This is a genomic window from Pseudomonas sp. WS 5411 (assembly GCF_012985595.1).
Lineage (GTDB): Bacteria > Pseudomonadota > Gammaproteobacteria > Pseudomonadales > Pseudomonadaceae > Aquipseudomonas > Aquipseudomonas shahriarae.
The window spans coordinates 172237-287579 of sequence record NZ_JAARMC010000002.1 but is presented as its reverse complement, the minus strand read 5'-3'; the positions used below and the strand labels follow the sequence as shown (position 1 = coordinate 287579).

The 115343-nt window shown below is 61.9% G+C and carries 92 protein-coding genes and 1 riboswitch (2 of these 93 only partly in view); of the genes, 53 read left to right on the top strand and 39 right to left on the bottom strand.

The window, feature by feature from the left end:
* The 8 genes from HBR93_RS05115 to HBR93_RS05080 all read right to left on the bottom strand — a co-directional run.
* On the bottom strand, positions 1 to 445 hold the 5' end (the start) of the coding sequence (locus tag HBR93_RS05115) for a glycosyl transferase (protein ID WP_057958095.1). Its footprint begins 494 nt before the window's first position; 445 of the gene's 939 nt are visible here — the first part of the coding sequence; the start codon lies at positions 443 to 445; its stop codon lies off the left edge, out of view.
* Complete coding sequence (locus HBR93_RS05110) at positions 442 to 1176, bottom strand: glycosyltransferase family 2 protein (RefSeq protein WP_169959910.1); 735 nt, start codon at positions 1174 to 1176, stop codon at positions 442 to 444. The genes HBR93_RS05115 and HBR93_RS05110 overlap by 4 nt, the downstream gene beginning before the upstream one ends.
* Positions 1177 to 1298: 122 nt before the next feature.
* Entirely contained in the window at positions 1299 to 2969 is a 1671-nt protein-coding gene (locus tag HBR93_RS05105; RefSeq protein WP_169959909.1) for an acyl-CoA synthetase family protein, read from the bottom strand.
* A complete protein-coding gene (locus HBR93_RS05100) occupies positions 2966 to 3511 on the bottom strand; it encodes a hypothetical protein (protein WP_057437272.1) in 546 nt (181 codons plus the stop codon). The genes HBR93_RS05105 and HBR93_RS05100 overlap by 4 nt, the downstream gene beginning before the upstream one ends.
* Complete coding sequence (locus HBR93_RS05095) at positions 3508 to 3762, bottom strand: acyl carrier protein (RefSeq protein ID WP_032862153.1); 255 nt, start codon at positions 3760 to 3762, stop codon at positions 3508 to 3510. The genes HBR93_RS05100 and HBR93_RS05095 overlap by 4 nt, the downstream gene beginning before the upstream one ends.
* 9 nt (positions 3763 to 3771) lie before the next feature.
* Positions 3772 to 4041 (bottom strand): phosphopantetheine-binding protein, encoded by a 270-nt coding sequence (locus HBR93_RS05090; protein ID WP_032862152.1) that lies wholly within the window; start codon positions 4039 to 4041, stop codon positions 3772 to 3774.
* On the bottom strand, positions 4019 to 4831 hold the full coding sequence (locus HBR93_RS05085) for a lysophospholipid acyltransferase family protein (RefSeq protein WP_057437274.1): 813 nt from the start codon (positions 4829 to 4831) through the stop codon (positions 4019 to 4021). Before HBR93_RS05085 ends, HBR93_RS05090 begins: the two co-directional genes overlap by 23 nt.
* The gene (locus tag HBR93_RS05080; protein ID WP_057444629.1) at positions 4807 to 5526 is read right to left on the bottom strand and encodes a beta-ketoacyl synthase chain length factor; all 720 of its coding nucleotides are present in this window, start codon (positions 5524 to 5526) and stop codon (positions 4807 to 4809) included. Before HBR93_RS05080 ends, HBR93_RS05085 begins: the two co-directional genes overlap by 25 nt.
* A 349-nt stretch (positions 5527 to 5875) precedes the next feature.
* On the opposite strand from HBR93_RS05080, the gene HBR93_RS05075 reads away from it, so the two are divergent.
* Complete coding sequence (locus HBR93_RS05075) at positions 5876 to 6646, top strand: ParA family protein (protein ID WP_057958100.1); 771 nt, start codon at positions 5876 to 5878, stop codon at positions 6644 to 6646.
* A gap of 81 nt (positions 6647 to 6727) precedes the next feature.
* Here the strand turns inward: HBR93_RS05075 and trxC are convergent, their stop codons facing one another.
* The 5 genes from trxC to HBR93_RS05050 all read right to left on the bottom strand — a co-directional run bounded on the left by trxC (position 6728) and on the right by HBR93_RS05050 (position 15891).
* Positions 6728 to 7162 (bottom strand): thioredoxin TrxC, encoded by a 435-nt coding sequence (gene trxC / locus HBR93_RS05070; RefSeq protein ID WP_057437277.1) that lies wholly within the window; start codon positions 7160 to 7162, stop codon positions 6728 to 6730.
* Positions 7163 to 7438: 276 nt separating this feature from the next.
* Positions 7439 to 8902 carry a protein adenylyltransferase SelO gene (locus tag HBR93_RS05065; protein WP_169959908.1) on the bottom strand — a complete coding sequence of 488 codons (1464 nt, stop codon included), beginning with the start codon at positions 8900 to 8902 and terminating at the stop codon, positions 7439 to 7441.
* A 48-nt stretch (positions 8903 to 8950) separates the two neighbouring features.
* Complete coding sequence (gene mscK, locus HBR93_RS05060; protein ID WP_057437285.1) at positions 8951 to 12289, bottom strand: mechanosensitive channel MscK; 3339 nt, start codon at positions 12287 to 12289, stop codon at positions 8951 to 8953.
* 70 nt (positions 12290 to 12359) lie between these two features.
* On the bottom strand, positions 12360 to 14102 hold the full coding sequence (locus HBR93_RS05055; RefSeq protein ID WP_115127220.1) for a potassium/proton antiporter: 1743 nt from the start codon (positions 14100 to 14102) through the stop codon (positions 12360 to 12362).
* A 163-nt stretch (positions 14103 to 14265) separates the two neighbouring features.
* Positions 14266 to 15891 (bottom strand): methyl-accepting chemotaxis protein, encoded by a 1626-nt coding sequence (locus HBR93_RS05050; RefSeq protein ID WP_057437287.1) that lies wholly within the window; start codon positions 15889 to 15891, stop codon positions 14266 to 14268.
* 275 nt (positions 15892 to 16166) lie between these two features.
* Here HBR93_RS05050 and HBR93_RS05045 point away from each other — a divergent pair, with 275 nt between their 5' ends.
* On the top strand, positions 16167 to 16397 hold the full coding sequence (locus HBR93_RS05045) for a hypothetical protein (protein WP_029299225.1): 231 nt from the start codon (positions 16167 to 16169) through the stop codon (positions 16395 to 16397).
* Positions 16394 to 16687: a cell division protein ZapA gene (locus HBR93_RS05040; protein WP_057437293.1), complete on the top strand. Its 294-nt coding sequence runs from the start codon at positions 16394 to 16396 to the stop codon at positions 16685 to 16687. Before HBR93_RS05045 ends, HBR93_RS05040 begins: the two co-directional genes overlap by 4 nt.
* Here HBR93_RS05040 and HBR93_RS05035 read toward each other — a convergent pair whose 3' ends face one another.
* Entirely contained in the window at positions 16688 to 18490 is a 1803-nt protein-coding gene (locus tag HBR93_RS05035; protein ID WP_169959907.1) for an acyl-CoA dehydrogenase, read from the bottom strand.
* A 221-nt stretch (positions 18491 to 18711) separates the two neighbouring features.
* Complete coding sequence (gene putA, locus HBR93_RS05030; protein ID WP_169959906.1) at positions 18712 to 22665, bottom strand: trifunctional transcriptional regulator/proline dehydrogenase/L-glutamate gamma-semialdehyde dehydrogenase; 3954 nt, start codon at positions 22663 to 22665, stop codon at positions 18712 to 18714.
* Between the two features lie 458 nt (positions 22666 to 23123).
* Here putA and putP point away from each other — a divergent pair, with 458 nt between their 5' ends.
* The 3 genes from putP to HBR93_RS05015 all read left to right on the top strand — a co-directional run bounded on the left by putP (position 23124) and on the right by HBR93_RS05015 (position 27543).
* Positions 23124 to 24608 (top strand): sodium/proline symporter PutP, encoded by a 1485-nt coding sequence (putP, locus tag HBR93_RS05025; protein WP_115127223.1) that lies wholly within the window; start codon positions 23124 to 23126, stop codon positions 24606 to 24608.
* Between the two features lie 188 nt (positions 24609 to 24796).
* Positions 24797 to 26833, top strand: a complete 2037-nt coding sequence (gene tssI / locus HBR93_RS05020; RefSeq protein ID WP_169959905.1) for a type VI secretion system tip protein TssI/VgrG — start codon at positions 24797 to 24799, stop codon at positions 26831 to 26833.
* Positions 26830 to 27543: a DUF4123 domain-containing protein gene (locus HBR93_RS05015; RefSeq protein ID WP_169959904.1), complete on the top strand. Its 714-nt coding sequence runs from the start codon at positions 26830 to 26832 to the stop codon at positions 27541 to 27543. The genes tssI and HBR93_RS05015 overlap by 4 nt, the downstream gene beginning before the upstream one ends.
* A gap of 1 nt (position 27544) precedes the next feature.
* Here HBR93_RS05015 and HBR93_RS05010 read toward each other — a convergent pair whose 3' ends face one another.
* Positions 27545 to 28813 carry an aminotransferase class V-fold PLP-dependent enzyme gene (locus tag HBR93_RS05010; RefSeq protein WP_057437305.1) on the bottom strand — a complete coding sequence of 423 codons (1269 nt, stop codon included), beginning with the start codon at positions 28811 to 28813 and terminating at the stop codon, positions 27545 to 27547.
* Between the two features lie 252 nt (positions 28814 to 29065).
* On the opposite strand from HBR93_RS05010, the gene rlmJ reads away from it, so the two are divergent.
* Positions 29066 to 29902, top strand: coding sequence for a 23S rRNA (adenine(2030)-N(6))-methyltransferase RlmJ (rlmJ, locus tag HBR93_RS05005; protein ID WP_057958111.1), 837 nt, complete (start codon positions 29066 to 29068; stop codon positions 29900 to 29902).
* A 96-nt stretch (positions 29903 to 29998) separates the two neighbouring features.
* On the opposite strand, the gene msrA is transcribed toward rlmJ, so the two are convergent.
* The 4 genes from msrA to aceE form a co-directional block, all read right to left on the bottom strand.
* Positions 29999 to 30646 carry a peptide-methionine (S)-S-oxide reductase MsrA gene (gene msrA / locus HBR93_RS05000; RefSeq protein WP_057444633.1) on the bottom strand — a complete coding sequence of 216 codons (648 nt, stop codon included), beginning with the start codon at positions 30644 to 30646 and terminating at the stop codon, positions 29999 to 30001.
* Positions 30647 to 30713: 67 nt separating this feature from the next.
* A complete protein-coding gene (locus HBR93_RS04995) occupies positions 30714 to 33404 on the bottom strand; it encodes a GGDEF and EAL domain-containing protein (RefSeq protein WP_169959903.1) in 2691 nt (896 codons plus the stop codon).
* A gap of 314 nt (positions 33405 to 33718) precedes the next feature.
* On the bottom strand, positions 33719 to 35371 hold the full coding sequence (aceF, locus tag HBR93_RS04990; protein ID WP_169959902.1) for a dihydrolipoyllysine-residue acetyltransferase: 1653 nt from the start codon (positions 35369 to 35371) through the stop codon (positions 33719 to 33721).
* An 11-nt stretch (positions 35372 to 35382) separates the two neighbouring features.
* On the bottom strand, positions 35383 to 38028 hold the full coding sequence (aceE, locus tag HBR93_RS04985; RefSeq protein WP_057958114.1) for a pyruvate dehydrogenase (acetyl-transferring), homodimeric type: 2646 nt from the start codon (positions 38026 to 38028) through the stop codon (positions 35383 to 35385).
* A gap of 383 nt (positions 38029 to 38411) precedes the next feature.
* On the opposite strand from aceE, the gene glnE reads away from it, so the two are divergent.
* From glnE to HBR93_RS04940, 9 genes are all read left to right on the top strand, one after another.
* Positions 38412 to 41351: a bifunctional [glutamate--ammonia ligase]-adenylyl-L-tyrosine phosphorylase/[glutamate--ammonia-ligase] adenylyltransferase gene (glnE, locus tag HBR93_RS04980; RefSeq protein WP_057958115.1), complete on the top strand. Its 2940-nt coding sequence runs from the start codon at positions 38412 to 38414 to the stop codon at positions 41349 to 41351.
* Positions 41352 to 41549: 198 nt separating this feature from the next.
* On the top strand, positions 41550 to 42584 hold the full coding sequence (waaF, locus tag HBR93_RS04975; protein WP_115127229.1) for a lipopolysaccharide heptosyltransferase II: 1035 nt from the start codon (positions 41550 to 41552) through the stop codon (positions 42582 to 42584).
* Between the two features lies 1 nt (position 42585).
* The gene (gene waaC / locus HBR93_RS04970) at positions 42586 to 43647 is read left to right on the top strand and encodes a lipopolysaccharide heptosyltransferase I (protein ID WP_169959901.1); all 1062 of its coding nucleotides are present in this window, start codon (positions 42586 to 42588) and stop codon (positions 43645 to 43647) included.
* Positions 43647 to 44768: a glycosyltransferase family 4 protein gene (locus tag HBR93_RS04965; protein WP_115127231.1), complete on the top strand. Its 1122-nt coding sequence runs from the start codon at positions 43647 to 43649 to the stop codon at positions 44766 to 44768. Before waaC ends, HBR93_RS04965 begins: the two co-directional genes overlap by 1 nt.
* A complete protein-coding gene (gene rfaP / locus HBR93_RS04960) occupies positions 44768 to 45574 on the top strand; it encodes a lipopolysaccharide core heptose(I) kinase RfaP (protein ID WP_057958118.1) in 807 nt (268 codons plus the stop codon). Before HBR93_RS04965 ends, rfaP begins: the two co-directional genes overlap by 1 nt.
* On the top strand, positions 45574 to 46308 hold the full coding sequence (locus HBR93_RS04955) for a lipopolysaccharide kinase InaA family protein (RefSeq protein WP_057958119.1): 735 nt from the start codon (positions 45574 to 45576) through the stop codon (positions 46306 to 46308). Before rfaP ends, HBR93_RS04955 begins: the two co-directional genes overlap by 1 nt.
* Positions 46305 to 47057: a lipopolysaccharide kinase InaA family protein gene (locus HBR93_RS04950; protein WP_169959900.1), complete on the top strand. Its 753-nt coding sequence runs from the start codon at positions 46305 to 46307 to the stop codon at positions 47055 to 47057. The genes HBR93_RS04955 and HBR93_RS04950 overlap by 4 nt, the downstream gene beginning before the upstream one ends.
* On the top strand, positions 47057 to 48508 hold the full coding sequence (locus HBR93_RS04945) for a lipopolysaccharide kinase InaA family protein (RefSeq protein WP_120731362.1): 1452 nt from the start codon (positions 47057 to 47059) through the stop codon (positions 48506 to 48508). The genes HBR93_RS04950 and HBR93_RS04945 overlap by 1 nt, the downstream gene beginning before the upstream one ends.
* A 209-nt stretch (positions 48509 to 48717) precedes the next feature.
* Positions 48718 to 49029: a hypothetical protein gene (locus HBR93_RS04940; protein ID WP_157717210.1), complete on the top strand. Its 312-nt coding sequence runs from the start codon at positions 48718 to 48720 to the stop codon at positions 49027 to 49029.
* A gap of 151 nt (positions 49030 to 49180) precedes the next feature.
* Here HBR93_RS04940 and HBR93_RS04935 read toward each other — a convergent pair whose 3' ends face one another.
* Positions 49181 to 51292, bottom strand: coding sequence for a TonB-dependent receptor (locus tag HBR93_RS04935; RefSeq protein WP_169959899.1), 2112 nt, complete (start codon positions 51290 to 51292; stop codon positions 49181 to 49183).
* A 163-nt stretch (positions 51293 to 51455) separates the two neighbouring features.
* Between HBR93_RS04935 and HBR93_RS04930 the strand changes: the two genes are divergently transcribed.
* The 4 genes from HBR93_RS04930 to HBR93_RS04915 all read left to right on the top strand — a co-directional run bounded on the left by HBR93_RS04930 (position 51456) and on the right by HBR93_RS04915 (position 56235).
* Entirely contained in the window at positions 51456 to 51797 is a 342-nt protein-coding gene (locus HBR93_RS04930; RefSeq protein WP_169959898.1) for a YceK/YidQ family lipoprotein, read from the top strand.
* Positions 51798 to 51948: 151 nt separating this feature from the next.
* Entirely contained in the window at positions 51949 to 53703 is a 1755-nt protein-coding gene (locus tag HBR93_RS04925) for a carbamoyltransferase (RefSeq protein ID WP_057437314.1), read from the top strand.
* A complete protein-coding gene (locus HBR93_RS04920) occupies positions 53696 to 54601 on the top strand; it encodes a glycosyltransferase family A protein (protein ID WP_169959897.1) in 906 nt (301 codons plus the stop codon). Before HBR93_RS04925 ends, HBR93_RS04920 begins: the two co-directional genes overlap by 8 nt.
* 245 nt (positions 54602 to 54846) lie before the next feature.
* Complete coding sequence (locus HBR93_RS04915) at positions 54847 to 56235, top strand: hypothetical protein (RefSeq protein ID WP_262377250.1); 1389 nt, start codon at positions 54847 to 54849, stop codon at positions 56233 to 56235.
* Positions 56236 to 56237: 2 nt separating this feature from the next.
* Here HBR93_RS04915 and HBR93_RS04910 read toward each other — a convergent pair whose 3' ends face one another.
* Complete coding sequence (locus tag HBR93_RS04910) at positions 56238 to 56894, bottom strand: phosphotransferase (RefSeq protein WP_169959895.1); 657 nt, start codon at positions 56892 to 56894, stop codon at positions 56238 to 56240.
* Positions 56895 to 57018: 124 nt separating this feature from the next.
* Here HBR93_RS04910 and msbA point away from each other — a divergent pair, with 124 nt between their 5' ends.
* From msbA to HBR93_RS04895, 3 genes are all read left to right on the top strand, one after another.
* Positions 57019 to 58839, top strand: coding sequence for a lipid A export permease/ATP-binding protein MsbA (gene msbA, locus HBR93_RS04905; RefSeq protein WP_169959894.1), 1821 nt, complete (start codon positions 57019 to 57021; stop codon positions 58837 to 58839).
* 105 nt (positions 58840 to 58944) lie between these two features.
* Positions 58945 to 60381: a bifunctional D-glycero-beta-D-manno-heptose-7-phosphate kinase/D-glycero-beta-D-manno-heptose 1-phosphate adenylyltransferase HldE gene (gene hldE / locus HBR93_RS04900; RefSeq protein ID WP_115129349.1), complete on the top strand. Its 1437-nt coding sequence runs from the start codon at positions 58945 to 58947 to the stop codon at positions 60379 to 60381.
* Between the two features lie 10 nt (positions 60382 to 60391).
* Positions 60392 to 61321 (top strand): NAD-dependent epimerase/dehydratase family protein, encoded by a 930-nt coding sequence (locus HBR93_RS04895; protein WP_057437323.1) that lies wholly within the window; start codon positions 60392 to 60394, stop codon positions 61319 to 61321.
* 27 nt (positions 61322 to 61348) lie between these two features.
* Here the strand turns inward: HBR93_RS04895 and HBR93_RS04890 are convergent, their stop codons facing one another.
* The 4 genes from HBR93_RS04890 to HBR93_RS04875 form a co-directional block, all read right to left on the bottom strand.
* Entirely contained in the window at positions 61349 to 62314 is a 966-nt protein-coding gene (locus HBR93_RS04890; RefSeq protein ID WP_057437325.1) for a hypothetical protein, read from the bottom strand.
* A gap of 41 nt (positions 62315 to 62355) precedes the next feature.
* Positions 62356 to 63168, bottom strand: a complete 813-nt coding sequence (locus HBR93_RS04885; RefSeq protein WP_115127239.1) for an aldo/keto reductase — start codon at positions 63166 to 63168, stop codon at positions 62356 to 62358.
* The gene (locus tag HBR93_RS04880) at positions 63165 to 64340 is read right to left on the bottom strand and encodes an FAD-dependent oxidoreductase (RefSeq protein WP_169959893.1); all 1176 of its coding nucleotides are present in this window, start codon (positions 64338 to 64340) and stop codon (positions 63165 to 63167) included. Before HBR93_RS04880 ends, HBR93_RS04885 begins: the two co-directional genes overlap by 4 nt.
* A gap of 85 nt (positions 64341 to 64425) precedes the next feature.
* The gene (locus HBR93_RS04875; RefSeq protein ID WP_057437331.1) at positions 64426 to 64761 is read right to left on the bottom strand and encodes a multidrug efflux SMR transporter; all 336 of its coding nucleotides are present in this window, start codon (positions 64759 to 64761) and stop codon (positions 64426 to 64428) included.
* Between the two features lie 103 nt (positions 64762 to 64864).
* Between HBR93_RS04875 and HBR93_RS04870 the strand changes: the two genes are divergently transcribed.
* Together HBR93_RS04870 and waaA are read left to right on the top strand one after the other, a co-directional pair.
* On the top strand, positions 64865 to 65755 hold the full coding sequence (locus HBR93_RS04870; RefSeq protein WP_057958130.1) for a LysR family transcriptional regulator: 891 nt from the start codon (positions 64865 to 64867) through the stop codon (positions 65753 to 65755).
* A 23-nt stretch (positions 65756 to 65778) separates the two neighbouring features.
* On the top strand, positions 65779 to 67056 hold the full coding sequence (waaA, locus tag HBR93_RS04865) for a lipid IV(A) 3-deoxy-D-manno-octulosonic acid transferase (RefSeq protein ID WP_115127241.1): 1278 nt from the start codon (positions 65779 to 65781) through the stop codon (positions 67054 to 67056).
* 985 nt (positions 67057 to 68041) lie between these two features.
* On the opposite strand, the gene HBR93_RS04860 is transcribed toward waaA, so the two are convergent.
* Complete coding sequence (locus HBR93_RS04860; protein ID WP_169959892.1) at positions 68042 to 69478, bottom strand: TolC family outer membrane protein; 1437 nt, start codon at positions 69476 to 69478, stop codon at positions 68042 to 68044.
* Positions 69479 to 69674: 196 nt separating this feature from the next.
* Positions 69675 to 69780, top strand: a riboswitch (TPP riboswitch).
* A 150-nt stretch (positions 69781 to 69930) separates the two neighbouring features.
* Between HBR93_RS04860 and thiC the strand changes: the two genes are divergently transcribed.
* The gene (gene thiC / locus HBR93_RS04855) at positions 69931 to 71820 is read left to right on the top strand and encodes a phosphomethylpyrimidine synthase ThiC (RefSeq protein ID WP_057437335.1); all 1890 of its coding nucleotides are present in this window, start codon (positions 69931 to 69933) and stop codon (positions 71818 to 71820) included.
* A 135-nt stretch (positions 71821 to 71955) separates the two neighbouring features.
* Positions 71956 to 73245, top strand: coding sequence for a putative hydroxymethylpyrimidine transporter CytX (cytX, locus tag HBR93_RS04850; protein ID WP_115127243.1), 1290 nt, complete (start codon positions 71956 to 71958; stop codon positions 73243 to 73245).
* On the opposite strand, the gene HBR93_RS04845 is transcribed toward cytX, so the two are convergent.
* Positions 73214 to 73960 (bottom strand): RsiV family protein, encoded by a 747-nt coding sequence (locus tag HBR93_RS04845; protein ID WP_057437337.1) that lies wholly within the window; start codon positions 73958 to 73960, stop codon positions 73214 to 73216. The genes cytX and HBR93_RS04845 overlap by 32 nt on opposite strands.
* A gap of 202 nt (positions 73961 to 74162) precedes the next feature.
* Here HBR93_RS04845 and HBR93_RS04840 point away from each other — a divergent pair, with 202 nt between their 5' ends.
* The 3 genes from HBR93_RS04840 to cpdA all read left to right on the top strand — a co-directional run bounded on the left by HBR93_RS04840 (position 74163) and on the right by cpdA (position 76134).
* Positions 74163 to 74780 (top strand): NUDIX domain-containing protein, encoded by a 618-nt coding sequence (locus HBR93_RS04840; protein WP_169959891.1) that lies wholly within the window; start codon positions 74163 to 74165, stop codon positions 74778 to 74780.
* The gene (locus HBR93_RS04835) at positions 74771 to 75220 is read left to right on the top strand and encodes a DUF1249 domain-containing protein (protein WP_057437343.1); all 450 of its coding nucleotides are present in this window, start codon (positions 74771 to 74773) and stop codon (positions 75218 to 75220) included. The genes HBR93_RS04840 and HBR93_RS04835 overlap by 10 nt, the downstream gene beginning before the upstream one ends.
* Positions 75221 to 75318: 98 nt before the next feature.
* Positions 75319 to 76134, top strand: coding sequence for a 3',5'-cyclic-AMP phosphodiesterase (gene cpdA, locus HBR93_RS04830; RefSeq protein ID WP_115127244.1), 816 nt, complete (start codon positions 75319 to 75321; stop codon positions 76132 to 76134).
* 1 nt (position 76135) lies between these two features.
* On the opposite strand, the gene HBR93_RS04825 is transcribed toward cpdA, so the two are convergent.
* The 3 genes from HBR93_RS04825 to HBR93_RS04815 form a co-directional block, all read right to left on the bottom strand.
* Entirely contained in the window at positions 76136 to 77119 is a 984-nt protein-coding gene (locus HBR93_RS04825) for a M14 family metallopeptidase (protein WP_169959890.1), read from the bottom strand.
* Between the two features lie 71 nt (positions 77120 to 77190).
* Positions 77191 to 78507: an MFS transporter gene (locus tag HBR93_RS04820; RefSeq protein WP_169959889.1), complete on the bottom strand. Its 1317-nt coding sequence runs from the start codon at positions 78505 to 78507 to the stop codon at positions 77191 to 77193.
* A gap of 259 nt (positions 78508 to 78766) precedes the next feature.
* On the bottom strand, positions 78767 to 79657 hold the full coding sequence (locus HBR93_RS04815; RefSeq protein ID WP_169959888.1) for a LysR family transcriptional regulator: 891 nt from the start codon (positions 79655 to 79657) through the stop codon (positions 78767 to 78769).
* 133 nt (positions 79658 to 79790) lie between these two features.
* On the opposite strand from HBR93_RS04815, the gene HBR93_RS04810 reads away from it, so the two are divergent.
* The 6 genes from HBR93_RS04810 (at position 79791) to HBR93_RS04785 (ending at position 87020) form a co-directional block, all read left to right on the top strand.
* Complete coding sequence (locus tag HBR93_RS04810; RefSeq protein ID WP_115127248.1) at positions 79791 to 80399, top strand: YqiA/YcfP family alpha/beta fold hydrolase; 609 nt, start codon at positions 79791 to 79793, stop codon at positions 80397 to 80399.
* A 44-nt stretch (positions 80400 to 80443) separates the two neighbouring features.
* Complete coding sequence (parE, locus tag HBR93_RS04805) at positions 80444 to 82348, top strand: DNA topoisomerase IV subunit B (RefSeq protein WP_057437361.1); 1905 nt, start codon at positions 80444 to 80446, stop codon at positions 82346 to 82348.
* Entirely contained in the window at positions 82348 to 83343 is a 996-nt protein-coding gene (locus HBR93_RS04800; protein WP_169959887.1) for an esterase-like activity of phytase family protein, read from the top strand. The genes parE and HBR93_RS04800 overlap by 1 nt, the downstream gene beginning before the upstream one ends.
* Entirely contained in the window at positions 83340 to 83861 is a 522-nt protein-coding gene (locus HBR93_RS04795) for a TIGR02281 family clan AA aspartic protease (RefSeq protein WP_057437365.1), read from the top strand. Before HBR93_RS04800 ends, HBR93_RS04795 begins: the two co-directional genes overlap by 4 nt.
* Before the next feature lie 10 nt (positions 83862 to 83871).
* Positions 83872 to 86136: a DNA topoisomerase IV subunit A gene (gene parC / locus HBR93_RS04790; protein WP_057437367.1), complete on the top strand. Its 2265-nt coding sequence runs from the start codon at positions 83872 to 83874 to the stop codon at positions 86134 to 86136.
* Between the two features lie 176 nt (positions 86137 to 86312).
* Positions 86313 to 87020 carry an ABC-type transport auxiliary lipoprotein family protein gene (locus HBR93_RS04785; RefSeq protein WP_057444497.1) on the top strand — a complete coding sequence of 236 codons (708 nt, stop codon included), beginning with the start codon at positions 86313 to 86315 and terminating at the stop codon, positions 87018 to 87020.
* 164 nt (positions 87021 to 87184) lie between these two features.
* Here HBR93_RS04785 and HBR93_RS04780 read toward each other — a convergent pair whose 3' ends face one another.
* The gene (locus HBR93_RS04780) at positions 87185 to 88714 is read right to left on the bottom strand and encodes an AhpA/YtjB family protein (RefSeq protein WP_057437372.1); all 1530 of its coding nucleotides are present in this window, start codon (positions 88712 to 88714) and stop codon (positions 87185 to 87187) included.
* Positions 88715 to 88847: 133 nt separating this feature from the next.
* Between HBR93_RS04780 and serB the strand changes: the two genes are divergently transcribed.
* Entirely contained in the window at positions 88848 to 90059 is a 1212-nt protein-coding gene (gene serB / locus HBR93_RS04775) for a phosphoserine phosphatase SerB (protein ID WP_115127251.1), read from the top strand.
* Positions 90060 to 90192: 133 nt separating this feature from the next.
* On the opposite strand, the gene asd is transcribed toward serB, so the two are convergent.
* The 3 genes from asd to HBR93_RS04760 are packed head-to-tail and all read right to left on the bottom strand — an operon-like array spanning position 90193 to position 93478.
* On the bottom strand, positions 90193 to 91053 hold the full coding sequence (gene asd / locus HBR93_RS04770) for an archaetidylserine decarboxylase (protein ID WP_057437374.1): 861 nt from the start codon (positions 91051 to 91053) through the stop codon (positions 90193 to 90195).
* A gap of 16 nt (positions 91054 to 91069) precedes the next feature.
* Positions 91070 to 91885, bottom strand: a complete 816-nt coding sequence (locus HBR93_RS04765; protein ID WP_169959886.1) for a rhodanese-like domain-containing protein — start codon at positions 91883 to 91885, stop codon at positions 91070 to 91072.
* 57 nt (positions 91886 to 91942) lie between these two features.
* The gene (locus HBR93_RS04760) at positions 91943 to 93478 is read right to left on the bottom strand and encodes an HDOD domain-containing protein (protein WP_169959885.1); all 1536 of its coding nucleotides are present in this window, start codon (positions 93476 to 93478) and stop codon (positions 91943 to 91945) included.
* Positions 93479 to 93644: 166 nt separating this feature from the next.
* Here HBR93_RS04760 and motA point away from each other — a divergent pair, with 166 nt between their 5' ends.
* Complete coding sequence (gene motA, locus HBR93_RS04755; protein WP_120731393.1) at positions 93645 to 94496, top strand: flagellar motor stator protein MotA; 852 nt, start codon at positions 93645 to 93647, stop codon at positions 94494 to 94496.
* Between the two features lie 3 nt (positions 94497 to 94499).
* Complete coding sequence (gene motB, locus HBR93_RS04750) at positions 94500 to 95522, top strand: flagellar motor protein MotB (RefSeq protein ID WP_057437385.1); 1023 nt, start codon at positions 94500 to 94502, stop codon at positions 95520 to 95522.
* A gap of 153 nt (positions 95523 to 95675) precedes the next feature.
* On the opposite strand, the gene HBR93_RS26865 is transcribed toward motB, so the two are convergent.
* Positions 95676 to 95897: a hypothetical protein gene (locus tag HBR93_RS26865; RefSeq protein ID WP_262377261.1), complete on the bottom strand. Its 222-nt coding sequence runs from the start codon at positions 95895 to 95897 to the stop codon at positions 95676 to 95678.
* A 358-nt stretch (positions 95898 to 96255) separates the two neighbouring features.
* Complete coding sequence (gene rsgA, locus HBR93_RS04740) at positions 96256 to 97287, bottom strand: small ribosomal subunit biogenesis GTPase RsgA (protein ID WP_057437388.1); 1032 nt, start codon at positions 97285 to 97287, stop codon at positions 96256 to 96258.
* 106 nt (positions 97288 to 97393) lie between these two features.
* Between rsgA and orn the strand changes: the two genes are divergently transcribed.
* Both orn and HBR93_RS04730 read left to right on the top strand, forming a co-directional pair.
* Positions 97394 to 97936: an oligoribonuclease gene (gene orn, locus HBR93_RS04735; protein ID WP_003188046.1), complete on the top strand. Its 543-nt coding sequence runs from the start codon at positions 97394 to 97396 to the stop codon at positions 97934 to 97936.
* A 282-nt stretch (positions 97937 to 98218) separates the two neighbouring features.
* The gene (locus tag HBR93_RS04730) at positions 98219 to 98833 is read left to right on the top strand and encodes a trimeric intracellular cation channel family protein (protein ID WP_169851492.1); all 615 of its coding nucleotides are present in this window, start codon (positions 98219 to 98221) and stop codon (positions 98831 to 98833) included.
* Here HBR93_RS04730 and queG read toward each other — a convergent pair.
* The gene (gene queG, locus HBR93_RS04725) at positions 98815 to 99894 is read right to left on the bottom strand and encodes a tRNA epoxyqueuosine(34) reductase QueG (protein WP_057958149.1); all 1080 of its coding nucleotides are present in this window, start codon (positions 99892 to 99894) and stop codon (positions 98815 to 98817) included. The genes HBR93_RS04730 and queG overlap by 19 nt on opposite strands.
* Positions 99895 to 99957: 63 nt before the next feature.
* On the opposite strand from queG, the gene HBR93_RS04720 reads away from it, so the two are divergent.
* The 12 genes from HBR93_RS04720 (at position 99958) to HBR93_RS04665 (ending at position 114309) form a co-directional block, all read left to right on the top strand.
* Entirely contained in the window at positions 99958 to 100818 is an 861-nt protein-coding gene (locus HBR93_RS04720; RefSeq protein WP_057437392.1) for an NAD(P)H-hydrate dehydratase, read from the top strand.
* Positions 100806 to 101273 carry a tRNA (adenosine(37)-N6)-threonylcarbamoyltransferase complex ATPase subunit type 1 TsaE gene (gene tsaE, locus HBR93_RS04715; protein WP_057437400.1) on the top strand — a complete coding sequence of 156 codons (468 nt, stop codon included), beginning with the start codon at positions 100806 to 100808 and terminating at the stop codon, positions 101271 to 101273. Before HBR93_RS04720 ends, tsaE begins: the two co-directional genes overlap by 13 nt.
* A gap of 17 nt (positions 101274 to 101290) precedes the next feature.
* A complete protein-coding gene (locus HBR93_RS04710; protein ID WP_115129351.1) occupies positions 101291 to 102712 on the top strand; it encodes an N-acetylmuramoyl-L-alanine amidase in 1422 nt (473 codons plus the stop codon).
* Positions 102713 to 102726: 14 nt separating this feature from the next.
* On the top strand, positions 102727 to 104625 hold the full coding sequence (mutL, locus tag HBR93_RS04705; RefSeq protein WP_162947781.1) for a DNA mismatch repair endonuclease MutL: 1899 nt from the start codon (positions 102727 to 102729) through the stop codon (positions 104623 to 104625).
* On the top strand, positions 104625 to 105596 hold the full coding sequence (gene miaA / locus HBR93_RS04700; protein ID WP_057958151.1) for a tRNA (adenosine(37)-N6)-dimethylallyltransferase MiaA: 972 nt from the start codon (positions 104625 to 104627) through the stop codon (positions 105594 to 105596). The genes mutL and miaA overlap by 1 nt, the downstream gene beginning before the upstream one ends.
* A gap of 95 nt (positions 105597 to 105691) precedes the next feature.
* On the top strand, positions 105692 to 105952 hold the full coding sequence (hfq, locus tag HBR93_RS04695; protein ID WP_010221594.1) for an RNA chaperone Hfq: 261 nt from the start codon (positions 105692 to 105694) through the stop codon (positions 105950 to 105952).
* Between the two features lie 12 nt (positions 105953 to 105964).
* Complete coding sequence (gene hflX / locus HBR93_RS04690) at positions 105965 to 107266, top strand: ribosome rescue GTPase HflX (RefSeq protein ID WP_029299582.1); 1302 nt, start codon at positions 105965 to 105967, stop codon at positions 107264 to 107266.
* 96 nt (positions 107267 to 107362) lie between these two features.
* The gene (gene hflK / locus HBR93_RS04685) at positions 107363 to 108541 is read left to right on the top strand and encodes an FtsH protease activity modulator HflK (RefSeq protein ID WP_115127254.1); all 1179 of its coding nucleotides are present in this window, start codon (positions 107363 to 107365) and stop codon (positions 108539 to 108541) included.
* Entirely contained in the window at positions 108541 to 109407 is an 867-nt protein-coding gene (hflC, locus tag HBR93_RS04680) for a protease modulator HflC (RefSeq protein ID WP_017849753.1), read from the top strand. The genes hflK and hflC overlap by 1 nt, the downstream gene beginning before the upstream one ends.
* Before the next feature lie 296 nt (positions 109408 to 109703).
* Positions 109704 to 110891 carry an ATP phosphoribosyltransferase regulatory subunit gene (locus HBR93_RS04675; RefSeq protein ID WP_057437406.1) on the top strand — a complete coding sequence of 396 codons (1188 nt, stop codon included), beginning with the start codon at positions 109704 to 109706 and terminating at the stop codon, positions 110889 to 110891.
* A gap of 54 nt (positions 110892 to 110945) precedes the next feature.
* Positions 110946 to 112235: an adenylosuccinate synthase gene (locus tag HBR93_RS04670; protein WP_057437412.1), complete on the top strand. Its 1290-nt coding sequence runs from the start codon at positions 110946 to 110948 to the stop codon at positions 112233 to 112235.
* A gap of 139 nt (positions 112236 to 112374) precedes the next feature.
* Positions 112375 to 114309 carry a methyl-accepting chemotaxis protein gene (locus tag HBR93_RS04665; protein WP_120731399.1) on the top strand — a complete coding sequence of 645 codons (1935 nt, stop codon included), beginning with the start codon at positions 112375 to 112377 and terminating at the stop codon, positions 114307 to 114309.
* 72 nt (positions 114310 to 114381) lie between these two features.
* On the opposite strand, the gene HBR93_RS04660 is transcribed toward HBR93_RS04665, so the two are convergent.
* On the bottom strand, positions 114382 to 115343 hold the 3' portion of the coding sequence (locus HBR93_RS04660; protein ID WP_169959884.1) for an iron ABC transporter permease. 604 nt of this gene lie beyond the right edge of the window; only the last 962 of its 1566 coding nucleotides appear in the window; its start codon lies beyond the right edge, outside the window — the gene reads right to left on this strand; its stop codon occupies positions 114382 to 114384.

The following is a 115343-nucleotide window of genomic DNA, read 5'->3' as shown; positions in this document are numbered from 1 at the left end:
TGACTTTCTCGCCCAGCTCCGCCAGGGCCCGGCACACTTCCAGGTTGCCCAGGTGTGCACCCACCAGCATCTGCCCGCGTTCGCCGCGCAGTTGCCCGCGCAACTGGGCCGGGTCGATGATCTCGATCTGTTCCAGGCGCAGCTTGCCGTTCCATACGTCGAGCTTGTCCAGCAAGGCGTCGGCGAAGGCCATGAATTGGCTGAAGACCTTTTTGTGGCTGGGGCGCAGCTCGTCGCGCCCGCTCCAGTCGGCCAGGCGCTGCTGGTATTGCCAGATGCTCTGGCGCGCAGCGCGGCCAAACACGAAAAAGTACAGGACGATGCCATACAGCAGTGGGCTCAGCACCCGGCGCCCGAGGACCTTGGCGGCGAACGCGGTGAGCTTCATCAGCCAGAAACTGCCGCGCTCCTGGCGGTCGGCCCAATGCCGGGTGTTTTCGCTCATGCCTGCCACCGTCGCCAGAGGATCAGCGGCGCGCGCAGCAACATGCCAAAGAACAGCCGGGTGTGCATCGACGAAATCAGCAGGTTGTCGTGGAACATCCGAAAGTGCGACAGGCCATCGGCGGGGTAATGCACCTTGGTCGGCAGCCAGCGCATCGGCTGGTTGCGCCATGACAGGCGCACGAGGATGTCGGAGTCGAAATCCATGCGCTTGCCGATCCGCGCCGAGTCCATCAGCGCCAGCACCGGTGCCAGCGGGTAGATGCGAAAGCCGCACATCGAATCGCGGATCTGCAGCGACAGGCTGTTGATCCACACCCAGACATGGGTCAGGTAGCGGGCGTAGAGGCGGCCCTTGGGCACGCTGTCGTCGTATTCGGGGTAGCCGCAGATCACCGCATCGGGGTGAGTGCGCGAGGCGTCGATAAACAGGGCGACTTCGCGCAGGTCGTGCTGGCCGTCGGCGTCCACTTGCAGGGCATGGGTAAAGCCCAGGCGTGCGGCTTCGCGAAAACCGACTTGCACCGCACCGCCCTTGCCCTGGTTGGTGGGCAGGGTGATCAGCGAGACGTTGTTCAGGCTGGCCAGTTGCGCCAGTACGGCGGCGCAGGCGGGGCTGCTGCCATCGTCCACCAGCAGGCAGGGCAGGCCATGCTCCAGCAGGCTGCGGACCACGGCGGGCACGGCGGCTTCATGGTTGTAGACCGGGATCAGGGCGCAGGGGTTATGCATGGTGGCGGACACCTGATGGACCGAGTTGCCTGCATCGCAGGCAAGCCAGCTCCCACATTGGGAATGTGTACCCATTGTGGGAGCGGGCTTGCCCGCGATTGAGCGCGCAGCGCTCACCCAACCTATGCATGAGAATTCTCCAGCAAAACCCGCCCGCTGGAACACGCCGCACTGTCATTGCGATAAGCGAAATACAACTTGCCCCGCTCGCGATCAAAACGCAGGTGCAACTCGACCACATCGCCCGGGCGCACCAGTTGCTGGAATTTGAGCACTTCCATGCCGGCAAAGGTCGGCGGGAGATCGAGCAGTTGCTGGCCCAGATTGAACGCCCATTCCACCTGCACCACCCCCGGTAGCACCGGGGTGTGGGGGAAGTGGCCGCTGAAGTAGGCCAGGTCCGGCGGAATGCTCAGTTGCAGGGTCCATTCGCCGTCGCTCTCGACCTGCCCCAGGACGTCCGGCGCCTTGGGGCGCGGCGCCAGCAGCAGGGCTTCGATGTGCGCCTGGGGCAGCTTGCCCTGGGGGTTGAGCGGTAACTGCCGCAACAGGCGCCAGCGGCGGGGCAGGGCCAGGGCTTCGCAATGCTGGCCCAGGTGTTGGCGCAGGGTTTGGGTGACGGTCCGTCGGCCTTGGTTGCGCAAGGCGTGCAGGCCGTCGCCACTGAGCACCACCAGGGCGCCGAGGGACGCGCGGTTTTCCTGGACCACGCCCAGGCGCGCTTCGGCGACCCAGGCGTGATCCGCCAGGGCTTGTTCGAGCATCGGCAGGGAGATGCGTTTTTCTTCCAGCTTGACGATTCGATCCAGGCGCCCGAGCAGTTCGAAGCGCCCGTCGGCGTGGATCTGGGCGGCATCGGCAGTCTGCTCGACATGCCCCGCTGGCAGGTACGGCGAGGCAATGCGCAAGGCGCCGTCGGCATCCTGGCTCAGTTGCACATCGGCAAACGGCTGCCACGGCGCGTGGCCCTGGCGCCAGGCAATGCCGCCGGTTTCCGAGCTGCCGAGGATCTCCGTCGGCCACTGCTGCAGGCGTTGATGCAGGCTGTCGGCCGCGTCGGCGGGCAGTGCGCCACCGGAGGAGAACACGCGCTTGACCGTGCTCAAGGCGGCCCAGTCAAGATTGTCGCCCATGCGCTTGAGCAGGGCCGGGCTGGCCACCCAGGCAAAGTGCGGGTGCTGGCGGCTGACGCGCTGCAAGTCTTCGGGGAACGGCAGTTGCTCACGCACAAACGTGCGCCCAGCGCACAGCGGCCACAGCACGCGGAACAGCAGGCCGTAGATATGCTGGGTGGCGACGCTGCCGATGATGCAGGCCTGGCCCAGGTCGGCGCCCCACAAGGCCTCCAGGGCCTGGACCTCATTGGCCAGTTGGCGCAGGGTTTTGTCGATGCGCTTGGGCTCGCCGCTGGAGCCGGAGGTGCACAGGCTCAACTGGCAGGTATCCAGGTCAAGGGCGGCGGCGGCAACTGCGGGCTGGTAGAGCGCGTCAAGGTCGCCCGCTTCGGTCAGCCAGGCGTCAACATCAGCGGCCCAGCGTTGGCGGGTCTGGGGTTGCAGGTCGGCGGGCAGCAACACGCTGACCCCGGCCTGCCAGGCGCCCAGCAAGGCGATCGCCAGCTCGCCGGCGTCGTTCAGGTGCACCGCCAGGCGCTGGATGCCACGGGCTTGCAGGCCGGACGCCAGGCTCAGGGCCCGCTCGCACAGTTGCGCGTGATTCATCGACGGTTCGGTAGTGACCAAACGCAGTTCCACAGGCTCAAGCAACAGATGCTCAAGATTGACCCAATTCATACGCGGCCTCGAACCCTTTGTCGTATCAGCCATTCCACGGCAAACAACAGCCCCATCAAGCCATAGGCGATCAGACCGTTGTACAACGTCCACCAGCTCAGCGGTGCCCACAGGGTGAGCGCGGCGGCGAGCAGGCCGTTACACAAGAAAAACACACTCCATGCCACGGTGACCTGGCGTGTGTACGCAATGGCCTTTTCGGGCAATTGCGGATCGCTCAGGCGCGCCAGGCGCTCGACCATCGGCGGGCCGTATTTCAGGCTCAGGCCGAACAGCGCCAGCATGAACACGCTGACCAGGCTCGGGTACCAGCGCAGCAGTTGCGGGTTGTCGAACCAGGCCAGCAGCAGGCAAAACACAATTGCAGCCACCGCCATCCAGCCACTGCCAGGGCGTCGCGGGCCGGTCAGCGCGCGCAGCAACCACAGGCTGGCGAGCAGCAGGCCGAATTGCCACGGAGCGAAATGCTCCGTGCCGTAATACACCGCAAAAGGGTACAGCAGCCCTACTAGCAACAGGCCAAGGCCGATCAGCCGGCTCATGCGGCCGGTTGGACCAGGCGGTAGACCGCCTCGACCACGTCATTGACCGTACGCACGGCCTTGAACTCTTCGGCGGCGATTTTCTTGCCGGTTTGGCGCTTGATATGGTCGATCAGGTCCACGGCATCGATGCTGTCGATTTCCAGGTCCTGGTACAGGTTGGCGTCGAGAGTGACCCGTGCCGGGTCCAGTTCAAACAGTTCCACCAGGGCGTCGCGCAGGGTGTTGAAGATATCGTCACGAGTTTGCATGGTTGGGTCTCAAGCTGCCTGTCTGGCCGTGACGAACGCCGCGAGGCTGGCCACGTTGATAAAGTGATTGCGGGTGTCCTTGGCGTCGGCGTCGATCTTGATGCCGTACTTTTTCTGGATCGCCAGGCCCAGTTCCAGGGCGTCTACCGAATCCAGGCCCAGGCCTTCGCCGAACAGGGTTTGCTCGCTGCCAATGTCGCAGGCGTCGATATCTTCCAGGCCCAGGGCCTCGATGATCAGGGTTTTGATTTCGTGCTCAAGGCTGTTTGGGTTGCTCATCTTCGGCGAGCTCCTTAATGAAATAGTGATGCAGGTAATCGTTGAGCTTGCGTGAGGCCTGAGGCGCTGGCCCTTGTGAGGCAAACACCTGTGGGTCTATATCGGCACCCACCTGCAAACTGAAGTGAAAGCGGCGGTGGGGGATGCGATACCAGGGCTCGGCCTTGGTCAGTGTGGTCGGGCTGACCTTGAGCACCACGGGGGTGATGATTGTCGCACCGCGCAGGGCGATGGCGGCGGCCCCGCGATGAAAGGCCGGGGCTTTGCCCGGTACGGTGCGGGTGCCTTCGGGAAAGATAATCAGGGTCTGGCCGCCCCTCAGGGCGCCTGCGGCGGCATCGAGCATGTCGATGCTGCCGTCATTGCTGATATAGCCGGCATCGCTCACCGGGCCACGGGTGAAAGGGTTATGCCACAGGCTTTGCTTGACCACGCAATTGGCATCGCGCACCAGGCCGATCAGCACGACGACGTCGATCAGCGACGGGTGGTTGGCGATGATCATCTGCCCGGGGCGCCCGAGTTTTTCGGCACCCTCGACGCTGTAGGTGAGAATGCCGGCGCGGTACATCATGTTGATAAAGAACCAGAACAGGCGGCCGATGGTCAGGCGCGCACGGCGCTGATGCTGCTGCGCATCCCCCGGCAGGCAACTGAGCAGGGGAAACACCAGCAGGCGCAGGCACAGGCCGCCCAGGCCGAACAGCACGAAGCTGGCCGCCGTGGCGAACAGGCGCCAGTAGTAGGCGTCCCGGGGCTTGTCGGTCAGGGTTTGCGTTGCCAGTTCCATACTCGGTTCTTCCAGGCATGTTGGCAGGCACCCTGCTCGGTAAGCAGGGTGCACAGCAGGTTCAGGGCATGGGGCCACTGGGTCTTGGCAGGTTGGACAGTCGCGGTGTGCAGCGCCAGTTGCCATTCGTCGCCTGGGGTCAGCAGCAGGCCCAGGGCGTAGGGGAACGGCACGTCGTCGATCCAGCGTGCGTAGGCTGGAGGTGGCTGCTCTTCGGTAATCACCAGCAATACCGCCGGCGCGCCTTCGTTGAGCAGGGCGGCGGCCTCGAGCATGCCGTGCTCCAGGCCGTCGCCCGCGGCTGCCAGGGCAGTCATTTCGCTGGTTTCATTGCGCAGGATCGACCACAGGCCAATTACCGCGTTGTGCACCGACAGGCTGAACTGGGTGGGCGACAGGGGCTGGTCATTGGCCAGGTCGCTGAGAATATCCAGGGTGCGCGGGGTTTCGCCGTGACGTGAAACAAACACCAGCGGCAGATCCTGCAAACCTTCGGCCAATGGCCAGCCGACGCTGAAGGCCATCCGCGCCAGGCGGCTCAGGCGCCGGCGCTGCATGGCCGGCAGGAACGACACATCGGGCGCGGCATCGCTTTGGGCGAGCAACACCTTGGCCTGGCACCAGTCGCGCCAGGCATCCTCGCTGTCGAGCCCAGGGGCCCAGGCACGCCATTGGGCGATGTTGAAGTTGATCACTGAGAAGATTTCCCGCCCCTGCGGGCTTCCTTGTGCTGCAAATTGCCCCGCCACGACGGGACATGGCGCGATGGCCGAGTGGCGCGCATTATCCCGGTGCTGTGGGGTTCTAGCAAACTTTGGTAAAGAATTGTTCACGAGATATTACAAAGTCGGCGAAAAAGGATCAGTGATTGTCCGCCAATGGCTACGGGTGTCTGGTGTCAGGTAACTCTGTATTGGTTGGCGTGTTACGAGATAGTTATGCGGGATCCATCCCCAGATGCTGTAGTACAAGCTTGATCAAGGTAGCGAGCGGGCGCTTTTGCCCTCTACACTCGGGCATTCATTGATACACGGAGGTTTTTCCATGCGGCGCGTGGTGTTCAATCAAAAAGGCGGCGTTGGCAAATCCAGCATCGCCTGCAACCTGGCAGCGGTCAGTGCCAGTGAAGGCTATCGAACCCTGTTGGTGGACCTCGATGCCCAGGCCAACTCGACCCAGTACCTGACGGGGCTGACGGGCGACGATATTCCCATGGGCATTGCCGACTTCTTCAAGCAGACCCTGTCTTCCGGGCCGTTTTCGAAGAAAAACCAGGTGGATATCTACGAAACCCCCTTCGACAACCTGCATGTCATCACCGCCACCGCAGAGCTGGCGGACCTGCAGCCCAAGCTCGAGGCCAAGCACAAGATCAACAAGTTGCGAAAGCTGTTGGATGAATTGTCCGAGGATTACGACCGGATTTACCTGGATACGCCGCCGGCCCTGAACTTCTATGCGGTTTCGGCGCTGATCGCCGCTGATCGTGTATTGATCCCTTTCGACTGCGACAGCTTCTCACGGCAGGCGCTGTATGGCCTGCTGGCGGAAATCGAAGAACTCAAGGAGGACCACAACGAAGGCCTCGAAGTGGAAGGCATCGTGGTCAACCAGTTCCAGGCCCGGGCAAGTCTGCCGCAGAAGATGCTGGACGAGTTGATTGCCGAAGGCCTGCCGGTGCTGCCGGTGTACCTGGCCAGCTCGGTGCGCATGCGCGAGTCCCATCAGGAAAGCAAACCGCTGATCCACCTGGACCCGCGCCACAAACTGACCCTGCAGTTTGTGGAACTGCATAACTTGCTGGAAAACGCCTGATCTGAAATGTGGGAGCTGGCTAGCCTGCGATCAGGGGGTGCCAGCTTGCAGAGGCATCAACTGACCCACTGTCATCTGGGGTTACACCCCTTGACTACGCAACCAGCTCATCAGTTGCGGTAACGGAAACGCCCCGCTCTGGCGCGCTACTTCCCGGCCGTTCTTGAACAGGATCAGGCTGGGAATCGAGCGAATCCCCAATTGTGCCGAAAGCTGCTGGTTGGCCTCGCTATCGAGCTTGGCCAGCCGGCACTTGCCGGCCAACTGCCCGGCGGCCTGTTCAAACACCGGCGCAAACGCCTTGCACGGCCCGCACCACGCGGCCCACACGTCCACCAGTAGCGGTAAATCGCCCTTGATCTGGCTGGAATAGTCACCCTGGTTCAATTCAAACGGTTTGCTCAGCAACACCGGCTGCTTGCAGCGCCCGCACTTCGGGGTATCGCCCAGGCGTTCGTGGGGGATGCGGTTGAGGCCGTTGCAGTGTGGGCAGGGGATTACAAGAGAATCGGACATGGTGGGGTTCCGTTGACGTTGCCAATGAACACTATTTGGAGCCAGGGCTAAGATTATCAAGGTTAGGCGGTAGCGACGCATGCGCTCACATTTTTGCTTGTGCACATGTTTGACGGTGTCTCCAGGCGGCCTACGCAGGTATGAGATACCGCCACTGGTCTGCTGAACGCTTATCGCATACTGCGATAACTTGATCCCGGGACTAACGCTCATAGCAAGATGCGATAACGGCAAGTGGAAGGAATGACCGGAAATGAGCGTATTGATTGAGCAGGGCTAGGACGAACAACTGATCTCCAAATGCTTGCCCCAGTCGGGCGGCCGCTGAGCGTACTGTTCCATTCCCGGCTGCTCTTCAAATGGCGTGCTCAACACCTCATGCAGTCTTCGCACTTCACTGTAGTCGCCTGACTCGGCGGCGGTGATGGCGTTTTGTGCCAGGTAGTTGCGCAGGATATACAGCGGGTTGACCGCGTGCATGCGCTCGCGGCGTTCTGCCTCGCTGCCAGTACCGTCGCGCTCAACCCGGGCCTTGTACGCGTCGGCCCAGGCATCGAAGCCCGCGCGGTCGACAAAGTCATCGCGCAGGCGCGCCACGGCCAGTGCGGCGGATTCGTCGCCCAGATGGCGGAAGAACAAGGTGTAGTCCACGCCACTGTTCTGCATCAATTGCAGCAGGCGCTCCACCAGTTTCTGGTCATCGTCCTCGGCGGTGGTCAGGCCCAGGCGGCGGCGCATCAGGTCCAGGTAGTGGGCCTGGTACAGCGGCAGGTACAGGCCCAGGGTCTCGCGCAGGGCTTCAACGCTGATGTATGGCGTCAGCGCCTGGGCCAGGGCGCTGAGGTTCCACTGGCCGATGGGCACCTGGTTGCTGAAAGAATAGCGGCCTTCGTGATCGGAGTGGTTGCAGATGAAGTGGGCGTCGAAGTCATCGAGGAAGGCAAACGGCCCGAAGTCGAAGGTAATCCCCAGGATCGACATATTGTCGGTGTTCATCACCCCATGGCAAAACCCGTAGGCCTGCCACTTGGCGATCAGCTCGGCATTGCGCTCGACGATCTCGCGGAACATTGCCAGGTAGGGCTCGGGTTGCTCCTGGCATTGGGCAAAGTGCAGCTTCAGCACGTGCTCGGCCAGTTGCTGGTGCAGCTCGGTTTTCTGGGTGTAGTAGAAGTATTCGAAGTGCCCAAAGCGGATATGGCTCGGCGCCAGGCGCAGCACCATGGCCGCGCGTTCCTGCTTCTCGCGCCATACCGGGGTGTCGGAGCCGATCACGCAAAGGGCGCGGCTGCTGGGGATGCCCAGGGCGTGCAAGGCTTCGGAGGCGAGAAACTCGCGGATCGACGAACGCAGCACCGCGCGGCCATCGCCCATGCGCGAGTAAGGCGTTTGCCCGGCGCCCTTGAGGTGCAAGTCCCAGTGCTCGCCCGCCGCGTTATACACCTCGCCCAGCAGCAAGCCGCGGCCGTCCCCCAGTTGCGGGTTGTAAGAGCCAAACTGATGCCCGGAATAGACCATCGACCGCGGTTCAGCCTCGGCCCACAGCTTGTGGCCGCCGAACAGTTCGGCGAACACCGGCGTGTCGGCCACGGCCGGGTCGAGGTCCAGCAGGGCCATGGCGGCGTTGCTCGCCACCACCAGCCGTGGCTCGTCGATGGGCTCGGGCAATACGTGGGTTGAGAAACCATCGCCCAGGCGGGCGAAGCGGTTGTCGAAGGTCAGGTCGTCGAGGGCTTTCACCGGCCATCTCCAGCAGAATGTCCGAGCATTCTGCTGGGGATAGCGCGGTTAGTCGAGTTTGGCCGGTGGTGTGGGTTGTGGCGAGCCGTCATTCGCCGGCTTGCTCAGGGGTTCGATTTCCACCAGCTTGTATTCCTGGCCGTGCAGGTTTTTCAGGTAAACCTCCATCTGGCGGAACGAAATGTTGATGCTCTGCTTCTTGAACTCACGGTTGATAAAGCGGTTGACCTCATCAATCACCGGGTTGCGGTCGCCCAGATCGCGCACATGCATGCGCAATTCGTGGTCTAGGGTGCTTTCGCCGAAGTTCAGGAAGTACACAAGGGGTTCCGGGTCTTTCAGTACCCGTGGGTTATCCCTGGCGGCCTTGAGCAACAATTCCTTCACCAGGTCCAGGTCGGAGCCGTAGTCCACGCCAAGCTTGAGGGTCACCCGGGTGACGGTGTCGGTCAGCGACCAGTTGATCAGTTGCCCGGTGATAAAGGTTTTGTTCGGGACAATGATGTCCTTGCGGTCGAAGTCGGTGATGGTAGTGGCGCGGATGCGGATCTTGCTCACCGTCCCCGACAGGTTGCCGATGGTAATGGTGTCGCCGATGCGCACCGGGCGCTCGAACAGGATCATGATGCCGGAGATAAAGTTGGCGAAGATCTCCTGCATGCCGAAACCCAGGCCCACCGACAGCGCGGCCACCAGCCATTGCAACTTGTCCCAGCTGACCCCGAGGGTCGACAGGGTCGACACAAAGCCCACACCGGCAATCACATACGACAGCAAGGTGGTGGTGGCATAGGCACTGCCCTGGGCCAGGTCGAGTTTGGACAGCACCAGCACTTCCAGCAGGCCCGGCAGGTTGCGCGCCAGGGCGAAGGTGATGCCGATGATGATCAGTGCGCCGAGCATGTCGCCGATGCTGATGGGCACCATGCTGATATTGGCTCCGGTGCCGCTGGTGTACTCGTAGAGGGTGATGTTGTCCAGGTAGGAGAACACCGAGATCAGGTCCGACCAGACCCAGTACAGCGCCGCGATAAAACCGCCGAGCAAGGCCAGGCGAATCAGGCGCATGGACTGCTCGTTGACCTGCTCGATATCCAGGGTCGGTTCCTCGATCACCACTTCGCCGTCGCCGGCTTCCTTGGCCGCCTGGCGCTTGGCCAGTGCCCGGGAGTAGGCCAGGCGCCGTGCGGCCACACCCAGGCCACGGACGAAGGTGGCTTCGATCACCAGCCAGAACATCAGCAGGTACAGGGTGTTGATCAGGCGGTCGCTGAGTTTGAGCGCGGTGTAGTAGTAGCCAAAACACACGGCAATAAACAGCGCGATGGGCAGCGCGGTAAACGCCACGCCGACCACCTTGCGAAACAGCGAGGCCTTTTCATGGGTCGGGCTATTGAGCAACAGGCGACTGAGCAGCCAGGCCATCAGCCCGTAGCAGGTCAGGACCACAGCGATCCCCAGCACATCGTTGGCCAGGGCCGCCGGCTGATGTTCGGCGATGGACACCACGGCCACCAGCGCCAATACCACCAGCCCCAGTTTGCGGATCCAGCCCTGGAGGAATTCGACCTGGGGTTTTTCCCAGCGGAAATGCAGTTCGGCCACACCGCCTGGCGCCAGGATGCGATAGGCGGTGTAGAACACCAACCACGCCTGGGCGATTTGTACCAGGGCCATGCCCAGGTTGGCGTTCTGCCCACGGGCATCGATTTGCAGGGCGTAGCCACACAGCGCCAGGCCGAGGGTCACCGGCAAGGCCAGCAGGATATTCACCAGAATGGCGATCGGGGTGTGCCACTGGCTGTCACGTTTGAAGTGACCGATATCCATATGGATTTTTTTCAGCCGCTCGTACAGGTTGTTACGTCGCCATAGCAGGGCGCCGATCAACAGCAGGAGGGGCAAGAACAGCAGCGGGCGCTGGGTCAGGCCGTCATACAGTTCGCTGAGGCTGGAGGCCCAGGGCAGGGTGTTGACCTGTTTTTCCAGGCGGGTGGGCACGGCTTCCAGCCATTCGACGTCCAGCGGTTTGTTGCTGGGGATCCAGAACATCTGTTCGTCGAGGGTCGCGCGCAGGCTGGCGGCGGTGCTGAGCAGCTGTTTCTGGTTCAGTTGCAGGGTGATGGATTCGTTGAGCAGTGCGCTCAGTTCCCGGCTCAGGCGCTCGAGCAGGTCGCTGCGGGTCACGGCCAGTTCCAGCAGGGTGCGGCGCAATTGCGGGGTGACCTGGTCTTCGGGCTGGTTGGCCAGCAAGTTATCGACGTAGGCACTCGGCGAGTTGATCAGTTCGCGCTGCTGGTTGACCTCGAACTGGTACAGGCGAATGTTGGCGATATCGTCCGCCAGGTCCCGGTCGACCTTCAGGCGCGGCAAGGCCTGTTTCTGTTGATAGAGAATTTTCGACAGCAGCAGGCTGCCCTTGAGCACGTTGATCTGCTCGTCCAGGGCCGAATCGCTCTGGGTCATGTTGTCCAGCAACTGCTTGGTTTTCAGGTTCTCTTGGGTCAGCTCGTTGAGCCGGTCGGTGCTTCTGAGCAGGTAGTCGGACAGTTTCAGGTTGGCCGCGCTTTCCGTGGTCAGCAGGCTGCTGCCGCCGGCCTTCTGCGCTTCGATGGACTGCTGAGTCACGGTTTCCTGGGACTGGGCCAGGCGTTTCTGGTTGATCAGGGTTTGCAGGTCCTGGATTTCCTGCTCCAGGCGCGCGGTTTTTTCCACTGCCAGGTCATGCTGGCTGTTGCCCAGGTCTTGCAGCTGGCTGTTGCCCGCCAGCTCCTGGCGGCGCAGCGGGATCAAGGCATTGAGCGCCGCCAGTTCGGCGTTCAGCAGGTTGCGCTGGTCGCCGTTGAGGGGTTTGCCATTGTCCTTGCCGGCCTTGAGGATGCCGTTGATCTGCTGGATGCGCGTCTGGCTGTTGCTGATTTCGGTCTGGGCGCGCTCGGGGCGGGTCTGGGCGGCGATGCTCAGGCTGTTGGCGTCGGCCAACTCCTTTTGCAGATCGCCCTGCTGGGTGCTGCGCTGCACCAGCAGTTGTTCGAGCTGCGGCACCGGCAGGCTGGCGTAGCGCTGGGCCACAGGCACCACTTTGGTGCTTTTGAGGCGGGCCAGTTCACGGGAGTTTTCCGTGGTCTGGCGGGGAGCGCCTTCGAGCTGACGCTTGAGGTCAGTCAGGCGTTGCTCGTAATCCTGCTTGTTACCCAGCAGGGTCAGGGTCTGCTGCAACACATTTTGCAGCGCCTTCATGTCGGCGTCGGGCAGTTTGCGGTCAGGCAGCTTGTCCAGGGTCTGTTGCACGCTCTCGATGCTTGGCGGGGCGGCGGCATATACGGGGCTGACGCAGAGGGTCAGACCCAGCAGGGCAGTGGCTAAAAAAGTGCGCAGGAATGTCATAGAGACCGATCGAACAAGATGAAGAATAGGGGGCGTGCTGATGGCCACTGGCACACCGTCGCCCCGCAGTTTAGAGGAAGAGTCCGGGCCCCGGGCGACTTCCTTCGGGGAATCTGACGCCGACTTTGCCGATCTTGTTCCCGTCCATCACGGCAACCGTCCAAATGGTGTTGTTCCACTCCACCTGGTCGCCGACAATCGGCGCGCCACCGACTTTCTGGGTAATAAAGCTGCTCAGTGGCATGTCCGGGTCGATGCCGTCGAGCTTGAGCCCGTACAGCGCCGAAACCGCGCCCAGCTGGGCGTCGCCTTCCAGCACGAAGTCGCCGAAGAAGCGCAGGTCCAGGCCCCGTTGTGGTGCCTGGCTGAACAGCTTGCCGAGGGCGGCGAGGTTGTGTTCATGGCCGATCACGCACAGCAGGTCATCGGCTTCCAGCACCGTACTACCCGACGGATGGAGCAGTTGCTGGCCACGAAACAACGCGGCGATCCGCGTGCCTTCGGGCATTTTCAGCTCGCGCAGGGCCGCGCCGATGCACCATTTCTCCGCACCCAGGCGGTAGACGAACAGCTCCCACTCGCTGGTGACGTGCACTTCCAGGGCTGCCCGGGAAATCGGCGCAGGCTCGGGCGGGACCGTCACTTTCAAGAGCTTGGCGACCCACGGCAGGCTGGTGCCTTGCACCAGCAACGACACCAGCACGATAAAGAACGCCAGGTTGAAATACAGCTGGGCGTGGGGCAGGCCGGCCATCAACGGGAACACCGCGAGAATGATCGGCACCGCGCCGCGCAGGCCGACCCAGGCGATAAACACTTTTTCGCGACCATGGAAGGCCTTGAACGGCAGCAGGCCGACGGCCACCGACAGCGGCCGCGCAAACAGGATCATCCACAGCGCCAGGCCCAGGGCCGGCAGGGCGATGGGCAGTAGGTCATGGGGCGTGACCAGCAGGCCCAGCACCAGGAACATGCCGATCTGCGCCAGCCAGGCCATGCCGTCGAGCATATGCAGGATGCCGTGGCGGCTGCGTACCGGGCGGTTGCCGATCACCAGGCCGCACAGGTACACGGCGAGGAAGCCGCTGCCGTGCAAGGCGTTGGTCAGGGCGAAGACAAACAGGCCGCCGGCGATCACCAGGATCGGGTACAGACCGTTGGCCAGGTTGATCCGGTTGACCAGTTGCAGCATCAACCAGCCGCCGCCCAGGCCGATAATGCCGCCGATGCCGAACTCGCGGATCAGGTGGGTCAACAGGCTCCAGTGCAAGCCGGTCTGGCCGCTGGCAAGCATGTCGATCAGGGTCACGGTGAGGAACACCGCCATCGGGTCGTTGCTGCCGGATTCGATTTCCAGGCTGGCACTGACCCGTTCGTTCAGGCCCTTGCCGCCCAGCAGCGAGAACACGGCGGCGGCATCGGTGGAGCCGACGATGGCGCCGATCAGCAGGCCCTGGATGATATTGAGGTCGAACAGCCAGGCCGCCGCCATACCGGTGAGGCCGGTGGTTATCAACACCCCCACGGTCGCCAGCGACAGGGCTGGCCACAGTGCCACGCGAAAACTCGCGACCCGGGTCCGCAAGCCGCCATCGAGCAGGATCACTGCCAATGCCAGGTTGCCCACCAGGTACGCGGTTGGGTAGTTATCGAAAATGATCCCGCCGCCATCGACGCCGGCCAGCATGCCCACGGCCAGGATGATCACCAGGATCGGGATCCCCAGGCGGGACGAAAGAGAACTCACCAGAATGCTCGCACTTACCAGCAACGCGCCGATCAAGAACAGGCTGTTGATGGTCGTCGCATTCAAAGGCAGTACTCCGAAAATAAGGCGGGCGCAGACTGACCATGCAGTCTGCGTGCCAGCGATTCTAACCTGTTGAATTGCTGCGCTGTCAAAAAGCTTTTCAGGTTTACACAGAACCAATGTGGGAGCGGGCAAGCCCGCTCACACATTTATGATGCAGCGTCTGTTAGAGACGGAATCTACCCACCATCCCATTCAAATCCACCGCCAGGCGCGACAACTCACTGCTCGCCGCACTGGTCTGGCTGGCGCCGGTGGCCGACTGCACCGACAAGTCGCGGATGTTCACCAGGTTGCGGTCCACTTCCCGCGCGACCTGCGCCTGCTCTTCTGCGGCGCTGGCGATCACCAGGTTGCGCTCGTTGATCTCGATAATTGCGCTATTGATGGTATCCAGGGACATCCCCGCGCCTTTGGCGATATTGAGCGTCGATTCGGCGCGTTCGGTGCTGTTGCGCATCGAATCCACTGCCTGTTCGGTGCCGGCCTGGATACTGCCGATCATCCGCTCGATTTCACTGGTCGATTGCTGGGTACGATGGGCCAGGGCCCGTACTTCATCGGCAACCACGGCAAACCCGCGCCCGGCTTCCCCGGCACGCGCGGCTTCGATGGCGGCGTTCAGGGCCAGCAGGTTGGTCTGGTCGGCCAGGCCGCGAATCACATCCAATACCTTGCCGATATCCCGCGACTCTTCGGCCAGGGCGCCGATCAGCGTGGCGGTGCCCTGCACATCGCCGCTCATGCGCTCAATCGCGCTGACGGTTTCCTGCACCAGGTCGCGGCCATCGCCGGCCGAGGCGGTGGCGTTTTTCGAGGCTTCGGAAGTGCTGACGGCATTGCGCGCCACTTCTTCGACGGCGCTGGTCATCTCGTTGACGGCGGTGGCCGCCTGCTCGATCTCGTTGTTCTGTTGGGTCAGGCCACGGGCGCTTTCATCGGTGACGGCGTTCAGTTCTTCGGCAGCCGAGGCCAGTTGGGTGGCCGAGCCGGAAATGCGCTGCAGGGTGTCGCGCAATTTCTCCTGCATTTTATTCATCGCGCGCAACAGGCGGCCGGCTTCGTCATCGCCATCGACCTTGATCGGCTGGGTCAGGTTGCCCTCGGCAATGTTCTCGGCCGCGTCCAGGGCCTGGGCGATGGGCAGGGTGATGCTGCGGGTCAGCAGCCAGGCAAATAGCATGGTCAGCGCCGTGGCCAGCACCAGCAGGGCGACCACCAGGCCGAAGGCCGAATCATATTGCTCGGCGGCTTTCTGGTTGCTGTCGTTGGCCATCGAATTGTTGATGTCCAGCAGGCGCGTCAGCACCGTGTTGACTGCCTCGGAGTTGCTCAGCAGTTCGGTGTTGAGCAAGGTGCGCAGCTCTTCGATCTGATTGTTGCGCGACAGGCTCTTCATCCGCTCTTCGATCTGCCGGTACTGGCCCAGCAGGCGCACATAATCGTCGTAGGCCGAGCGCTCCTCGCGGCTGTCGATCAGCTTTTCATACACGCTCTGGGCGGCACGGATCTGCTGGTTGCGCAGTTCAAAGGCTTCCAGGGTTTTCTGTTGAACCTCGGGCTCGCGGTTGGTCAGCAGTCGGTAGGACAACACACGCAGGCGCAGGGTCAGTTGGGTGAAGTCGTCGAGGGCGCGAATGCTCGGCACACTTCTGAGGGTGATGTCTTCGGTCGCGCCACGGATCTTGCCCATCTGATTCAGCGCAAAAACACCGAGAAACAACATCAGCGCACCAATGCACGCGAAGCCGAGAAACGCGCGCGGCGCGATATTCATATTACGAAGAGACATGCAGTGGTCCTGGGAGAGGCGCGATCCGTGCGGCTTTGAGGCGGGGTAAGCAAGACCTATCGGACGTACGACTAAAGTCTTGAGGGGGTGCGCGCTTTTGTCGCACCCTGCGCGGATTGGAATGGATTCAGGAACCAGATGGCGTAAATGCAGTCACTAAGGCTCCACAGCGTGGCCTGACCCGTGAAATCGGGGCTGCGCGCCAGGATAACCCTGGCTTCCACGGTGAATTTTCTTTATCGTCACCGCCCTTTGAAAAAGCCCGAGAATTCAAAATGTTAGAAACATCCCTCAGCCAACTGGAACAACTGGTCAGTGACCTGGTGCAGCAGAATCAAGCACTGCTGGGCACCAACGAATCCCTCAAGGCCGAGCTGGCCCGCGCCAAGGATGAGAACGACAGCTTGCAACTGAACCTGATGGAACAGGAAGAAAAGCAGGGCGCCACCGCAGCCCGTATCCAGGCGTTGGTTGAGCGTGTGAGCGCAGGTCCTGTCAGCGCATGAGTGAAGGGATAAAGGTCGTTTCGATTCTCGGTGAGGATTACTCGATCAAGGCCCCGGATGGGGAAGACAGCACCCTGCTCAAGGCCGTGACCCTGCTCAAGGCGTCCCTGGCAACCACCAAGCAGAAGTACCCGACCCTGATCGGCGACAAGCTGCTGGTGCTGGCGGCGCTGAATCTATGTGCCGAGCAGATCGACATGCAGCAGCGTCACCAGCAGGAACTCGACCGTTACCAAGAGCAAGTCAGCGCCACGGTCGATGTGATTGCCAAGGCCATCGGCCAGCCCTGATCAGAACCATTCATCCTGCATGGCCAGGCACGTATCGTCCCGCGCCTGCAGGATCGACAGTTCATGATGGCAGCCCGGTACTTCCCAGGTCAGGAAGTACCGGGCCGCTTGCAGCTTGCCTTTATAGAAGGCCACATCCGCCGCATTGCCCCTGGCCAGCCCTTCTTCGGCGCGGATCGCCTGTTCCAGCCAGCGCCAGCCAATCACCGTATGCCCAAACACTTTCAGGTACAGCGCCGAGTTCGCCAGGCTGCTGTTGACCTTGCCCTGGGCGAGATCCGTCAACAGCCCCAGGGTTACGCTTTGCAGGCGCGCCACCAACTGCTCCAGCGGTTCGCGCATGGCCGTGAGTGACGGGTATTGCTGGGCCCGTGCGCCGGTCTCGGCGATCAGGCGAATCAACTGCTTCAGGCCCGAACCGCCATTTTGCGCAAGCTTGCGTCCCAGCAGGTCCAGGGACTGGATGCCGTGGGTGCCTTCGTGGATCGGGTTCAGGCGGTTGTCGCGGTAGTACTGCTCCACCGGATATTCGCGGGTGTAGCCGTGGCCGCCGAGAATCTGGATCGCCAGCTCGTTGGCCTTCAGGCAGAACTCCGAGGGCCAGGATTTGACGATCGGGGTCAGCAGGTCCAGCAACTCATGGGCCTGCCTGCGCCCGGTTTCGCTGTCCAGGGTGGTCGTGTCATCGAACAGGCGCGCGGCATATAGGCCCAGGTCGAAGGCGCCTTCTACATAGGCTTTTTGCGTAAGCAACATGCGCTTGATATCAGCGTGCTGGATGATCGACACCGGTGCGGTGTTCGGGTCTTTGCTGTCGGGCAGGCGGCCTTGCGGGCGTTCCCGGGCGTATTCCAGGGAGTACAGGTAACCGGCGTAACCGAGCATCACTGCACCCATGCCGACCCCAATCCGCGCCTCGTTCATCATCTGGAACATACAGGCCAGACCCTGGTGCGGCTTGCCCACCAGATAGCCGACACACTCGCCATTATCGCCGAAGTTCAGCGCGGTGGAGGTGGTACCACGCCAGCCCATCTTGTGGAACAGCCCGGCCAGCAGCACATCATTGCGCGGGCCCAGGCTGCCGTCGTCGTTGACCAGGAACTTGGGCACGATAAACAGCGAAATGCCCTTCACCCCGGCGGGCGCGTCCGGCAGTTTGGCCAAGACCATGTGCACGATGTTTTCCGACAGCGGGTGATCGCCACCGGAGATAAAGATCTTGTTGCCCTTGAGGCGGTAGGTGCCATCCGCCGCCGGCTCGGCGCGGGTGCGGATATCCGACAGCGACGAGCCGGCATGGGGTTCGGTCAAGGCCATGGTGCCGAAGAAGCGGCCCTCGATCATCGGTTGCAGAAAGCGTTGCTTCTGCTCCTCGGTGCCAAAACTCTCGATCAGGTTGGCCGCGCCCATGGTCAGGAACGGGTACGAGGTGGAAGCCGCATTGGCTGACTGAAAGTGCGCAAAACAGGCCTGGGACAGCAGCGTCGGCAGTTGCATGCCACCGGCTTCAAAACTGCGCGCTGCATTGAGAAAGCCGGCTTCAAGGAAGGCATCCACGGCAGGTTTCACTTCCGGGATCAGGATCGCCTGGCCATCTTCGTAGCGAGGTTCGTTCTCGTCGCCCTTGCGGTTGTGGGGGGCGAAGTACTTTTCGGCGATGTGGCGGGCGGTGCCGATGGCGGCATCGAAGGTTTCGCGAGTGTGTTCGGCAAACCGCTCGCGCTGGGTCAGGCCCTCGGCATCGAGGACTTCATACAGCTCGAAAGCCAGATTGCGGGAACTGAGGAGCGTCTCGGACATGGCGGCTTACCTATTTGGGAATAGGCCGCAGTCTAAGTGCGCGAATAGAGGCGCGATAGCAAGATTGATCTGGGTGATGGAGCAGCAAAACAAAGGCAGGATGAATGTACAAGATCGTTCCCACGCTCTGCGTGGGAACGCCTCTTGCGACGCTCTGCGTCGCGGACGCGGAGTGTCCTGGGCAGCACTCCCACGCAGAGCGTGGGAGTGCTCGGTGGTGACTAGCCGATAGTCATCAGGCTCGCGTTACCACCCGCCGCAGCGGTGTTGACGCTCAACGCACGCTCGATCACCAGGCGCTCCAACGCAATGTTGGTTTCGCCCGAGGACAGGCCATTGACCCCGACAATCGCGCCGCTGCGCTGCGCCACTTGCTGGCAAACCCCACGCAGTTGGTCGGAATCGCCGTGGTGCAGGACGGCGTCGAAGATCACTTCGTCCTTGGTCCAATCGGCTACACGCTGGATCTTCGCCTGAACTTCCTTCGGCAGCCGTGGGAACAGCGCCTTGGTCAGGTCAGACTCCGGCCACACTGCCGAGCTACCCACAGCCAGTACGGCCGCCAGTTGCGCCAGCAGATCGCCTTCTACGTCCGCGAGGCACAGCACGTGCTCGCGGGGCAGGATGGCGTAGCTGTTGCGCTCGCCGGTCGGGCCGGCCAGCAGGCGGGTGATACCGCTTTGCGATTGCGCGGCGAACTGGCTGCACAGGGCGCTCAGTTCGCTGAACTTGTTGCCGTCGGCCCAGGTTTTCAGGGCGCTCAGCGGTTGGCTCATGGCGTCACGCAGGCGCACATCCGGTGCGGCCAGTGCATCGCCCCGTACGAAGGATTGCTCGATCGCATCGGTAGGACGGGTCGACAGCAGGCGGTACAGGTACAGCGGGCCACCGGCTTTCGGGCCGGTACCCGACAGGCCTTCGCCACCGAATGGCTGCACGCCGACGACGGCACCGACGATGTTACGGTTAACGTAGACGTTACCGGCATGGACGTTGTCGATCACCTTGGCGATGGTCTCGTCGATACGGGTGTGCACGCCCAGGGTCAGACCGTAGCCAGAAGCATTGATCTGACCGATCAACTGGTCGATCTCCTTACGCTTGTAGCGCACCACGTGCAGGACCGGGCCGAAGATCTCCCGTTGCAGTTCGTCGAAGCTTTCCAGTTCGATCAGGGTTGGCATCACGAAGGTGCCGCGCTTGATTTCTTCGCTGTCGGCAATTGCCACCTGGTACACGGTACGGCCTTTGTCGCGCATGGCCTGGATGTGCTTCTCGATGCCCGCCTTGGCTTCGGCGTCGATTACCGGGCCGATATCCACAGACAGGCGCTCCGGGTTGCCGAGACGGCATTCGGCCATGGCACCCTTGAGCATTTCGATGACGCGGTCTGCCGAATCTTCCTGCAGGCACAGTACACGCAGGGCCGAGCAACGCTGGCCGGCACTGTCGAAGGCCGAGGAGACGACGTCGATCACCACCTGTTCGGTCAGAGCCGAGGAGTCGACGATCATCGCGTTCTGGCCACCGGTTTCGGCGATCAGCGGGATTGGGCGGCCCTGGGCATCCAGGCGTCCGGCGACATTGCGTTGCAGCAGGCGCGCCACTTCGGTGGAGCCGGTGAACATCACGCCTTTGACGCGATCATCACCCACCAGGCGGGCACCAACGCTTTCGCCCTGGCCCGGCAGCAGTTGCAGCACGCCTTCCGGAATGCCAGCTTCGAGCAACAGGCGCACGGCTTGCGCGGCGACCAGCGGGGTCTGTTCGGCCGGCTTGGCCAATACCGGGTTACCGGCGGCCAGTGCGGCGGCGACTTGGCCGCTGAAGATCGCCAGCGGGAAGTTCCACGGGCTGATGCACACCACCGGGCCCAGTGGGCGGTGGGCGTCGTTGGTGAAATCGTTACGCGCCTGCACCGCGTAGTAACGCAGGAAGTCCACGGCTTCACGCACTTCGGCGATGGCGTTGGCGAAGGTCTTGCCGGCTTCACGGGCCAGCAGGCCCATCAGTGGCTGGATCTCGCCTTCCATCAAGTCGGCGGCACGTTCGAGGATCGCGGCGCGTTCGGCCGGCGGGGTAGCCTGCCAGATCGGTGCGGCATTCAGGGCGCACTGGATCGCGTTGTCGACGTCTTCGACCGTGGCTTCCTGGACGTGACCAACCACATCACGCAGGTCGGACGGGTTCAGCACCGGCACAGCGGCTTCATTGCTAGACGCGCAACCGAGCATCGGCGCGGCCTTCCAGTTGTTGTGCGCGGTGGCCAGCAAGGCGCAGGACAGCGACGCCAGGCGGTGTTCGTTGGCCAGGTCGATACCGGCCGAGTTGGCGCGCTCGCTGCCATACAGGTCGCGTGGCAGTGGAATACGCGGGTGCGGCAGGCCGAAGCCGCCTTCCAGCGTCGCCATCTGCTCGATGCTGGCCACTGGATCGGCCACCAGCTCCTGGATCGAGATGGATTGGTCGGCGATACGGTTGACGAACGAGGTGTTGGCGCCGTTTTCCAGCAGGCGACGCACCAGGTAGGCCAGCAGGGTTTCGTGTGTGCCGACCGGCGCGTACACGCGGCATGGACGGTTCAGCTTGCCTTCGGAAACCTTGCCTACGACTTGTTCGTACAGCGGTTCACCCATGCCGTGCAGGCACTGGAACTCGTACTGACCGGGGTAATAGTTCTGGCCGGCGATGTGATAGATGGCCGACAGGGTGTGGGCGTTGTGCGTGGCGAACTGCGGGTAGATGACTTCCGGTACCGACAGCAGCTTGCGTGCGCAGGCGATGTAGGAAACGTCGGTGTACACCTTGCGGGTGTAGACCGGGTAGCCTTCCAGGCCTTCGACCTGGGCGCGCTTGATTTCGCTGTCCCAGTACGCGCCTTTTACCAGGCGGATCATCAGGCGGTGACGGCTGCGGCGTGCCAGGTCGATCACGTAGTCGATCACGTACGGGCAGCGCTTCTGGTAAGCCTGGATCACGAAACCGATACCATTCCAGCCGGTCAGTTGCGGCTCGAAGCACAGGCGCTCGAGCAGGTCCAGGGACAGCTCCAGGCGGTCGGCTTCTTCGGCGTCGATGTTCAGGCCGATGTCGTATTGCTTGGCCAGCAGCGTCAGGGACAGCAAGCGTGGGTACAGCTCGTCCATCACTCGCTCGTACTGGGCGCGGCTGTAGCGCGGGTGCAGGGCCGACAGCTTGATGGAGATGCCCGGGCCTTCATAAATCCCACGGCCGTGAGAGGCTTTGCCGATGGAGTGAATGGCTTGTTCGTACGAGGCCAGGTACTTCTGTGCGTCGTGTTCGGTCAGTGCAGCTTCACCGAGCATGTCGTAGGAGTAGCGGAAGCCCTTGGCTTCGAACTTGCTCGCATTGGCCAGGGCCTCGGCGATGGTTTCGCCGGTGACGAACTGCTCGCCCATCAGGCGCATGGCCATGTCGACGCCCTTGCGGATCATCGGCTCGCCGCTCTTGCCGATAATGCGGCTCAGGGAGGAGGTCAGGCCGGCCTCATTGTGGGTGGCGACCAGTTTGCCGGTCAGCAGCAGGCCCCAGGTGGCGGCGTTGACGAACAACGATGGGCTGTTGCCCAGGTGCGGCTGCCAGTTGCCGGTGCTGATCTTGTCGCGGATCAGCGCGTCACGGGTGCCCTTGTCGGGGATCCGCAGCAGTGCTTCGGCCAGGCACATCAGGGCCACGCCTTCCTGGGACGACAGGGAAAATTCCTGCAGCAGGCCCTGGACGATACCGGCACGGCCGCCGGCGCTCTTCTGGTTACGCAGTTTTTCGGCAATCGAGGCGGCCAGCTTGTTGGTGGCTTCGGCCATCTGGGCCGGCAGGCGAGCCTGCTCGATCAGCATCGGCACCACTTCCGGCTCGGGGCGGCGGTAAGCGGCGGTGATCGAGGCGCGCAGCACCGATTGCGGCAGGATGCTTTCGGCAAATTCGAGGAAGCACTGGTGAGCGTGGTCGTTCTGCACCTCGCCCGCGTCGTCTGCGTCCTTGAGGCCCGAACCGTTGAGCTCGGTCAGGGTTGCACCACCCTCGAGTTTCTCCAGGTAATTGAAAATTGCCTGCTTGATCAGCCAGTGCGGCGTGCGATCAATGGAGGTCGCGGCGGCCTTGAGGCGTTCGCGGGTTGGGTCATCGAGTTTGACCCCAAGGGTGGTCGTAGCCATATTTTTATCCTCATGGGTGCCACTACTGTGTGGCATCAGCTGGCGGCAAGATTAGCTTTGCGCCGTACGAGGTGCAACCGGGTGCAACCCATTTTCTTCATGAAATTCACGCTGCTCGTCAGAAATCATTTTCACTCGACCAAATCGGCTGAATATTGGTGCATTTGCTTCTGGATTTGGCTGTTCTTGCTCCGAAAAGGAGCAAAAAACCGCCGTTTGCCGAAAAACGCGCCAGGGTGCAACTAATTCTCACGAAACTGGTTGCACCTTATTTGCTTTGTTGAATAGCATTCACGCCCAAGGTGCAACCAACCCTAGGGTTCGGTTCATCGGCTGATGGCTTTCCTGGGGAAACGTCAGTCATAAATGCGCGGCACGCAGCTTCGTCTACACACTACTCGGTTGTAGATGGCCTGACAGACCGCCGCTACATAAAAACAAAGCCAGGGCGTAACTCAATGAGCGTAAGTAATCCAACCTTGATCACATTTGTGATCTACATCGCGGCAATGGTGCTGATCGGTCTCATGGCCTATCGCTCCACCAATAACCTTTCCGATTACATCCTCGGTGGTCGCAGCCTCGGCAGCGTCGTCACCGCACTCTCGGCTGGCGCTTCGGATATGAGCGGCTGGTTGTTGATGGGCCTGCCAGGTGCCATCTACATGTCGGGCCTGTCGGAAAGCTGGATCGCCATCGGCCTGATCGTCGGTGCTTACCTGAACTGGCTGTTTGTGGCAGGTCGCCTGCGCGTGCAGACCGAACACAACGGCGACGCCCTGACCCTGCCGGACTACTTCTCCAGCCGTTTTGAAGACAAGAGCGGCCTGCTGCGGATTATCTCGGCGGTAGTGATCCTGGTGTTCTTCACCATCTACTGCGCTTCCGGCATCGTGGCCGGTGCCCGTCTGTTCGAAAGCACCTTCGGCATGTCCTACGAGACGGCGCTGTGGGCCGGTGCTGCGGCGACGATTGCCTACACCTTTATCGGTGGTTTCCTGGCAGTAAGCTGGACAGATACCGTACAAGCCACCCTGATGATCTTCGCGTTGATCCTGACGCCCATCATCGTGCTGCTGGCCACCGGCGGTGTCGATACCACCTTCCTGGCTATTGAAGCGAAGGATCCAACCAGCTTCGACATGCTGAAAAACACCACCTTCATCGGCATCATCTCGCTGATGGGCTGGGGCCTGGGCTACTTCGGCCAGCCGCACATCCTCGCGCGTTTCATGGCGGCGGATTCGGTCAAGTCGATTGCCAATGCACGTCGTATCTCCATGACCTGGATGATCCTGTGCCTGGCCGGCACCGTGGCCGTAGGCTTCTTCGGTATTGCCTACTTCTCGGCGCACCCGGAAGTCGCTGGTCCCGTGACCGAAAACCCAGAGCGTGTGTTCATCGAACTGGCCAAGCTGCTGTTCAACCCTTGGGTTGCTGGCGTGCTGCTGTCGGCCATCCTGGCTGCCGTGATGAGCACCCTGAGCTGCCAGTTGCTGGTGTGCTCCAGCGCCCTGACCGAAGACTTCTACAAGGCGTTCCTGCGCAAGGGCGCGTCCCAGCTTGAGCTGGTATGGGTCGGCCGGATCATGGTGCTGGTGGTTGCGTTGATCGCCATCGCGATGGCTGCCAACCCGGAAAACCGCGTACTGGGCCTGGTGAGCTACGCCTGGGCCGGCTTCGGCGCCGCGTTCGGTCCTGTGGTCCTGATCTCGGTCCTGTGGAAAGGCATGACCCGCAACGGCGCACTGGCCGGTATCCTGGTCGGCGCGATCACCGTGATCGTGTGGAAACACTTCGAGCTGCTGGGTCTGTACGAAATCATCCCAGGCTTCCTGTTCGCCAGCCTGGCGATCTACTTCGTGAGCAAGATGGGCGCCCCGACTGCCGGTATGGTTGAGCGCTTCACCGCTGCCGAGAAAGACTACAACCTCAACAAGTGAGGCGTTCATGCAGGCCTTGATGGCCTGCTGAACTGAAAGCGGCCCGCATCCCTGGATGTCGGGCCGTTTTTTTTGGGTGCGACGATGGAGCCTGCGTTGTAGGGATTAACTGAATTGCCTGCAGCGTACGCAGCTCGGCAAATGGCTGGTGCAGAATCCCAGGCCCTCCACTTGCAGAGAAACACCGGATGTTCGCTCCTGCCAATCAAAGTGCGTTTAGCCTGATCGTCGATGGCCAGCCCAGTGACCTCAAGGTCCTGGCGTTCAGGGGCGAGGAGGCTATCAGCCAGCCCTATCGTTTCGATCTTGAGTTGGTCAGCGAACAGCCGGACCTGGATCTGGGAAACCTCCTGCACCGCCAGGCCTTTCTCGCCTTTGATGCCCAGGGCCATGGCATCCACGGGCAAATCCAGCGGGTCGCGCAAGGTGACTCGGGCCAGCGCCTGACCCATTATCAATTGAGCCTGGTGCCGCAGTTGGCCTATCTGCAACACAGTGCCCGGCAACGCATTTTCCAGCACAAGACGGTGCCGCAGATTGTCAGCCTGGTGCTGGAGGGGCAGGGCATCCAGCGCGATGCCTTTGAGTGGCGACTGGGCGCGACCTATCCCGAGCGCGAGTACTGCGTGCAGTTCGATGAAACCGACCTGGCATTTATCCAGCGGCTGTGCGCCGAACTGGGGGTTCACTATCACTTTCAGCACCGGCCGGACGGGCATCTGTTGGTGTTCGGCGATGATCAGACGGTATTTGCCCAGGCAGACCAGCCGACGGGCTATGCGCCAGGTTCGGGCATGGTGGCGGCGGCGCCGGTGATCAAGCGTTTCACGGTGCGCCTGGAGGCGCGGACTACCGGGGTCAACCTGCGCGACTATGATTTTCACAAGCCGCGCCTGGTGCTGGAAAGCGCCGCCCTCGGCGAGCAGCTACCGCCGCTGGAGGCCCAGGGCTACCCTGGGCACTTCACCGACCGTACCCACGGCAAGCACCTGGCGCAGCGGGCGCTGGAGCGTCATCGCAGCGACCAGCGGCAAGCCCACGGCGAGGGCGACCAGACGGCGCTGGTCAGCGGACAGTTCCTCACACTGGCCGACCATCCGCGCCAGGCATGGAATGGCCTGTGGCTGGTGACGCGGGTGATCCACCAGGGCCGGCAACCGCAAGTGCTGGAGGAGTCCGTCGGCGCGATGGATGAGCAGGGGTACCGCAACGAGTTCTTCGCCACGCCCTGGGACGTGCCGTTTCGCCCGCCGCTGCCTGCGGCGAGGGCGCCGGTTGCAGGCTTTCAGAACGCCGTGGTCACCGGGCCGGTCGACAGCGAAATCCATTGCGATGAGTTTGGCCGGGTCAAGGTGCAACTGGCCTGGGATCGCCACGGCCAATACAGCGAACACTCCAGCTGCTGGCTGCGGGTTGTCAGCGCCTGGGCCCACGAGCACTACGGCAGCGTGGTGATCCCGCGGGTGGGCATGGAAGTGCTGGTGGGGTTCGTCAACGGCGATGTCGATATGCCGCTGGTGGTCGGCTGCCTGGCCAATGGCGCGACGCCAGTGCCCCTCGACCTGCCGGCGGACAAGACCCGCAGCATCTTCCGCAGCCTGAGCAGCCCAGGGGGTGGTGGCTATAACGAGCTGCGCATCGAAGACCGCAAGGGCGCCGAGCAGATCTACCTGCGTGCCCAGCGCGACTGGACCCAGCACGTGCTCCACGATCTGCGCCTGCAGGTGGATCACCAGCGGCATGTGCAGGTAAGTGGCGAGTCGCACCACGAGTTGCACGGCGAAGAGCAGCGGATTACCCACGGCAACCGGCTGACGGAACTCAAGCAGGACGATCACCTGGTGATCGCGGGGCAGCAGCAGGTGCAAGTGGCGCGCTATTCGTTGCAGGCGGGCGAGCAGATCAGCCTCGGCGCAGGCCAGCAAATGGTGGTCGATGGCGGCGCCAGCCTGACGCTGCAGGCCGGGGGGCAATGGATCACATTGTCGGCCGGGGGGATTTTCAGCAGCACACCGATCCAGTTGGGCGGTGCGCCGTCGGCTGCCACGGCGCCATCACCCCTGCGTCCGGGGGGACAGGAAACCCTGCTGGCGGCGTTGGCCGCACCGTTGAGTGCCGCACAGGTGTTCAGCTTCAAGCGCAGTGCGCCGTTCTGTGAGGAGTGTGAGCGCTGCAAAAATGGCGTCTGCGACACTCCGCAGCATCGAGTGGGGGGCTTGCGATGATGACCCCCCGTGAGTGGCTGGCCCAGGAGCCGCTGCAGGACGGCGAGCAGCTGTTTGTCATCCTGGCCAGTACCAGTGAGTGTCAGCCGGTGGCGGCCTGGCGCCAGGCAGATGGCGGGCCGTTGAGCCCGGTGTGGGCCGGCAGCGAGTACGCCGCCTGGGCTGAGGTGATGCCCTATGTGGCATTGGTCAGCGAGAGCAGTGGGTTTCTCGACTGGGTGGCCGAATGCGCGGCTACCGATTGGGGTTGGTTGGCCGTTTCCTCCAGCCCGCTGCCCACGGTGGTCGAACATCTCGCCAGCCTGACCAAGGTGCGTTTGCCCGAGGGGCAGGAAGTGTTTTTCCGCTTCTGGGATGGTGGTTACCTGCTGCCGATCCTGCAAGGGCTGGGGCCTGGGGCGGGGGAGGTGCTTGCGGTATTTCGACGCTACTGGATCAACGGCCAGCTCCAGGGAGTGCCGGCCACGGGAGTGGGGGCGGCGAGGAAAAGTCCCTGGTGGGAAGTGCCCCCCACGCTACTCAAGCAGCTTGGCGAACAGTCCAGCGTGACCCTGGTGGATAACCTGCTGCAATGGCTGGCCCAGGAGCATCCCGACGTGCACGACGCCTTCGCGCCAGCGACCTTGCAGCACAAGGTCGCGTACTTTGTGCGCCCACCTTACGCCGGGCAGCAGGCATTGATTGCCTACCTGGCCGGCGAGCGGGGTTGAGTCAGGCGTTCAGTGACTGCTGCAAGTCATCGAGCAGGTCCTCGATCGCCTCGATGCCCACCGACAGGCGGATCATCTCCGGACGTACGCCGGCCTTGGCCTGCTCCTGCTCGTTCATCTGCCGGTGGGTGGTGGACGCCGGGTGGCAGGCCAGGGACTTGGCGTCGCCGATATTCACCAGGCGCTTGAAGATCTGCAGCGCATCGTAGAAGCGCACCCCGGCGGCATAGCCGCCCTTCAGGCCGAAGGACAGGATCGCCGAGGGTTTGCCCTGCATGTACTTTTGCGCCAGGTGATGGTGCGGGTGATCCGGCAGGCCGGCGTAGCTGACCCATTCCACCTGCTCGTGGGCCTGCAGGAACTGTGCGACTTTCAACGCGTTCTCGGTGTGGCGCTCCATGCGCAAGGCCAGGGTTTCCAGGCCTTGCAGCAGCAGGAAGGCGTTCATCGGGGCCAGGGCGGCACCGGTGTTGCGCAGCGGCACGGTGCGGGCACGGGCAATAAAGGCTGCCGGGCCGAATTTCTCGCTGTACACCACGCCATGGTAGGCCGGCTCGGGTTGGTTGAGGCCGGGGAATTTCTGCGGGTAGTCGGTCCAGGGGAAGGTGCCGCTGTCGACAATCACCCCGCCCAGGGAGTTGCCGTGGCCGCCGACATACTTGGTCAGGGAATGCACGACGATATCCGCGCCAAACTGGATCGGCTTGCACAGGATCGGCGTGGCGACGGTGTTATCCACCATCAGCGGTACGCCGCGGGCATGGGCGACGTCGGCCAGGGCCTGCAGGTCGACGATATTGCCCGCCGGGTTGCCGATGCTTTCGCAGTACACCAGCTTGGTGTTGTCGTCGATCAGCTCGGCGATGGCCTCGGCCGAGTCATTGCGGGCGAAGCGCACATCAACGCCGAAGCTCGGCAGCAGGTGGGCGAACAGGGTGTAGGTGCCGCCGTACAGCTGTGGGGTGGAGACGATATTGTCGCCGGCACGGGTCAGGGCCTGGATGGCATAGTGAATGGCCGCGCTGCCTGCCGACACGGCCAGGGCCGCGATCCCGCCTTCCAGTGCGGCCATGCGCTGTTCCAGCACGTCGTTGGTGGGGTTCATGATCCGCGTGTAGATATTGCCGGGTACGTCGAGGTTGAACAGATCGGCGCCATGCTGGGCGTTATCGAACTCGAAGGCGACGTTCTGGTAGATCGGCACGGCGACCGCCTTGGTGGTCGGGTCCGATTTGAAGCCGTGGTGCAATGCGATTGTGGCGTCTTTCATGGTGGATACTGACCTCCCTGGATTGCATGGGGCAGCCCCGGATAAGGTAGGAGCTGGCTTGCCTGCGATGGCATCAGCGCAGAGTACGGGTAATACCGCGTCGCCTGCATCGCGGGCAAGCCCGCTCGCACATAACTCGCTAGAACGTTTTCGCTGCTGTTCCTACATTTGCGACATAAGCACCGCCCGGCATGCAGCCCTGCACCTTTGCCCGCGTAAAAGGTAAACTTCGCCCCCTGCGCAGGAGCAACCATGAATTATCGTCACGCCTTTCACGCCGGCAACCACGCCGATGTCTTCAAACACCTGACCTTGACCCGCCTCATCGCCCTGATGTCGCGCAAGGAACAGCCGTTTGCCTATCTCGACACCCACGCCGGAATTGGTCTGTATGACCTGCAAGGCGACCAGGCCAACCGCACCGGTGAATACCTGGAAGGCATTGCCCGCCTGTGGGGCGAGGCGGACCTGCCGGCGCTGACCGCTGACTACATGCGGGTGCTGCACGAGATGAACCCGGATGGCCAATTGCGCTATTACCCCGGTTCGCCAGAGCTGGCGCGGCGCCTGACCCGCCCCCAGGACCGCGTGCTGCTCAACGAAAAACACCCGGAAGACGGCGTGTTGCTCAAGGACAACATGAAGGGCGACCGCCGCGTGAAGGTCCATCTGGGCGAAGGCTGGCACGTGCCACGGGCCTTGCTGCCGGTGCCTGAAAAGCGCGCGCTGATGCTGATCGACCCGCCGTTCGAGCAACTCGACGAGATGCAGCGTTGCGCCGCCTCCCTCAAGGAAGCCGTGGGCCGCATGCGCCAGACGGTCGCCGCGATCTGGTACCCGGTCAAGGACCAGCGCATGTTGCGCCGCTTCTACCAGGACCTGGCCGGCACCGGCGCGCCAAAGCTGCTGCGCGTGGAGTTGCTGGTGCATCCGCTGGATACCCCCAACACCCTGACCGGTTCGGGCCTGGCGATTGCCAACCCGCCGTGGGGGCTGGAGGAGGAGTTGCGTGAGCTGCTGCCGTGGCTGTCGAAGAAACTGGGGCAGACTCAGGGTGGGTGGCAGATGGATTGGCTGATCGCCGAGTAACGGCATCGCTCTTTAGAGTGCTATCGCGGGCAAGCCCGCTCCCATATGGTTATGTGATCCCATGTGGGAGCGGGCTTGCCCGCGATGCTTTTGACGTCAGATCGGGCAGGTCACGCCAGTACCGCCGATCCCGCAATAACCCTGGGGATTCTTCGCCAGGTACTGCTGGTGATAGGCCTCGGCGAAGTACACCGTGGGCGCCTCGTCGATTTCCGTGGTGATCTCGCCCAGGCCGGCCTTGGTCAGTTCTTCCTGATAGGCCTGTGCACTGGCCTTCGCGGCCTCCAGTTGCTCAGGCGTGGTCGCGTAGATCACCGAGCGATACTGGCTGCCAATGTCATTGCCCTGGCGCATGCCCTGGGTTGGGTTGTGCAGTTCCCAGAACATCTTCAACAGGTCTTCGTACTTGAGTTTGGCCTGGTCATACACCACCAGCACCACTTCGCTATGGCCGGTCAGGCCCGAGCAGACTTCTTCGTAGGTCGGGTTTGGTGTGAAGCCGCCGGCGTAGCCGACCACGGTACTGACCACGCCGTCGCGCTGCCAGAATTTGCGTTCTGCGCCCCAGAAACAGCCGAGGCCAAAAATCGCAAACCCCACATCGTCCATAAACGGGCCCAGCAGCGGGTTGCCGTTGACGAAGTGCGTCTCGGGCAGATTCATCGGGGTTTCACGACCAGGCAAGGCTTGTTCGGCAGTAGGCAGCACGTTTTTATTCACCAGGATTTCCGAGCGCAAGACCATGATCAGTCCTCTCGTCAGGTTGAGTTAACAGTTCAGACCACCAGTGTGCCCGAGTGTTACAGCGCTGTCAGGCGATTGGCCCGCGCGGATAGCGTTTGAGCCTGTCCAGCAGCTCGGAGCCGGGGATTGGCCGGTCGAACAGGTAGCCCTGGCCGACGTCGCAGCGATGGCGGCGCAGGAACGCCAACTGCTCGGCAGTCTCGATGCCTTCGGCGACCACCTTGAGCTTGAGGTTGTGCGCCATGGCGATCACCGCCGAGGTGATTTCCATGTCGTCCTGGTTGTCCGGGATTTCATGGATAAAGCTGCGGTCGATCTTGATGATGTCGATGGGGAATTTCTTCAGGTAACTCAGGGACGAGTAGCCGGTGCCGAAATCATCCATGGCCAGGGTCAGGCCGAAACTCTTCAACTGATCCAGTTGCAGGCGCGTGTCCTCGGTGGCTTCCAGCAGCAGGCCCTCGGTCAGCTCCAGCTCCAGCAGGTTGGCCGGTAGCTGTTCTTCCTTGAGGATGCTGGCGATGGAGGCCACCAGGTCCGGGTCGGAAAACTGCTTGGGCGACAGGTTGATCGCCACCTGCAAGTTGCCCATGCCCGCGGCGCTCAACTGCTTGCTCATGCGGCAGGCCTGGCGCGCGATCCATTTGCCGATGGGGATGATCAGGCCGGTCTCTTCGGCGACGCTGATGAACTGGTCCGGACGGATCATGCCCTTTTCCGGGTGGTTCCAGCGCAACAGCGCCTCCATGCCGAGCAGGCGCCCGCTGCGCAGGCACAGCTTGGGCTGGTAGAACACGTCCAGCTCGTTCTGGGTCAGGGCGCGGCGCAGATTGTTTTCCACGAACAGTTTGTAACTGGCCTCGGCATTCAGGGTTTCGGTAAACACCTGCACCTGGTGCTTGCCGTTGGCCTTGGCCTTGTGCAGCGCCAGGCCGGCGTTGCGCATCAGTGTCTGTGGGTCGCGGCCATGCAGCGGGGCGCAGGCCAGGCCCACGGAGCCGGTGACGCTGATCAACTGGTTGTCGACGAACATCGGTTTGTCGAGGGTCATCAACAACTGGCAGGCCATTTGCTGGCCGACTTCAAGGTCGGCGTTGTCGAGCAGCACCGCAAATTCGTTACTGGCAAAACGCGCCAGGCTGCCGCCGGCATTGAGGCTGTTGCGCAGGCGCCGGGCCAGGCTGATCAGCAACTTGTCGCCGGTCTGGTGGCCGAGGCTGTCGTTGATCCGCTTGAAGTTGTCGATATCCACCAGCAACAGGCTGATGGGCGCGTCGCTGTCGCGGGCGAAGCGTTCGTCGAGGTTGCGGATAAACGCCGGGCGGTTGCCCAGGTTGGTCAGGTTGTCGGTGTAGGCCAGGCGCTCGATACGCTGTTGGGCCAGCTTGGCCTGGGTGATGTCTTCGTAGATGCCGATGTAGTGGGTCAGTTCGCGATTGTCGCCATACACCTTGGAAATCGACAACTGGCCCCAGTACGGTTCGAGGTTTTTGCGCCGGCTCTTGAACTCGCCCTGCCAGCTGTTGCTTTGGGCCAGGCTGGAGGGCGCGTCGAACAGCAGTTCGCTGAGGTTCTCCAGGGCCGGCAACTGGGCCAGGCGATGGCCGTGGACTTCTTCGGTGCTGTACTGGGTGATTGCGGTAAAGCTGGGGTTGACGTACTCCACCACGCCGTCGCAATTGACCAGCAGGAAGGCGTTGGCACTTTGCTCCACGGCGCGCTGGAACAGGTGCAGGGCGCTGGTGGCGGTGCGACGGTTGTGGTTGTTGATGACCTGGGCGAACTGGTCGGCCAATTCACCGGCAAAGGCAATTTCATCGGACAGCCAATCTCGGGTGCAAGTGCTTTGTTCCAGGCACAGCACGCCCACCACCTGGCCATCCACGCGGATACTGGCGTCGAGCATGGCGTGGACTTCCAGGGGGCGCAGGCTTTCGACCATGTCCCGGGTGCGGGGATCGCGCAGGGCATTGCCGGCGTCGATGGCGCGGCTGCTTTGCAGGGCTTCCAGGTAGTCCGGGAAGCCGCTGGCATCAATCGGCAAGGGCAGATGGTGCTGCTGGTCGGCGCGGTGAAAAGCAGAAATCGGCACCAGTTGCTGGCCTTCGAGGTTCCAGATACTGGCGCAGTCGATCTGGTAGATATCGCAGGCACTGCGGGTGATCAGTTCGGCGGCTTCTTGCAGGGAATTGTTGGTGCTGTAGCGCTGGCGGGCCAGCAGCAGGATCAGCTCCTGCTGGGCGCGCACCCGCTCCAGGTGCTGCAACTGTTCCTGTTGTGCGCGCTGGTTGAGCTCCAGGGCGATCTGCAGGCGGCTGTTCTGGTCCTCCAGGTCGGCGGTGGGCATCGGCGCCGGGTTGCTGAACAAGCCGTCTACCACCATCAGGTAGCCGCGTAGCAGGTGGCGATTGTGCTGCTTGTAGGCCTCGCCGACCTCCAGCAGGCTCAACTGGCCGTCGTTGGTGTGCAAGGTGTAGCGCACCAGGTAGTGGGGGCTGGCGGTCAGTTGCTGCTGGATCGCGTCATGCAACTGGTAGCGTGCCTGGGGCTCCATCAGGCTGGCGTAGGGCGAGCCGATCAGCGAGCACAGCTCTACGGCGGGCAAGCCGAATTGGCGTTCACAATTGGGGTCAAGGTACAGCAGCGCCCAGCTGGCCTCATTCAGCCGCTCGAAACGCAGCATACCGAGGCGCGAAGGCACCGGTAATTGCGTCACGACCTCGGCCGCCGTTCGGGCGACATCGGGTTGGCTTTTCATGGGGGAGCTCGCTTGGAAAAATGCGCATCGCGCCGGGCTATCGCCCTCTTTGTTGCTGTCTGCGGCAAGGTTGCATCATGCAGCACGGACTGACAAGAGAGGATGAAGGCTAAGTGCTATAAGTGGGTTATCGGCCGTGCAGTGGATTTCTACAGTCGCAATGATGGACGGTTATCCTGCGTGGCCCTTGTAGGCGCCTGGGCAATTGAGGCGGGCAAAAAAAGCCCCGCCAAATTGGCGGGGTTGAGGTACGAGCGTGGCGCTCGGAAATCGTTGCAGCCAGGCCTCCCCGGTGAAGGGGAGGCCGCTGCCGTTTACAGCAGGATGGTGCGGATGTCGTTCAGCAACTGGCTCAGGCGCTGGGTGAAGCGTGCAGCGGCCGCGCCATTGATCACGCGGTGATCGTAGGACAGCGACAGTGGCAGCATCAGCTTCGGCTGGAAGGCCTTGCCGTCCCACACAGGCTGGATAGTTGCCTTGGAAACACCGAGGATCGCCACTTCCGGCGCGTTGACGATTGGCGTGAAGCCAGTGCCGCCAATGTGCCCGAGGCTGGAGATGGTGAAGCAGGCACCTTGCATGTCGTCCGGAGTCAGCTTCTTGTCGCGGGCCTTGGCAGCCAGTGCAGCCGCTTCGGCAGCCAGTTGCAGCAGGCTCTTCTGGTCGACGTTCTTGATGACCGGTACCAGCAGGCCATCCGGGGTGTCGACGGCGAAGCCGATGTGCACGTATTTCTTGCGAATGATCGCCTTGCCGCTTGGTGCCAGCGAACTGTTGAAGTCCGGCAGCTCCTTGAGCAGGTGCGCGCAGGCCTTGAGCAGCAGTGGCAGCACGGTCAGCTTGACGCCAGCCTTCTCGGCCACGGCTTTCTGCGCAACGCGGAAAGCTTCCAGGTCGGTGATGTCGGCCTGGTCGAACTGAGTCACGTGCGGAATGTTCAGCCAGCTGGCGTGCAGACCGGCTGCGCCGATTTGCATCAGGCGCGTCATCGGCACTTCTTCGATTTCGCCGAAGCGGCTGAAGTCTACGGTGCGGATCGGCGGAATGCCCGAGCCACCGGTAGCAGTGCCGGCAGCCGGAGCTTCCTTGGCTTTTTGCATCATGGACTTGACGTAGACCTGCACGTCTTCCTTGAGCACGCGACCATGTGGGCCGGTAGGGCTGACAGCGCTCAGCTCGACGCCGAATTCACGGGCCAGTTGACGCACGGCAGGGCCGGCGTGAGCCTTGGCACCACTTGGCGCAGGGGCAGCCGCCGGGGCCGGTGCGGCCTCGGCTTTTGCCGCAGGAGCCGGGGCGGCAGCAGCCGGTGCAGCTTCAGCTTTGGCGGCCGGAGCAGCAGCGGCAGCGGCAGGCGCCGGAGCAGCAGCAGGCGCAGCGCCTTGTACTTTCAGCTTGAGGATGAAGTCACCAGTGCCGACTTCGTCTTCGAGCTTGACCGCGATGCTTTCCACTACGCCGGCAGCCGGCGATGGGATTTCCATGGAGGCCTTGTCGGACTCCAGGGTGATCAGCGACTGGTCGGCTTCGACGGTGTCGCCGACTTTGACCAGCAGCTCGATGATCTTGGCCTTGCCCGACGAGCCGATGTCCGGGACGTGAATGTCCTGGACAGTGGCTGCGGCCGGAGCTGCGGCCGGGGCAGCAGGAGCCTCGGCAGCAGCAGGTTTCTCGGCGGCTGGTGCCGGTGCAGCAGCGGCAGCAGGCGCCGCCGCCGGGGCCGCATCAGCGGCACCTTCGATTTCCAGCTCCAGCAGTTCGTCGCCTTCTTTCAGGCGGTCGCCCAGCTTCACTTTCAGGCTCTTGACCACGCCGGCCTTGGGAGCAGGGATTTCCATGCTCGCCTTGTCCGATTCCAGGGTCAGGATGCTCTGGTCGGCTTCGACGGTGTCGCCGACCTTTACAAACAGCTCGATTACTTCACCTTCACCGCTGCCGATGTCAGGTACGCGAATGAGTTCGCTCACAAAAAGTCTCCTCAGCAGTCCAGTGGGTTGCGTTTTTCCGGGTTGATCCCGAACTTGACGATGGCGTCAGCCACCACCTTGGGTTCGATCTCACCACGGTCAGCCAAGGCTTCCAGGGCTGCCAACACCACAAAGTGACGGTCGACTTCGAAGAAGTGACGCAGCTTCTTGCGGCTGTCACTGCGGCCGAAACCATCGGTGCCCAGGACTTTGAATTCCTTGGACGGGACCCACTGGCGAATTTGTTCAGCAAACAGTTTCATGTAGTCGGTAGAGGCGATAACCGGACCCTTACGGCCAGCCAGGCACTCTTCGACGTAGCTCAGCGCAGGCTTCTGGCCTGGGTGCAGGCGGTTGCTGCGCTCTACGGCCAGGCCGTCGCGACGCAGTTCGTTGAAGCTGGTAACGCTCCACACATCAGCGCCGACGTTGAACTCTTCACGCAGGATCTTCGCCGCTTCACGCACTTCGCGCAGGATGGTGCCGGAGCCCATCAGTTGCACGTGGTGTGCCGCTTCCTTGGTGTCTTCTTCGAGCAGGTACATGCCCTTGATGATGCCTTCTTCAACACCGGCCGGCATGGCTGGTTGCTGGTAGGACTCGTTCATCACGGTGATGTAGTAGAAAACGTCCTGCTGCTCTTCGGTCATCTTCTTCATGCCGTCCTGGATGATCACCGCCAGCTCGTAGCCGTAGGTTGGATCAAAGGTGCGGCAGTTCGGGATGGTGGCAGCCAGGATGTGGCTGTGACCGTCTTCGTGTTGCAGGCCTTCGCCGTTCAGCGTGGTGCGCCCGGCGGTACCGCCGATCAGGAAACCACGGGTACGGCTGTCGCCTGCTGCCCAAGCCAGGTCGCCAATGCGCTGGAAGCCGAACATCGAGTAGAAGATGTAGAACGGCAGCATCGGCTGGTTGTGGCTGGAGTACGAAGTACCGGCAGCGATGAAGGAGCTCATGGCGCCCGCTTCGTTGATGCCTTCTTCGAGGATCTGGCCCTTCTTGTCTTCCTTGTAGAACATCACCTGGTCTTTATCGACTGGCTCGTAGAGCTGGCCGACGGAGGAGTAGATGCCCAACTGGCGGAACATGCCTTCCATACCAAAGGTACGGGCTTCGTCCGGGATGATCGGGACGATGCGCGGGCCGATTTCCTTGTCCTTGACCAGTTGCGCGAGGATCCGCACGAAGGCCATGGTGGTGGAGATTTCACGGTCGCCCGAACCGTCAAGGATTGCCTTGAGGGTGCTGAGGTCCGGCGTCGGTACGCTGAAGCTCTGTGCCCGGCGCTGTGGCACGAAACCGCCCAGTGCAGTGCGACGCTCGCTGAGGTAGCGGGCTTCGGCGCTGTTTGGCTCGGGCTTGAAGAACGGCAGGTTCTCCAGCTCTTCGTCCTTGACCGGAATGTCGAAGCGGTCGCGGAACAACTTCAGGCTGTCGACATCGACTTTCTTGGTGTTGTGGGCGGTGTTCTTCGCTTCGCCGGCACCGGTGCCATAACCCTTGATGGTCTTGGCCAGGATGACGGTCGGTTGTTCTTTGTGGTTGACCGCTTCGTGGTACGCCGCGTAGACCTTGTACGGGTCGTGGCCGCCACGGTTGAGTTTCCAGATCTCGTCGTCGGACAGGTCGGCAACCATCGCCTTGAGTTCAGGCGTGTTGAAGAAGTGTTCACGTACGAACGCGCCGTCTTTGGCTTTGTAGTTCTGGTACTCGCCGTCGATGACTTCGTCCATGCGGCGTTGCAGGATACCGTCGACGTCCTTGGCCAGCAGTGGGTCCCAGAAACGGCCCCAGATGACTTTGGTTACGTTCCACTGGGCACCGCGGAACACGCCTTCGAGTTCCTGGATGATCTTGCCGTTGCCGCGAACCGGGCCGTCGAGGCGCTGCAGGTTGCAGTTGATGACGAAGATCAGGTTGTCCAGCTTCTCGCGGCCGGCCAGGGAGATGGCGCCCAGGGATTCCGGCTCGTCGCACTCGCCGTCGCCCAGGAAACACCAGACCTTCTGCTTGCCTTCGGGGATGAAGCCACGGGCTTCCAGGTACTTCATGAAACGTGCCTGGTAGATCGCCTGGATCGGGCCCAGACCCATGGATACGGTCGGGAACTGCCAGAAGTCAGGCATTAGCCAAGGGTGCGGGTACGACGACAGGCCGCCACCGTCGACTTCCTGGCGGAAGTTGTTCATCTGGTCTTCGGTGATGCGACCTTCCATGAACGCACGGGCGTAGACGCCTGGCGAGGTGTGACCCTGGAAGTAGATCAGGTCGCCGCCGTGTTCTTCGGTCGGGGCCTGGAAGAAGTAGTTGAAGCCAATGTCATACAGGGTTGCGCTGGAAGCGAAGCTGGAGATGTGACCGCCCAGGTCAGAATCTTTCAAGTTCGTGCGCATAACCATCGCCATCGCGTTCCAGCGTACCAGCGAGCGAATGCGGCGTTCCATGAACAGGTCGCCAGGCATGCGTGCTTCGTGGGTAACGGGGATGGTGTTGCGGTATGGCGTGGTGATGGCGTAGGGCAGTTGCGAGCCGCTGCGGGTCGCGAGTTCGCCCATACGGGTCATCAGGTAGTGAGCACGGTCTTCGCCTTCTTTGTCGAGAACCGATTCCAGGGCGTCCAGCCATTCCTGGGTTTCGACGGGATCGAGGTCTTGCATGGCTTGCTCCAGGGCGGAAAGGCTACCAGAATCGGTTGCCTGAAGTTTGCGACTGGCCTTGTGGGCAGACGACATAAATTCTTGGATGGCCGAAGGTTGCTTCGGCGTCCTGTAGTTTTACTACAAATCGTCGGCCATTTCAGCCTTTCGAATGTATATACGAGTAGTAAAACTACACAAGACCGAGGTGGTTGCTCGGTCTGGCTGGTGAGCATAATCGTTATTGTTGATCTTTTGCGAACAAGAAAAGGTAGAAGTTTAATGTTGCCTGCCAAAATTAATGATTTTTCAGCTATTTCTAACTTTTGTTCGACAGTCCTTCATCGAGCGTGGTTCTTGCGTTCACAGCCACTCGCCATTCACGCGCCGATCAAGGATAGACCATGAGCCTTCCAACGCTGGTTGAACTCCCAGCCGTTTTGTTGCCATTTGCCAACCGGGCCGAGCAGTCATTTCGTGACGCGGCGGCCATGCTGGATGCCGATCATGGCCTGTCTGCGTGGACGCCGCAACGTTGGGCCGACTTCGCCCGGGTATGTGCCGCCAGCGATTTTGTGATTGAACAGAGTGTTCGTGACCCTTTGATGTTGCTTGAGCTGGTGGCCTGGGGCGAGCTGGACCGCGGCTTTGCGCCTGATGAACTGTGTGGGCAGATTGCCGCAGCCGTGCAACAGGCTGAAACAGAAGATGAGCTGGGGCGTGTGCTGCGTCGCCAGCGCACCCGCCAGCAAGTGCGGATCATCTGGCGCGACCTGACCCGACAGGCGGACCTGGTACAGACCTGCCGCGACCTGTCGGACATGGCCGACGCCAGCATCGACCAGGCTTACCAGTGGCTGTACCAGCGCCACTGCGCGCAATTCGGCACCCCCATCGGCGGGCGCAGCGGCGAGCCGCAGCAGATGGTCATCCTCGGCATGGGCAAGCTGGGTGCGGTGGAACTGAACCTGTCGTCGGACATCGACCTGATCTTCGCCTACCCCGAAGGCGGCGAGACCGTGGGCGCCAAGCGGGCCCTCGACAACCAGGAGTTCTTTATCCGCCTGGGCCAGAAACTGATCAAGGCCCTGGACCCGATGACCGTCGACGGCTTTGTGTTCCGGGTCGACATGCGCCTGCGGCCCTACGGTTCAGCAGGGGCGCTGGTGTTGAGCTTCAACGCATTGGAGCAGTACTACCAGGACCAGGGCCGCGACTGGGAACGCTACGCGATGATCAAGGCGCGGGTGGTGGCCGGCGACCAGGTGGCCGGCGCGCAACTGCTCGACCTGCTGCGCCCGTTTGTCTATCGGCGTTACCTGGACTTTTCTGCGATCGAAGCGCTGCGCACCATGAAGCAGTTGATCCAGCAAGAAGTGCGGCGCAAGGGCATGGCCGACAACATCAAGCTGGGGGCGGGCGGCATCCGCGAGGTGGAGTTTATCGCCCAGGCGTTCCAGCTGATTCACGGTGGCCGCGACCTCAGCCTGCAACAACGGCCGCTGCTGAAAGTGCTGGGCACCCTGGAAGGCCAGGGCTACCTGCCGCCGGCGGTGATTGCCGAGTTGCGTGCCGGCTATGAGTTCCTGCGCTACACCGAGCATGCGATCCAGGCCATTGCCGATCGCCAGACGCAAATGCTGCCCAACACGGACGAGGACCAGGCGCGCATTGCCTTTATGTTGGGTTTTGCCAACTGGACGGCGTTCCATGAACAGTTGATGTACTGGCGTGGCCGGGTGGACTGGCATTTCCGCCAGGTGATTGCCGATCCGGACGAAGAGGAGGGGGTGGAAAGCGAATTGGTGGTGGGTGGCGAGTGGCTGCCCTTGTGGGAAGAATCCCAAAATGAGGAGGCCGCCTGTCGCCAATTGGCCGAAGGCGGCTTTGCCGACGCGCCCAAGGCCCTGAAAGCCTTGGCCAGCCTGCGCGGCAGCCCGCAATTGCGCGCGATGCAGCGCCTGGGGCGTGAGCGTCTGGATGCGTTTATCCCGCGCCTGCTGGCCCAGGCTGTCGAACATGCCAACCCGGACCTGGTGCTGGAACGAGTGCTGCCGTTGGTAGAGGCCGTCGCGCGGCGTTCTGCTTATCTGGTGCTGTTGACGGAAAACCCTGACGCCTTGCGTCGGTTGTTGACCCTGTGCGCCGCCAGCCCGTGGATTGCCGAGCAGATCACCCGCTTCCCGCTGCTGCTGGACGAATTGCTCAACGAAGGCCGCCTGTTCAAACCGCCCTTGGCGCCGGAACTGGCCGCCGAACTGCGCGAGCGCCTCACACGCATCCCTGAGGATGACCTTGAGCAGCAAATGGAAGCCCTGCGCCACTTCAAGCTGGCGCACCGGTTGCGGGTCGCGGCCTCGGAAATCGCTGGCAGCCTGCCGCTGATGAAGGTCAGCGACTACCTGACCTGGCTCGCCGAGGCGATTCTGGAGCAGGTGCTGGCCCTGGCCTGGCGCCAGACCGTGGCCCGCCACGGTACGCCGCAACGCCTCGACGGTACCTTGTGCGACCCCGGATTTATCATCGTCGGTTATGGCAAGGTCGGCGGTATCGAACTGGGACATGGCTCGGACCTGGACCTGGTGTTTATCCACGACGGTGACCCCCAGGCCGAAACCGACGGCGCCAAGCCGATTGATGGCGCGCAGTTCTTTACCCGCCTGGGCCAGCGCATCATTCACCTGCTGACCACCCAGACCAACTCCGGGCAATTGTACGAAGTGGATATGCGCCTGCGACCTTCTGGCGCATCCGGCCTGCTGGTCAGCTCCCTGGGGGCATTTGCCCGTTATCAGGAAAACGAGGCCTGGACCTGGGAGCATCAAGCCCTGGTGCGCGCGCGGGTGCTGGTCGGCAGCCAGGACGTGGGCCGGGCGTTTGAGGCCGTACGGGCGCGGGTACTGGGGCGCACGCAAGACCTGGCGAAGCTGCGCCAGGAGGTCAGCGAGATGCGCGCCAAGATGCGTGACAACCTGGGCACCAAGTCGACCGCAGCCGGCACCGCGGCGAATGCCTTCGAGCCCACGGCGCTGTTCGATCTCAAGCAGGACGCAGGAGGTATCGTCGATATTGAATTTATGGTGCAATACGCCGCTTTGGCGTGGTCTGCGCAACATCCATTGCTGCTGCGCTATACCGACAATATCCGCATCCTGGAAGGCTTGGAGCAGGTCGGGCTGATGCCCGCCGCCGATGCCCACCTGTTGCGCGAGGTGTATAAGGCCTACCGCTCGGCAGCCCATCGCCAGGCCTTGCAGAACGAGGCGGGTGTGGTGGCCGGGGATCAGTTTGCCGACGAACGGCGGCAGGTGAAACGGATCTGGCAAGAACTGGGGTTAAGCTAAAACACTACGGCGACCCCAATTGAATGTGGAGACCGGCTTTAGGTGGAAGCGGGCTGGCCCGCGATGCAGGCGCTGCGGTCTGGCTGACAGCACGCGGTGATGCTATCGCGGGCCAGCCCGCTCCCACACAAACCGTGACCTACAGTAATTATCGAGGCGGGGAGGCATGAGCCTCCCCGAATCGTTTGTGGAAACTACATGAATATTCTGATCGTTGGGCCCAGTTGGGTCGGTGACATGGTAATGGCGCAGACACTGTTCCAGTGCCTGAAACAGCGTCATCCCGACTGCCAAATCGACGTGCTCGCCCCCGAGTGGAGCCGGCCGATCCTGGAGCGCATGCCCGAGGTACGGCAGGCCTTGAGCTTCCCGCTCGGCCATGGCGCGCTGGAGCTGGCGACCCGGCGGCGGATCGGCAAGTCTCTGGCCGGCCAGTACGACCAGGCGATCCTGCTGCCCAACTCGATGAAGTCGGCCCTGGTGCCGTTCTTCGCCGGCATCCCCAAGCGTACCGGCTGGCGCGGCGAGTTCCGCTATGGCTTGCTCAATGACGTGCGCAAGCTCGACAAAGCCCGCTACCCGCTGATGATCGAGCGCTTCATGGCCCTGGCCTATGCGCCCAATGCCGAGTTGCCGACGCCGTATCCACGGCCGAGCCTGCTCATCGACCCGGTCACCCGCGACGCGGCCCTGGCCAAGTTCGGCCTGAGCCTCGATCGGCCGGTGCTGGCGCTGTGCCCAGGCGCCGAGTTTGGCGAGTCCAAGCGCTGGCCGTCGGAGCATTACGCCAAGGTCGCCGAGCTGAAAATCCGCGAAGGCTGGCAAGTCTGGCTGTTTGGCTCGAAAAACGATCACTCGGTGGGCGAGGATATCCGCCAGCGCCTGATCCCCGGCCTGCGCGAAGAAGCGGTCAATCTCAGTGGCGATACGTCATTGGCCGAGGCCATCGACCTGTTGTCCTGCGCCGACTCGGTGGTGTCCAACGACTCCGGCCTGATGCACGTGGCCGCCGCGCTGAACCGCCCGCTGGTGGCGGTGTACGGCTCCACCTCGCCGGGCTTTACCCCACCATTGGCCGACAAGGTCGAAGTGGTGCGCCTGGGCCTCGATTGCAGCCCGTGCTTTGACCGCACCTGCCGTTTCGGCCACTACAATTGCCTGCGCCAGTTGCTGCCCGATGCGGTAGCCGAAGCCTTGCAGCGTTTGCAGGGCAACGTGGTCGAGGTTCATTGAGTTGCGGGTACTGGTAATCAAGACCTCATCCCTGGGCGATGTGATCCACGCCTTGCCGGCATTGACCGACGCGGCCCGGGCGATCCCGGGGATCCGCTTTGACTGGGTGGTGGAAGAAGGCTTCGCCGAAATCCCCACCTGGCACCCTGCGGTGGACAAGGTGATCCCCGTGGCGATTCGCCGCTGGCGCAAGAGCCTCTGGCAGACCTTCAAGAGTGGCGAGTGGCGCCGCTTCAAGAAGCAGATCCAGTCGACTAAATACGACCTGGTAATCGACGCCCAGGGCCTGCTTAAAAGCGCCTGGCTGACCCGCTATGTGCGGGCGCCGGTGGCGGGCTTTGACAGAGATTCAGCTCGCGAACCCATTGCTGCGCGCTTCTATTCCCGGCGCCTGGCGGTTGCTCGTGGCCAGCATGCGGTGGAGCGCTTGCGCCAGCTGTTCGCCGTGGCCCTGGGCTATGACCTGCCCAAAGGCCTTGGGGATTACGGCCTGAGCACTGAGAAACTGCTCGGCCTGCCGCCGAAGAAACCTTTTGTGCTGCTGCTGCACGGCACCACCTGGGACACCAAGCACTGGCCCGAAGCCTACTGGCGCGAGTTGGCCGAGCGCATGGGCAGCCTGGGAGTGGATGTGAAACTGCCGTGGGGCAATGCCGCCGAAAAAGCCCGCGCCGAACGCCTGGCCCAGGGCCTGGCCAATGCCGAAGTCTTGCCCAAGCTGAACCTGGCCGGTGTGGCGCGGGTATTGGCCGGCGCCAGGGCTTGTGTGGCGGTGGATACCGGCCTCGGGCACCTGGCCGCTGCGCTGGATGTGCCGACGATCTCCCTGTTCGGCCCGACCAACCCGGGCCTGACCGGTGCCTATGGCAAGGCGCAGATTCATCTAGGCAGCGATTTCCCCTGCGCGCCCTGCCTGCAAAAGAAATGCACCTACCAACCGAGCGCTGAAGACCAGCGCCGGTTTGATCTCAAGCGCGAGTGGCCACTGTGCTTTACTCGCCTGAACCCTGAGCGTGTGGCCAGCCGACTGAGCACGTTGTTATTGGCTGAGGAGCTGCACTGATGCAACTGGCATTTGTACTGTACAAATATTTCCCCTTTGGTGGCTTGCAGCGCGACTTCATGCGCATCGCCTTGGAGTGCCAGCAGCGCGGCCACCAGATTCGTGTGTACACCTTGATCTGGGAAGGCGACGTGCCACCCGGTTTTGAAGTGCTGGTGGCGCCGGTCAAGGCGTTCTTCAACCATCGGCGCAACGAGAAGTTGACCGCCTGGATGCAGGCCGACCTGGCCAAGCGCCCGGTGGACCGCTTGATCGGCTTCAACAAAATGCCCGGCCTGGATGTGTACTACGCGGCAGACGGCTGTTTTGAGGACAAGGCGCAGAACCTGCGGCATTCGCTGTATCGCAGCTTTGGCCGCTACCGGCACTTTGCCGAGTACGAGCGCGCGGTGTTTGCCAAGGAGGCCAAGACCCAAGTGCTGATGATCTCCGAGGTCCAGCAGCCGCTGTTTATCAAACACTACGACACACCGCTGGCGCGCTTCCACCTGCTGCCACCGGGCATCGCCCAGGACCGTCGGGCGCCGCCGAATGCGGCCGAGATCCGCGCCGGCTTCCGTGCCGAATTCAACCTCGCGGACGACGATCTGCTGCTGGTGCAGATCGGTTCGGGCTTCAAGACCAAGGGCGTGGACCGCAGCCTCAAGGCGCTGGCCGCACTGCCGCCAGACCTGAAGAAGCGCACCCGCCTGTTTGTAATTGGCCAGGACGACCCCAAAGTATTCCAATTGCAGAGTGCTACCCTGGGCCTGGGCGACAATGTGCAGTTCCTCAAGGGGCGCAGTGATATCCCGCGTTTCCTGTTGGGCGCCGACCTGTTGATTCACCCGGCGTACAACGAAAACACCGGGACCGTGCTGCTCGAAGCCCTGGTGGCCGGGTTGCCGGTACTGGTCACAGCGGTGTGTGGTTATGCCCATTACATCAGCGAAGCTGATTGCGGGCGTGTGCTGGACGAGCCTTTCGAACAGGCCCAGCTCAACCAGTACCTGGCCGGGATGCTCAGTGATCAGCAGCAACGTGCGGCCTGGAGCCGCAATGGTCTGGCCTTCGCCGAGACGGCCGACCTCTATAGCATGCCGCAGCACGCTGCGGATGTAATTCTGGCGGAGCAACACTGATGAAGTTGATTCTTGCCGAACCGTTCAAGAGCCTTTGGGCCGGGCGCGATGCGTTCGCCGAAGTCGAGCTGTTGGAGGGTGAGGTTTACCGTGAACTGGAAGCCCGTCGCACCTTGCGCACCGAGGTGGATGGACGCGGCTACTTTGTGAAAATCCACCGTGGCATCGGCTGGGGTGAAATTTTCAAGAACCTGTTCACCGCCAAACTGCCGGTGCTGGGTGCCGGGCAGGAGTGGCAGGCAATTCAGCGCCTGCACGAAGTGGGCGTACCGACCATGACCGCCGTGGCTTACGGCGAGCGCGGCGCCAACCCGGCCGACCAGCATTCCTTTATTGTCACCCAAGAGCTGGCGCCGACCATCAGCCTGGAAGACTTGAGCATGGACTGGCTCAAGCAGCCACCCGAGCCGCGTCTCAAGCGCGCGCTGATTGCCGAGGTGGCCCGCATGACCGGGATGATGCATCGCGCTGGCGTCAACCATCGTGACTGCTACATCTGCCACTTCCTGCTGCACACCGACAAACCGGTGACGGCCGATGACTTCAAACTGTCGGTGATCGACCTGCACCGTGCCCAAGTGCGCCCGCGTATCAGTCAGCGCTGGCGCAACAAGGACTTGGCGGCCCTGTATTTCTCGATCCTGGATATCGGCCTGACCCGCCGCGACAAGTTGCGCTTCCTCAAAGGCTACTTCCAGCAACCCCTGCGCCAGATCCTGGCCGAGGAAGGCGCGTTGCTGCAGTGGCTGGAGCGCAAGGCCAGCAAGCTCTATGACCGTAAAGTCCGGTACGGAGGTGCGCTCTGATGGCGGGTTGGAACCTGGAACCTGCTTACTCGGAGCTTGTGGACGATTTTGGTAGCCTCGATGCGGTGTTTGCCCTGCAAGGCGAGCGGCTGACCCGTGATCCGCTGTCCGAAGTCATTCGTGTGCAGCGCGGCGGGGTCAACTATTACGTCAAGCGCTACACCGGCGCCGGCAAGGGGTTGCGGCGTTACCTGGGCAAGCCACGGGTCAAGTCCGAATGGCAGAACCTCAAGCGTTTCGCCAAGTGGGGCATTCCCACGGCCGAAGTCGTGGCCTGGGGCCTGGAGCGCAAGGGCCTGGCCTATGATCGTGGGGCGATGATCACCCGCGAGTTGCCCCGCACCGAAGACTTGGCGGCCCTGGCTGAACGCAAGGATCCGCAATTGTCCGACCCGGTATGGGTCGACAAGGTCAGCCGCCAGCTCGCCGAATACACCCGGACCATGCACGACCACCGGTTTACCCACAACGATTTGAAGTGGCGCAACCTGTTGATCGACGACCAGCAGACCCTGTACCTGATCGACTGCCCCAACGGCGACTTCTGGCGCGGGTTCTGGCTCAAGTACCGGATCACCAAGGACCTGGCGTGCCTGGACAAGGTTGCCAAATACCACTTGTCGGCCACCCAGCGCCTACGCTTCTACATGCAATATTGTCGGCGCAAGCACCTGAATACGTCGGATAAACAGCGGATTCGCCATGTGCTGAAGTTTTTCGAGGGACGCGAATGAATGACTTCCTGGCAACTGAAGACCGGGCCTTGCTGGAGCGCAATGGCCTGGCTGACTTCGACGCCCTGTGGGCCAGGCAACTGGACGCAGTGGATGAGCCCAACACCAGTCGCGGCGGCTGGAGCAGTGTGTTCCGCCTGGAACTGGAAGGCCGTGGCTTTTACCTCAAGCGCCAGAGCAACTACCTGACGCGCACCCTGCATCGGCCCTTTGGCGAGCCGACCTTTGCCCGTGAGTTTCGCAATATCAGCCGCTATCGGCAGAAGGCGATCCCGGCCTTGCAGGCCGCCTTTTATGGCGAGCGCAAGGTTGCCGGCGAATACCGCGCCTTGCTGCTGACCCGCGCGCTGGATGGCTGGAATGACCTGGACTCATTGCTTGAGCAGTGGCCGGCCCTGAGTGCCGCCCAGCACCACGCGATCCTCGTGGCTTGCGGCCAATTGGCGCGCAAGCTCCATGGCGTCGGCCAGGTGCATGGCTGTTTTTACCCTAAACATATCTTCCTGCAGGCCACCGGCGACGGTTACGCAGCGCAGTTGATCGACCTGGAAAAAACCCGGCCGCTGTTGCTGGGCCGGCGTGATCGGGTCAAAGACCTTGAGCCATTGCTGCGCCGTGCCGGCGCATGGACATCTGCGCAGGTGCGGCAATTCCTGGCGGCCTACCTCGAGCAGCCGGAGGACAGTTCGCTGGTGGATACCTGGGCGCAGTACCTGGCGGGGCGGCGCAGTCACAAGGAGGCCCGCTGATGCGGTTGTCTGAGCTCAAAAACGCCGGGCGTACGCCCACGTTGCCCTTGAGTATTGAGTTGGCGGATGCAGCGGGCCCTGGGCAGTTGCAACTGCTGAGCCTGTTGCGGGTGTTGCCCGGTCAGCGTTATGTGGGCGCGGCCATCTGGCGCGGCCGGCCGGTGCTGGCCAAGTTGCTGGTGGGTAGCAACGCCGCCCGACATTTCCAGCGCGAACTCCAGGGCGTGCGCCTGCTCGCCGAGCAAGGCCTCACTACCCCGCTGTTGCTCGCCGACGGCCTACAAGACGGTGAGGGCGGCTGGCTGCTGTTCGAGTTTCTGGAAGGGGCCCAAAGCCTGGCCGACGCCTGGGCGGCAGTCGAAGCCTTGCCGCCCTTGGCCGATGAGCAACAGGCGGTACTGGCCGAAGCGCTGGGTGCGATTGCCCAGATGCACGCCAAGGGTTTGTGGCAGGAAGATCTGCACCTGGACAACCTGATGCGTCAGGCGGACAAGCTGTATTTGATCGACGGGGGGGGCATCTGCGTCGAACAGGCGGGTAAACCTCTGTCACGTAACCGGGTGCTGGAAAACCTCGGGGTGTTTTTTGCCCAGTTACCGAGCGACCTCGAACCGTTTACCGAAGAATTACTGGTGCACTACCTGTTAAGCAACGGCGAGCACGCGTTGCCCCTGGAAGCCTTGCAAAAACAGGTGCGCAAAGTGCGCGCCTGGCGCCTGAAAGACTTCATGGGCAAGATTGGCCGTGAGTGCACCTTGTTCAGCGTAGTGCGCGGGGCCTTTGGGCTGCGCGCCATCCGGCGTGAAGAAGAAGCTACCCTGCTGCCGGTACTGGCAAACGTCGATAGGCTTGTCGACCAGGGCCAAATGTACAAGGCCGGCGCCTCGGCCACGGTGGCCGGGGTTGATGCTGCGGGTCGAGCGCTGGTGATCAAGCGCTACAACATCAAGGGTTTTATGCACTGGCTCAGGCGCTTCTGGAGGCCCAGCCGCGCCTGGCACGCCTGGAGCGAAGGCAACCGCCTGACATTCCTGGGGATTGCCACGCCCAAGCCCCTGGCGCTTCTGGAGCGACGCTTTTTCTGGCTGCGCAGCCGGGCTTATCTGGTCACCGAGCACCTGTCCGGGCCCGACCTGATCGAACACCTGGCCCCTTACGTGGACAGCGGCGAGGTGCCCGAGCCTGAGCTATTGGCCCTGGATCGCCTGTTTGGCGAGCTGATTCGCGAGCGGATCAGCCATGGCGACTTCAAGGGGCGCAACCTGTTCTGGCAAGGAGGGCGTTGGGTGCTGATTGATCTGGATTCGATGTGTCAGCATGGCTCGCTGAGCAGCTTCGCACCGGCGTTTGCCAAGGACCGTGCGCGGTTTATGCGCAACTGGCCGGTTGATAGTGCTTTGTATCGCGTGATTGATCAGCGCTTGCCCAAGGTGAGCGAGTTAGTTGGGTGATCCGCGTGAGGCCGTCATAAGTCGTAGCGATTTCTTCAGGTCTGGGAAATCACAGTGTTTTCGAAGGCAAGGGGCATTACTTAATATTTTGATTAAGTAGTGCTCTGGACATTGTTTGTTGGGGTTAATAGATTGTATCGACGCTTGATAGGAATATCTTATATAGATGTTTATTGAGTGGTCGAAATGTTAATTCCGGGGGTGTGCAAATGACTTCGATAACAGGCTTTCATCCATTTTCTTTTTACAGTGATCTGGCCGGTAAAAATAAGCCGATAGATCCGGTGAATCCAACAAGCCCAATAGATAAAGTGCAGTCGGGTGTGCGCAATCCAAAGGACACAACCGCTGGTGATGACGCCGAATTTTTTAACGCCGATACCCAGGAATGGCAGCCAACCGCCTCTAATGGCAAAGGTGATGGCGGTTATGTGAACTTTGGTGATCCCTATCGAGAGCCCATAGATCATGAGCTGGTTTACGGAGCCAATGGGGAGTGGCAATTAAAAGCTGATGGATGATTGCTTAAAAGTTGAGTGGGTGTTTTTGTTTGTGGTTCTTTATGATTTTGGTGGGTGCTTTTGCAAAGTGTAGGGGCTGGGTTACAGGAAGTGTCTGTTATTAATGTGGGAACTAAATGGGCAATGTTATTTGCCCATTGGTTTTTATCACTCAAAAGCTGTACTGGGCTCCTGCGCCCGCATACCACGACCTGCCGGGCGCGGCTTCGTAATAACGATCGTTGCCATCGCCGACAATCACCGAACCGATGTACTGGCGATCCAGCAGGTTGTCCAGGCGCAGGGTCTGGTGAAAGGTCCAGTGTTCGACCTTCTGCTCAAAGCGTGCACGCCAGTTGAAAACGCTGTAAGCCGGAGCCGCATGCTTCTGGTTGGTGTCTTCGACATAGATCTTGCTGCGGTACATGCCTTCGACGGCGGTGCTGACCCAGTCCCGTGGTTTCCAGTTCAGTTCGGCAAAGAGCGTGGTCTGTGGGACGCCGGGTAGGTAGTTGCCCTTCTCCACGGTTTTGCCGCTGTTGCTGAAGTTGCTGTCGTAGGTGGCTTGCAGGCGGGTGTAGGCGAGGTTGGCGCTCCACTGTTCGCTCAGTTGGCTTTCGATACCCAGTTCAAAGCCACGGCGCAGGGTGCGGCCGGCGTTTTGGTAGCTGGTGCGTCCGCCATTGGACTGTGCGACTACCAGCTCATCCTCGGTGGTGATCTGGAACACAGCGGCATTGACCCGCGTGCTGTTGTTCACCTGCGCCTTCAAACCCACTTCATATTGAGTGCTTTCTGACGGCTTCAGGCCAAAGTTGAAACCTTCGATGGCGCCCGGGGCGTAGGCCATTTCGGCCTGGGTCGGCGTTTCGAAGCCCTTGCCAGCGCTGACATAGCCGTGCAGCTCAGGGGTAAACGCGTACATCACGCTCATCGATGGCGTGTTCTTCTGGTAGGTCTTGTTGCCACTGGCATCGCCATTGCTCAGGAACTGGTCATCGACGTCCATTTCCATGGTGCTGTGGCGCAGCCCGGCTTGCAGGGTCCAGCGGTCGATGGCCCAGTTGGCCTGGATGTACGGGTCGAGGCTGCGGGCGGTGTCGATTTCATTGCGGCGCAATTCGCCTTTCACGCCGAGGGTGTTGCCGCTGTAGTTCTGGTAGCCGTGGCGGCTGTCTTCGCTCTGGTCGAAGTCCAGGCCGGTGATGATCATCAATTCGCCCGGCACGCTGTCGATGGGCTGCATCCAGCGCACGCCGCCACCGTAGAACTTGCGGTCGAATTGCACGACGCCGCCGCCGCGTTCGTTGGCCGGGTTAAGTCCCCCGTTCACCGTGAACTTTGGAATCGACAAATACTGAATCACACTCCTGCGCCCGGTGTAGGCATTCACCTGCAATGTCGCATCGCCAATGTACCGCTCGTAATTCATCCCTACCTGTTGGTGATCAATGCTCTTGCGTGTGTTGTACGCCAGGGCATTGCTGCTCACCGAGCGCGGGTCGGCCTTGTAGCCTGCCCAGGTCTGCCCCAGCGGGTCCTGGGTGCCGTTCTGCTCCAGGCTGCTGTAGATCAGGGCCAGCTTGCTGTCGTCATCGGGCTCGAGGTTGAGCTTGGCGAAGGTCTGGTCGCGGCGGGCGCTGCTGTGGTCGCGGTAGCCGTCGGTGTCCATGCGTGAGGCATCGAGGACAAAACCGGCGCCCTGCACCGCGCCTTCGGCGCTGAGGTGATGCTTGTTCAGGCCATCGCTGCCGACCAGGGTTTCGGCGCCGATACGGGGTGGGCCTTCGCCGTTGCGCGAGAACATCTGGATCACCCCGCCGGCGTTGCTGCCATACAGGGTGGCGGCCGGGCCGCGCAGGACTTCGATACGGTCGGCGGTGTCGAGGTTGAAGGTGGCGGCCTGGCCCTGGCCATCCGGGGTGCTGGCGGGGATGCCATCGGCAATCAGCTTGATCCCGCGTACGCCAAACGCCGAGCGCGCGCCAAAACCACGGGAGGAAATCTGCAGGTCCTGGGCATAGTTCTGGCGGTTCTGCACCACCAGCCCCGGCACGCGGGACAGGGCTTCCGAGGCATTGATGCCCAACTGGCCGTCGCTGATCTGCTCACGGCTGATGCTGTCCACCGAGTAGGGCAGGTCGAAACTGCGGCTGGCGCTACGCGAGCCCGTCACCACACTGGGGTCGAGAATCAGTGGGGCCTCTTCGGCCAGGGCCGTTTGCTGCAGGCCCAGCAGGCTGGGGAGCAACATCGCAAAACAGGTGGGAGCAACAACTTTCATGAGCGAACCAACTTCTATGACGCGCAGCGCCGGCGCGGAAAAAAGGGCGCGAGTTTAACGATTCTGCGTGGCGTTTCCGAAGAATATTCCCGCAAAATGCCGGCATATTCGTCTTACGCCATCTTGGGTTAGGCTGTCCGCCCCATGCCAAAGAGGGTTGCCCGTGAATCCTACAAACATTCTGCTGCTTGCCGCCATTGTCCTTTCGACCACTGCCTGCGGCACCCTCGACACGGTGTTTCGCGAAGACGCAGTAGCCAGCCAGAAACTCAAGGACCTGCGCAGCCACTGCGAGAGCGTGCCCCGTATCTACAGCGGGGTGGTGTATGACTTCTGCTCCCTGAATGGCGAACCCAACGGCAAGAAAAGCCTGGAAGGCCAGCAGATTGCCTCGGTGCCCTGGATTGCCATTGATTTTGCCCTGTCGGGCGTCCTCGATACTTTGGTACTGCCCTATACCGTCTACCGACAGAACCGCGATGGCAGTATCGAGATTTTCCGATGATGCCTCTTGTTTCTCCCTGCCATTTGCGGCTAGAGGCGTTTTGCCGCTTTTAAGCTATAATCCCGCCCTTTAGCTTTTCTCGCTGAGGCGAGGGGCACACATTTTTTCAGGCGCCAGCGCCTGCATGCAGACTAAAAGAGGCTAGACCCCAGTGGCATTGACGATTCTTGGCCTGTCCGGCGCCCTTAGCCATGATCCCTCCGCAGCCCTGTATATCGACGGCAAGCTGATCGCGGCCGCCGAAGAAGAGCGCTTCGTACGCGATAAACATGCAAAGAACCGCATGCCCTACGAATCGGCGAAGTTCTGCCTGGAACAGGCTGGCATCAAACCCTCCGACGTTGATGTGGTGGCGATCCCGTTTGCCCCGATCAGCTTGTTCGGCGAGGCTCGCTGGCACTATGCCAAGCGTTACTGGTACGCCCCGGACCGCGCCCTTGACGCGATCCTGATGGGCAACCGGCGCTACAAGCGCTATCGCAACAAGATTGTCTGGTGCCTGGAGCAACTGGGCTTCGATCCGAAGAAGATCAAGATCGAACCGGTTGAACACCACCTGGCCCACGCCTCCAGCGCCTATCACTGCTCGGGCTTCCAGGAGAAGACCGCGATCCTCGGGATCGACGGTAAAGGCGAGTACGCCACGACCTTCTTCGGTTATGGCGAGAACGGCAAGATCCACAAGATCAAAGAATTCTACGATCCGGACTCCCTGGGCGGCCTGTACGGCGCGATCACCGAGTTCCTCGGTTTCGAGATGCTCGACGGCGAGTTCAAGGTCATGGGCATGGCACCCTATGGCGATGCCAGCAAGTACGATTTCTCGCGCCTGGCCTCCTTTGAAAATGGCGAGCTGGTGATCAACACCGACTACGCCAACGTCATCGGCCTGCGCCGCTATAAAGAGAAGGGCAAGGGCTTCTACTTCTCGCCAAAACTGATCGAGTGGCTGGGCCCCAAGCGCGAAGGCGACATCGCCGACGAGCCGTACATCCACTACGCGGCCAGCATGCAGGCGCTGTTCGAGAAGCTGTCGTTGCAGATGATCGACCATTACTTGGGCGATATCCTCAAGGAAACCGGCAAGCTGGCCTTCGCCGGCGGCTGCGCGTTGAACGTCAAGTTGAACCAGAAGATCATTGCCCGCGATGACGTCAAGGAGCTGTTCGTGCAGCCGGCGTCCGGCGATGCCGGTACCGCCGTGGGTGCGGCGGCCTATGTGTCCCATGCCCGTGGGGTACCGGTAGAGAAGATGGAGCACGTCTATCTCGGCCCGTCCTACAGCAACGAAGAAGTGATTGCCGCGTGTGCCAAGCACCCGAGCAAGCCGAAGTGGCGCCAGATCGACGATATGCCCAAGCGCATCGCCCAGATCATGGTCGACGGCAACCCGGTGGCCTGGTTCCAGGGACGCATGGAGTTCGGTCCGCGCGCCTTGGGCGGTCGTTCGATCATCGGTTGCCCGAGCGCCGTGGGCGTGGCTGACCGGATCAACCACCAGATCAAGTTCCGCGAGCGCTGGAGGCCTTTCTGCCCGTCGATGCTCGACACCGTGGCCCCGCAGATGATCAAAGTCGATCACCCGGCCCCGTTCATGACCTTCACCTTTGAAGTCGCCGAAGAGTGGAAAACCCGCGTGCCGGAAGTGGTCCATGAAGATGGCACCTCTCGCGCCCAGGTGCTCAAGCGCGAGTACAACCCGCGCTACTACGACATGATGAAAGAGCTGGAAGTGCTGACCGGCAACGGTGTGTCCCTGAACACCTCGCTCAACCGCCGTGGCGAAGCGATGATCTGCTCGCCGACCGACGCACTGAACATGTTCTTCGGCTCCGACCTGCAGTACCTGATCATGGAAGACATCCTGGTCGTCAAAGACGGTGTGGAAGGGCAAGCCGTTGACTGAAGCACTGATTGGCGTCGTCATCCCTGCCTACAACTACGCGCGCACCCTGGGGCGCGCGGTTGAGTCGGTGCTGGCGCAACTCGACGAAGCTGATGCGCAGTTGTTGGTGATTGACGACGGCTCTACCGACGATACGCCGCAGGTGCTCGAGGCTTTGATGGCCAAGCACCCGGGGCGTTTCCAGGCCTTGCGCAAGCCCAATGGCGGATCGTCCTCGGCGCGTAATCGCGGGATCGAAGAGTCGGCGGGTCAGTACCTGATTTTCTTGGATGCAGATGATGAAATGGTGCCAGGTGCACTGGCCCTGGTCGCGCAGCATATTGCCACGCACCCGGACAGTCGCTTTATCATCGGTGGCCATTGGTCGGTATTTGAAGATGGCAAGCGCCGTCTGCATGCTGTCAAGCCGCTGCCTGCCGAGCCTTATCTGCGGGTGCGCGGGTATTTGCTGGAGAAGACTATTGCAATGTCCAATGGTGCTTGTGTCATGCACCGGGACATCTTCAGGGTGGGCAACTACCCGGAGCACATGCGCAACGCCGAGGATATCCCGGTGTTTGCCCAGGCCCTGGCGCGCGTGCCCTGCACGGTTATCGACCAGCCGCTGGCGTTGGTCTACAAGCATGCGGACAGCTTGCGGCATGACATCAAGCACAGTGTGGCGGCGGGTGTGAGCCTGGTTGACGAGGTGTTTTCGCCAGTGCGTATGCCGGCAGAGTTGCAAGGCTTGCGCAGTGCGTTTCTCGCGCAGCGCTGCCTGTCTTTGTTTCGCAATTGCTTCAGTGCTGGGGAGTACACGCTTGCCAGGCAGTTTTACTGCCAGGCGGTACGTACAGACTGGCGCGCCCTGACGCGTTGGTCGTACACACGCAAGGCGCTTCAGCTGATGTTCAAGTAAGCGTTTTGTAGCCTGTTACGCTACGCCTGGAATGACCTATGAAGCGCCTGAGTTGATTGCAATGACCGGGCGTTGGTTTTTTTGTGGCGTGGTGGCTTTTCTGGAATATATGTTTTCAAATCTTGTGCACACGATGTGACGCCAGGTTTTAAGGGGGGGGTGTGGTTGGAATTGGCAGTAAATTGTGGGCCCGGGTTTTGAGTGTTGTCGTCGAACAGCCCGTTCGAGTGGCATTTTTCGGGAGTTTGCTGCTATCCCTGATCGCCGTATTGGGCGCCGCGACAGTCGGGCGTGATGCGGCTTTCTACCTGACCATTGCCCAGGACGCTCACGTCCACGGCCCGAAAGCCGCCTTTGCCCTGTTCAACTGGCCCTGGTTCTCCCTGCTCCTGGCGGGCACCCATTCGGTTACAGCCCTGCCCATAGAGCTGAGTGCTCACTTGTGGTGTTCGCTGTTTGCCGCCGGGACCTGTGCCCTGCTGGTTGACTGCGTTCGCCAGCGCTCGGTGCAGGTTGCGCCCTGGGCTTGCCTGGTGGTGTTGGCGATGCCGGCGTTCAACCAGTTTCGTGGCGAGATCCTGCGTGAGTTCGGCTTCTGGTTTTTCTGCACCCTGACGCTTTGGCTGGCCATGCGTTGGCAGGCCCGGGGGGGGTGGCTGCGTGCGGCAACCATCCACCTGGCAATTGTCGCGGCGGCAGCTTTTCGGCTGGAAGCGTTGTTGCTGTTGCCTGCGCTGGGCTTATGGCAGTTGCCTGGCCTGTGGCTGCGTGAGCGGCGCCTGGCGCTCCTGCAGTTTATTGCGCTACCGCTGCTCGGCGTGGTGGCGGGGATGGTACTGGTCTCGGCTACCGGTGGTTTTTCATCGGTGCGCGTTGCCTACTATATGGACCTGATCAACCCGAGCAGTGTCCTGGCGTCATTTGATTTGCTGCGCGAGCAGTTCGCCAAGTCGCTGATCAACAAGTACTCCCAGGATGAAGCCGGACGCATCATCTTTTTTGGCATCCTGGCGGCCATGTCCATCAGCTTTGTGAATATTTGCGGTCCGTTTGCCGTGCCGTTTTTACGGGGCCGCAATTGGCAGGCGATCAAGCGCTACTGGCATGAATACCGGCCTTTTGCCTGGGCGGCGGTGTTGTACCTGCTGGTATTGTTGTTGTTCTTTATCCAGCAGCAGTTCATGAACGTGCGCTACATGAGCTTCTTGAACCTGCTGTTGGTGCCGGCGCTGGCGATGGCGCTGCAGATGTTTGCCCAGCAGTTCCCGCGCCTCGGCAAGGCGCTGGTGGCGATATGCCTATTGGTGATGCTGTCCAATGTGGTGTCCACCGGGCCGGGCAAGGTCCAGTACGTCGAGGCGGGGCGCTGGATGGCGGCGAATGTCGAGCCGGATGTGCCTGCTTACTTCGATGATGGCCGTATCGGCTATTACGCTGGACGGGGTTATCTGCTCAAGAAACTGACCCGTGAAGCGGCGATGTCTCCGGCGCACGCAGGTAAATTCCGCTACTTCCTGATCGAAGCCCGCGGCAACGAGCCCTGGCTCACCAGTTGGCTGGCCGAGCGCAACCTGCGCATCGTCGAGCGCTTCGCCAATCGTCGAGGCGCCACGGTACTGGTCATCACCCAGTAAGATCAGTCCAGTAGTTGCCGCAGGCGCTCAATCAACGGCGCCTGTTGACTGCCTGCCGGCAAGCCCTGGCGATAGCCATCGAAAAAGGCTTGCCCGGCATCATCGCCCAGCAGCCACTGGCGGTCCTCAGGGTAGCGTCGCAGGTGGCTGAAGTTACGCAGGCGCTTGCTCTGGCTCAGGGGGGCGGTCTGGCAACTCAGGTCGGCAATGTCGATCAGCCCCAGGGTGTTTTCCGGTGTCAGGACCACGTTGCCAAAGTGCAGCGAGCGAAAGTACACGCCCTTCTCATGCAATTGCGCAATGAAGCTGCCAAGACGCACACGCAGGGCGTCGGCCTCGGTTTTGGCAAGCTGCAACTGGCGGATGGTTTCCCCGGCCAGCGGGCTGTAGTACACCGCATCCCGCGCAATGCTGGGGATGCGATACACCGCAATGATGCGCGGGCAGGGGATATCCCGTTGCTGCAGGGCGTGGGTGTTATTGGCGAAACGTTGTGCATACGGGTAGAACAGCGCCGAACTGAGCAGGCGCTTGCGCCGGAACAGTTTGAGCATGCAACCATCGGTCAACCGGAGCACCTTGTCGCCAGAACCATCGGCTTCCAGCACCTGCGCGCCGGCGCGCAGTGCCTCATAGGTGTTGTGATCGATTACTTGCATGCCTGACTCCCATCAATAGCCGGTTATCTTAACCGACTTGGTGCAAGGCTGGCCCCTGCTCATGTTTTTTGGGCTGAAGAGGCCTGTGATATGATCCGCGCCTTACTGATTTGCGCGGATTCCCATGAGCAGTCCTGAACCGAAAACCCAGTCGACGCTGGCGATTTACTTTCGCCTCCTGACTTACGTACGGCCTTATGTGGGTCTGTTCATCCTGAGTATCGTCGGGTTCCTGATCTTCGCATCGACCCAGCCGATGCTCGCTTATATCCTCAAATATTTCGTCGATGGCCTGGCGAACCCCGAGGCCAGCCTGTTCCCCGGCAACCCCTATCTGGGCAAGTTGCAGTTGCTGGAAACCGTGCCACTGATGATCGTGCTGATCGCGGCCTGGCAGGGCGTAGGTTCGTTCCTCGGCAACTTCTTCCTGGCCCGGGTTTCCCTGGGGCTGGTCCACGACCTGCGTGTGGTGCTGTTCAACAAGCTGTTGGAGCTGCCCAACCGCTTCTTTGACAAGAACAACTCCGGCCATCTGATCTCGCGCATTACCTTCAACGTGACCATGGTCACCGGTGCTGCTACCGATGCGATCAAGGTGGTTATCCGTGAAGGCATGACCGTGATTTTCCTGTTCTGCACCCTGGTGTGGATGAACTGGAAACTGACCCTGGTGATGCTGGCGATCCTGCCGGTGATCGGCATGATGGTGAACAGCACCAGCCGTAAATTCCGCAAGCAAAGCAAGAAAATCCAGGTGTCCATGGGCGACGTGACCCATGTGGCATCCGAGACGATCCACGGCTACCGTGTGGTCCGCAGTTTTGGCGGTGAGCAGTATGAAAAGGTGCGCTTCGAGCAGGCGAGCCTGAGCAACACCGAGAAACAACTGGCGATGACCAAGACCGGCGCGGTGTACACGCCGATGCTGCAGTTGGTGACCTACAGTGCGATGGCCGTGGTCATGTTCCTGGTCCTGTATTTGCGTGGCGATGCCTCGCCGGGTGATCTGGTGGCCTACATCACCATGGCTGGCTTGTTGCCCAAGCCGATTCGCCAGCTTTCCGAAGTCAGCTCGACCATCCAGAAGGGTGTGGCGGGCGCCGAAAGTATTTTCGAGCAGTTGGATGAGCCGGTAGAAGTTGACCAGGGCGTGATTGAACATGAGCGTCTGGCGGGGCGCATTGAAGTGCGCAACCTCAGCTTCCAATACCCGGATAGCGACAAGAAGGTGCTCAACGACATCAGTTTTATCGTCGAGCCTGGGCAAATGGTCGCACTGGTAGGGCGTTCGGGCAGCGGCAAATCCACCCTGGCGGGCTTGATCCCACGCTTCTATCAGCACGAACAGGGGCAGATTCTGCTCGATGGCGTACGCGTGCAGGATTTCACCCTGCGTAACCTGCGCCGGCAAATCGCCCTGGTGACCCAGCAGGTCACCTTGTTCAACGACACCGTGACCAACAACATCGCCTATGGCGACCTGGCCGGCGCGCCCACCGACGCGGTGCATCATGCCGCTCGCGAAGCCTATGCCGATGAGTTCATCGTGAAGATGCCCCAGGGCTATGAAACCCTGGTGGGCGAGAACGGCGTGTTGCTGTCCGGTGGCCAGCGCCAACGCATCGCGATTGCCCGGGCCCTGCTCAAGGATGCGCCGCTGTTGATTCTCGACGAGGCCACCTCGGCCCTGGATACCGAGTCCGAGCGCCATATCCAGGCTGCCCTGGACCATGTGGTGAAGAACCGCACGACCCTGGTGATTGCCCACCGCCTGAGCACCATCGAGAAAGCCGACCTGATCCTGGTGATGGATGACGGCCAGATTGTCGAGCGCGGCACCCACGTCGAGTTGCTGGCGAAGAATGGCTACTACGCGCGGTTGCACGCCAAGGAGTTCGAAGAAGGTGACCCGGTGGCGCCCTCCCACGTGACAGATGCCTATTGAGGCGCCATTGCAGCCAGGCTGGCATTGACCGCCAGGATTGAATCGGTCGATGCTTTTCCCTGTGCTAATATCGCGCCCCTGTTCATTTTGTATGTGGGTTGCTCCATGAAGTTGTCCATGCCGCGATTCGATCAAGCCCCTGTCTTGGTGGTCGGCGATGTCATGCTCGACCGTTACTGGCATGGCGGTACCTCACGGATTTCCCCTGAGGCACCGGTACCGGTAGTCAAGGTCGAGCAAATCGAAGACCGTCCAGGGGGCGCTGCCAACGTTGCCCTTAACATCGCCGCGCTCGGCGCCCCGGCCTCCCTGGTCGGCGTGACCGGCGACGACGAAGCCGCCGACAGCCTGACCAACAGCCTGCGCGGCGCTGGCGTGCGTGCGCTGTTCCAGCGCATTGCCCACCAACCGACCATCGTCAAGTTGCGGGTCATGAGCCGTCACCAGCAATTGCTGCGTATCGACTTTGAAGAACCCTTTGCCACCGACGCCCTGGCCCTCAGTGACCAGGTCGACGCGTTGCTCGAAGGCATCAAGGTGCTGGTGCTGTCGGACTACGGCAAAGGCGCACTGAAAAACCACCAGGTGCTGATCCAGGCTGCCAAGGCCCGGGGCATCCCGGTGCTGGCCGACCCCAAGGGCAAGGACTTCTCGGTCTACCGGGGCGCCAGCCTGATCACGCCGAATCTCAGCGAATTTGAAACCATCGTCGGCGGCTGCGTCGATGAGCACGACTTGGTGAGCAAAGGCGCAAGCCTGATGGCCGACCTCGACCTCGGCGCGTTGCTGGTGACCCGTGGTGAACACGGCATGACCCTGCTGCGCCCCGGTCACCCGGCCATGCACCTGCCTGCGCGAGCGCGGGAAGTGTTCGACGTCACCGGCGCCGGCGACACCGTTATCTCCACCCTGGCGGCGGCGATCGCCGCCGGCGAGGAGTTGCCCCACGCGGTGGCCCTGGCCAACCTGGCGGCGAGCATCGTGGTCGGCAAACTGGGTACGGCGTCCATCAGCGCCCCGGAACTGCGTCGCGCGATCCAGCGTGAGGAAGGTTCGGAGCGTGGCGTGTTGAGCCTTGAGCAGTTGCTGCTGGCGATTGACGATGCCCGCGCCCATAACGAAAGCATTGTCTTCACCAACGGTTGCTTCGACATCCTGCATGCTGGCCATGTGACTTACCTGGAGCAGGCTCGCGCCCAGGGTGATCGCCTGATCGTGGCGATCAACGACGATGCTTCGGTCAGTCGCCTCAAAGGCCCTGGCCGGCCGATCAACAGCGTGGATCGGCGCATGGCGGTGCTGGCTGGGTTAGGCGCGGTGGACTGGGTGATCAGCTTCTCCGAGGGCACCCCGGAAAACCTGTTGGCCCAGGTCAAGCCAGATGTATTGGTCAAGGGCGGGGATTACTCGGTCGACCAGGTGGTCGGTGCCGATATCGTCAATGCCTATGGCGGCAAGGTCAAAGTCCTGGGATTGGTGGAGAACAGCTCGACCACCGCGATTGTCGATAAAATTCGTCAAACCAACGATGCCGCCCGATAGGTTTACCGCTATGTCTGATGCTCTCGTACTGATTACCGGCGGCGCTGGTTTTATCGGCTCCAATCTGGTCGATGCACTGCTAGCCAAGGGCTATGCGGTGCGCGTGCTGGATAACCTGTCCACCGGCAAGCGCAGTAACCTGCCATTGGATAACCCGCGCCTGCAACTGCTCGAAGGCGATGTGGCCGATGCCGCACTGGTCGCCCGCGCAGCGGTGGGGGCGACGGCGGTGGTGCATCTGGCGGCGGTTGCTTCGGTGCAGGCGTCGGTGGATGACCCGGTCAGTACGCACCAGAGCAACTTCGTGGGCAGCCTGAATGTCTGCGAGGCCATGCGCCAGGCTGGGGTCAAGCGCGTGGTGTTTGCCTCCAGTGCGGCGGTGTATGGCAATAACGGCGAAGGCGACTCGATCGACGAGCAAACCGCCAAGGCACCGTTGACGCCATATGCCTCGGACAAGCTGGCCAGCGAGCACTACTTTGACTTCTATCGCCGCCAGCATGGCCTGGAGCCGGTGATTTTCCGCTTCTTCAATATTTTTGGCCCGCGCCAGGATCCGTCATCGCCGTATTCCGGGGTGATCAGCATCTTCAGCGAGCGCGCGCAAAAAGGCCTGCCGATTGCCGTATTCGGCGACGGTGAGCAAACCCGTGACTTCATGTACGTCGGGGATCTGGTTGCGGTGCTGGTGCAAGCCGTGGAAATGGCGGATGCCCCCCTGGGCGCGATCAATGTCGGCTGGAACCACACCACCACCCTCAAGCAGTTGCTGCAGGCGCTGTCGGAAATCATCGGCTCGTTGCCGGCTGTCAGCTACACAGAGCCGCGCTCGGGTGATATCCGGCACTCCAGAGCCAACAACCAGCGCTTGGCGGCAAGCTTCACATTGCCTGAGCCGACGCCGCTGAAGGTTGGTCTGGAGCGACTACTCAACCAGTAGGTACCGCTCGCCACAGGCGGGGCTGCTTCAGCGACCCGCCTTCTTCGGCACCATCTTGCGCAAGATCTGCCTGGCCCGCCCGGTCAATTGCTTCAACTTCGATTCCTTCTCCGGCGCGCTCAGGCCCTGTTGCCTGAGCCAGTCCTTCCAGCGGATCCGCTCATCGCGCACCAACCAGCCCTCCTGCTGGGCAAAACTCTCCGCCAGGTACAAACCACGGGTGCTCGCCGGGATCAGTTGATCCTTCTTCAGGGTATACAGCTCGGCACACGGCTGGCCGTCCTTCAGGGGCATCAGGTACAAATCCGGGCGCTGGCGGTCCAGGCGCGCCACCAGTTGGTCGCCCTCCAGGCGTTCGTCCACATGGAACAGGCTCAGGGACTTGGCTTCCTTGGGCACTTCCAGGCGCAGGTCATAGATCAATTGCAGTGAGGCCGTGGGCAGGTGCACATAGGCCCGCGGGCGTTCGATCAACTGCATGCTGGCGCAGCGCACCGGGCGGGCGGCGCCGGACAGCGGCGACAGGCGAAACGGCAAGGCCTCGCGGTAGTGCAGGGCGCTGGAGTAGGGCGCCGGCAGCCAAGTGTCATTGAAACGTCCGCCGAGCCAGCCCTCCGGGGTCTCCAGCAGGCATTCCTCGGCGATTTCCTGGATAGCGGTGTGCAGCGGCAGGTTCAGTTCATGGGCTGGCACGTAGCCGGAAATCAGCTTGAGCACCACATCGCCACGGTCCTGCCGGCGCTGGCGCACCAACACCCAGTAATCGCGGTTTTGCCAGTGCAGCGTCAGGCGCACCGACACCCCGAGGTTGGCCAGTTCCAGGGCAAAGCGTTCGGCGTCTGCCACGTCCACTGGCTTGCGCCGCTGCAGGGTCTGGGCAAAGTTGAGCGGCATGCCCACGCTCTGGTAGCTCAGGCCTTCGGGGGTGGCTTCGACGTACAGCGGCAGTGTTTTGAAGTTGCTGGGGTTTTTTCTTATGAGCGTTCGCGGCATGTCGGCTCCTTCTTGCGTCGGGGTCGGCCGCGTCGGCGGCATCAGGATTGGCGAATGATCTTGGCAGCGGTTGCCACATTATGGGCAAGGTGCAGCGGGTTGATGGTCCCGACAATAGCACTGGCCACGCCCGTTTGCGCAAACAACAAGGTGAAACTGGCGTGAATTGGATCCACTCCCGGCTCAAGGCAGGCATGGCCACTGGCCAGAGCCTTTTTCACCAGGATGCCTTTGCCATGGGCGGCGGCATAATCAATCACGGCTTTTTCGTTTTGCTCGCTCAGATTGTAGGTGACCATGGCGCAATCGCCTTGTTCCAGAGCCTTCACCCCGCCTTCGACGGTTTTGCCGGAGAAGCCGAAACCGCGAATCTTGCCCTCGCGCTTAAGCTCCGCCAGAGTCTGGTACACCTCGCAGTCGTTTAGGATATGCAAGTCGTTGCCGTCGGAATGCACCAGCACCAGGTCGATAAAATCCGTTTCCAGGCGTTTCAAGCTGCGCTCCACGGACAACCGGGTGTGGGCGGCACTGAAATCGTGATGGGACACGCCGTCGGCAAACTCTTCGCCGACCTTGCTGACAATCACCCAGTCCTGGCGCTGGCCTCGCAGCAACGGCCCCAGGCGCTCTTCGCTATGGCCGTAGGCGGGTGCGGTGTCGATCAGGTTGATCCCCAGCTCGCGGGCCTGGCGCAGCAACATGCGCGCTTCTTCATCATTGGGGATCTGGAAACCATTGGGGTACTTCACCCCCTGGTCGCGCCCCAGCTTCACGGTGCCCAGGCCCAGTGGCGACACCAGCAGGCCGGTGCTGCCCAGGGGGCGATGGAGGTCATGCAGGGTCGGTAGGCTCATGGCAACAATTGCTCCCAGGCAGGTTGGGCGATGGCCGGGCGCGGCAGTTCGGGCAGCGGTGTGCTTGGCGTTGGCTGGATGCCGTCACGTTGCAGGGCGCCGAGCACCCGGTCGGCGAAGTCCGGCGCCAGGGCCAGCTTGGTCGGCCAGCCCACCAGCAAGCGGCCCTGTTCGGCGAGGAACGCGTTGTCCGGCCGGGTCAGGCCCGTTTGCAGGGGCTCGGCGCGGTCTACCCGCAGGGTCGCCCATTGGGTCTGGCTCATGTCGATCCATGGCAGCAGGTGCGCCAGCTCCTTTTGCGCCGTGGCGATCTGCTCGGCGGGCGTGCGGTGCACACCTTCGGTCTCGGCAATATCACCGCCCATGTACCACACCCAATGGCCATCGGCGGCCGGGTGGGTGGTGATGGTGATCCGTGGCTTGGTGCCGCCACCCAGGCAGTGCGCGTACAGAGGTTTGAGGCCGGGGCCCTTGGCGATGATCATATGCAGCGGGCGTTTTTGCATGGCCGGCTGGCTCAGGCCCAGGGCCGTCAGCAGCTCGGCGGTGCCGCCGCCGGCACTCAGCACGATGCGCTGGGCGCGGATCGCCCGGCCATCGACTTTCAGGCCAACGAGGATGCCACCTTCCAGCAGCGGTTCGATCTGTTGCCCGGCGAGCAGGCCGTCGCCGGCCAATTGTGCCAGGCGCTCGATCAGGCTCGGCACGTCCACCACCAGTTCGGCCAGGCGATAGACCTTGCCCTTGAAGCGGCGGTCTTGCAGGGCCGGCGGCAAATCGTCGCCCTTGACCTGATCGACGCGGCCACGCACCGCCTTGCTGGCGAAGAAGCTGGTGAGGTTGCCGGCCAGGGTGCCCGGCGACCACAGGTAATGGGCCTGGGACAGCAGGCGCACGCCCGTCAGGTCCAGCTCGCCAGTACCCGCCAGCGCTTCCCGCCAGCGTCGCGGCATATCGGCAATGGCTTCGGAGGCGCCGGTCAGGGCGCCATGCAGGGCGTACTTCGCACCACCGTGAATGATCCCCTGGGACTTCACGCTCTGCCCGCCACCCAAGGTCGCGTTCTCCACCACAATCGTGGAGAACCCCTGGCTGCGCAGGCGCGCATTGAGCCAGAGGCCGGCAACCCCGGCGCCGACAATCAGGACGTCGGTGGAAATAACGGATGGCATGGGGCGACCTCAGTGTTCAGAACAAGAGGCCAAGTATACAGACTCGACAGCGGGATCTTTGCCCAGGATCAACAACTGTAGAAGGTCAGTGGCCCGCGGTTTTCGAAAACAACTGAATCACCACCACCCCCAGCACAATCATGCCCATCCCCAGCATCGCCGGCAGATCGAGTTTTTGCCCATAGATAAACAGCGCCGCGATGCTGACCATGACGATCCCCAGCCCCGCCCACACCGCGTAGGCCACGCCCACGGGCACGGTGCGCACCACCAGGGTCAGCATCCAGAATGCGACGCCATAGCCGACGATCACCAGCAGCAGGGGGATTGGCGTGCTCCAGCCCTTGATCGCTTTCATGGAAACGGTGGCGATCACTTCCGAGCAGATGGCAATGGCCAGGTAGTAGTAGGCGGCGTTCATGGGGTGTTCCTCGGAATTGGGGCGTGTAATAAGGCCGGCATTCTAGAGAATCCGCAGATGGGGTAAAGTCATTACCTATCCGAATTAAAGATGGGTTGAGCCGATGAGCGTGCAGTGGAATCTGGAGCAGATGCGCCTGTTTGTCAGCGTCGCCGAGCAGCGTTCGTTCTCGGCGGTGGCACGGGACCAGCGCAAGGCGCAATCGGCGGTGAGCAATGGCATTGCCCTGCTGGAGGCCGACCTGGGCGTGAGCCTGTTTGATCGCAGCAGCGGTCGCCAGCCACGCCTGACCGAGGCCGGCACGGTATTGCTGGAGGAAGCCCGGGAAGTGCTGCGCCAGTGTGAGCGCCTCAACGGCCGCGCCCTGTCCCTGATGCGCGGCGAAGAAGCGCGGCTGCGTCTGGCCCAGGACGAAGCCATGCTGTATCAGCCGGTACTCGACAGCCTTGAGGCGCTGGCCGGTAAATTTCCCAGCCTGGAGGTGCAGTTGTCCAGCACGGCCCAGGGCGATGTCGCTCGCAAGTTGGTGGAGCGCAAGGCCGACCTGGGGTTGCTGTTCTACCACGATCAGATCCCTGAGGCCCTTGAACGGCGGGTGGTCGGCAGTGTGGAAATGGTCACGGTGTGTGGCGTCGGGCACCCGCTGGCCAGGGGTGGGTTTGTCGATTGCCAGCGTTTGGCGCAGTTTCGCCAATTGCTGATGTCGACCCAGACCAGCGTCTACCCCGGCAGCGAGGCGGCCAGCCCCCAGGTATGGCGCGCCGACAGTTTCTACGTGCTGGCCGAATGGTTGGTGCGCGGCCTGGGCTGGGCCTGGTTGCCCCGGCATGTGGTGCAGTACCCGACGTATCAGGGGCAGATGGTCGAGTTGGACAGCGAGTGGACGCCGCCGGCCCTGGTGGTGGAATTGGTATGGCGGCGCGATGAGCCCCTGGGCCCGGCGGCGCGCTTTCTGGCCGAACGTTTTACCGCGTGTTTGCAGGCGATCGGCTGAAAAAGCCGATAAACTCCGCCGCCATGAATAGAACTCTCTATAGCTGTCTGTTTTACCTGGCGCTGCCGTTGGTGGCCTTACGTCTATGGCTACGGGCCCGCAAGGCGCCGGCCTACGCCAAGCGCGTCAGCGAGCGCTTTTCCTACGGCTTGCCGTTACTCAAGCCCGGCGGGATATGGGTGCACGCGGTGTCGGTGGGCGAGAGCATCGCCGCCGCGCCGATGATCCGCGGTTTGCTGGAGCGGCATCCACAGTTGCCGATCACCGTCACCTGCATGACGCCCACCGGTTCCGAGCGGATCCAGGCGCTTTTCGCCGATGAACCGCGCATCCAGCATTGCTACCTGCCTTACGATTTACCGTGTGCCGCCAAGCGTTTTCTGGACCGGGTGCAGCCCAGGCTTGCGGTCATCATGGAAACCGAATTGTGGCCCAACCATATTCATCAATGTGCCAAGCGCGGGATCCCCGTGGCCTTGGCCAATGCGCGGCTGTCGGCACGTTCGGCCAAGGGTTATGGGCGTTTCGCCAAGCTGACTGCGCCAATGCTGGCAGACATGAGCCTGTTTGCCGTGCAGACCGCCACCGAGGCCGAGCGCTTCCGCAGCCTGGGCGCGCGCCCGGAAACAGTCGAAGTCACCGGCTCGATCAAGTTTGACCTGACCATCGACCCCGAACTGCTGGCGCGCGCCGCTGCGTTGCGCGAGCAATGGCAGGCCAGCGAGCGCCCGGTATGGATCGCCGCCAGTACCCACGAGGGCGAAGATGAAGTGGTGCTGGCTGCCCATCAGCAACTACTGGCCAGTTACCCCAACGCGCTGCTGATCCTGGTGCCCCGTCACCCGGAGCGGTTCAACGCAGTGCTGGAGCTTTGCCAACAGCAGGGTTTTGCTACGGTGCAGCGCTCCAGCGGCGCGCCGGTCGGTGCCGACACCTCGGTATTGCTCGGCGACACCATGGGCGAACTGCTGTTTCTCTACGCCTTGGCCGATAGCGCCTTTGTCGGCGGCAGCCTGGTGCCCAATGGCGGGCACAACCTGCTGGAGCCGGCGGCGCTGGCCAAACCGGTGATCAGTGGCCCGCACCTGTTCAACTTCCTCGAAATCGCCGCGATGATGCGCGAGGCCGGAGCGTTGCAGGAAGTGGATGATGCCGAGGGGTTGGCCGAGGTGGTGCGGCAACTGTTCGAGCTACCGCAGGATGCGCGCAAGCGGGCGCTGGCGGGGCTTAAGGTGATGCAGGCTAATCAGGGCGCGTTGAGGCGTTTGCTCGATGGCTTGGACAGACTAATCAAACCCTGACCCCGCTCGGTCAAAAATGTGGGAGCTGGCTTGCTTGCGATAGCCATAGGTATCTACATAACTCTTTTCTCTAGTGCTTATTGGGGTTGTGTACATATCCGTTGCTGCGGTTACGGCGGCTATTGGTTCCGCCCTTACGGCGGGTCACTTTCGAAGAGCGCGAAAGTAACCAAAGCGCTCTTGCCCCACCACTCGGTGCCTCGCCTAGGCTCGGCATGCCCGCAGTCAGGCATTGCTCCGTGGGCCCGCCGCGATCGGCCATCCATGGCCGTGTCGCGGCTACCCCGGCATCCTGCCGGGGTGCCCACTGCGCAATACCTGCCTGCGGCCATCGTGGTTTAACGGGGCGCCTGAGATCAAGATCAAAAGCCAGATCAAAATCAGAGCAACAGCAAAGCCGGGGCGCGAAGCTGCATTCCCCCCTGTGGGAGCTGGCTTGCCTGCGATGGCGGTGTATCAGTCGATAAATGTATTGGCTGATGTACCGCCATCGCAGGCAAGCCAGCTCCCACAGGTACACGCGCACGCCTCGAAGATCAGGTCGGCTGTCAGGCCGCCTCGCTTTGCTTTTGATCTGAGGCGCCCCGTTAAACCACGCTGGCCGTCATCCGATATTGATTTGGGGGGTAAACCGGCAGGACGCCGGTTTAGCCGCGCTGGGCCAGGGATGGCCCATCGCGGCGGCCCCCCAAATCAATGTCGGATGACGGGCACACCGAGCCTGGGCGAGGCACCGAGTGGTGGGGCAAGAGCGCTTTGGTTACTTTCGCGCTCTTCGAAAGTGAGCCGCCGTAAGGGCGGAACCCTAAGTGGCCATGGCCGCAGCAACGGATATGTACACAAACCTAAGAATCACTAAAGAAACGTGTAGTTACCTATGCTGCGATAGCATCACCTCGGTATTGCAGATAAACCGAGGTGCCTGTATCGCGGGCAAGCCCGACTCCCACACCAGCCAACTCTCACACGGGTGTTGTGGCGTGGCTCAATTGTTGGGGCGGGCCTTCAGTTGTTCGGCTGCGGCCTTGGCCAGATCCGGCGGCAGGAAATCCTTGTCCGGGTTGTAGTCAGCCTTCAGGTACCGCGCCAGATCCTGCAGATCCCCCGGGTTCAACGTCCCCGCCGCCTGCTTCAAGCGCAGGTTGTCGAGGATGTAGTCATAACGGCTGTTGTTGTAGTTGCGCACCGAGGTGTACAGCTGGCGCTGGGCGTCGAGCACGTCGACGATATTGCGTGTGCCCACCTGGTAACCGATTTCCGTGGCTTCCACTGCGCTCTGGTTGGAGATGATCGACTGGCGGCGTGCCTGTACCTGTTCCACATCGGTGTTCACCGCGCGGTGCAGGTTGCGGGTGTTTTCCACCACCTGGCGGCGCAGGCCTTCGCGTTGCTGTTCGGTCTGGCCCAGGCGCGAATAGGATTCACGCACCTGGGAGCTGGTGAGGCCGCCGCTGTACAGCGGGATATTCAGGCGCAGGCCGATGGTGCGTTGCTCGACATCACCACGATAAGTGCCGAGTGGGTTGGGGTTGCTGAAACCGAGGGCGTCGTTGTCGCCTTTTTCGTATTGCGCCACCGCGTCCAGGGTCGGCGCGTGGCCGGCCTTGCGTTGCTTGAGGGTTTCTTCGGCAGCGGTGACCGCATAGTTGCTGGCCAGCAGGTTCAGGTTCTGCCGCCCGGCGGTGTCGACCCAGGCCTTGGCGTCATTCGGCGCTGGCGGCAAAACGGGCAGGGTGTGGACAATGCCCTGGATCGCGTTGTACTGGCGGTTGGTCAGGGTGATCAGCGCTTCAAACGCGTCATCCACCTGGCGCTGGGCGAGGATCCGGTTGGCCCGCGCGGTGTCGTAGCTGGCCTGGGATTGCAGCACGTCGGTCTTGTCCGACAGGCCCACGTCGAAACGCTCGTTGGACTGGTCCAGCTGGCGCTTGAAAGCGGCTTCTTCGGCCTTGGTCGAGGCCAGGTTGTCCTGGGCGCGCAGCACGGCAAAGTAGTTTTCCGCGCTTTGCAGGATCAGTTCCTGCTCGGTGGCCGACAGCTGCAGTGCGGCCTGTTCATTGACCGCTTCGGCCGCCTGCAACTGGAACCAGCGGTCGGCACGGAACAGTGGCTGGCTCAGGGTCGCACGCCAGGTGTGGGCATCGCGATTGGCGGTGGCTGACGGGGTGTCGATCTGGGTGCGTACGTTGTTCACGTCGGCGCCGGCCGAAAGGTTGGGCAGCAAGCCGGCACGGGCCTGGGGCACCACTTCTTTTTGCGCGCCATATTGGGCGCGGGCGGCGGCCAGGTCGGCGTTGTTGTCCACCGCTTCCTGGTAGACGCTGACCAGGTCGGTTTTGGTCGACAAGGGCGCTTCTGCTGCCCAGACCATTCCATTGGTCGCACAAGACACGGCAAGAGCCAGTGAAAGTTTGCGCAGCATGAGGCGATCCCTAGATAAATATTACGACAATAATTTAGCGTTCAAGGCTACGACGAGCAATCCATAGCGTCAAGCCGCTGAGGCAGGAGCCGAGTGTAGTGGCCGTACCCCGGCACAACAATCCTGTAATTGCGCCATTCATCACGCTGAATGCACCGCTATTGGCAATTTGCCTGCTCCATGGTCTAGACTGGCCGCGTTCTTGTCGGGGTGCCTTGCTATGAGGCTGAGATCGGTAAATACCGGATCCCGTTGAACCTGATCAGGTTAGCGCCTGCGTAGGGAACAAGATTTCTCGTCACCCGGCGAGTCCTCTTGTGCTTCGTCCGGGATGTTGTTCGACAATCGAACAGCCCTCGTGCGCCAAGCACAGCACTGGTTCCAGTGCGTCCGTCCGCCACAGGTTCACTCCGACAAAAATCCACTGCCTGGATGTGTCTGGAGAGCCCGTGATGAGTACAAAACTAAAAAACACCGTGCATTTGAGTGAGTCGGCCAAGGTCGATTCCGGATCCGTGCAGCCGTTTACCCGCTCGCAAAAAGTCTATGTGCAGGGCACTCGCCCGGATATCCGCGTGCCGATGCGTGAAGTCAGCCTGGACGTGACCCCCACCGACTTCGGCGGCGAAATCAATGCGCCAGTGGTGGTCTACGACACCTCCGGGCCGTATACCGACCCGAACATCATCATCGACGTGCGCAAAGGCCTGGGCGATGTGCGTTCGCCGTGGATCGAATCCCGTGGCGACACCGAGCGCCTGGCGGGCCTCAGTTCGCACTTCGGCCAGCAGCGCCTGAGCGACGCCGAGCTGACCGCCCTGCGTTTTGCCCACGTGAAAAACCCGCGCCGCGCCAAGGCCGGGGCCAACGTGACCCAGATGCATTACGCGCGCAAAGGCATCATCACCGCCGAGATGGAATACGTCGCCATCCGCGAAAACATGAAGCTTGAAGAGGCTCGCGCCACTGGCCTGCTCGACCAGCAACACGCCGGGCACAGCTTCGGGGCCAGCGTGCCGAAAATCATCACCCCGGAATTTGTGCGCGAAGAAATCGCCCGTGGCCGCGCCATCATCCCGGCCAACATCAACCACACCGAACTGGAGCCGATGATCATCGGCCGTAACTTCCTGGTGAAGGTCAACGGCAATATCGGCAACAGCGCCCTGGGTTCGTCCATCGAAGAAGAAGTGGCGAAACTCACCTGGGGTATTCGCTGGGGCTCGGACACGGTGATGGACCTGTCCACCGGCAAGCACATCCACGAAACCCGCGAGTGGATCATCCGCAACTCGCCGGTGCCGATCGGTACCGTGCCGATCTACCAGGCCCTGGAAAAAGTCGGCGGCGCCGCCGAAGACCTGACCTGGGAGCTGTTCCGCGACACCTTGATCGAACAGGCCGAGCAGGGCGTCGACTACTTCACCATCCACGCCGGCGTGTTGCTGCGCTATGTACCGCTGACCGCCAAGCGCGTCACCGGCATTGTGTCCCGGGGCGGCTCGATCATGGCCAAGTGGTGCCTGGCGCACCATAAAGAGAACTTCACCTACACGCATTTCGATGAAATCTGCGAAATCATGAAGGCCTACGATGTCAGCTTCTCCCTCGGCGATGGCCTGCGGCCAGGTTCGATTGCCGACGCCAACGATGCGGCGCAGTTCGGCGAGCTGGAAACCCTCGGCGAGTTGACGAAGATCGCCTGGAAACACGATGTGCAAACCATGATCGAAGGCCCTGGCCATGTGCCGATGCAGTTGATCAAGGAAAACATGGACAAGCAGCTGGAGTGCTGTGACGAAGCGCCGTTCTACACCCTGGGCCCGCTGACCACCGATATTGCACCGGGCTACGACCACATCACCTCGGGCATCGGCGCGGCGATGATCGGCTGGTTCGGTTGCGCCATGCTCTGCTACGTCACGCCCAAGGAACACCTGGGCCTGCCGAACAAGGATGACGTGAAGACCGGGATCATCACCTACAAGATTGCGGCCCACGCGGCCGACTTGGCAAAAGGTCATCCGGGCGCGCAGATCCGCGACAACGCCTTGAGCAAGGCGCGGTTCGAGTTCCGCTGGGAAGATCAGTTCAACCTCGGCCTGGACCCGGACACCGCACGTTCCTATCACGATGAAACCCTGCCCAAGGACTCGGCCAAGGTCGCGCATTTCTGCTCGATGTGCGGGCCGAAATTCTGCTCGATGAAAATCACCCAGGAAGTGCGCGAGTACGCGGCCAACCAGCGCATCGAGGCGGTGGACGTGGATGTGGCCAAGGGCTTGGCCGAGCAGGCGGAGCGGTTCAAGCAGGAAGGCAGTCAGCTCTACAAAAAGGTCTGACCCCAATGATCGTTCCCACGCTCCGCGTGGGAATGCATCCCGTGACGCTGCGCGTCACAAAGCGGACGCGGAGCGTCCAAAGCGGCATTCCCACGCAGAGCGTGGGAACGATCATGTCCCTCTGAGATAACCCCCTTGAGCATTCAACCCAGCACCTATTCCCCTGACATCGCGGTGCCTGCCGATAAAAGAGTCTTCGGCGCCCGCGATCTGTTTTCCCTATGGTTCTCCCTCGGCATCGGCCTGATGGTCCTGCAAACCGGTGCACTGTTGGCGCCGGGGCTGGGCCTGTCGGGGTCGTTGTTGGCGATCTTGCTCGGTACCCTGGTGGGCGTGCTGTTGCTGGCTGCCGTCGGGGTGATCGGCAGTGACACCGGCCTGTCGTCCATGGCCGCCCTCAAGCTCAGCCTCGGCGCCAAGGGGGCGAGCCTGCCGGCGCTGTTGAACCTGTTGCAACTGATCGGCTGGGGCTCGTTCGAGATTATTGTCATGCGCGATGCCGCCAGCCTGCTGGGTACCCGGGCTTTCAGCGCCGGCAGCCTGTGGGCCAGCCCGTTGCTCTGGACCGTGTTCTTCGGTGGGCTCGCCACGTTGCTCGCGGTCAGCGGCCCGTTGACCTTCGTGCGGCAGATCCTGCGCAAGTGGGGGATCTGGCTGTTGCTGGCGGCGTGCCTGTGGCTGACCTGGAACCTGTTCGCCAAGGCCGACCTGGCCGCGCTGTGGGCCCAGGCCGGCGATGGTTCGCTGCCGTTTGCCGTCGGGTTTGATATCGCCATTGCCATGCCGTTGTCCTGGCTGCCGCTGATTGCCGATTACTCACGCTTCGGCCAGCGCGCCACCCGTGTGTTCGGCGGCACCGCCCTGGGCTTTTTTATCGGTAATTTCTGGCTGATGAGCCTGGGCGTGGCCTACACCCTGGCGTTTGCGCCCAGTGGCGAAGTCAATGCGCTGTTGCTGGCGTTGGCCGGGGCTGGCCTGGGGATTCCGCTGTTGCTGATTCTGTTGGATGAATCAGAAAACGCCTTCGCTGATATTCACTCGGCGGCGGTGTCCAGCGGCATGCTATTGCGCCTGAAAGTCGAGCACCTGGCGCTGGCGATTGGGCTTGTGTGCACGCTGATCGCCTGTTTCGCGCCCTTGGCCCAGTATCAGAACTTCCTGCTGTTGATCGGCTCGGTATTCGCGCCGCTGTTTGGCGTGGTGCTGGTGGACCACTTCATCCTGCGCCGGCGTGGCCAGGCCCTGGCTACAAGCCTGCGCTGGCCGGCATTGCTGGCCTGGCTGGGAGGAATCAGTACCTATCATCTGCTGGCCAATCTGTACCCGGATATTGGCGCGACCCTGCCGGCACTGGCGCTGGCAGGGCTGTTGCAATTTATCCTTGGGCGCGCTTTCAGCGGCGCACGGGCACCAGCTCAGGCTTGATGATGCCGTCGAGGCGAGCGTAAGGAATCTGCAACTCGACGTGGCCCATGGCGTAAGGCGCAATGGTGGTCGTAGGGTACTTGAGCACCACGGCACCGTAGGTCAGCGCCACGTTCGGGGTTTTCTGGAAGGGCCAGCTTTTCACGTACTCCGGCTCCAGGCTCAGGCGAGTGCTGATCAACCAGCTGTTGTGGGCCACTTGGGCGGCTTTCCAGAACGCGTCTTCCTTGCCCGGGCGCAGCATGTCCGCCAGGGTCAGGTTTTTTTGCTGTTGGCGCGAGTAGTTGATGAAGCCACGGCCGGGTTCGCCGTGGGCACCGCCGGTGTCCAGGTAGCTGGACAGCTCGATGATCACCAAGCCGTCATGCTGCTCCCGTACCTTGGCCTGCAAATACATGCTGTTGCGCGGGCCGGACTCACGCAGGAATTTTTCCCGATAGGCATTCAAGGTCGCCGGCACCGGGGCGCCGGGGGTGGTGCGGGTCATTTCCAGCAGGCGTTGCTCGATCAACGCATCGAGCTTGGGCTCGCTGGCGAAATGCACCGTATCGATGTTCACCAGCGGGCAATCGGCAGTGGTGCAGCCGGGTTGCACCACCTCGGAGGCATCGCGAGTGGCTTCCAGCGGCGCACGGTAGCTGGGTTGGAACAGGCTCTGGCAAGCACCGAGCGTCAGGGCAATACAGGCCACGGAGGCGACTTTTAACAGCGACATGGGCGTCCTTCATAAAGCGGAGAAGAGCGAAAGATATGGGGCTTCGACTATCGGCATCCCAGTCAGTTCGCCACTAAGCTGATTACAGTGAGTGTGACCGCCGCCGCCCGTCCCGGCAACCGCAAAGGGGCTGCACCGAGGCGCGCGAGCGCTGTAGGATGGCGCGATGCTAAGACACACACTGGATTAAACGAGGGTTGATATGACCGACAGTGCGAAATCGACGCCGACCAGATTCGAAGAGGTTCAGCGCGACAATGCCTACAGCGGCTTCTACAAGCTCGATCGCGTGCAACTGCGTCACGAGTTGTTCGATGGCGGCATGAGCCCGGTTATCAACCGTGAGATTTTTGTACGCCACGATGCCGTGTGTGTACTGCCCTACGACCCGCAGTGCGATGAAGTGGTGTTGATCGAGCAATTTCGTGTGGGCGCCATGGGGCGCACCGACAACCCCTGGCTGGTGGAAATGGTGGCCGGCCTGATCGACAAGGACGAGCAACCGGAGGAGGTTGCACACCGCGAAGCCGAAGAGGAAGCTGGGCTGACCTTCTCCGCGCTGTGGCCGATCACCAAATATTTCCCCTCGCCGGGTGGCAGCACCGAATTCGTCCACCTGTTTTTGGGGCGTTGCGACAGTGCCGGTGCCGGCGGTATCCATGGCCTGGCCGAGGAGGCAGAAGATATCCGTGTCACCGTCTGGGCTTTTGAAGATGCCCTGCAAGCGGTACGCGACGGTAAAATTTCCAACGCAGCCAGCATTATCGCCCTGCAATGGCTTGCGCTTAATCGCGCGGAAGTGAGGGGGCTATGGCAGTAAAGGTACGGGAACGCTACCGGGTTGATCTGATCGGCTTGCAAGCCGCTTGCGAGGCCAACTACGCGCGGCTGATGCGCCTGTTGCCGGACATGCGCCACGCGCCCGAAGCGCGCCGGATCGCCGTGACCCACGGCGACCAGATGCTCGGCGTGTTGAACCTGGAAGTGATCCTCACCTGCCCGTACACCAGCACCCTGCGGGTGCGCCAGGAGCACAGCCTGCCGTGGCTGCCGGTGCCGCAGCTGGAAGTGCAGGTGTATCACGATGCACAGATGGCCGAAGTGGTCAGCGCCGAACATGCACGGCGCTTTCGCAGCATCTATCCTTACCCCAATGTGTTCATGCACCAGCCCGATGAGAAAGCCCAGCTCAATGTGTTCCTCGGCGAGTGGTTGAGCCATTGCCTGGCGTTGGGCCATGAGTTTGAAGTCGTGCGGTAGATGTGAACTGCGTCTGCTTCACGGGTTTCCTCTTTGTATCCTGCCCCAGCATAATTGCGCCCATTGTCCATTTTTCGTGATCGCCCTGGGAGAACGCCTTGCCGAGCGTATCCATCGTGAACCCTGATGCGCCGGCGTTGCTGGTGCAACTGTCTGACAGCCACCTGTTTGCCGAGGCCGACGGTACGCTGCTGGGCATGAACACCCGTGACAGCCTGCAGCGGGTGATTGACCTGGTCCGCGCCCAGCAGCCGCAGATTGATTTGCTGCTGGCCACCGGCGACCTGTCCCAGGACGGCACGCTTGCGTCCTACCAGCTGTTTCGCGAACTGAGCCAGCAGGTCGGGGCCCCGGCGCGCTGGATCCCGGGCAACCACGATGAGCCGCAGGTCATGGCCGAGGCCACCATGGGCAGTGCGTTGCTGGAGCCGGTGGTGGATGTGGGCAACTGGCGGGTCATTATGCTGGACTCCGCCGTGCCGGGCTCGGTGCCGGGTTATCTGGCGGATGTGCAACTGCAGCTCTTGGCCCAGGCGTTGAGCGAAGCACCGGGCCGCCATCACCTGGTGTGCTTCCATCATCACCCCGTGCCTATCGGCTGTGCCTGGATGGAGCCGATTGGCCTGCGTAACCCTGAGGCGCTGTTCGCTGTCCTCGACCGGTTTCCCCAGGTACGGGCGGTGCTGTGGGGGCATGTGCACCAGGAAATCGACCGCGAACGCCATGGCGTGCGCCTGCTGGCGTCGCCGTCGACCTGTATCCAGTTCACCCCGGGCAGTGAGGATTTCAACGTCAGCGAACAGGCCCCTGGCTATCGCTGGCTGCGTTTGCATGCCGATGGACGCTTGGAAACAGGCGTAGAGCGGGTCCAGGGGTTTGCCTTCACCGTCGATTACGCCAGCAATGGCTACTGATCTATTGACGGTGGTCCCGCGCTAACCTCACCACCGTAACGCCTTGCCCCAGATGCCGCAGCGAAGGCTGAATCAACACGCAGTTGTCATACGGCGTGACGATTTCGCGCTGGGCATCCCGGGCGATCACCGTTCCCGCGTGGCTGATCCGCTCCAGGCCACGAAAGTCATCGGTGAAACTGAAGTCCATGCTGTGGGCAATCACTGGGTCAGTGACTTGCAAACATTGCTGGGCTGCAGGTTTTTCCTGGCTGAGAAACGTCGATACATCCGCCTCGACGACTGCCTGAGTCGCAATCAGGAAGCGGGCCGCGACGTCGAGGGCGACCCGTTCACTGCTTTTCGAAAAGTGCTGGCCGGTCTCGATCAGCAGCGCATTCTTGGGGCTGGCGGCATCGCCGAATCCGCCGTAGTCACGCATGCGCCGGCCGTTGGCGTGGCCGGCGTCTGCGACGATGGTTGCCGGTACGCCTAATGATTGGGCGAACGCCAGGCCTTTGGCGCATGCACCGCACATCATCAGCGGCGGTGATTCTTCGTGCATTGAGTGGATATCGAGCAGCAAATCGACGCTGTCGATCAGCGGGCGCAGCTCCCGGGCGCGGCGCAATTCGGCGGAGTCGCGCGGGCCGTCGAGGGTTGATGGCAGCCAGACGCGGTTCATGTCCTCGTCAATAAAGCGGGTCGCATCAATGTCCTGTGGGTCGAAGCGTTGATAGGCCTGTATGTTGGCAAAGCCCAGTGACAATCGCCCTTGGCGCGGGCGCACCCCGCTACGCAACAGGGCGTCCACCGCGATTGCGCCGCTGACTTCATTGCCATGGGTCAGTGCCATGATCAGCACATGGGGCCCTGGCGTGCCGCTGTCGAAGCTGTGGATGTAGTCGATCCCGCAGTTACCGGTTTTCCATTGGCTCAGATCAGGGAACTGGACCTCCACGGGGTAGGGTTTGAGTGCTGCACGAACCTGCTCAAGGGTTTTCATTTCAGTCTCCGACTGACCGAGGTGTGCACTTGCCGCGCGGGCTTGGCGCGCGACAAGCAGGAAGGGTTTGTTTAATGGGCAGCGGGGTGGGTGCCGCGCATGCGTCGGCCCAGGCAGATAATCGCCAGTACGCTGATCAGAATGGTCGCCATGACATAAAAGCTGGGGGCCAGCTTGCTGCCGCTGGCGTCGATCATCCAGGTCACGATCAAGGGCGCAAAACCACCAAACAGGGTGACGGAAAAGTTGTAGCTCAGCGCCAGGCCGGTCCCGCGAATGCTGGTTGGGAAAATATCGGCAAGCATCGCCGGGATGGGCCCCAGGCAGGCAGCGATCAACAACCCGACAATCGCCTGCACGGTCAGCAGCGTAGAAAAGCTGGGGAAGGCGTTGAGCAGGGCGAACATCGGATAGGACGAAAACCCGGTAAGCAGCAAGGCGATTGTCAGTACTCGAAAGCGTCCGTAGCGATCGGATAAGCCGCCAAATACCGGGGCCATCAACATCAGGGTCACGCCAGTCATCAGCGCCCCGAGATACGAAGAGGTGGCGGTGATGTTCAGTTGTTTAAGGGCATAAATGGGCATGTACAGTTTGTGCACATAGTTGAATGCTGTGGCCCCGGCCACCACGCCGATAGCCAGCAACAGGCTGACGTGCCCTTTGACCAACACATCGCGCAGCGGCGTCTTCACCTTTGTGCTGGCGGCGGTTTTCTTGAAGTCCGGGGTTTCATCGATTTGCGTGCGAATGTAGAAACCCACCGGCCCGATCAGCAGGCCGAAGCCGAAGGCCACACGCCAACCCCAGTCGTTCAACTGCACATCCGACAGCACATAGCTGAGGATTGCACTGACCCCCGCGGCCAGTACGGTCGCCAGGCCCTGGGTCGACAATTGCCAACTGGCAAAGAAGCCACGGCGTTTGGCATCGGCGTGCTCGACCATGAATGCGGTCGCCGCACCAAACTCACCGCCCGTAGAAAAGCCCTGGAGCATGCGCGCAACGATGATCAACAGCGGCGCTGCCAAGCCGATCTGCTCATAGGTCGGGGCGAAGGTAATCATTGCGGTGCCGATCAGCATGATCATGATCGACATCGTTAACGATGCCTTTCGCCCGGCCCTGTCGGTGTAGGAGCCGAGCACGATGGCGCCCAGGGGGCGCATCAGGAAGGAAATGCCAAACGAGCCTACGGCCAGCAGCAGTGAGGTGGTTTCGTTATCGGATGGGAAAAACTGTTTGCTGATCACTACCGCGAAATAGCCGTAGATCAGCAAATCATAAAACTCCAAGGCGTTACCGACACTGGCAGCGACGATCTCCTTCCATGGACCTCGCTGGGTTGGAGCCTGTGCCGATGATAAGACGGATGATGGGACTGTCATGGGTGTGCACCGGGTCTGTTTCACAGTTGGCATTCGGATTCGCCGAACCGCAGCGCGGCCTGACGAGATCGAAGGCATTAATTGTTATGGGTGAAAGCCCGGGTGAAATTGAATCAAGTGCGCACGAACAGCAATTGCCGTTTCGGCACAGGTTTGAGCTGTTTTGGCACGGGGCCGACAGGCATTGGGTTTTACGCATCTTGGAGTTGATGCAATGCCTGGCGCTATGATCGCAAACGCTGTTGGCGCAACGACAGGTTCACAGACCTTCCCAGATCTTCATGACCATTTCGCTCTGGTTGGCGTGCAGGCGATGCAGCGAGACGTCGAAGGCGACGTGAAACTCGGGGCCGCCTGCAATCAGCAACTCGCCCGAGGCCAGCGCATCCTTGACCACCATGCGCGGCAGCCATGCCAGGCCTCTGCCACGCTTGGCCATTTCCAGGATGGCGTCATAAGAGTCCGCTTGGTAGACCATGCGCAGCGCCAGGTGCTGTGGCAGCCGCTCAAGGTGCTGGGCCAGTACGCCGCGCAGTGCCAGGGACGGAGAAAAGGCCAGCCAGGGGATGCTCATGGCGCAGGGCGCGGTGCAGATCTGCTGGCGCGGCAGGCCATTGGCGTCCGGCGCACTGACCGGCAACAGTACCTCATTGGCCAGTACCCGGGAGTCGCAACGCTCCGCGCCCAGCAGGGTCTGGGTCAATGGGCTGGAAAAGCTCAACAGCAGGTCGACCTCGCCGGCGGACAGCTTGCTGATCGCTTCTTGCGCCCCGCTGGTGACCAATGACACCGCAAAATTGCCCAGGCGCTGGTGCAATGACTCGTACCAGTCGGGGAAAAAATCGCTGGCCAGGGTCCGGCCGGTGGCGATGCGCACAGGCTCGTCGCGGCTCAGGGTGGTGCCTTTGAATTGCGCCCTGACAGTGGTCAGCAGTTGCAATGATTGTGTCGCGGCGTCCAGGAACAGCACGCCGCAAGGCGTCAGTGACAGGGGCTGTTTGCGCTCGATCAAGGGTGTACCGACCCATTCTTCCAGGGCGCGGATACGTCGGCCGAACGCCGGGTGCGTGACACAGCGATTTTCGGCGGCCCGCGACAGGCTGCGGGTGCGGGCCAGTTCGATAAAATCCTCAAGCCATTCTAGTTGCATGCGGTTTTCCTGCCTGGCGGCTCATCAACGCGGCGCCACCGATAGTACCGCCAGCGGCGATGGGCTGCACCCACAACCCCCGCGTTCCCTGTAAACTGCGCCCCTTTGGCTGATAACGCACGGAGAGCCCTGCATGTCCGCTTCGATCTTGTATATCCACGGTTTCAACAGTGCGCCGGCCTCGACCAAGGCCAGCTTGCTGATGGGCGTGATGGACAGTCTCGGTCTGGCCGACCAACTGCGGGTGCCGGCCTTGCATCATCACCCACGCCAGGCGATGGCCCAGCTGGAGCAGGCGATCGGCGAGCTGGGGCGGCCGCTGCTGGTCGGCAGCTCACTCGGCGGCTACTATGCAACCCATCTTGCCGAACGCCATGGCCTCAAGGCGCTGTTGGTCAACCCGGCGGTCAGCCCCCATCGCATGTTCGACGGTTACCTGGGCACCCAGAAGAACCTCTACACCGATGAAACCTGGGAACTGACCCACGATCACGTCGCGGCCCTGGCTGAGCTTGAGGTTGCAGCGCCCCAGGATGCCCAGCGCTATCAGGTGTGGTTGCAGACCGGGGACGAAACACTGGATTATCGCCTCGCCGAGCAGTATTACCGGGCCTGTGCCTTGCGTATCCAGGCTGGCGGCGACCACGGTTACCAGGGCTTTGGCCGACAGTTGCCGGCGTTGTTGAGTTTTGCCGGCATTGGCGCAGATCAGTACCAATCCTTCGATTTCACCGCATTGTGAAACCGCAGGTTACTTTTTAATCGAACGACTCACGACGAGACCCCATGGCCACTCCCAGCGCTAGCTCTTATAACGCCGACGCCATCGAAGTCCTCTCGGGCCTCGACCCGGTGCGCAAACGCCCCGGCATGTACACCGACACCAGTCGGCCGAACCACCTTGCCCAGGAAGTCATCGACAACAGCGTCGACGAAGCCTTGGCCGGGCATGCCAAGTCGGTCCAGGTCATCCTGCACGCCGACCATTCCCTGGAAGTGTCCGACGACGGGCGCGGCATGCCGGTGGACATCCACCCGGAAGAGGGCGTGTCGGGTGTCGAGCTGATCCTCACCAAGCTGCACGCGGGCGGCAAGTTCTCCAACAAGAACTACCAGTTTTCCGGCGGCTTGCACGGTGTGGGTATTTCCGTGGTCAACGCCTTGTCCACGCAGGTGCGGGTCAAGGTCAAGCGCGACGGCAACGAATACCAGATGACCTTCGCCGATGGCTACAAGGCCACCGAGCTGGAAGTGGTCGGCACGGTCGGCAAGCGCAATACCGGGACCAGCGTGTACTTCGCGCCGGACCCGAAGTACTTCGATTCCCCGAAATTCTCCATCAGCCGCCTCAAGCACGTACTCAAGGCCAAGGCCGTGCTGTGCCCGGGCTTGCTGGTCAGTTTTGAAGACAAAGGCACTGGCGAGAAGGTCGAGTGGCACTACGAAGACGGCCTGCGTTCCTACCTCGAAGACTCGGTCAGCGAGTTCGAGCGCCTGCCCAACGAGCCGTTCTGCGGCAGCCTGGCAGGTAACAAGGAGGCCGTGGACTGGGCCTTGCTGTGGCTGCCTGAAGGTGGCGACAGCGTCCAGGAAAGCTACGTCAACCTGATCCCCACCGCCCAGGGCGGTACCCACGTCAACGGTCTGCGCCAGGGCTTGCTGGATGCCATGCGCGAATTCTGCGAATACCGCAGCCTGTTGCCGCGCGGTGTGAAGCTGGCGCCGGAAGACGTCTGGGAACGCATCGCCTTTGTGCTGTCGATGAAAATGCAGGAGCCGCAATTCTCCGGCCAGACCAAGGAACGCCTGTCGTCCCGCGAGGCCGCGGCGTTTGTCTCGGGCGTGGTCAAGGATGCGTTCAGCCTGTGGCTCAACGAGCACCCGGAACTGGGCCTGGCCCTGGCGGAGCTGGCGATCAACAACGCCGGCCGTCGCCTCAAGGCCAGCAAAAAGGTCGAGCGCAAGCGCATTACCCAGGGCCCGGCATTGCCCGGCAAGTTGGCGGACTGCGCCGGCCAGGACCCGATGCGCTCCGAACTGTTCCTGGTCGAAGGTGATTCCGCCGGTGGTTCGGCCAAACAGGCGCGGGACAAGGAATTCCAGGCGATCCTGCCGTTGCGCGGCAAGATCCTTAATACCTGGGAAGTCGATGGCAGCGAAGTCCTGGCCAGCCAGGAAGTGCACAACATCGCCGTGGCCATTGGCGTCGATCCAGGCGCCGAGGACATGAGCCAGTTGCGCTACGGCAAGATCTGCATCCTGGCCGACGCCGACTCCGATGGTCTGCACATTGCCACGTTGCTCTGCGCACTGTTCGTCCAGCATTTCCGCCCGCTGGTGGATGCCGGTCACGTCTACGTGGCCATGCCGCCGCTGTACCGCATCGACCTGGGCAAAGAAATCTTCTACGCCCTGGACGAGGCTGAACGCGACGGCATCCTCGACCGCCTGGTGGCCGAGAAGAAGCGCGGCAAGCCACAAGTCACCCGATTCAAGGGCCTGGGTGAAATGAACCCGCCGCAACTGCGCGAAACCACCATGGACCCGAACACCCGGCGCCTGGTGCAGTTGACCCTCGAAGACTATGCCGCCACTTCGGAAATGATGGACATGTTGCTGGCCAAGAAGCGCGCCGGCGACCGCAAGGCCTGGCTGGAGTCCAAAGGCAACCTGGCCGAGGTATTGGGCTGATGCGCAGCGGTTTCGCCCTGGCGATACTGTTGTTGAGCGGGTTGGCAGCTACCTCAGTGGTTGCCCAACCTGCGGCCGAGCTCAAGTTGTTGTCCGAACACCCGGTAGACGGCATACGCGGCGGCAACCTGTCGGGCCTGGCCTTGTGTGGCAAGGACTTGTGGACGGTCTCTGACCGCGACGACGACCAGATCTACCGCCTCGATACCCGCGCCGACACCTGGCAGGCCGAGGCGGTAACGATCAACGTGCCGCCGGTGCCCGAGTCTGGCCTGCCCTGGGGCTTGCGCGCACGCACCACGGCGGCGTCGGTGATTCGCGGCGGCGACCTGGATTTTGAAGGCATCAGCTGTGACGCCGCGGGTAATCGCTATATCGTCAGCGAAGCCCATGCGGCCGTGCTGCGGGTGCCGGCAAGCGGTGATCCCGAGTGGCTGAAGATTGCCCCTGGCATGGTCCGCGAGGCGCGGGCCAGTGGCCTGTTGTTGCACTTCAATGCCCTGTTTGAGGGCTTGGCGGTCAACCCCGAGGGCAACCAGATCTGGCTGGCAGCCGAGCGTGAGCGGCGCGGGCTGATCTCGATCAAGCGCGGGCAAAGCGTTTGGGATTGTGATGGCCCATGCGTACTGTTGAGCGAAGCCGGCCAGGAAATGCAACCGGCGCAGTTTCCGGGGGCCAAGGCGGTGTCCAAGGACTTTGCCGACCTGGCGTTGTTCAACGGCAAGCTGTTTACCCTGGAGCGCAACGCGTTCCAGATCTGCCGGCGCGACAGCGTGACGGCCAAGGTCGAGTTGTGTTGGTCGTATGCCGATGAGGCCCTGGTGCCAAATCGACGTTACTCCCAGAGCTACGGCCTGGCGGAAGCCCTGTTGATTGACGCCGACGGCGCCTGGATTGGCATCGACAATAATTTCGGCGCTCGGGCCGATGCTGAAAAACGCCCGATGGTCTATCGTTTTGCCGCCCCGGCCGGTGGCTGGAGCGCCCAGCCTTGAGTGCGCAACCACCGGGCAAGCGTGCCGGGCGGGTGTTGATGTTCGTGGCCTGGGGGGCCGGACTGTTTCTGGCCACGCGGTTTTTCGGGCAATGGGAGGCGCGGCAGGAAAACCCCAATGCCGTGGTCACCTCACAGCAACACGAGGGTTATATCGAAGTGAAACTGGTCGGCAACGGCCAGGGGCATTTCGTCGCCACTGGCCAGATCAACGGCCAGCCGGTGGATTTCATGCTCGATACCGGCGCCACCGATGTGGCGGTGCCGGCCGAGTTGGCCGAACGCCTGGGGCTCAAGCGCGGTTTGCCGGTGACCTTGAGCACCGCCAACGGCCGCAGCCAGGGCTATCGCACCCACCTCGACCGCCTGCAGTTGGGCGATATCGTCCTGCAGGACGTGCGCGCCCTGGTGGCGCCGGGGCTGGGTGGCGAGCAAGTGCTGTTGGGCATGAGCGCATTGAAACAACTTGAATTTACCCAGCGTGGCGGCACCTTGCTGCTACGCCAGACCAGACAATGATGAGGCCCGCATGAGTGACATCCTTGCAGACAGCTTAGACGGCGTAGAACGCCGGTCGCTGGCTGACTTCACCGAAAATGCCTACCTCAACTACTCCATGTACGTGATCATGGACCGTGCCTTGCCGCATATCGGCGACGGCCTGAAACCGGTACAGCGGCGCATTATCTACGCCATGAGTGAGTTGGGCCTGGACGCGGACTCCAAGCACAAGAAGTCGGCGCGTACCGTCGGTGACGTGCTCGGCAAATTCCACCCCCACGGCGACTCGGCGTGCTACGAAGCCATGGTGCTGATGGCCCAGCCGTTCAGCTACCGCTACACCCTGGTCGATGGCCAGGGCAACTGGGGTGCGCCGGATGATCCCAAGTCGTTCGCCGCCATGCGTTATACCGAGGCGCGGCTGTCGCGTTACTCCGAAGTGCTGCTCAGCGAGCTGGGCCAGGGCACGGCAGACTGGGGCCCGAACTTCGACGGCACCCTCGACGAGCCATTGGTATTGCCGGCGCGCCTGCCCAATATCCTGCTCAACGGCACCACCGGCATTGCCGTGGGCATGGCCACTGATGTGCCACCGCACAACCTGCGTGAAGTCGCCACTGCCTGCGTGCGCCTGCTCGATGAGCCCAAGGCCACGGTTGAGCAACTGTGTGAGCATATCCAGGGCCCGGATTACCCGACCGAAGCGGAAATCATCACGCCGCGTGCCGACCTGCTGAAAATGTACGAGACCGGCAAGGGCTCGGTGCGCATGCGTGCGGTGTACCACATCGAAGATGGCGACATCATCGTCACCGCCTTGCCGCACCAGGTCTCCGGCGCCAAGGTGCTGGAACAGATTGCCGCGCTGATGCAGGCCAAGCCGTCGAAGCTGCCGCAAGTGGCGGACCTGCGTGACGAGTCCGACCACGAGAACCCTTGCCGCATCGTGATCATCCCGACCAATAGCCGGGTCGATCACGAAGTGCTGATGCAGCATCTGTTTGCCAGCACCGAGCTGGAATCCAGCTACCGGGTCAACGTCAACATCATTGGCCTGGACGGCAAGCCGCAGCTGAAAAACCTGCGCAACCTGCTGGTGGAGTGGCTGGAGTTCCGGGTCAATACCGTGCGCCGCCGCCTGCAGTTCCGCCTGGACAAGGTCGAGCGTCGCCTGCACCTGTTGGACGGCTTGCTGATCGCCTATCTCAACCTGGATGAAGTGATCCACATCATCCGCACCGCCGAGCACCCGAAAGCCGAGCTGATCGCGCGTTTCGAGCTGAGCGAGATCCAGGCCGACTACATCCTCGACACCCGCCTGCGTCAGTTGGCGCGCCTGGAAGAGATGAAGCTGCGCGACGAACAGGACGCGCTGCTCAAGGAACAAGCCAAGCTGCAAGCCCTGCTGGGCAGCGAAGCCAAGCTCAAGAAGCTGGTGCGCAGCGAATTGATCAAAGATGCCGAAACCTATGGCGACGACCGCCGCTCGCCGATTGTCGAGCGTGCCGAAGCCAAGGCCCTGACCGAAACCGAGCTGTTGCCCAACGAGAAAATTACCGTCGTTCTGTCGGAAAAGGGTTGGGTTCGTTCCGCCAAGGGGCATGATATTGATGCCACTGGCTTGTCGTACAAAGCCGGCGATGGGTTCAAGACCGCCGCAGCCGGGCGTTCCAACCAGTTCGCGGTGTTTATTGACTCCACCGGGCGCAGTTATTCGGTGCCGGCCCATACCCTGCCATCTGCACGGGGCCAGGGCGAGCCGTTGACCGGCCGCCTGGCGCCGCCGCCAGGGGCAAGTTTTGAGTGTGTATTGCTGCCCGATGATGACTCGCTGTACGTCATCGCCTCTGACGCCGGCTACGGTTTCGTGGTCAAGGGCGAGGATTTGCAGGCCAAGAACAAGGCGGGCAAGGCGCTGTTGAGCCTGCCGAACAACGCCAAGGTGATCCTGCCGCGTCCGGTCGAGGACCGTGAGGGCAATTGGCTGGCCTCGGTGACCACCGAGGGGCGTTTGCTGGTGTTCAAGATCAGCGACCTGCCGCAGTTGGGCAAGGGCAAGGGCAACAAGATCATTGGTATCCCAGGGGAGCGGGTGGCCAGTCGCGAAGAGTACGTGACCGACATCGCGGTGATCCCGGAAGGCTCTACCCTGGTGCTGCAGGCCGGTAAACGTACGCTGTCCCTGCGCCCTGATGACCTTGAGCATTACAAGGGTGAACGTGGACGCCGCGGGAACAAATTGCCCCGTGGCTTCCAGCGGGTGGATGCTTTGCTGGTAGAAACACCTGCTTAAAGCGATATAGAGCGCCCGATCTACGATTTAACGCGTAGATCGGCGCTTTCGCGCTGGAGTCATGGCGCATATTCACGGATGATATGGCCTTTCCAGCGCCGGCGTGGCTGAGCGCGTATAGGTTATTTTTAGTATTACATTGTGGTTTGCCTTGTGGCAGCCACCTGGATGGGATGATGACTGCTCCACGCCTTCCTTTATTTTTGATGCTCGCTGGCCTTTTGGGGTTGGCGGGTTGCACTACGCACCAACCGGTGTCGCTGTACCAGCTGGATAGCGGAAATCCGGCGCAGCCTGCGCAAAGTGCTGGCATGGCGGTCTTGCTCGGGCCGGTCGTGGTTGCCGATTACCTGCAACGTGAAACCCTGCTGCAACGCCAGGACGATGGCAGCCTGCAAGGCTCCATCGACGGCCGTTGGGCCGGTAGCCTGTCGTCAGATATCAACCAGTTGATGCTGCGCCAGGTGGCCGGCCATCTGGACAGCCAGCGTGTGGTGCTGTCGCCGGCGCCCACCAGCTTCACGCCGGATGTGCAGGTGTTGCTGACTATCACGCGCCTGGACTCCGGGGCTTCGCAGCCGGCCATCCTTGACGCGCAATGGCGCCTGATCGACCGCCGTGGCCAGGTGCGGGACAACCGCATTGTGCATCTGCAGGAGCAGCATGCCGGCAGCACCGCTTCCCAGGTCCAGGCCCAGGGCGTGTTGTTGCAGCGTTTGGCTGAGCAGTTGTCGGTTGCCCTCAAGCCATTGGCCAACCAGCCACCGATTGCCGAGGCCCCGCGCAAGCAGGCCCCGGCGCCGGCCAAGCCGGCAGCCCCGGAAAAGCCGAAGATCCCGATGGCATCGCCGATTCGTACGGATATGGAAGTGTTCAGGTTCTGACCTGAATCGCAGCCAAATAAAAGGCCCGCTGAGTAAGCGGGCCTTTTTGTTTGGCGCAGATCCAATGTGGGAGCGGGCTTGCCCGCGATAGCTCAGTGTCAGTCGACACTTGATTGACTGATCCAGCGCTATCGCGGGCAAGCCCGCTCCCACACAAGCCTGTGTCACATTGCTGGCTTGTTGCGGGTCTCATGCATCCGTGCCAGCTGACGTTCCAGCATCGACGGGTAAGGCTCCATCAAGCGCTCTACACAGCACGCGCCTTCAGGGCTGGCAATCGGGCGGATACGTGCGCGTTGGCGGATCAAGGCGTCGTCGCTGATCTTGCGCTCCACCAGCAGCAGGTTGCGGCTGTGTTGCGACAAGGCCAGGGCGTCCTGGGCGTTTTCGGTCAGCAGCAGATCAATCTGGCTCATGCCATACAGATCATCGCCCAATGTCAGGCCCAGTTGCAGTTGCAGGGTGATGCCGCTGTCGGCGACTTCGATCTGCAAGGCATGGCCCAGGGCGCGCAGCAGTTCACCGCAGCAGATGGCATTGGTCAGGTAGTCTTCGCCGCTGTCTTCGCTGTGGAACAGCATCAACGTGCTGCCGTCGTTCAGGGTGTGCAGTTCGCTCTGGTACAGCGAGGCTGCCTGGTCCAGGCAATCGCGGTAGCGTTCCAGCAACTCGGTCAGGCGTGCCCGTGGCAGGCGGCGCAATTGCTCCTGGGCGCCCAGTTGCACGGCCAATACCGCGCTGTGCTGGGGCTGGCTGCTCGCAGGCCGAGGCGCGACCACCGGGCTTGGCGCCGACTCGTCACGCAGGTCGGCAAACGGATCGTCATCGTCCAGGCTGTCTTCTTCGGCCTTGATGGCCGTACGCGGTGCCGGCTTGAGGCCAGCCATCGGCGTCGACTCGTCGAAGCTCGGATCGCGCAGGTTGCGCACTTCGAACTCGGGTTCGTCGTCATAGTCGGTGTCGTCGAACTCCGGCTCGGGCTTGGCTTCAGGTATGACCGGCTCCGGGGCAAAGCTGGTGTGCAACTGGCGGGCAAGGTCGCCGATCTCATCCTGGCGGTCGGTGGCCGGGGTGTGTTCGTCGATATCGCGCAGCCAGATGCGCAATTGCATCAGCGGCGTGGAGATATGCCGGCCCAGGCGCAGGCTCAAGGCCAGGGCCAAGGCCAGCAGGATCGCGCTGAGGATGCCCATGCTTTGCAGGCTGATGGTCATCGGCTGCTGGAACTGTTGCATGTCCAGGCTGATGCGCAATTGGCCGGCTTTCACATCCTGAAACGTGATATTGCTCTGGTACAGGCCTTCGGCCTCACCCAGCAGGCCGTTTTTCGGGCGTTGCCCGGCTTCGGCCATGATCCGGTTGTCCACGCTGTAGATGGCCGCGTGGGCCACCAGCGGGTTCTTGGTCAGGTTGTTGAGCAGCACGTTGAGGCTGAGGATGTCGTTGGACACCAACAGTTCGGTCGCCGAGGTGGCGGTCTGGGTCGTCAAGCTCTCGCCCAGGGCGTCGGCTTGCTCGTGCATGGCCTGTTTGAACTGCAAACCCATCACGCAGGCGTAGATCACCAGGGCCAGGGCGACCAGGATCACGTTATGGCTGGCGATGCGTAATGCGATCGGTACACGGCGGTGGCGCAGTGCCCGGAAGATCAGCAGGAAGAAGTTATCGGTTTTTACTGGCGTGGGCCGGTTCACTTGCGCTCGGCTCTTGGTCCGTGAAGTTGACGCGCAGTATAGCGACAGGCCCAAGACCGGCAAAGCGCTGGCTGTGCCCGATGGTCACTGAAAGTGGGTAGAATGCGGTTTTTTTCCAGCTCGGGGGTGCGCTTTGCGCGAAATTGTCCTGATTAACATCACCGGTGTTGACCGTCCGGGTCTTACCGCAGCCATTACCGGTGTTCTGGCCCAGGGTGGCGTGACCATTCTCGACATTGGCCAGGCCGTGATCCACGACACCCTGTCGTTCGGCATCCTGGTGGAGATTCCAGATACCGAACAGGCGTCGTCTGTGCTCAAGGACATCCTGTTTACCGCCTATAAGCTGGACCAGCAGGTGCGTTTCACTCCGGTATCCGAAGCGGATTACCAGCATTGGGTGGCCGGCCAAGGCAAGAAACGCCACATCGTCACCCTGCTGACGCGCAAGGTCACCGCTGAACAATTGCAGCGGGTCAGCTCGATCACTGCGCAATATGGCTTGAATATCGACCATATCGACCGTCTGTCGGGTCGCATGCCCTTGGACACCCCGGCGGACCAGGGCAAGGGCTGCATCGAGTTCTCCGTGCGCGGTGAGCCGGCTGACCCGCAAGCCTTGCGCGCCGAGTTCCTCAGCGTGGCCCAGGAACTGAACGTGGATATCGCCTTCCAGGAAGATTCGCTGTTCCGTCGTAACCGGCGCCTGGCGGTGTTCGACATGGACTCGACTCTGATCGAAGCCGAAGTTATCGACGAGTTGGCCAAGGCCGCAGGTGTGGGCGAGCAAGTCTCCGCGATCACCGAGCGCGCCATGGCCGGCGAGCTGGATTTTCGCGCCAGCTTCAAGGAGCGCCTGGCATTGCTCAAGGGCCTGGACGTCAGCGTCCTCGATTCCATCGGCGCCTCCCTGCGCTTGACCGAAGGTGCCGAAACCCTGTTCGCCGAACTCAAGCGCCTGGGCTACAAGACCGCGATCCTCTCGGGCGGCTTTACCTACTTCGCCAAGCAATTGCAGGCCAAGCTGGGCATCGACTACGTGTTCGCCAACGAGCTGGAAGTGGTGGATGGCAAGGTGACGGGCGTGGCGGTCGAACCGATTGTCGATGCGCAACGCAAGGCTGACTTGCTCAAGGAGCTGGCGCACAAGGAAGGTTTGCGTCTGGAGCAGACCATTGCGGTCGGCGACGGCGCCAACGACCTGCCGATGCTGGCTATTGCGGGGTTGGGCGTGGCCTTCCGGGCCAAGCCGCTGGTCAAGCAATCGGCCAAGCAGGCGATTTCGACCTTGGGGCTGGATGGTGTGTTGTATCTGTTGGGGCTGCGTGACCGCGACGGTCAATAACGACAGGAACGCGGTCAAAAATGTGGGAGCGGGCTTGCTCGCGAAGGCGGTGTGTCAGTCAACTAAGGTGTCTACTGTCACACCGCCTTCGCGAGCAAGCCCGCTCCCACATTTGATTTTCGCTGTATTCGGATCAGGCTTTTGGCAGCGCGATACCCTGGCCCATCTGCACCGGCGTTCCCGCCACCAGTTCTTCAGCCCACTTCACCTGATCCGGCCCAAACAGCACGATAGCGGTCGAACCCAGCTTGAAACGCCCCAGTTCCGCACCTTTTTCCAGGTGGATCGGCGCACGGGCGGCTTCGTCGTAGCGCACGGTTTTCAGCTCGCGCTTGGGCGGCGTTACCAGGCCGGCCCATACGGTTTCAATCGACGCAACAATCATCGCGCCCACCAATACCACGGCCATCGGGCCGCGTTCGGTGTCGAACAGGCAAACCACACGCTCGTTACGCGCAAACAACTCCGGCACGTTTTCGGCCGTGGTCTGGTTGACCGAGAAAATCCGCCCAGGCACGTAGACCATTTCCCGCAGGGTGCCGGCCAGTGGCATGTGCACGCGGTGGTAGTCCTTCGGCGACAGGTAAATGGTGGCAAAGTCGCCGCCCATGAACGGTGCGGCAACGGCGGCGTCGCCACCGAGCAGTTCCAGCACGCTGAAACTGTGGCCCTTGGCCTGGAATACGCGGCCGTGCTCGATCGGGCCGAGCTGGCTGACCGCGCCGTCTGCCGGGCTCAGCACCGCGCCTGGGGTTGGGTCCAGGGGGCGGGCGCCGTCTTTCAGGGCGCGGGTGAAGAAGGCGTTGAAGTGCTCGTAAGCGGTCACGTCTTCTACCAGGGCCTGGGACATATCCACCTGGTAGCGCTTGGCGAACCAGGTGGTGAAGGCATTTTTAAACCAGCGCACACGGCATTCGGCAATGCAGCCGGCCAGGCGCGACAGCAGGTGGTGGGGCAGCAGGTACTGGCTGAGGATAAACAAACGCTTTTTCATGAACTGTCCTTAAACCTTAAATCTCGACGGGGGTGTCGGGGTGGTTGCCCCATTCGCCCCAGGAACCGGCATAACCTTTGACTCGCGGATAACCGAGCGCCTTGGCCACCAGGTAGGTGAAGCCAGAACGGTGGTGAGTCTGGCAGTGGGTAATGATTTCTTTGTCTTTGGTCAGGCCCAGGCCTTCGAGGATCTGCGGCATGTCGCGGCGGATCCGCAGGTTACGTGCCTTGTCCATGCCCGCCGTCCATTCGAAGTTGACTGCGCCGGGAATATGCCCGCCCTTGGCCGCGAGGACTTTTTCGCCGCTGTATTCCAGCGGGCCACGGGCATCCCAGATGCCCAGGTCGGCAGCACCGAGGCGGCTTTGCAGGTATTCGCGGGTGGCGGTGGGCTCGTCGTGCAGGGTCAGGCTGACCGGGCCGCCGACGGCTGCGGTGGCCTCGGTGGACACGGGGTGCTGTTCATCCAGCCATGCCAGTAGGCCGCCATCAAGGTAGTGATATTTCTTGTGGCCGATCACGTCGAGCAACCAGATAAACCGCCCGGCCCAGCCGCCGCCTTCGTCGTCATACACCACGTAGGTGGCATCCGGGGTGTGGCCCAGTTCGCCGAACAGTTTCTCCAGGTCGGCCTTGGCCGGCAGCAGCCCTGGGGCCGGTGGCTGGCCCAACTGGGTGCGCTTGGGGTCGACAAAGTGCGCGCCGGGGATATGCCCCTGGGCATAACGGGCGGCGCTGGTGAGGTCCACCAGAATCAACGGCTCGGCGGCGAGGCGACTAAGTAGGTCGCTGGGTTCGATCACCAGCGGCAAGCCAGAAAAGTCAGGCATGTGAGGTCTCCCGGGCGCTAGGTTGGGTGATAAAAGAGGGCGATTGTAACGCAAGCATCAAGCGGTGCGGTTGGTAAAGCAGTGCAGGGCTTTCTCGATGCATTGGGCGGTTTTGCCGAAGGCCTGCACGGTGGTTTCGGAGAACGGCCCGCCCCCCTGGTCGGCAATCATCAGCATCACCACCCGGCCGTTACAGCTCAGGGAGCGCAGCAGCAAATGCTCGCCGACGAACAGGCGCCGCAATGAAGCAGGCAGCAGCACCGCGAATTGTGCGTGATTTTCCGGGTTGAGGCGCACTTGCGCAGGCTTCTCCAGCAAGCGTTGCAGCAGCGTGCTTTGTGCGCACTCGAGGCTCAGGTTGGCAGCGTCCTTGGGCAGGCCATCGACCTGATGCACGCGCAAAGTGGCCAAGGCCTTGTCGGCCATCAGCAACATCACGCGCTGCATGCCACTGGCAACCAGGGCCTCCTTGGCGCAGGTGGTCAAGTGCATCGCATTGGCGAAGCGGCTGGGCTCCACCAGCAGCTCAGTACAACGCTTGCGCCACACTGCCAGGGCTTCGGCGGTCGGCGGCGGTGCGGGCAGCAGGCCGCGATGCACTCGTTGCACATGCCACGGCCAGATCAACGCCAGTGCCGGATGCCAGAGACCGGCGGTCAGGGTATGGCGCGCGCTGATGACCGCCTGTTGGTGCACCTGTTGCTGCACGTCGGCCAGTGGTTGCTGCAGGTACAACGCGGTGAGGTACTGCCAGCGCTGGGTATGGGGGCAGGCCCAGGATTCCTGGGCCGCCAGTGCCATGCCATTGGCCAGTAGCACGGTATTGGCCGGCTGGTTCAGCCAGCGCCGCAGCGCCGGGTCGGCATCGAGTTTTTGCTGCTGGCTCAACGGCACTTCATCGCGGGCGATGTGCAGGGCCTTGACCAGTAAGCGTTGTTCCTTGAGCAGCAGTTGGTAGCCCTGGGACACCCAGATCGGCAGGCGCCAGGCCTCGGTCAGCTCCAGGCACAGTGCCAGCAGGGGCACGCCAAACAATTCCTGTTCGACCTTGCGTGCCGATTGACCCTTGTGGATCACCCGCAGCTCCCATTCCTCCAGGAGCTTGGGGTAGGCAACGGCCATCGGCCACAGCGGTGAAAGAAACAGCAGGCTGCCCCAATGAATATCCTGCCACAGGCGCGCCAGGCGGCTGGCAAACAGGCCGCTGGCTTGCTGCGAGGCATGCTGGCTGATCAGCTGCAATTGGCGCAGGGCCACGGGGATTTCATTGAGCGGCACTGACGGCAGGCGCGCGAGCAGTTCTTCGGTGCGCTTGAGGCCGAGGCGGTTGATCGCCACTTCAAGGTTTTCTGCGGGCTCTGCCAGGCTGCCGTGGGCCTGGTTGTTGGCTTCACGCATGACGCTCAGGACCAGTGCCGGGCTGTCTTGCATCAGCTCTGCAATATCTCGCAACGAACGGCGACTGTCGCCGATGGCCTTGCACACGGCAATGTGGCTCGCCTGCGGGACGGGCAGGAGAACCTCGTCCAGACGCTTGATCCAGCCAGCCAGAGAGTTGGGTTTTGTAGTTGGGACTGTCGTTTCGTTTGCCATGATTGGGGCGCGATCATCACTTGCGGTCAACACGCCCGGAGTGGGCCGAACTGGCTTTTCGCCTTAACGGGCTATAGTCTGGCGCAGTTTTGCCGATAAGTAGAAGAAGAGTTTTTAGATCTTCCGAATATGTCCATGAACCCGACGGCGCAAGTACTCATCCCCTATGGCTAAAATTATCGGCATCATCGTCGTCATCGCAAGCGTGCTCGGCGGATACGTTCTGTCCCACGGTAAAATTGCTGCGCTGATCCAGCCCTTCGAAGTGCTGATCATCGGCGGTGCGGCGTTTGGCGCTTTCCTGCAGGCCAACCCTAGCTACATGACCATGCACGTGATCAAAAAGTCGCTGGGCATGTTCAGCTCGCGCTTTTCCCACACGTTCTATCTGGAAGTACTGGGCCTGGTCTACGAGATCCTTAACAAGAGCCGCCGCGAAGGCATGATGGCCATCGAGGCGGATATCGAGGACGCCGCAGCGAGCCCGATCTTCGCCAAGTACCCGGCCGTGCTCAAGGATGACCGCATGACCGCCTATGTCTGCGACTACCTGCGCATCATGTCCTCCGGCAACATGGCCCCCCACGAGCTGGAAGGCCTGTTCGACATGGAGCTGTTCAGTCTCAAGGAAGAACTCGAGCACCCATCCCACGCCGTGACCGGTATCGCCGACGGCATGCCCGGTTTCGGTATTGTCGCGGCAGTACTGGGGATCGTGGTGACCATGGCGTCCCTGGGCGAAGGCGACCAGGCGGCCATCGGTATGCACGTCGGCGCGGCGCTGGTGGGGACCTTCTTCGGTATTCTCGCGGCCTATGGCTTCTTTGGCCCGCTGGCCACCTCCCTGGCCCACGACGCCAAGGAAGAGCTGAATATCTACGAAGCGATCAAGGCGTCCCTGGTGGCTTCGGCTTCCGGTATGCCGCCATCCCTGGCGGTGGAGTTCGGGCGCAAGGTGCTGTATCCGAAGCACCGTCCAAGCTTTGCCGAGCTGGAACAAGCAGTTCGCGGTCGCTAAGCCATGGAAAACAACCAGCCGATTATCATCAAGCGCGTCAAGCGCTTCGCTGCCGGGCACCACGGTGGTGCCTGGAAAATTGCCTTCGCTGACTTTGCGACGGCGATGATGGCGTTCTTTTTGGTGTTGTGGCTGATGTCCACCGCGACGCCGGAACAGAAGATCGCCATCGCCGGTTACTTCAAGGACCCCATTGGGTTTTCCGAGAGCGGCACGCCGTTTGTGATCGACTTGGGCGGCTCGCCCGAATTGGCCCCTGAGCGCACCATCAACCCGGAGGTGCAAACCGAAGCGCCCCAGGAAAATATCCCGATCGAACGCCAGACCGTCGAGAGCATGGCCGAACAGGTCGAGCAGGAACGCCTGGAGCTGTTACTGCAAGAGTTGCAGAACAAGGTCGATGAAAACCCGCAACTGCAAAAATTCAAGGATCAGATCCACTTCGATATCACCCAGGACGGCCTGCGTATCCAGATCATGGATGCGGCCAATCGACCGATGTTCGACTCTGGCAGTGCACGCCTGAAGCCTTACTTCGAAGACATCCTGCTGGCCATGGCCGACACCATCAAGGCGGTGCCGAACAAGATCAGCGTCAGCGGCCACACCGATGCCAAGCCGTATTCGGGCCTGGGTGATTTCGGTAACTGGGAGTTGTCGGCCAACCGTGCCAACGCCGCCCGCCGCGTCCTGGTGGCCGGCAGTTATCCGGATACCCAGGTGGCGCGCGTCGTGGGCTTTGCTTCATCCCAGCTGTTTGATGCCCAGGACCCGTTCAACCCGATCAACCGGCGCATTGATATTGTGGTGCTGACCAAAAAGGCCCAGCGTGCCATCGAAGGCGAGCAGGGTGCCCCTGCGCCGGTACCGACCCAGGGCGAGGGCGCACCGGGTGAAGTGCCGGTAGACCCGAATGCCCTGCCACCCGAGCAGCAGCCGTTGCCGGCCCATGAGTTGCGGCAGAAGCTGAATCTGTTTGATGAGGGTGGGGTCAAGGCTCCTACGGTGCCTGCGCCAGGCTCGTAGGCGTACCGTCTAAATGAAAGCGCCCCGATCAGTCGGGGCGTTTTTACTTGTGCTCAAAGTGGGAGGTAGGCTTTGACGCCACTGATCACGCCTTGCATATCATCGGTATTCAGCCGCGGTACGAAGTACTCCCGACCTTTGGAGCGGGTCTTTCTATGGAGCTTGTCGAGGCGCTCGAAACTCACGGTATAGATCATGTCGCACTTCACCCACAGCTCTTTGTAGCCATCGGACTGAAGTGGGTTGATGTGTAGCAGGTGGTGCCAGGCATGCTGGACTTCGGGGGGCAGTAGAGGAGATCGGGACTACAGTGCACAGCCTGCGATTGTGGCTGGAGGTAGGGGATATCACCACGACTTTACGGATCTTCAGCATTTCAGGGGCGACAAAGCCTCGTGTGAAATCGCAGAGAAGAACATCGCCTTGTTTGGGGTGATAGTAGAGAGTCAATCGAATGTCCCGCAAAAGCAAAGCCGCCCGAAGGCGGCTTCATTCGACACGCAGTGGAGCTTGCTTCGCCCCTTCTGCGCCGCTGGATCAACTCCGGGAAGGATCCAGACTCCTGCCGACTTTCGCCGGTAACGGAGTGATTATGGGCATCAGGAATTCCGAATTCAAGCTGGCTTGTGTCAACGAGCCACCCAGTTGTCCTGAATTCTTGATGCCGGCCCCTATTAAATCAATGGAGTAGGGGGTTGCAGGCTGCACTTAAAGTGTATCGAGGCATGGCCACTCAGTAACTGCTTTCCGGCAAACTCGCGATGATCGAGCGATAGCTGTTCATGCGTTGTTGCTGCACGCGCCCGTCTTCCAGGGCCTTGAGCAACGCACAACCCGGCTCGCGGTCGTGCTTGCAGTCGCGGAAGCGGCACGTGCCGATCAAGTCGTTGAACTCGATGAAACCCGCTTCTACATCTGCGCGGCTGACGTGGCCCAGGCCGAATTCACGGATGCCGGGGGAGTCGATCAGCTCGCCACCGCCCGGGAAGTGGAACAGGCGTGCGGTGGTGGTGGTGTGCGTACCCTGGCCGGACAGCTCCGACAGCGGGCCGACGCGGGTCTCGACTTCCGGTAGCAGGCTGTTGACCAGCGACGACTTGCCCACGCCTGACTGGCCGACGAACACGCTGATGCGCCCGTCCAACTGCTGTTGCAGCTGTTCCATGCCGTTGCCATGGTGTGCCGAGACTTCCAGCACCGGGTAGCCCAACTGCCGATACACCGCAAGCAACGCATTCAGTGCCGGGGCGTTCTGGTCGTCGATCAGGTCGAATTTGTTCAGCAGCAACAGCGGGCGGATGCCAGCGTGCTCGGCCGCCACCAGGTAGCGGTCGATCAGGTTGGCGTGTGGCTCGGGCAGCGGGGCGAAGACGATGACAATCATGTCGACGTTGGCCGCCACCGGCTTGAGTTGGCCACGGCTGTCCGGGCGGCGCAGTTCGGTGCTGCGTGGCAGTTGCGCGACGATCACCCCGATGCCTTGGTTGCCGGCACGCCACACCACTTTGTCGCCGGTTACCAGGGCCGGCAGGTTGGCGCGCAGGTGGCAGCGGAACACTTCGCCGGCCAGTTCGCCTTCCAGGGCCTCGACTTCGACCTGCACCCCAAAGTGCGCGATCACCAGGCCCGTTTGTTCGGGGCCCAGGTCGCCACCCTCCAGCGCTTCCACGGCGGAAGATTCACGTTTGGCGGCGCGGGCAGCGCGTTCACCCTGGATTTTTTCGATGCGCCAGTTTTGGCGACGGTTGAGCTGGCGTTTGGCCATTGGTGTTCCGTGTCGATAATGCAAAGGTTGGATAAAACGGTCGCGAGTCTAGCACGCCCCGCCTGCTAAACTGCGCAGCTACGCCAAGGTGCCAAGGAACCACGACATGCAAAACCCACAGAACCTGATTTGGATCGATCTGGAAATGACCGGTCTGAACCCTGACACCGACGTCATCATCGAGATGGCGACCATTGTCACCGACAGCAACCTCAACACCTTGGCCGAAGGTCCGGTGATCGCCATCCACCACAGCGACGCGGTGCTGGCCACCATGGACGAGTGGAACACCCGCACCCACGGCAACTCGGGCCTGACCCAGCGCGTGCGCGACAGCCGCATCAGCATGGCCGAGGCTGAGGCCCAGACGATTGCCTTCCTGGAAAAGTGGGTGCCCAAGGGCAAGTCGCCGATCTGTGGCAACAGCATCTGCCAGGACCGCCGCTTCCTTTATACCCATATGAAGGGGCTGGAAAGCTACTTCCACTACCGCAACCTCGATGTGTCGACCTTGAAAGAACTGGCCGCGCGTTGGGCGCCAGAGGTCAAGGACAGCTTCCATAAGGGCAGCACCCACCTGGCCCTGGATGATATCCGCGAGTCGATTGCCGAGTTGCAGCATTACCGTAAGCATTTCATCAAGGCTTGAGTTCGTGGCGCCAGGGCTGGCGCCATCGCGGGCAAGCCCGCTCCCACAGTTGCTGTGTGGTGTGTGCAAAGTTCTGTGCCCTGCCCAGATCCCCTGTGGGAGCGGGCTTGCCCGCGATGGCGGTGGGACAAGTAAGGATGTATCGACTGACCTACCGCTATCGCAGGCAAGCCACACATTTGATCGCATTCCACGTGTGGGCATGCTCGGTCTTTCGCCGAGCGCCCCCTTTTGGTGCCCTCGCCAAATGATTAGACTGCGCGCCTCTTTGCAAGGATCGCCATCATGCTGCTGATGCTCTACCTCATCGCCATCACCGCCGAAGCCATGACCGGCGCCTTGTCCGCCGGCCGTCGTGGCATGGACTGGTTTGGCGTGGTGTTGATCGCCTGCGTGACGGCGCTGGGTGGCGGTTCGGTGCGCGATGTGTTGCTCGGCCATTACCCGCTGACCTGGGTCAAACATCCGGAATACCTGGTGCTGACCTCGGTAGCGGCATTGGTGACGATCTTTATCGCCCCGCTGATGCGCCACTTGCGCTCACTGTTTTTGGCGCTGGACGCCGTGGGTCTGGTGGCTTTCACCCTGATCGGCTGCATGACGGCCCTGGAAATGGGGCACGGCATGCTGGTGGCCTCGGTCAGCGGGGTGATCACCGGAGTCTTCGGCGGGATCCTGCGGGATATTTTCTGTAATGATATTCCGTTGATCTTCCGCCGCGAGTTGTATGCCAGCGTGTCGTTCCTCGCCGCCTGGTGCTACATGCTGTGCATCTACCTCGAACTGCCCAGCGAGCAAGCGATTCTGCTCACCCTGTTCAGCGGTTTTCTACTGCGACTGCTGGCCATCCGCTTTCACTGGGAAATGCCCAAATTCGTCTACAACGACGAACATTGACGCGTCGCGTGCTGGTTCAGCGCCCATTCGACATGTTCGCGGACCAGTTCGGAGGGGTAGTCCCGGCGCGCCTTCAAGGCTTCCAGCACCGGAATGCTGGAAGGCGCGTTGCCCAGGCCCACGGCCAGGTTACGCAGCCAACGCTCATAACCGGCGCGGCGTAGCGGCGAGCCTTCGGTGCTGCTGAGGAATTTATCCTCATCCCACATAAATAACTCGGCCAGTTCGGCGTTATCCAGGTTGTGGCGCGGCTTGAAATCGCTTTCTCCTGAAGGTCGGGCGAAACGATTCCACGGGCAAACGATCTGACAGTCATCGCAGCCGAACACGCGGTTGCCAATCAGTGGCCGCAGATCCTCGGGGATTGCGCTCTTGAGCTCGATGGTCAAGTAGGAAATGCAGCGCCGGGCGTCCAGCACATAGGGCCCGACGAAGGCATTGGTGGGGCAGATGTCCAGGCAGGCGGTGCAGCGGCCGCAGTGTTCGGTGCTGTGGGGCGGGTCGACGGGCAGTGGCAGGTCGACGAACAGTTCGCTGAGGAAGAAGTAGCTACCGGCCTTGCGGTTGAGGACCAGGGTGTTTTTGCCGATCCAGCCCAGGCCGGCTTGTTCGGCGATGGCTTTTTCCAGCACTGGGGCGCTGTCGACGAAGGCGCGAAAACCAAACGGTCCGATCTGTGCCTGGATGCGGTCGGCCAGTTGCTGCACGCGCTTGCGGATCAGCTTGTGGTAGTCGCGGCCCAGGGCGTAGCGGGAGATATAGGCTTTTTCGGGTTGGGCCAGCAGCTGCGCCATTTGCGTATCGCCGGGTAGGTAATCCATGCGCAGGGACACCACGCGCAAGGTGCCGGGTACCAACTCGTCCGGGTGCGAGCGTTTGCTGCCATGGGCGCCCATGTAGTCCATCTCGCCGTGGTAGCCCGCGTCGAGCCAGCGCTGCAGGTGTTGTTCATGCTCGGCCAGGTCCAGGCCGCTGATGCCGACTTGTTGAAAGCCCAGCTCGCGACCCCAGTCTTTGATCGATTGGGCGAGGGCGGGCAGATCGGTGGTAATAGCAGGCATGAGACGAGAGAAACCGCAGGTTAGATGGGTATAATTCTGCCAGACATCGGAGCTTGAAGACGCATGCCGCAGACAAAACACGAAATAACCGACGTGCAGCCCCTGTTGCCCGGCCAATTGCCGCAACTGGCTGCGCGTTCCCCAGAGGCCCACAAGGGGCAGTTTGGCCACGTCCTGGTGATTGGTGGCGACCATGGCTTTGGCGGCGCCGCGCTGCTGAGTGCCGAAAGCGCCTTGCGCAGCGGTGCTGGCCTGGTGTCCCTGGCGACCCGCAGTGAACATGTCCCCGCCGCTTTGACCCGCTTGCCGGAAGTCATGGTGCGCGGGGTGCATTCGGCCAATCAGTTGATGGGCTTGCTGGAAAAAGTCTCGGTGATGGTTGTCGGCCCTGGCCTGGGCGACATGGCGTGGGGCAAAAGCCTACTGTCGGTGGCCGCCAATGCCCGGCAACCCCAGGTCTGGGATGCAGACGCGCTGAACCTGCTGGCCGCAGGCCATGTAACCTTGCCGGCCGATTGCGTGATCACTCCGCACCCAGGGGAGGCGGCGCGGCTGATGGGGATCTCGACAGCCGAGGTTCAGGCCGACCGGCTTAAGGTGGCGCGCGCGCTGAGCCAGAAATTCAATGCAGTCACGGTGCTCAAGGGCGCGGGCAGCCTGATCGCCAGCCCGGATGGGCGGGTGGCGCGCTGTGACCAGGGGCATCCGGCCATGGCATCGGCGGGCCTGGGGGATGTGCTCGCCGGCTTGACCGGCGCGCTGCTGGCCCAAGGCATGCCGGCGTTCGAGGCCGCCAGCCTGGCAGTGTGGTTGCACGCCACGGCCGGCGATCGTCAGGGCACCTTGGGTCGCGGCCTGGTGGCCAGTGACCTGATTCCCGCCATTCGTCAGTTGTTGGAGGAGCAGTCACCGTGTCTGAAGTAACGCTGTTTATAGCGGATGAAGAGGCCATGGTGGCTCTCGGCAAGAGCATTGCCGAGATCACCGGGGGTGTGGGCCTGATTTTTCTGCAAGGTGATCTGGGCGCCGGCAAAACCACGCTGTCGCGCGGCATCATTCGCGGGCTTGGGCATAGCGGTGCAGTGAAAAGTCCGACGTTCACCCTGGTAGAACCTTACGAGATCGGTGAGGTGCGGGCGTTCCATTTCGACCTGTATCGCCTGGTGGATCCCGAGGAATTGGAGTACATGGGCATCCGCGATTACTTCGATGGCGACGCCTTGTGCCTGATCGAGTGGCCGGACAAGGGCACAGGCTTTTTGCCAAAGCCCGACCTGACCATTACCATTACTGCGCATAACCATGGGCGTCAGTTGAAATTGTTGTCCCAGAGCGCGCGCAGTGAGTCCTGGTGTGCCGCTTTGGCTTTGAAATTCTAATAATGGGTGGGTTAGGTATGCGCTTTCGCGCGTTGGTTGCTGTCGTGGGGGTGTTGCTTGCGGCAATGACTGTCAATGCTCTGGCTGCTTCACAGGTGAAAAGTGTGCGCCTGTGGCGAGCTCCGGATAACACGCGACTGGTGTTCGACCTGTCTGGCCCGGTCCAGCACAGTGTCTTTACCCTGACGGCGCCTGATCGCCTGGTGATTGACATCAACGGTGCGACCCTGGCCGCGCCCCTGAAGGTCTCCACTGCGAACACGCCGATTACCGCGATGCGCTCGGCCCAGCGCACGCCGACCGACCTGCGGGTGGTCATCGACCTGAAAAAGGTCGTGACGCCGAAGAGTTTTTCCCTCGCGCCGAACGCCCAGTATGGCAACCGCCTGGTGGTCGATCTGTTCGATAACCCTGCCGATGCGGCGCCAGCCCCGGCACCTGCGCCTTCGGTCGCCACCACGCCAGCCGTGCCGGTCAGCCCCGCGCAGCCCCAGGTCAAGTTGCCACCGCTGCCGCCAGCCCCGGCCGGCAAACGTGACGTCATCGTGGTGATCGACGCCGGCCACGGCGGTGAAGACCCGGGCGCCTCGGGCTCCCGTGGCCAGCACGAAAAAGACGTGGTCCTGGCCATCGCTCGCGAATTGCAGCGCCAGATCAACGGGATGAAAGGCTACCGCGCCGAATTGACCCGTACCGGCGACTACTTCATCCCGCTGCGCGGGCGTACCGAAATCGCCCGCAAGAAGGGCGCCGACCTGTTCGTGTCGATCCACGCCGACGCCGCCCCGTCGAAGGCCGCCTTTGGCGCCTCGGTGTTTGCCCTGTCGGATCGTGGCGCCACATCCGAGACCGCACGCTGGCTGGCCGACAGCGAAAACCGTTCCGACTTGATCGGCGGTGCCGGCAACGTGTCCCTGGATGACAAGGACCGCATGCTCGCGGGTGTATTGCTGGATCTGTCGATGACTGCCTCGCTGACCTCCAGCCTGAACGTCGGGCAGAAAGTCCTGACCAACATGGGCCGGGTCACCCCGTTGCACAAGCAGCGGGTGGAGCAGGCCGGGTTTATGGTGCTCAAGTCGCCGGATATCCCGTCGATCCTGGTCGAAACCGGCTTTATCTCCAACGCCAACGAAGCCAACAAGCTGGCCAGCGCCAGCCACCAGCAGGCGCTGGCGCGCTCCATCAGTTCCGGCGTGCGTCAGTTCTTCCAGCAGAACCCGCCGCCGGGCACCTATATCGCCTGGCTGCGGGACTCCGGGAAAATCGCCCAGGGCCCGCGTGACCATCGGGTGCAGCCCGGCGACACCGTGGCCATGCTGGCCGTGCGTTTCCAGGTCTCGGCCGCCACCTTGCGCAGCGCCAACAACCTGAAAACCGATGAACTGAAAGTCGGCCAGGTGTTGACCATCCCCGGCACTGAATTGGCAGCACAGTAATGAGCGAATCGGTATTGAACAGCGCTTCGCGCATCGAACTGCTCAGCCCGCGGCTGGCCAACCAGATCGCTGCGGGCGAGGTGGTTGAGCGCCCGGCCTCGGTGATCAAGGAACTGCTGGAAAACAGCCTCGACTCCGGCGCCAAGCGCATCGACGTGGATGTCGAGCAGGGCGGCGTCAAGTTGCTGCGGGTACGCGACGACGGTAGCGGGATTTCCTCGGACGACCTGCCGCTGGCACTGGCACGCCATGCCACCAGCAAAATCCGTGACCTGGAAGACCTTGAGCGGGTGATGAGCCTGGGCTTTCGTGGTGAGGCGCTGGCGTCAATCAGCTCCGTGGCGCGCCTGACCCTGACTTCCCGCACCCGTGGCGCCGAACAGGCCTGGCAGGTAGAAACCGAAGGCCGCGACATGGCCCCTCGGGTCCAGCCGGCAGCCCATCCAGTGGGCACCTCGGTGGAAGTGCGCGACCTGTTCTTCAATACCCCGGCGCGGCGTAAATTCCTCAAGGCCGAAAAAACCGAATTCGATCACCTGCAAGAAGTCATCAAGCGCCTGGCCCTGGCGCGTTTTGATGTGGCCTTCCACCTGCGCCACAACGGCAAGACCATCCTCAGCCTGCACGAGGCCAATGACGATGCCGCCCGCGCCCGACGCGTGTCGGCAATCTGCGGCGCAGGCTTCCTGGAACAGGCGCTGCCGATTGAGATCGAGCGTAACGGCCTGCATTTGTGGGGTTGGGTCGGCCTGCCGACGTTCTCCCGCAGCCAGGCAGACTTGCAGTATTTCTTTGTGAATGGCCGTGCCGTGCGCGACAAGCTGGTGGCCCATGCGGTGCGCCAGGCCTATCGCGACGTGCTGTTCAATGGCCGGCACCCAACCTTTGTACTGTTTTTTGAAGTGGACCCCGCGGTGGTCGACGTCAACGTGCACCCGACCAAGCACGAGGTGCGCTTCCGTGACGGGCGCATGGTCCATGACTTCCTCTATGGCACCTTGCACCGCGCCTTGGGCGATGTGCGCCCGGACGATCAACTGGCGGCGCCGATTGTCACCGCCGTCGTCCGCCCGACAGGGCCGGAGGCCGGTGAATTCGGGCCCCAGGGCGAAATGAGCCTGGCGGCCAACCTGCTGCAATCGCCGCAAGCGCAGCCAAGTTACCCGGCGCCGGGTTCCGGCGCGGGGGCGGGCTATCAGTATCAATACACCCCGCGTCCGCAATCGGCGGTGCCGGTGGCCGAGGCCCAGGCGGCCTATCGCGAATTCTTCGCGCCGCTGCCCGGTGCCGAGCCGGGCGCAGTGGCCCTGCCGGAAGGCGGCGGTGATATCCCGCCCCTGGGTTATGCCCTGGCCCAGCTCAAGGGCATCTATATCCTCGCGGAAAACGCCCACGGCCTGGTGTTGGTGGACATGCACGCGGCCCACGAACGGATCATGTACGAGCGCCTGAAGATCGCCATGGCCAGTGAAGGCCTGAGCGGCCAGCCATTGCTGGTGCCGGAGTCCCTGGCGGTGAGCCAGCGGGAAGCCGATTGCGCCGAGGAGCACCACGCGGTGTTCCAGAAACTGGGTTTTGAGTTGCAGCGCCTGGGCCCGGAAACCCTGGCCATCCGGCAGATTCCCGCCTTGCTCAAGCAGGCCGAGGCCAATCGGCTGGTGGCCGACGTGCTGGCGGACCTGATGGAATACGGCACCAGTGACCGGATCCAGGCGCATATCAACGAACTGCTCGGCACCATGGCCTGCCACGGCGCGATCCGCGCCAACCGGCGCCTGGCCCTGCCGGAAATGAACGGCCTGCTGCGGGACATGGAAAACACCGAGCGCAGTGGCCAGTGCAACCATGGCCGACCGACCTGGACCCAAATGGGTCTGGATGATCTGGACAAACTATTCCTGCGCGGCCGCTGATGAGCTCTCTACCTCCCGCCATCTTCCTGATGGGCCCGACGGCCGCCGGCAAGACAGACCTTGCGATCGAGCTGACCAAGGTTTTGCCCTGTGAGCTGATCAGTGTCGATTCAGCCCTGGTTTACCGGGACATGGACATTGGCACCGCCAAGCCGTCCAAGGAGCTGTTGGCCGCCCATCCCCATCGACTGATCGACATTATTGATCCGTCGCAAAGCTACTCGGCGGCGGATTTTCGTACCGATGCCCTGGCGGCCATGGCTGAAATCACCGCGCGGGGCAATATCCCGCTGCTGGTGGGCGGCACGATGCTCTATTACAAGGCGCTGCAGGAAGGCTTGGCCGACATGCCGCCCGCCGATCCGCAGGTGCGCGCTGAAATCGAAGAAGAGGCTGCACGCCTTGGTTGGCAGGCCCTGCACGAGCAATTGGCAGCGATTGACCCGGTATCTGCCGCGCGCATTCACCCCAACGACCCCCAGCGCCTGAGCCGGGCTCTGGAAGTCTGGCGCGTGAGTGGCCAGACAATGACGGCCCATCGCCTCAGACAATCTGCGCAAAGTACTGACGCAGGCACCTCTGGACCGGGACAATTGCCCTATACTGTCGCCAATCTGGCTATCGCTCCGGCGAATCGGCAGGTGCTGCATGAACGAATTGCACAAAGATTCACAATTATGTTGGAACAGGGGTTCGTGGAGGAGGTCGTAGCACTGCGTTCAAGAGGTGATCTGCATCCGGGATTGCCTTCGATACGTGCTGTAGGCTACCGCCAAGTCTGGGATCATCTGGATGGCAAGCTGACGTCAGCCGAAATGCAGGAGCGCGGCATTATTGCCACGCGCCAATTGGCAAAACGCCAGTTCACTTGGCTGCGCAGCTGGACTGACCTGCATTGGCTGGACAGTCTGGATTGCGACAATCTGTCACGCGCCTTGAAATACTTGGGAACGGTCTCCATATTGAGCTGAGTCCTTGCAATTGCCGTCTATCCTTGGGGGTGTGACGGTCACAAGCTATCTATTTTTCCGATTTTTTATTATTGATCCTTAAAGGAGTGCGGCACATGTCAAAAGGGCATTCGCTACAAGACCCTTACTTGAATACTTTACGTAAAGAGAAAGTTGGGGTTTCCATCTATCTGGTCAACGGCATCAAGCTGCAAGGTACGATCGAGTCTTTCGACCAGTTCGTGATCCTGCTGAAAAACACCGTCAGCCAGATGGTCTACAAACACGCTATCTCGACAGTAGTGCCGGTTCGTCCAATTCGTCTGCCTAGCGCAACCGAATCCGAACAGGGTGACGCTGAGCCAGGTAACGCCTGATAGGAGTCTCCTTTGTTCTTTGAGCGCCACGGTGGTGGTGAGCGAGTAATCCTCGTTCACTTGGATGGACAGGACCCTGAGGCGCGCGAAGATCCGCAGGAGTTTCAGGAGCTGGCAAATTCGGCCGGCGCCGAGACCGTCGCGTTTTTTAACGTGCCGCGTCATCGGCCAACCGCCAAATTTCTGATTGGCAGCGGCAAGGTCGAGGAACTGCGCGACCTGGTCCATGCCGAAGAAGCCGATCTGGTTATCTTCAATCACATCCTCACGCCCAGTCAGGAACGTAACCTCGAACGTGTTTTCGAGTGTCGCGTGATTGACCGTACCGGTCTGATTCTCGATATCTTCGCCCAACGCGCCCGTACCCATGAAGGCAAGCTCCAGGTCGAACTGGCCCAGCTTGACCACATGAGCACCCGCCTGGTTCGCGGCTGGACGCACCTTGAGCGTCAGGGTGGCGGTATCGGCATGCGTGGGCCGGGTGAAACCCAGCTCGAAACCGACCGGCGTCTGCTGCGGGTGCGCCTGCGCCAGATCAAGGGCCGGCTGGAGAAGGTGCGCAGCCAGCGCGAGCAATCGCGACGCGGCCGTACCCGTGCGGATATCCCTACCGTGTCCCTGGTGGGCTACACCAACGCCGGTAAATCCACGCTGTTCAACAACGTGACCAAATCGGACGTGTACGCGGCAGACCAACTGTTCGCCACCCTTGACCCGACCTTGCGCCGTCTGGAACTCGACGACCTGGGGCCGATTGTGCTGGCCGACACTGTGGGCTTCATCCGCCACTTGCCGCACAAGCTGGTCGAGGCATTCCGGTCTACGCTCGAAGAGTCGAGCAACTCCGACCTGCTGCTGCACGTCATTGATGCGGCCGAGCCTGACCGGATGTTGCAGATCGAGCAGGTCATGGTAGTACTGGGTGAGATTGGCGCCCAGGACTTGCCGATCCTCGAGGTCTATAACAAACTCGATTTGCTTGAGGGTGTGGAGCCGCAAATCCAGCGCGACGAAAACGGCAGGCCCCAGCGGGTCTGGCTGTCGGCGCGGGACGGTAGCGGTCTGGAATTGCTTGAGCAGGCGATTGCCGAGTTGCTCGGTGGCGATTTGTTCGTCGGTACCTTGCGCTTGCCTCAGCGTTTTGCTCGACTGCGTGCTCAGTTCTTTGAGCTGGGTGCCGTACAGAAAGAAGAACACGACGAAGAGGGTGTCAGCCTGCTGGCTGTTCGTTTGCCTCGTTCGGAGCTCAATCGGCTGGTGAGTCGTGAGGGCGTTGTACCGACGGAGTTCCTCGAACAACACACTTTGCAATAAAAGCCTGAGAAAGCGGTTGTGCCGCTGTGGCAGGCATTCTGTAGCATTGGTCGGCGCGCCGTGGGTGCGTCTTTGCTTTATCAGATGGAGAGCGCTATGGCTTGGAATGAGCCGGGTGGCAACTCGAATAATCAGGATCCTTGGGGTGGTAAACGCCGCAATAATGGCGACCGCAAGGGGCCACCAGATCTCGACGAGGCCTTCCGAAAGCTGCAGGAAAGCCTGAATGGGTTGTTCGGTGGTGGAAAAAAACGTGGTGGTGACGACGGCGGTCGCACAGGCAAGGGCGGCGGCTACGGCCTGCTTGGCCTGGGCCTCGTGGCGCTGGCGGCTGTCTGGCTGTACAGCGCGGTCTATGTGGTGGACGAGCAGGAGCAAGCCGTGGTGCTGCGCTTCGGCAAGTACTACGAGACTGTCGGCCCCGGCCTGAATATCTACTTCCCGCCGATCGACAAGAAGTACATGGAGAACGTCACGCGTGAGCGTGCCTACACCAAGCAGGGCCAGATGCTGACCGAAGACGAGAACATCGTCGAAGTGCCGCTGACCGTGCAGTACAAGATCAGCAACCTGCAGGACTTCGTGCTTAACGTCGACCAGCCGGAAATCAGCTTGCAGCACGCGACCGAAAGCGCCCTGCGCCACGTAGTGGGTTCCACTGCGATGGACCAGGTGCTGACCGAAGGCCGTGAACTGATGGCCAGCGAGATCAAGGAGCGCCTGCAACGGTTCCTCGATACCTATCGCACCGGTATCACCGTTACCCAGGTCAACGTACAGAGCGCAGCGGCACCGCGTGAAGTGCAGGAAGCCTTCGATGACGTGATCCGCGCCCGTGAAGACGAGCAGCGTTCGCGCAACCAGGCTGAAACCTACGCCAACGGCGTGGTGCCGGAAGCCCGTGGTCAGGCCCAGCGCATCCTTGAAGATGCCAACGGTTACCGCGACGAAGTCGTGTCCCGCGCCAAGGGTGAGGCTGACCGCTTCACCAAGCTGGTGGCCGAGTACCGCAAGGCACCGGAAGTCACCCGCGAGCGTCTGTACCTGGACACCATGCAGGAAGTCTTCACCAACACCAGCAAGGTTCTCGTGACCGGCAACAAAGGTGGGCAGAACAACCTGCTGTACCTGCCGCTGGACAAGATGATCGAAGGTGGTCGTAGCGCCGGCAGTACTTCGTCTTCCGCCAGTTCGACTGCCGCTGCCAACGAAGCGAGCGCCCGTGCGGCCGCTGACTTGCAGCAACAGCAAACACGTTCCCGGGAGAGTCGTTGATGAGCAATAAATCGCTGACCGCCCTGATTGTGGGCGTCGTCGTGGTCATCGCTGCCTGGAACTGCTTCTACATCGTGGCTCAGACCGAGCGTGCGGTGTTGCTGCAATTCGGGCGTGTGGTCCAGGCTGATGTCCAGCCGGGCCTGCATGTGAAAGTCCCCTACGTCAACCAGGTGCGCAAGTTTGACGCCCGCCTGATGACCCTGGATGCACCGACACAGCGTTTCCTGACCCTGGAAAAGAAAGCCGTGATGGTTGACGCCTACGCCAAGTGGCGCGTCAAGGATGCCGAGCGCTTCTACACCGCGACTTCCGGCCTCAAGCAGATTGCCGACGAGCGTTTGTCCCGTCGTCTGGAATCGGGCCTGCGCGACCAGTTTGGTAAGCGCACCCTGCACGAGGTGGTATCCGGTGAACGTGATGCGCTGATGGCTGACATCACCCGTTCGTTGAATACCATGGCGGAAAAAGAGCTGGGTATCGAAGTGGTCGATGTTCGGGTCAAGGCCATTGACCTGCCCAAGGAAGTGAACCGCAGCGTGTTCGAGCGTATGAGCACCGAGCGTGAGCGTGAGGCGCGTGAGCACCGTGCCAAGGGTAACGAACTGGCTGAAGGTATCCGTGCGGATGCCGACCGTCAGCGTCGCGTACTGTTGGCAGAGGCCTATCGTGAGTCTGAAGAGGCTCGTGGTGATGGTGATGCCCAAGCCGCGTCGATCTACGCCAAGGCTTATGGCCAGGACCAGGAGTTCTACGCGTTCTACCGTAGCCTGCGTGCCTACCGTGAAAGCTTTGCGAACAAAACCGATGTCATGGTGCTGGACCCAAGTAGCGATTTCTTCCGCTACCTGGAAAAGTCCAAGTAACCCGCTGACTGGCTGGTACCACTCCGTCGGGCGGCTAAAACGCTCGGCGGGGTGATCCTTTCGGAAAACGGGTGTATGATGCGGCAGCCGGGAAATTCCCGGCTTTTTTGCGTCTGCATGTTTGATTGTTGTTGTGCGTTGCAGGCGTGACAGGTTTTTCGAGGAAAGTGCCCGACGAGGCCGTCTACAGGCCATTCGTCACGTCGCTCTTGCGCGTGGTTTATGCAGGGGCCGGGTATTTTCTGCTTCACTCAAGGCTCGCCCAAGGGCAGGCCGGGTCATAGGGGAATGGCGTAATGGCAACGGTAGACCGCTGGCTGCTGCCAGATGGCATCGAAGAAGTACTGCCACCAGAGGCTGCGCGTATTGAAATCGCGCGTCGCCAGGTGTTGGATCTGTTCCAGAGCTGGGGTTACGAGTTTGTCGTGACTCCCCATATCGAGTACCTGGAATCCCTGCTGACCGGCGCGGGCCAGGACCTGGATCTGCGCACCTTCAAGGTCATCGACCCGCAATCGGGTCGGCAAATGGGCTTTCGCGCCGACATCACGCCGCAAGTGGCGCGCATTGATGCGCATACCTTGCGTCGTGAAGGGCCGAGCCGCCTGTGCTACGCCGGCAGCGTGCTGCATGCGCAACCGCGCGCCTTGTCATCGTCCCGTAGCCCGATCCAGTTGGGCGCCGAGTTGTATGGCGATGCGAGCCCGAGCAGCGACGTTGAAGTCATCAGCCTGATGCTGGCGATGCTGCAACTGGCCGATGTGCCGGATGTCCACATGGACCTGGGGCATGTCGGTATCTACCGTGGCCTGGCCCGTGCGGCCGGTTTGTCCGGCGAAGTGGAGCAGCAGTTGTTCGATGCCCTGCAGCGCAAGGCCATCGACGAAGTGATCGCCCTGACCGAAGGCGTGCCTGCCGACCTGGCTGGCATGCTGCGTGCGCTGGTGGATCTGTGTGGTGGTCGCGAAGTGCTGACCGCTGCCCGTGATCGCCTGGCCAACGCGCCGGCCCCGGTGCTGGCGGCCCTGGACGACGTGCTGGCGATTGCCGAGCAGTTGTCGACGCGCTTCCCGCAACTGCCGTTGTATTTTGACCTGGGTGAGTTGCGCGGCTACCACTACCACACCGGTGTGGTGTTCGCGGTGTTTGTTCCGGGCGTTGGCCAAGCCATCGCCCAGGGCGGTCGTTATGACGATATCGGCGCCGACTTCGGTCGTGCCCGTCCGGCGACTGGCTTTTCCACCGATTTGAAAACCCTGGTGACCCTGGGGCGTGCTGAAGTCGAGCTACCGTCTGGCGGTATCTGGATGCCAGACAGTACGGACGCGGCACTCTGGCAGCAGGTCTGCCAGTTGCGCAGTGAGGGTCAGCGTGTCGTCCAGGCCTTGCCTGGGCAGCCATTGGCCGCCGCCCGTGAAGCGGACTGCGACCGGCAATTGATTCAGCAGAACGGGCTTTGGCAAGTATCGCCACTGGCTTCTTGAGTTTTCCTGCCGGCCAACGCCGGCACCAAGTTTGCGCGAATGAGGACAAGTGTTATGGGTAAGAATGTCGTAGTCCTGGGCACCCAATGGGGTGATGAGGGCAAAGGCAAGATCGTTGATCTGCTGACCGAACATGCTGCCGCCGTAGTGCGCTACCAAGGTGGCCACAACGCTGGCCACACCCTGGTCATCGATGGCGAAAAAACCGTCTTGCACCTGATCCCGTCGGGCGTGCTGCGCGAAGGCGTGCAGTGCCTGATCGGCAACGGCGTGGTGGTTGCACCTGACGCCCTGCTGCGCGAGATCACCAAGCTGGAAGAGAAAGGCGTACCGGTGCGTGAGCGCCTGCGTATCAGCCCGTCCTGCCCGCTGATCCTGTCCTTCCACGTTGCGCTGGACCAGGCCCGTGAAAAGGCCCGTGGCGAGCTGAAGATCGGCACCACCGGTCGCGGTATCGGCCCGGCCTACGAAGACAAGGTTGCACGTCGTGGCCTGCGTGTGGGCGACCTGCTCAACATGCCGCGCTTTGAAGACAAGCTGCGTGAACTGGTGGATTACCACAACTTCATGCTGGTCGGTTACTACAAAGAGCCAGCCATTGAGTTCGACAAGACCCTGGCCGAGTGCAAGGAATACGCCGAGCTGCTCAAGCCGCTGATGCTGGACGTGACTGCCGAGCTGCACGACCTGCGTCGCGCCGGCAAAGACATCATGTTCGAAGGTGCCCAGGGCTCGTTGCTGGACATCGACCACGGTACCTACCCGTACGTGACCAGCTCCAACACCACCGCTGGCGGCGTTGCGACGGGTTCGGGCGTTGGTCCGATGTTTCTGGACTATATCCTGGGCATCACCAAGGCCTACACCACGCGCGTAGGTTCGGGTCCGTTCCCGACTGAGCTGTTCGACGACGTCGGTGCGCACCTGGCCAAGCAAGGTCACGAGTTCGGCGCGACGACCGGTCGTGCCCGTCGTTGTGGCTGGTTCGATGCTGTCATCTTGCGTCGCGCTATCGACGTGAACAGCATCTCGGGTATCTGCCTGACCAAGCTGGACGTACTCGACGGCCTGGAAACCATCAACATCTGCGTCGGCTACAAAGACGCAGAAGGTAATGATGTTGCCCCGACCGACGCTGACAGCTACGTTGGCCTGCAGCCGGTGTACGAAGAAGTGCCGGGCTGGAGCGAATCGACCGTGGGTGCCAAGACCCTGGAAGAACTGCCAGCTAACGCCCGCGCCTACATCAAGCGCGTTGAAGAGCTGATTGGTGCGCCGATCGACATTATTTCGACGGGCCCGGACCGCAACGAGACCATCGTTTTGCGTCATCCGTTCGCTTAATAAGCTGTTGATGTAAAAAGCAAAGGGTCCCTTCGGGGGCCCTTTGTCGTTTCTGCGGTGCGCACGGCACGACCCTTGCTATGTTTCTCTCTTTCGCGGTGCTATCAATTTAATGGCACCCGTGGTGGAGGGATTCCCGATGTCTGCCGTTCTCTCATTGTTACAAAGCCGGCTGTTGCGGCCGGTGTTCGTTACCCTTGGTATCGCTCTTTTGGTGCAGGTGCTGGTGGCGGTCGCCCTGACCCGGAGCACAGTCACGGCCCTGGAAGCCGATTTGGGCAAACGCCTGGGTGTGGACAGCCAGAAACTGTCGGGCGAATTGACCCAGGCCGGCAAGGAAGTGACGTCCAGCCTGGATAGCTTGTCGGCCAGCACCAGCGACCGTCTGACGGCCGGGCTTTCTGCGCGGTTGAAGCAAGAGCAGCAGCAACTGCGTACGACCCTGGAAAAGGACCTGAAGGACTCTGCCAATGACATGGCGCAGTTGCTGGCCTCGGTTGCACCCCGTGCAATGTGGGACAGCGATGTTCCGGCGTTGTCGGAGTTCGCCCGGCGTGCCCAGCGCAATCCCAATGTGCTGTTTGTGGTGTATGACGACGCCACAGGCCAGCACCTGACCCGTTATTTGAACCGGGAAAACCCGATCAACAAGGCGCTCCTGGAAAAAGGCCAGGGCGACCGTGCGCTGGATAAAGTGTTGAATGCCGCGAAAAACGACCCTTCGGTGTACTACGTCGAAGCGTCCATCAGCCCCAATGGTGTAGAGATCGGCAAGGTGCTGATGGGGGTTTCTACTGCAGCGGTCGAGGCTGACCTGGCGGCGCTGGACCAGCGTTTTGCCGCGCTGATCGCCAGTGGCGGTCAATTGGTGGGCGACAGCCTCAAAGGCGCGGCGGCGGACAGTGCGGCGGCCATGGGTGCCCGTCTGCAGTCGGCGCAGGCCACGGCCACGCAAATGACCGCTAATACCTCCAGCGCCGTACAAGAGGCCGCGCAGGCCCTGCGCTGGCGTATCGGTCTGGGTCTGGCGGTGGTGGGCCTGGGTGTGCTGTTGCTGATTGCCGTGGTGCTGGGGCGGCGGGTGGTCAATCGCCTCAAGCTGCTGATCGCGGCCATGGATGATTTGGCGGCCGGTGACGGTGACCTGACCAAGCGTGTGCAGATCAACAGCAAGGATGAAATCGGCGCCATGGCTTCGGCGGTCAATCGGTTTGTGGATAAGTTGCAGCCCATCGTGCGCGAGGCGGGGGATGTGGCCCAGCGTACCGGCGTGGAAATCGGCGCGATGACCCTGCGCAATGCTGGTGCCGATGCCGCAGCAGGTTTGCAGCGTGATGAAGTGGCCGAGAGCCTGCGGGCGCTGTCGCAAATGGCTGACGAGGCCCAGGCTGAAAGCCATGCCATGCAGGCCGCGTTGCAGCAGGTGGTGGATATCCGTCAGGCCACGGATGAAAACTCCCGTACTTCGGCCGAGGTCGGCAGTTTGATCGAGGCCTTGGCTGGGCAGGTGCAGGCCGGTTCCAAGGTGATCGAGCGCCTGGCCCAGCAAAGCGAGCAGATTGAAGTGGTGCTGACGGTGATCCACGGCATTGCCGAGCAAACCAACCTGCTGGCCCTGAATGCCGCCATTGAAGCCGCGCGTGCCGGTGAAACCGGGCGGGGTTTTGCGGTGGTGGCAGACGAAGTGCGGGCGCTGGCCAGTAAAACCCAAAGCTCTACCGGTGATATCCAGGCGCATATCGTGGCGTTGCAGCAAGGCGCGCGTGAGGCGGTGGAAACCATCGGCAAGGCCGGGCGCCAGGCCAGCGAGGGTCTGCTGGTGTTGCGCGAAAGTGTGCGCTTGCAGCAAACGGTGCAAGACTCAGTGGAGCAGGTGCATGCGGCGATTGGCCTGGCGACCCGGGCTGCCGAACATCAGGCCCAGGGCGCGCATGCGGTGCGGGGGCGGGTCGAGGTGATCCATGCCCAGGCCGAGCGCGCAGCGCAGGCGGTGGTGGAAACCACGGCCAGTGGCAAAGTGCTGGATGGGTTGGCGGCGCAGTTGAAGGCCAGCCTGGGGCAGTTCCGGGCCTGAGGTTGGCGGCTCGGACCTTGTCGCGGGCAAGCCCGCTCCAGTGTGGGGGCTGGCTTGCCTGCGATAGCGCTCTCAGCGGCTCAGATACATCCGTGTCGTGAGTAGGTAGACAGGCAACCCCGACACCAGAATCAACAGCGCCGCATAAGGCGCCGCCGCCGCAAACTCCACATTCGAGGTGTGCGCCCACACCGCCGTGGCCAGGGTATTCAACCCGGTCGGACTGAGCAGCAAAGTCGCGGTCAACTCCTTCATCGCATCGAGGAATACCAGCGCAAACGCCGCGCCCAATGCCGGAAAGATAATCGGTAGGGTCACCCGACAAAACGCGCTGAACGACGATGCGCCGAGGGTGCGGGCCGCCTCTTCCAGTTGCGGTGCCGCCTTGTTCAGGGCGGTACGGATCGGCGCCTGGGCCAGTGGCAGGAACAACAGCGCGTAGGCGATCAGCAGCAACGCCGAGGTCTGATACAGCGCCGGCACGTAATGCAGAGCGAAATACACCAGGGTCAGGGCAATCACCAGGCCGGGCAGGGCGTGCAGCAAGTAGGGCAGGCGTTCGGCCCACAGCGCCAGTTGGCCTTTGTAGCGCACCACCAGAAGTCCCACCGGTACGGCCAGCGCCAGGCAGAGTGCCGCGCCGCCCAGGGACAGCGCCAGGGAGGACAGCAGCGCCTCGCTGATCTCGGCTACCGGGAAGGCTGCTGAAGAACCCACGGCCAGCCAGTAGCCGAGCATCCCCAACGGAATGCCACTGCCAATGATCGCCAGCATCAGGCAGTACAGCTGGCCCAATGGCGCCCATCTGCCCAGTCGAACCTGTTCGGCATGCCGCGCCGCGCCTTGTCCGGTGCGCACATGCCGGCCCTTGCCGCGCACGCGCAGTTCCAGCCACAGCAGGGTCAGGCACATGACCAGCAGCGCCGCAGACAGCATCGCCGCATTGGCGTTGCTGAACTCCAATTCGAACTGTTGGTAGATCGCCGTGGTGAAGGTCTGCAGGCCGATGATCGACAGGGCGCCGAACTCCACCA

What these genes read in the sequence shown, in the direction of transcription:
- HBR93_RS05110 (WP_169959910.1), bottom strand. Translation starts at nt 1,176, where the DNA reads ATGCATAACCCCTGCGCCCTGATCCCGGTCTACAACCATGAAGCCGCC.
- HBR93_RS05105 (WP_169959909.1), bottom strand. Translation starts at nt 2,969, where the DNA reads ATGAATTGGGTCAATCTTGAGCATCTGTTGCTTGAGCCTGTGGAACTG.
- HBR93_RS05100 (WP_057437272.1), bottom strand. Translation starts at nt 3,511, where the DNA reads ATGAGCCGGCTGATCGGCCTTGGCCTGTTGCTAGTAGGGCTGCTGTAC.
- HBR93_RS05095 (WP_032862153.1), bottom strand. Translation starts at nt 3,762, where the DNA reads ATGCAAACTCGTGACGATATCTTCAACACCCTGCGCGACGCCCTGGTG.
- HBR93_RS05090 (WP_032862152.1), bottom strand. Translation starts at nt 4,041, where the DNA reads ATGAGCAACCCAAACAGCCTTGAGCACGAAATCAAAACCCTGATCATC.
- HBR93_RS05085 (WP_057437274.1), bottom strand. Translation starts at nt 4,831, where the DNA reads ATGGAACTGGCAACGCAAACCCTGACCGACAAGCCCCGGGACGCCTAC.
- HBR93_RS05075 (WP_057958100.1), top strand. Translation starts at nt 5,876, where the DNA reads ATGCGGCGCGTGGTGTTCAATCAAAAAGGCGGCGTTGGCAAATCCAGC.
- trxC (WP_057437277.1), bottom strand. Translation starts at nt 7,162, where the DNA reads ATGTCCGATTCTCTTGTAATCCCCTGCCCACACTGCAACGGCCTCAAC.
- mscK (WP_057437285.1), bottom strand. Translation starts at nt 12,289, where the DNA reads ATGACATTCCTGCGCACTTTTTTAGCCACTGCCCTGCTGGGTCTGACC.
- HBR93_RS05050 (WP_057437287.1), bottom strand. Translation starts at nt 15,891, where the DNA reads ATGTCTCTTCGTAATATGAATATCGCGCCGCGCGCGTTTCTCGGCTTC.
- HBR93_RS05045 (WP_029299225.1), top strand. Translation starts at nt 16,167, where the DNA reads ATGTTAGAAACATCCCTCAGCCAACTGGAACAACTGGTCAGTGACCTG.
- HBR93_RS05040 (WP_057437293.1), top strand. Translation starts at nt 16,394, where the DNA reads ATGAGTGAAGGGATAAAGGTCGTTTCGATTCTCGGTGAGGATTACTCG.
- HBR93_RS05035 (WP_169959907.1), bottom strand. Translation starts at nt 18,490, where the DNA reads ATGTCCGAGACGCTCCTCAGTTCCCGCAATCTGGCTTTCGAGCTGTAT.
- putA (WP_169959906.1), bottom strand. Translation starts at nt 22,665, where the DNA reads ATGGCTACGACCACCCTTGGGGTCAAACTCGATGACCCAACCCGCGAA.
- putP (WP_115127223.1), top strand. Translation starts at nt 23,124, where the DNA reads ATGAGCGTAAGTAATCCAACCTTGATCACATTTGTGATCTACATCGCG.
- tssI (WP_169959905.1), top strand. Translation starts at nt 24,797, where the DNA reads ATGTTCGCTCCTGCCAATCAAAGTGCGTTTAGCCTGATCGTCGATGGC.
- HBR93_RS05015 (WP_169959904.1), top strand. Translation starts at nt 26,830, where the DNA reads ATGATGACCCCCCGTGAGTGGCTGGCCCAGGAGCCGCTGCAGGACGGC.
- HBR93_RS05010 (WP_057437305.1), bottom strand. Translation starts at nt 28,813, where the DNA reads ATGAAAGACGCCACAATCGCATTGCACCACGGCTTCAAATCGGACCCG.
- rlmJ (WP_057958111.1), top strand. Translation starts at nt 29,066, where the DNA reads ATGAATTATCGTCACGCCTTTCACGCCGGCAACCACGCCGATGTCTTC.
- msrA (WP_057444633.1), bottom strand. Translation starts at nt 30,646, where the DNA reads ATGGTCTTGCGCTCGGAAATCCTGGTGAATAAAAACGTGCTGCCTACT.
- HBR93_RS04995 (WP_169959903.1), bottom strand. Translation starts at nt 33,404, where the DNA reads ATGAAAAGCCAACCCGATGTCGCCCGAACGGCGGCCGAGGTCGTGACG.
- aceE (WP_057958114.1), bottom strand. Translation starts at nt 38,028, where the DNA reads ATGCAAGACCTCGATCCCGTCGAAACCCAGGAATGGCTGGACGCCCTG.
- glnE (WP_057958115.1), top strand. Translation starts at nt 38,412, where the DNA reads ATGAGCCTTCCAACGCTGGTTGAACTCCCAGCCGTTTTGTTGCCATTT.
- waaF (WP_115127229.1), top strand. Translation starts at nt 41,550, where the DNA reads ATGAATATTCTGATCGTTGGGCCCAGTTGGGTCGGTGACATGGTAATG.
- HBR93_RS04965 (WP_115127231.1), top strand. Translation starts at nt 43,647, where the DNA reads ATGCAACTGGCATTTGTACTGTACAAATATTTCCCCTTTGGTGGCTTG.
- rfaP (WP_057958118.1), top strand. Translation starts at nt 44,768, where the DNA reads ATGAAGTTGATTCTTGCCGAACCGTTCAAGAGCCTTTGGGCCGGGCGC.
- HBR93_RS04955 (WP_057958119.1), top strand. Translation starts at nt 45,574, where the DNA reads ATGGCGGGTTGGAACCTGGAACCTGCTTACTCGGAGCTTGTGGACGAT.
- HBR93_RS04950 (WP_169959900.1), top strand. Translation starts at nt 46,305, where the DNA reads ATGAATGACTTCCTGGCAACTGAAGACCGGGCCTTGCTGGAGCGCAAT.
- HBR93_RS04945 (WP_120731362.1), top strand. Translation starts at nt 47,057, where the DNA reads ATGCGGTTGTCTGAGCTCAAAAACGCCGGGCGTACGCCCACGTTGCCC.
- HBR93_RS04940 (WP_157717210.1), top strand. Translation starts at nt 48,718, where the DNA reads ATGACTTCGATAACAGGCTTTCATCCATTTTCTTTTTACAGTGATCTG.
- HBR93_RS04935 (WP_169959899.1), bottom strand. Translation starts at nt 51,292, where the DNA reads ATGAAAGTTGTTGCTCCCACCTGTTTTGCGATGTTGCTCCCCAGCCTG.
- HBR93_RS04910 (WP_169959895.1), bottom strand. Translation starts at nt 56,894, where the DNA reads ATGCAAGTAATCGATCACAACACCTATGAGGCACTGCGCGCCGGCGCG.
- msbA (WP_169959894.1), top strand. Translation starts at nt 57,019, where the DNA reads ATGAGCAGTCCTGAACCGAAAACCCAGTCGACGCTGGCGATTTACTTT.
- hldE (WP_115129349.1), top strand. Translation starts at nt 58,945, where the DNA reads ATGAAGTTGTCCATGCCGCGATTCGATCAAGCCCCTGTCTTGGTGGTC.
- HBR93_RS04895 (WP_057437323.1), top strand. Translation starts at nt 60,392, where the DNA reads ATGTCTGATGCTCTCGTACTGATTACCGGCGGCGCTGGTTTTATCGGC.
- HBR93_RS04890 (WP_057437325.1), bottom strand. Translation starts at nt 62,314, where the DNA reads ATGCCGCGAACGCTCATAAGAAAAAACCCCAGCAACTTCAAAACACTG.
- HBR93_RS04885 (WP_115127239.1), bottom strand. Translation starts at nt 63,168, where the DNA reads ATGAGCCTACCGACCCTGCATGACCTCCATCGCCCCCTGGGCAGCACC.
- HBR93_RS04880 (WP_169959893.1), bottom strand. Translation starts at nt 64,340, where the DNA reads ATGCCATCCGTTATTTCCACCGACGTCCTGATTGTCGGCGCCGGGGTT.
- HBR93_RS04875 (WP_057437331.1), bottom strand. Translation starts at nt 64,761, where the DNA reads ATGAACGCCGCCTACTACTACCTGGCCATTGCCATCTGCTCGGAAGTG.
- HBR93_RS04870 (WP_057958130.1), top strand. Translation starts at nt 64,865, where the DNA reads ATGAGCGTGCAGTGGAATCTGGAGCAGATGCGCCTGTTTGTCAGCGTC.
- waaA (WP_115127241.1), top strand. Translation starts at nt 65,779, where the DNA reads ATGAATAGAACTCTCTATAGCTGTCTGTTTTACCTGGCGCTGCCGTTG.
- HBR93_RS04860 (WP_169959892.1), bottom strand. Translation starts at nt 69,478, where the DNA reads ATGCTGCGCAAACTTTCACTGGCTCTTGCCGTGTCTTGTGCGACCAAT.
- thiC (WP_057437335.1), top strand. Translation starts at nt 69,931, where the DNA reads ATGAGTACAAAACTAAAAAACACCGTGCATTTGAGTGAGTCGGCCAAG.
- HBR93_RS04845 (WP_057437337.1), bottom strand. Translation starts at nt 73,960, where the DNA reads ATGTCGCTGTTAAAAGTCGCCTCCGTGGCCTGTATTGCCCTGACGCTC.
- HBR93_RS04840 (WP_169959891.1), top strand. Translation starts at nt 74,163, where the DNA reads ATGACCGACAGTGCGAAATCGACGCCGACCAGATTCGAAGAGGTTCAG.
- HBR93_RS04835 (WP_057437343.1), top strand. Translation starts at nt 74,771, where the DNA reads ATGGCAGTAAAGGTACGGGAACGCTACCGGGTTGATCTGATCGGCTTG.
- HBR93_RS04825 (WP_169959890.1), bottom strand. Translation starts at nt 77,119, where the DNA reads ATGAAAACCCTTGAGCAGGTTCGTGCAGCACTCAAACCCTACCCCGTG.
- HBR93_RS04820 (WP_169959889.1), bottom strand. Translation starts at nt 78,507, where the DNA reads ATGACAGTCCCATCATCCGTCTTATCATCGGCACAGGCTCCAACCCAG.
- HBR93_RS04815 (WP_169959888.1), bottom strand. Translation starts at nt 79,657, where the DNA reads ATGCAACTAGAATGGCTTGAGGATTTTATCGAACTGGCCCGCACCCGC.
- HBR93_RS04810 (WP_115127248.1), top strand. Translation starts at nt 79,791, where the DNA reads ATGTCCGCTTCGATCTTGTATATCCACGGTTTCAACAGTGCGCCGGCC.
- parE (WP_057437361.1), top strand. Translation starts at nt 80,444, where the DNA reads ATGGCCACTCCCAGCGCTAGCTCTTATAACGCCGACGCCATCGAAGTC.
- HBR93_RS04800 (WP_169959887.1), top strand. Translation starts at nt 82,348, where the DNA reads ATGCGCAGCGGTTTCGCCCTGGCGATACTGTTGTTGAGCGGGTTGGCA.
- parC (WP_057437367.1), top strand. Translation starts at nt 83,872, where the DNA reads ATGAGTGACATCCTTGCAGACAGCTTAGACGGCGTAGAACGCCGGTCG.
- HBR93_RS04785 (WP_057444497.1), top strand. Translation starts at nt 86,313, where the DNA reads ATGACTGCTCCACGCCTTCCTTTATTTTTGATGCTCGCTGGCCTTTTG.
- asd (WP_057437374.1), bottom strand. Translation starts at nt 91,053, where the DNA reads ATGAAAAAGCGTTTGTTTATCCTCAGCCAGTACCTGCTGCCCCACCAC.
- HBR93_RS04765 (WP_169959886.1), bottom strand. Translation starts at nt 91,885, where the DNA reads ATGCCTGACTTTTCTGGCTTGCCGCTGGTGATCGAACCCAGCGACCTA.
- HBR93_RS04760 (WP_169959885.1), bottom strand. Translation starts at nt 93,478, where the DNA reads ATGGCAAACGAAACGACAGTCCCAACTACAAAACCCAACTCTCTGGCT.
- motA (WP_120731393.1), top strand. Translation starts at nt 93,645, where the DNA reads ATGGCTAAAATTATCGGCATCATCGTCGTCATCGCAAGCGTGCTCGGC.
- motB (WP_057437385.1), top strand. Translation starts at nt 94,500, where the DNA reads ATGGAAAACAACCAGCCGATTATCATCAAGCGCGTCAAGCGCTTCGCT.
- HBR93_RS26865 (WP_262377261.1), bottom strand. Translation starts at nt 95,897, where the DNA reads ATGCTGAAGATCCGTAAAGTCGTGGTGATATCCCCTACCTCCAGCCAC.
- rsgA (WP_057437388.1), bottom strand. Translation starts at nt 97,287, where the DNA reads ATGGCCAAACGCCAGCTCAACCGTCGCCAAAACTGGCGCATCGAAAAA.
- orn (WP_003188046.1), top strand. Translation starts at nt 97,394, where the DNA reads ATGCAAAACCCACAGAACCTGATTTGGATCGATCTGGAAATGACCGGT.
- queG (WP_057958149.1), bottom strand. Translation starts at nt 99,894, where the DNA reads ATGCCTGCTATTACCACCGATCTGCCCGCCCTCGCCCAATCGATCAAA.
- HBR93_RS04720 (WP_057437392.1), top strand. Translation starts at nt 99,958, where the DNA reads ATGCCGCAGACAAAACACGAAATAACCGACGTGCAGCCCCTGTTGCCC.
- HBR93_RS04710 (WP_115129351.1), top strand. Translation starts at nt 101,291, where the DNA reads ATGCGCTTTCGCGCGTTGGTTGCTGTCGTGGGGGTGTTGCTTGCGGCA.
- miaA (WP_057958151.1), top strand. Translation starts at nt 104,625, where the DNA reads ATGAGCTCTCTACCTCCCGCCATCTTCCTGATGGGCCCGACGGCCGCC.
- hfq (WP_010221594.1), top strand. Translation starts at nt 105,692, where the DNA reads ATGTCAAAAGGGCATTCGCTACAAGACCCTTACTTGAATACTTTACGT.
- hflK (WP_115127254.1), top strand. Translation starts at nt 107,363, where the DNA reads ATGGCTTGGAATGAGCCGGGTGGCAACTCGAATAATCAGGATCCTTGG.
- hflC (WP_017849753.1), top strand. Translation starts at nt 108,541, where the DNA reads ATGAGCAATAAATCGCTGACCGCCCTGATTGTGGGCGTCGTCGTGGTC.
- HBR93_RS04675 (WP_057437406.1), top strand. Translation starts at nt 109,704, where the DNA reads ATGGCAACGGTAGACCGCTGGCTGCTGCCAGATGGCATCGAAGAAGTA.
- HBR93_RS04670 (WP_057437412.1), top strand. Translation starts at nt 110,946, where the DNA reads ATGGGTAAGAATGTCGTAGTCCTGGGCACCCAATGGGGTGATGAGGGC.
- HBR93_RS04665 (WP_120731399.1), top strand. Translation starts at nt 112,375, where the DNA reads ATGTCTGCCGTTCTCTCATTGTTACAAAGCCGGCTGTTGCGGCCGGTG.